Raw genomic sequence first — 103076 nt, 5'->3', positions numbered from 1 at the left:
GTGCGCAGCGAAATCAGAGCTCCGGGAACAACTTTTCCACAAGATGTAGCTCGCGGTTTAAGTCCGCCAGGCGCTGAGTTCCTCAGCCGAAACAAAGAAACCCCCTCCGACTTACGCGTTGTAGACCATCGCGCCATCTCTGCGTGCGACACCAGAACGTACAAGTTCGCCTAGCAGTTGTTCTATCCAAAGCTCGAATGCCATGGATGGGAAGAATTTCTCGCGTATGCGTTCGAAGTAGCTGCTCCGCTGAGCCCAATTGACAAAGTCGGCAAAGGGCAGCAGCTGTTGTTCCAGGAGTTTGAACTTGAGCAAGACCTTGGCCGCGTGCTGTGCATGCCGGCTTGGGTTGCTGACAAAGGCGTTCAGGCGTTGGCGTGCATGGGCCAGAATCGCCGGGCGGTAAGCGAAAACCGGGCCGTGGCCGGGGATGACCCAGCGCGGATCCAGTTGCTCAATCAGATCGAAGGTGGCCGCTACTTCGTCAAAGGCCTGCTCGCCGTCGAGTTCAGGAAATACCACGCCGAAACCGCTTTCCCACAAGGCGTCCGCGGAAATCAAGGTGCGTGATTGCGGCTCAAAGAAAATCAGCGAGTGCGGGTCATGACCGGGCGCGGCGTGAATTTGCCATGGCGTATCCGCCAGCTGGATTTCTGTACCGGGCAACAGCAGGCCATTGAACTGAAACTGCGGGCAGTGTTGACCCGTCGGGACATACGTCAGGGCCACCGCGTCCCAGGGCGAGACCGAGGCCGCCTGGCCAGGTGGAATCAGTGTTTGCAGCTCCGGATACGCGCGCTGGAGGGCCGCGTTACCGCCGCAGTGGTCGCTGTGCAGATGTGTATTGAGCAGAACATCCAGCGGACGCTGCTTCAAGCTGGCGCCGACGAGATCGACGGTTTGCTCCGAGTGTGTGCTGTAGCCACTGTCTACCAGCGCGGTCGACGTTGATCCGACAAACAGGATGTTGTTGGATGACAGCCAGCCTCGTTCCAAAACAAGAACGCCGGCGGGTAACTGGCTTGTAGTCATGGATGCACGCTGGCGTTCTGACTAGGCGGCCGCCCGTAATTCCCGCCTGAGGATTTTTCCCACATTGGTTTTTGGCAAGTCGTCGCGAAACTCAATGTATTTGGGTCGCTTGTAGCCCGTCAGATGCTGTTTGCAGTAATCGCTGAGATCATCCTCTGTCAGTGCCGGATCATTCTTCACGACAAAAACCTTGATGGCTTCGCCCTGTTTCTCATCCGCAATACCGATGGCCGCGCATTCGACCACACCCGGGCACAGCGAGATCACATTCTCGAGTTCGTTCGGGAAGACATTGAAGCCGGAAACAATGATCATGTCCTTCTTCCGATCGACAATTTTTGTGTAGCCGCGTGCATCCATGATGCCGATGTCACCGGTTCGCATGAATCCGTCGGCGGTGAAGGCCTTTTTGTTTTCCTCGGGCTGCTGGTAATACCCGGTCATGACTTGCGGGCCCTTGATGCAGATCTCACCGGACGCACCCACGGCCAGAGAATCGCCCTCGTCGTTCTTGATGGCGATCTCAATACTTGGCAAAGGCAGGCCTATGGTGCCGCTGAACATGGTGCTTAAGACCGGGTTGTTGGTGCCGATGGCGCAGGTTTCACTCATGCCCCAGCCTTCAATCATCGGACAGCCGGTGACCTGCAGCCAGTTTTTGGCCGTGCCTGCAGAGGCGGCCATACCGCCCGCTTGGGACACACACAAATTGGAAAAATCCACCGACTTGATTTGTGGATGTTGCAGCAAGGCATTGAACAAGGTGTTGACCGCGGGCAACATGTGAAAAGGTCGCTTCTTTAACACCTCTATGAATTGGCCGAAATCGCGCGGATTGGGAATCAAGGTCAGGTGGGAACCCCAGCGTATGGCCAGCAGGCACAAGGTCAGCGCGAAGATATGGTACAGCGGCAGCGCCGCAATGCTGTTGGTCTTGCTGACATCGCCCACGCGACGCAACGCTGGCGTAAACCAGGCTTCGGCCTGCAAGATGGCGGCGACGATATTGCGGTGGGTGAGTACCGCGCCTTTGGACAAGCCGGTGGTGCCGCCTGTGTATTGCAGGAAAGCGACGGAGTCCAGATTGCTTTGGCTGGGCTTGAGCGCCATGCCCAGGCCGTCAGCAACCGCGCGTTTGAAGGGCGTAACGCTGCGGCCATCACCCAACGGCAGTTTGTAGGCCGGCACCATTTTGGCCAGATGGCGAACTGCAAAAGAAATCCAGCGACCGAACCAGAAGCCCAGCAAGTCGCCCATCGATGCGATCACCACATGCTGGATAGCCGTCTTGTCGATGACTTCTTCCAGCGTTTTCGCAAAGTTCTCCAGAATCACGATGGTGGTCGCACCGGAGTCCTTGAGCTGGTGTTCAAGCTCGCGGGCGGTATACAGCGGGTTCACGTTCACGCAGGTGTAGCCGGCACGCAGAATGCCAGCCATGGTGACGGCAAACTGCGGAATGTTGGGCAGCATGATGGCCACGCGCGCACCGGGCTTCAACCCCAGGCTCTGTAGCCAGGCGCCTAGTGCCGCGGACAGTTGGTCGAGTTGTCCGTAAGACATCCAGCAGTCCATGCAGACGGAAAACGGCTGCGAGGCATTTTTCTTGAAGGAGTCCTCCAGCAACTGGTTCAGTGAGCCGAACTGCTCGGTGTCTATCGTGTGCGGAACGCCTTCGGGATAACTCTCGAGCCAAAACTTGTTCATTGAAAACTCCTTGTGCCCCATTGTGAAATCAGCGTGGCCACAAGCGTATGAGGCTTGTCCCTAGTAGGCTGGGTCCGCGGCAAGAAGTTGGTGCAGTTGGGTCTCGCAGGCGACAGCGTCTTTCTCGAACAAGGCATCTATCCAGGCCGACTCGCGGTCTTCAATCAAGCGCAGAAACTCTGAAGCCCCCTTCATGTCCGCGAAAGCGTCAAAGCCGGCTTCGAGAAAATTCTGCAAGGAACTCAGGCTTGCCGCCGCCGCCGGCGCCCGCATCAGTTTCAGCAAGCTGCGCAGGCCGCGCATACGGGTCAGGCGATCCAGCTCGCGACCCAAATGCAGCACGACCTGTAGTTGCTGGTATCGGGCCGGCCGGTCCGCGACCTGGCGCCAACACTGGAGATAACGCGCAGACAGGCTGGTGGGGGCCCGTGTGATCAGCCATTGTTGCGCCATCAGGTCGTCCAGTTGTTCTGTCAGCGCATGGACTTCTGCCAGCGAGGCCGCGGTTTCTACCACCGCGGCGGGGAAAAGACGGGCAATGGTGCTGGCAATGCGTGCGAACTGCTGGTCGCGTTGCGCATAGTCCTGGTCACCATACAACTCGTGCAGAAAGAAATGCGCCGCCCGCTGATAACGAGGGCTGTGCAGCAGGTCTGCGTAGGTCGCTTTGAAACGTTGTGCCTGGAAACGTTTGACCTCCAGGCAGGCCTGGTCGAGCCGCGGGTCGGCCGCGCGACGCTCGCGCAGTGCCGACACGGCCTGCATGGCTTCACGAATCCGGAGTGCAACAGGGTCCATATAAACACCGAGTTTATCTAGATGGGGTGCTCTATTGGAATCAGACGGTCGCATGCGACACTCGGCCGATGCAAAGACGGACCTTACTCCAGCTGGGTGTTGCTTCGGCCGTGGTGCTGACGATGGCCGGCGGCGCGGCCGCCCTGCTGCAGGCCGGCTTGAAAAACGGTGAACTCAGTCTGAGTGGCCGCGAGGTGTTTCGGGCCGTGGGCCGCGGGGTGCTGCAGGGCAGCTTGCCGGCTGACGCAGCCACAAGACAAACCGCTTTGGATGCTTTGCTGGACCGGATCGACGAATTGACGGCGGCCTTGCCACCCCACGCGCAAGACGAACTGTCGCAATTGCTGGCCTTGCTGGCCAGCCCGCCCGGACGACTCGCCCTGGCGGGCTTGAGTCAAGCCTGGTCCTTGGCCAGCGAGGCCCAGGTCCAGCAGGCGCTGCAAGGCATGCGATTTTCTGCACTGGCGCTGCGCCAGCAAGCCTACGCGGCCTTGCACGACATCACCGCGGCGGCTTATTTCACAGACAGCGCCACCTGGTCCCAGCTCGGTTATCCCGGTCCGCAGCGCATCTGAAAGTTAGGGCAGCCCCATGAGTCAATTACAAGACCCGATACGCGACGGTCTCCAGCGCGGCTGGAAAGTGCTGGGGGGCATCCTGGGCCAGGCGCCGGAAAAAATCGTTTGTGATGTCGCCATCGTCGGTAGCGGTGCCGGCGCCGGCATCACCGCCGAGTTGCTGGCCAAAGCGGGCTTGCGGGTGGTGATGATTGAGGAGGGGCCGCTCAAAAGCAGTAGCGACTTCAATCAGAAAGAGTCGGAAGCTTATCCGCAGCTTTACCAGGAAAGCGCAGCGCGAAAGACCGAAGACAAGGCGATCAACATCCTGCAGGGGCGTTGCGTAGGTGGCTCCACCACGGTCAACTGGACCAGTTCTTTTCGCACCCCGGCGCCTACCCTCCAGTTCTGGCAGGAGCAATTCGCCCTGGCGGACTACAGCCCGCAAGCCCTCGCGCCGTATTTTGCGCAGGCCGAACAACGCCTGAACATCCTGCCCTGGCTCACGGCGCCCAACGAGAACAACGACTTGCTGCGCCGCGGCGCGGCCACGCTGGGCATCGCGGCTTCGGCGATTTCGCGCAACGTCAAAGGTTGTTGGAACCTTGGCTCCTGCGGCCTCGGTTGCCCGACCAATGCCAAGCAGTCGATGCTGGTGACCACCATTCCGGCGGCGTTGGACCAGGGCGCGCAGTTGTTGACTGAAATGCGGGTGGATCGTTTCGAGATGGCCAATGGCAAGGTGACCGCGCTGTATTGCCAGAATGTGATGCCAAATGGGGCTCTAGCCCGCATGGTACCTGCGCAAGTAGCTACCAAAATAGTAGCGAGCCATTACGTGCTGGCGGGTGGCGCCATCAATTCGCCGGCAGTGCTGCTGCGCTCTGGCGCGCCTGATCCGTATGGGCTGCTGGGCGCCCGGACCTTTCTGCACCCGGTGGTGATGAGTTCGGCGGTGTTTGCGCAAAAAGTGGAAGCCTGGAACGGTGCGCCGCAATCGATTTACACCGACCATTTCCTGGACACACAAGCCATTGATGGGCCGATTGGCTACAAACTGGAAGCGCCGCCGTTGCATCCGGTGATTTTTGCATCGACCGTGCCCGGCATGGGCCAAAGCCAGCAAGACTTGCTTAAGACCTTTCCGCACAACCACACCTTGCTGGCGCTGCTGCGTGACGGCTTTCATGCGCAGTCGCGCGGTGGGCAGGTCAAACTGCGCAGTGACGGCTCCGCCGTGCTCGACTACCCGCTGACCGATTATGTGATGGACGGCGCGCGCCGGGCCTTGCTGTCGATGGCGGAGATCCAGTTTGCCGCCGGCGCGCGCCAGGTCTTGCCTTTGCATGAAATGGCCCAGCCCTACACCAGCTGGGCCCAGACCCGTGAGGCCATCAACGCCTTGCCCATGAAACCCCTGCTGACCAAAGTGGTGAGTGCCCACGTGATGGGCGGCTGCGGTTTGGGCGGGCGGGAAACGCTGGGTGTGACCCGGCCCGACGGGGTGCACTGGCAGCTTGAGAATTTGTCCATCCACGATGGCTCGATTTTTCCCACCAGCATTGGTGCCAATCCCCAGTTGTCGGTCTACGGCACGGCCAATCGCCTGGCGCAGGGCCTGGTCAAAAAGCTGACTGGTCGCGATGTCACGCTGGCTTGAACCCGGGCCTTGACCGGAACGTTTGCATGTTGGCACGCCTTCAGCAATTCATCACCCTCTCGCTACTGGCGGCTGCGGGCGCATGGCTGGTCTTTTATTGGAAAAGTTCGCCGGTCCTGGCCTGTGCCGGTTTTGTGATGTTGATCCTTGGGTGCTCTGCTTTCCTGGCCATGGAGTTGGTGGCCCTGCGGTTCGTCAACAGCAACGATCCGGCGCCCCGGCCGTCGTGGCGAGAACTAACAAGCGCCTGGCTGGGCGAAACCTTGACGGCGCCTCTGGTGTTTTGCTGGCGCCAACCCTTTCGCTCCCGGGCCTTTCCCGACCAGTTGTCGCCGCCGTCTGTGGTGCCAGGGCGGCGCGGCGTGGTGTTTATTCATGGGTTCTTTTGCAACCGAGCTTTCTGGGCGCCGTGGCTCAAACCGCTTCAGGGCACGGGCCATGCCTATGCGGCCGTCAACCTGGAGCCACCCTTCGCCTCCATCGACGACTATGTGCCGCTGATCGAAGACGCGGTTCGGCAGGTGACGGCCGCAAGCGGCCTGCCGCCGCTGCTGGTGTGCCACAGCATGGGCGGCCTGGCGGCGCGGGCCTGGCTTCAAACCATGCAGGCGGAGGCACGGGTGCACCACGTGGTGACACTGGGAACGCCGCACCGTGGCACCTGGCTGGCCCGTTTCAGCCATGTCGCCAATGGTCGTCAGATGCGCTTGGCTGGCCCCTGGCTGCAGCAGCTTGGCCATGGCTTGCCGCCTGAGCGTCATGCGCTGTTTACCTGCTGGTACTCGAACTGCGACAACATCGTGTTCCCGGTCTCCACCGCCACCTTGCCTGGCGCCGACAATCGCTTGCTGCGTGCTGCCGCCCATGTGCAACTGGCTTTTCTGCCGCAGGTGATACAGGCCACGCTGGCTTTGCTGGATGAGGGCGCTCAAACAGGCTCTAAACGCCACTCTTGATGGGTAACGATTTGTGTATGCTTGGGGCTGATTTTGTTTGGGCGTTTGCCCGGGAGAAAAATGCCTCTGATTGTGTTGATGGAAGACGATGCCGCCACGCGTACGCTGGTGAGCTCGGTGCTCAGAAAAGACGGGTATGAGGTTTTGTCGGCCGACAATGGCCTGACGGGCTTAGAACTGGTGCGGCAACACAAGCCGGATCTGGTGATCAGCGATGTGCAAATGCCCACCATGGACGGTTTTGCCATGTTGCAGGCCTTGCGTGGCGACCCGAGCATCATGGCGACACCGGTCGTTTTGCTGACCTCATTGCAAGAACGCGCCCACATGCGTATCGGCATGACCAGTGGCGCCGACGACTACATCACCAAACCTTTCAGACCCGGCGAGTTGCGCGAAGCGGCGTCCGCCCAGCTCAACAAACGGAACATGCAAGCCGCGTTGCAAACCATGGCCGTGGAGGCCGCGGTTCAGGCCGCGCTGGAAGACCAGAAACACCACCTGGCCCGTTTGTACGAGAAAAAACTGGCTTCCGAACTCAGCGAAAAATGGCCGGCCGCCGACGGGGCGAGCGAAGACGAACGGTTTTCCAACGCCACGGTCCTGTTTGTGGATGTGCTTAATTACGCCAGCCTTGCTGAAAAACTCTCCAGCGCAGAACTCAGCGATGTCGTGCGCCAGTTTTACAACAATGCCGGGGACACCGTGCATTTGTTTGGGGCGCGCCACATGCAATTTGTTGGCGAAGGCCTGCTGGTTGTTTTTGTCGACAGCACGGACACCTCGTCCGTCAACCATGGCTTGCGTGCCGCGCGTGCCGCGCTGGGGCTGCTGGACTCGGCCAAACGCGTGCAGAAGTTTCTCAACCACCACTTTCCGGCGCACGGCTTGCCCCGTTTCGATGTCAGCGTGGCACTGAACAGCGGGCCGGTGGCCCTGGCCAAACTTGAGGATCCATTGCGCGGCGGGATGCAAGTGCTGCCTGTCGGTGACACGGTCAGTGCCACCTTGCTGCTGCAAAAGCAGGCACACCGGGCCAATTGGCAGATCGCCGCCAGCGTGGCCATGCTGCGTGGCGTGACCGGTGCCGTCAACATTGGCGGTCGGGCGCTTGTTTCCTTGCCTGGCCGCACGGCAGCGCTGGATGCTGCTGAACTGTTGGGCCTGGCGCTTCAGTCTTAACTCTGCAAGGCGCTGAATAGCCCCAGCGCTAACTCACCAGGTGTCTGGCCTCATGTCAAAAAGAACGTTTTCGTTACGTCGTATTCTGGTCGCCAGCCTGCTGGTGTTTGCGCTGGTCCCCGCAGGTCTGGTGGCCTGGCTCATGGCGCGTAGCAGCGCAGAGGCCGTGGAAAATTTGGCCGGCAGCATTCTTTTGAATGTCGCGACAAGGATTGAGGCCGGAACACAAGCCCACTTGGGTCAGGCCCACAATGTCCTGAACGGCTTGTTTCCTGAGCGTTTGACGGCAACGCAAACCGAGCAGGCCAGAGACTGGCTGCGTCATGGCTCAGCCTTCGAGCCCATGGCGTTTGCCTTGTCCATGCAATCGCCGGATGTGCCCAGCCTGTATTTTGGCAACAGCCGGGGCGAGTATTTCTCCGTCAACCATACAGAGAATGGCACTCAAGTCTTGCTGCGTGGCAAGAGCGATAGCGGCCTGCAAGCCTTCATGGCGCGGCGGCCCGGTGACCGAAGCCAGCCGCTGGCGACGGCACAAGCCAACTTCGAGCCACGGACCCGGGGCTGGTACCAGGGCGCGATGGTGGCCAAGGACCGTACTTTTTCTCCCATTCAAACTGTTCCGGGCAAGTCGCAGTTGTTCGTCACGCTGTCACAACCTGTGTATGACGGTGATGGGGGGGCGGCTGGCGTGTTTGGTGTGGACCTGTATTTACAGCGGCTCGCCGACCTGCTGCAGACTCAGCGCATCAGCGCGCGTGGGGCCGCCTATATCGTGGATGAGTCGGGCTTGCTGGTGGCCGGGTCCGCGGGCGACGGCTTGTTCCAGAAAGCGCAGGGCAAGCCGGTGCGGCGCAGCCCGCAGCAAAGTGCGAACCCCGTGATTCGTGAAAGTTTTGCGGCCTTGCAGCGTGAGCAGTCCCAGAAGCGCGAAGACTCGGTCGCCAGCAACACGGCTTTGCAACGTTTGCCCATGCACAGCGATACCTTGCTGATGGTTCAGCGCCCGTTTGGCGAAGCGCTGGGTTTGCACTGGACGCTGGTCGTGGCCGCCCCCGAGAGCGACTTCACGGCCGACATCACCCGGGCCTGGAAGTTGTCCCTGATCGCGATAGCCGGGCTGGTCTTGCTGGGCGCTCTGGCGGCCTTGTATGTCGCGACCCGGATCGGGCACCGGCTTCAGCGTCTCAGTGTCGCGGCGCAGCAACTCGGCCGCGGCGAGGTGCCGCGGATAGAGCGCAACACCCATTTGCGGGAGGTGCGGGAGTTGTCCCAGGTCATGCACGACAGCGCCGAGCAGCTCCAGAGTTACCGGGCCGAGGTGCAAACCAAAACGCGGGCGATTGAAGAGGCCAACGAGCTGCTGGAAGAAAGGGTCGCACAGCGCACGGTCGAGTTGCTCGCTTCCCGCGAAGAAGCCCTGCAGGCGGCCAAGGCCAAAGCGGCTTTCCTGGCAACCATGAGCCATGAAATTCGCACCCCGCTCAACGGCGTGGTGGGCATGAGTACGCTGCTGGCCGAGACCTCGCTGGATGACGAGCAAAGCGACTACCTGCAAACCATACGGCTGTCGAGTGATCAGTTGCTGGCGGTGATCAACGATGTTCTGGATTTTTCAAAAATTGAATCTGGCAAGCTGGATCTGGAGGCCGAACCCCTGAGCCCGCGCAGCGCGGTTGAAGAGGCCTGCGACATCGCCGCGCCACGGGCCAGGGAAAAAAATCTAGAGTTGATTGTTGACGTGCCCGAGGCCGCTGGTCCCGGCTTGCTGGACATTCCGGCCGCAATTGCCGGCGACATCACGCGTATCCGGCAGGTGTTGATCAACCTGATCAACAACGCCGTCAAGTTCACGGAAAAAGGCGAAGTGGCCGTCAGCGTGCGGCAATTGCCCAACCCGGGTGATTCGGGCCGTCTGTTGATCGAGTTTCGTGTGTCTGATTCAGGGATAGGCATACCGCCAGACCGGATCGATGCCTTGTTCCAGGCCTTTAGCCAGGTCGACACCTCCACCACGCGCAAATACGGGGGGACCGGCCTGGGCCTGGCGATTTGCAAGCGTCTGGTCGAACTGATGGGCGGGGCGATCGGGGTCGACAGTGTGCTCGGCCAGGGCTCCACCTTCTGGTTCACCATCCAGGCGCCCCTGGCGAAATTGCCTTCGCCGCAGGGGGGCCGTCGATGCCGCGGCGCTGCAGGGCAAACACGTGCTGGTGATCGACGACCATGTCACCAATATTCGTGTCCTGACGCGGCAGCTTCAGTTGTGGGGCATGCACGTCAGCAGTGTCGAATCAGGCGCCCAGGCCTTGCAGGCGCTGGCGCGGGAGAACGCGGCGCAGCCTGACATCATCATCACCGACATGCACATGCCCGAGATGGACGGCGTGACGCTGGCGCGCGCCATCAAGGCCCAACCCAACTTGGTCAAGGTGCCGCTGGTCTTGCTCACGTCGGGCTTCATGCCGCCTGGCCATGAAGCCGCCCAATTGTTCGAAGCGCGGCTGCTCAAACCTGCCCGCCAGAAGCAGTTGTTTGATACGTTGGCACGTTGCCTCTCGGCGGGCGCTAGTGGGAATCTCCTGGCGGAACCCAAAGCGGGTGCCGCCGCAAAAATCTGACCCTGCTGGTGGTTGACGACAACGCCGTCAACCTCAAGGTGGCTTGTGCCATGCTGGTCAAACTGGGCTACCAGACAGAAACCGCACTGGATGGGCAGGAGGCCGTAGACGCCGTCATACGCGCCCAAGGCTCCGGCCGGCGGTTTGGCGCGGTGTTGATGGATGTGAACATGCCGCGCATGAATGGCTTTCAGGCCACGCAGCAAATTCAGACCCTGATGGGCAAGGCGGCCCCGCCCATCATTGCCTTGACGGCCGCCGCGTCGCCTGAAGACCGTGCCCGCTGCGCCGCGGCCGGCATGGACGATTACCTGACCAAACCGCTGCATGTGGCCGCGCTGGCGCAGGCGCTGGAGCGCTGGTTGCCCGCGATGACCTTGGCTGCGGAAGGTCTAGGCACGCTGGCAACTGCGGGCCAGGGCGACATGGCGCCGCTGGAGACGCCCGAGCCGGCGCGTGCCCCCGAGCCGCCACTGATGGACCTGGAGCGCCTGGCCCAGTTCAAGGAGTTCGACGACGACGAACTCAGCATGACCCGTGAGGTGATTGCCCTGTTTGTCGCCGACGCCGCCCTTCGCCTCCAGGCCATCGAACAGAGTATCCGTACCGATGACGCGCTTGCCCTGGCTTGGGCCGCCCATGCCCTGGTTGGCGCGACCGGCAATGTGGGGGCTGTGGCCATGCAGACTGTTTGCAGCGAGCTTGAGGTGGCGGCGAAAACAGGGCAGGTGCCCGCCAATGCCCTCCAGCAGCTTGAGAGCTTGCAGGTTTATTGGGGGAAAACCAGCACGATTCTGGACACCTGGGTCTGAATGTTTCAGGCCGGATTGGTGCGGTGGTCCCGGCAAGGATGGATCAAATAGAAAGGGTAATCCATCCATAGAGAGCTTGCACTCACTTTTGGCGAGGGTGAGCCGTCACGATGAGCCTCAGAGGCCCGTCAACAAAGCCTTGCCGTGTGCATGGCGTCCATGTGGTTGCGAATTCTCTTGTGAATTTTTTCACAGGTCGCAGCTTGCATATTCACTATCAAGATTCCGTCAGGCTTCATACGCTCAATAAGCTGTAACAGCCTCAAAGCGCGTGAAGATGAACACCTTGTTGAATGCCGGATTTGCGGATCCGGCCCTGCTTCTTGGCCAATCCCAACATCCCGATCCGGGCGCGGACGTTTTGGCGGTGCTGATGGATGCCCTGGCCCACGGCGTGGTGGTGGTTGGTGCGCGTGGCCAGATCATTCATGCCAACCAGGCCGCTCGCACCGAACTCAAGCGTCGCCGGATGCTGGTGCAGGTCAGTGGCGAGATTCATGCGATCAACCCTGAGGACAGCAAAACACTGCAAGGCGCTTTGGTCAAAGCCGTGGCTGGCAAACGCAGCCTGGTGAAGGTGTCGGGCGGTGGCCTGAGCTTGATGCTGGCCGTTGTTCCCCTTCAGAGAGACCCGTCGGCCTGGCAGACCCGGATTGCGCTGTTTTTTTCCCGTACCGACGTGTGTGACTCAGGTGTGTTCGGGTTTTTCTCCCGAAGTTATGGTTTGACGCAGACGGAAGAGCAGGTGTTGGTCATTCTGTGCCGGGGCTTGAGTACCCCTGAAATCGCTGTTCAGATGAACGTGGCTGTTTCTACGGTGCGCAGCCACGTGCGCAGCTTGTGCGCAAAAACCGGCTCCAGCGGGGTGCGGGAGCTGGTGAACCATGTGGCGGCTTTGCCGCCAGTGGCACCTCTGCATCTGGTGCAAATACACTAAAAATGCGCCCCTCCGGCCGCGCCGGCTACACCGACGGCCCGCCGCATGCTAGATTACGGCTCATCATGAGCACGCCACTTCCTTCCAGCGACGACCTGTACGCACAACTGGTCCCCGAGTTGCGTTCGCTGGCGCGGCGCGGCGTATCGCGCACCTATCGCAAAAATGCGGTGTTGATCAACGAAGGCGAAGCCGGCGACAGCCTGTTCGTGTTGCTCAAAGGCAGTGTCAAGGTGTTTGCCATGGACGAGAGCGGGCGGGAAATCACCTATGGCACCGTTCACACCGGTGACTATTTCGGTGAAATGTCGCTGGATGGCGGCCCCCGGTCTGCCTCCGTGATGACCCTGGAGCCCTGTACCTGCGCCGTGCTGAGCCGTGCCGATGTCAGCGAGCACCTGGTCGACGAGCCTGAGTTCGCCATCAACCTCGTGGTTCAGGTGATCCGCCGGGCCCGTGCGGCGACCGAGACGGCGCGCAATATGGCGCTGCTCGACGTCTATGGCCGGCTGATCGCCCTGTTGGAAGACCGCCGTGGTGACACGACCGACGGCAGCAGCGCCACGCTGGAAGGCATCACACACCAGGACATTGCTAACCGTGTTGGCGCTTCGCGCGAAATGGTCAGCCGCCTGCTCAAAGACCTTGAAAAAGGGGGCTACATCGAGCTGGGGATTCGGCGTATTACCCTGCTCAAGAAGCTGCCCAGCCGCTGGTAAGCCGCCAAGTCGGCAGCATTTTCAGACCCTGCGGTGAGCTGTTGCGCGCGGCCGTACCGCCACTGTCGCCTTTCTTTGCACTTCAGGACAACACCGATGAGTTCAGTGTATGGCTGCGTATGTTTCGCTATTCCCTCCAAACTACTCCGAAAATGCGCTGAAAAGGCCGGTTCGGTCGATTGCCAAGGCCTGGACAGCATGGCCGCCCGCTTGAGAACCCAGCGTAACGCATGGGCCGGGCCTGTCCATCTGCCCCTGTTGCTTGCGCCTGCGCAACCCGCCCCTATAAAGGCGGCCTATCGACGCGCCATCTTCGATGCGGGTTCAGGTACCGAGTTGCCTGGAAAACGTGTGCGCAACGAGGGAGACAAGCCGGTCAGAGATCCCGCCGTCAATCAGGCCTATGACAACACCGGCATCACACTGGATTTTTACCTGAAGATGTTCGGGCGCAACTCTATCGATAACCGCGGCATGCGGGTCGAGTCAGCGGTGCATTTTGGAAAAAACTTCAGCAATGCCATGTGGACCGGCGATCAGATGATTTTTGGCGACGGAGATCAGAATGTGGCGGGATTTACGGCTGCGCTGGACATCATTGCTCATGAGCTGACACACGGCGTCATGCAACACCTGATTCCTGGTGGACTGGGCGTGGTTCGGGTGCCCGTGAAGGACCGTGAATTCAAGGAGCAAACCCATGCGCTCAAGGGCCAGAGCGGCGCTCTCAATGAGTCTTTTTCCGATATTTTTGGCAGCATAGTCAAGCAGTGGCATGGTCGGCAAAGTGTCACCCAAGCCAACTGGTTGTTAGGTGAGCATCTGCTTGCCCCCGAGCACGGGCTGGCCATTCGCTCACTGAAAGATCCGGGCAATCGCAAGTTGACGTGGTACGAAGACGATCAATTCAAAAGCATGGACCAGTATGTTGACGGCGCTGACGTGCATGACAGCTCAGGCATTCCCAACCATGCCTTTTACCTGGCGGCTAAAAAAATTGGCGGATTTTCATGGGAGAAGGCCGGTCCCATCTGGTACGAAGCCTTTGAAGCACTCAAGCCCAAAGCCAGTTTTCTGGACGCCGCAAAGGCAACAAGCCGGGTGGCCGGTGTGCGCTTTGGAATTAAGTCAAAAGAATACAAAGCAGTCATTTCTGCCTGGCAGGCTGTCAAAGTCGTGACTTAGACGCAGATGTTGGTTAAAGCTTGGCTTTACCAATGGCATGATGCGGGGATTCGCATTGATGCGGCGGTCTGTTGCTGAGAGTTTCAAAAAATGTCGTTGAGTTGCTTATCGTGCCTGACGGTCAATCCCGACGCCAATCGGTTCTGCGAGGGCTGCGGCGCAGGTTTGTCGCTGGTTTGTCAGCATTGCGGACAAGAATGTAGTCCTTCGGCGCGATTCTGTGGTGCTTGCGGCACACCGCAGAATCCCGCTGGTTCAGCGGCTGTGACCGCGCCACGTGTCCTCCCCCGAACGCTCATGTGGGGTGAACTCAAGCAGGCCACGGTTCTTTTTGCCGACATTGTGAGTTCCACCGAGCAGATTGCCGATCTGGATGCCGAACAGGCCATGGAGCGCCTGGGTCCGGCGTTGGCGCTCATGTGCGAGTCCATCGAAGCATTTGGCGGCACCGTGGTGCGAACCATGGGTGATGGCGTGATGGCCTTGTTCGGTGTTCCTAAAGCGCTGGAGGGACATGCCTTGCTGGCTTGCGAAGCCGCGCTCGACATGCAGCAGGCATTTCCCGGCGGGACTCATGGTCTGCGTATTCGTGTCGGGTTGCACTCTGGGCAGGTTGCGTCCGACCCCCGGAATGCCGATGGCCGAGGCGGTGGCGCCCATGGCTTGACCATTCATTTGGCGAGCCGGGTGGTGAGTCTGGCCGATCCGGGCGGCATTTGTATGTCGGAAAGTTGTTATGGGCTGGTTCGTTCTTTGTGCGACGCGCGGCCCATGGGCTCACACTCACTGAAAGGCATTTCAGGTCAATACGGGGTCTATGCGCTGGAGGGGCTCAAGACGGGGAGTCAAGGGTTTCATCAGGCGACCCTGACACCGTTTTTGGGTCGCGATCGGGAGATTGCATTGCTCCAGCAGGCATTGCATTTCACCGAACATGGCAAGGCGCGCGTGGTGGATATTTCGGGTGAGCCCGGCGCCGGCAAGAGCCGACTTTGCCACGAGTTCGCCCAGTGGTGTCGTGCCCGACAGATACCCGTGTATGAGGTGCGTGCACAGCCCTATGGTCACGCCACGCCATTGCAGCCCGGTTTGAGCCTGCTCCGCACATTTTTCTTCCGAATTCCGCCTACGGACGATGCCGCCGCTGCCAGGGCCCGGATCGCGGCACGTATGTCCGAGCTCGGTCCACCGGCTGAACCCGACCTGGTGCTTTTGTATGAGTTCCTTGGGGTCGCGCCAGCTGAAAGTCTGCATGCGGCATCCAGTCCCAAAGCGCGGCATGCCCGGTTGCTCAATATCGTGCGGGAGTTGCTTAAACACGATGCCGCGACAACCTCGGTAATTCTCATCGAAGACCTGCATTGGCTGGATGAAGCCAGCGAGGAATTTATTGCGACGCTCATTGACGCCGCCTCAGGGTCGCGGACCATGGTGGTCCTGAATTACCGACCCTCTTATCACTTGCCGTGGGCGCAGGCCGAGAATGCTCAGAAAATTGAATTGGGACAGTTGAGCGACAAGGAGACGGAACACCTTGTCAGAACATTGATCGGCCCTCGCCAGGAATTTCAGGACGTATGCCAGTTGGTCGTCAGACGAAGTGGTGGCAATCCTTTTTTTGCCGAGGAGCTGGTGCGTTCGCTGAGTGACAGCGGACTGCTGGCCGAGGGGTCGGATCTGCGCATCGCAGGGCTGGATGCGTTAGAGCGAGCGTTGCCGGCGACCGTGCAAGCCGTCATTGGCGCCCGACTTGATCGACTGGGGGAGCCCGAAAAAACGCTTCTCCAAATGTGCGCCATCATCGGTAAAGAGATTCCATTGGCGGTGCTCGAGCACATGGCCAGCCCCCTCGCCAGTGTGATTGAAAAGGGGCTGAATGGTCTCTGCCATGCCCAGTTGATCTTGCCGCAGCCCGCGGTAGGTGGACGTCGTTTTACATTTCGTCATCCCTTGATTCAGGAGGTGGCGTACAGCACGCAACTCAAAGTCCGTCGCGGCCCGCTACATTGCGCGGTTGCCCTGGCGATGGAGGTCTATTACCGTGATCAGCTCGATGAATATGCGGGCCTGATCGCGTACCACTATGAGGCCGCGGGACAGCTTCTGGATGCCGCCAGTCATGCGGCTCGCGCTGCGCAATGGGTCGGCGCTACCAATTCTGCTCTCGCGATCAAGCATTGGCATAAGGTGCGCGCGCTTCTACAAAACCAGCCCAGATCCACCGCGAGCGACAGCTTGCGGGTGCGGGCCGGCGGACAGATTTCGGTGCTTGGATGGCGCGAAGGTCTGACTTTGCAGGAGGTGCAACCCTTTATCGACGAAGCAACCGAACTTGCTGGGGAAGTAGATAGCCGCTCAATCCAATTACTCTTGATGGGCGAAGGACGGATGTTGCAGGCAAGCGGCGGTCCGGCGGACGAGTATGTTGAGCGTCTGCAGAAGGCCTTGTCGCTGATGGATGCCGATGCCGACCCGGGGCGCGCAGCGACGATCAATGCCGCATTGAGTCAGGCCTATGCTTGGGCAGGCATGCTGGAGCAGGCCTTGGCGGCCAACGATATTGCGCTTCGGGACATGGGTGCCATTGACCGATTTGACCGTGAATGGATTGGCTTCAGCATTGAGCATTGGGTGATGGGCATGCGGGGGCGACTGCTGATGCGGTTGGGGCGTCTGGAGGATGCCGCGCAATGCTTGCAGGAGCTGTTGGGCCGGGGGGAGTCATCGAATGACCCGGTGATCCTGCAATTCGCTCATTTTGGGTACATAGATTTGGCGTGGTGCCGTCAGAACGCTGAGTTGGCGCACGAGCACTACGCGTATGTCGCGGAGATTGCGGCCAAGCATGAAAATCCCTATTTGCGTGTATTTGCGTTGAGCTGTCGCGCGACGGTTGCCAGTATTGACCGCGACTTTGAGACGGCTGCACGGACTTTTTCGGAGGCGTTGACACTGGTTCGACATGCCAAGGTCGCCATGGAGTTTGAAACTGAAATTCTCGCTAGTCTGGCGGAATGTCACCGCGGCCTTGGTAACTCTGAACAAGCCTTGGATATCGCCCAGGAAGCGATTGAAATTTCCCGTCAGCGAAGTACCCGCTTGCCCGAGTGCCGGGCGCTGATTACCCGTGCGTCAGCGATGCTTGACGCCTTCGGCTCGGCGCGGGCCGATCAGGCGCAGGCCTTGTTCGCGGAGGCGGAGCGGTTGATACGTCTGACCGGCGCCGCGATTTATCAAGAGTCCTTGTTTCGCGAACAATCTCGATTGGCCGTATTGACCGATTTGCCTGGTCACACGGGCATCAGCGTCGGACAAGCAGCGTGAACTCCCGCATGCCGTAGTCGGCAAGCAACTCGAACTTTTGCTCCGAACTGCTGTGCGCAGTAACGCATCCAAATTTCAGGCGATGCGTGAGAGAGCGCAGGGATGGCTTGTAGCTCAGAGCCAAGCGGCATCAAAAAATTGACGGCAAAACCAAGGCGACTTGCATTATTCATGTCGGTCAGGGTCTTCTTGATGAACAAAGTCCATCGCGCAGCGGACTGTGCAAGTTTGACGTTAAAAATTCCGCTGGCGACAGAGTAATCCGCCACGCGCGGAATCGCACTGCCGACGATAAATTGAGCGCGAATGTTTGGACGGGAAGAGGGTTGCGCCTGCGCGATCATGGCTTCCGAGAGGTCTGTGCCGAGGTAGTCGACGCAGGCGCTGCGATGCCGTTTCAACAGAAAGGCCAGCAGCGCGCCATAACCGCAGCCGACATCGTTGAGGGAGATCTCTTTGCGAAAATCACACAGCTTGAGGAGTTGAACAAAGCGCAACTCCTGCGTAGGCTGACAGGTCCAATCCACCCCAAGGGCAGTTGCCCCATGTGTCAACACCTTGCGTGTGTAATAACGTTCAATTTCCGCGTGCAAGCTGTCGAGCCGCTTGCTGGGGGGGGCGTTGTGGTCATGATGGTGGAGCCCACCCCCGTGCTCATTGCCGCGCCTATTTCTTGGCTACTTTTGCCGCGGGCTTTGCTGCCGGCTTGGCCGATTTTTCCGGCAGCGTCGGAAAGGAGATGGTCAGGTAGTCACGGTTGAAATACGTAACGGGCCTATTCTTCTCGGTGATCAAGACCCGGGTGTTTCCCTTTTCTGCCCGCATGTCGTGAAAGGTGAAATATACCGGCATGGGTGTTTTTGAGGCGAGGTTTTTTACCAGGGCATTGACAACGGCCGTGTCGCCATTCTGGTTGGGCACGTTGGAGTCATGCTTGCTCAAATTGGTGAAGTAGTCATGCATACGGTTTCTTGCTTCGGCGTGGGATGCGCCGATATTGAGAACCGCCACGCTATTTTTAAAGGCGCGGCCCTTTTTAAAAATTTTGAATTCTTTTTGCAACGCAACCATTTCATCAATGCCGCCAAAGTGTGTTTTCTTGTCAGGCGTTGGTCCGAAACGGACGTTCAACTGATCAAGCAGACTTCCGACGTGGATGTCGTGTTCCTTCATGAAATAGCCCATAAGTTCTCTCCAGTGGTCGCGGTTGATGAAATGACTACATGTTAGTAAACGTTACGACGTACTGTAAAGCCTATTTGGTTCAGGCCCAAGCGTTTGGCCAGAGAGGCGGACCCGCGGGGTCGTGCGAGGCCGGTGTTCTGGAGTCTGAAAGCACCACGCCGTACCGGAGTTCGTCGTTGCTGGACTGCGGCTCATCATCCAACGCGTGTCTCCGGCCCGAGACGGCGCCTGCTATATGCGTGTCACGCAGCGAGGCTCTTGTGGAGAACGGCTCACTCCGCGAGTCTTTGTCTCGCTTGTCGTGGAGGGGCTTGGCGTGACTCCAACGCTTCAGCGCTGAATAAGGACCTCGCCAGCCAGCCGCACATCCGCCGCAATCTCGGGCAGACCCTGGAGTCGCTGGTAAATCGGCGTGAAGTCCGGTGCCGTCTTGTCGAACAGCTCCTGGAAGCTGTTGATGACGAAGTAGGTCTGCTGGTAGCTGTCGATCTTGTAACGGGTGCGCATGACGCGTTCAATGTCCAGCGCCAGGCGCTGGGGCTCGAGGCTGGTGACGGAATATTGCAGTTCGCCGGAGGAACTCAGGATGCCGGCGCCATAAGCGCGCAGGCCGTCTTTCTGCTGGATCAGTCCGAATTCAATCGTGTACCAATAAAGCCGGCTGAGTTGCTCGCAGGCGTTCAGCCCGTGGGCTTTCAGGCCGCCTTTGCCGTATTCCTGCATGTGATCCGCAAACACCGGGTTGAACAGCAGTGGCACATGGCCGAACAGGTCGTGAAACACATCGGGTTCGACGATGTAGTCGAACTCTTCCGGGGTGCGCAGCCAGTCGGTCACCGGGAATTTACGGTTCGCCAGCAAGGTAAAAAACGGCACTTCGGGAATCAGCCCCGGCACCGCGACGATTTCCCATTGCGTGGCCTTGTAAAGGCGCTCGTTGATTTCCTCGAAGCGCGGGATGCGGTCCTTGACACCCAGCGAGGGCAGGGCGGCAATGAACTCGTCGCAGGCCAGACCGGGCAGCAGCGCGGCCTGGCGCTCGTACAGGCGGCGGTAGGTGTCATGGTCGGCGGCGGTGTAGGCCGCATAGTTTTGCGGGCAGGTGTAGTCGCTGTGCACCTGCCCGCCACGCGCGTAGTCACCGCGCGGCGGGCGTTCGCTGGCCCCATAAACAACCGGTTCGACAGCCATGATCAACTCCTTGTGGTTCAGGCTTTGGTGGCGGCCAGCACGCCGCGGCGCATCTGGTCGAGCTCTATGCTTTCAAACAAGGCCTTGAAGTTGCCTTCGCCAAAACCCTGGTTACCCTTGCGCTGGATGAACTCGAAGAAGATGGGGCCGAGCTGGTTTTCGCTGAAGATTTGCAGCAGCAACTCGCCCGGCGTGCCGTCCACCAGAATATTACGCGCCTGCAGATCGGCCACGTTTTCGCCGTGGCCAGGAATGCGTTTGTCGAGCAGCTCGTAATAGGTGTCGCCCGTGCTCAAGAGCTTCATGCCGCTGAGTTGCAGGGCGTCCACGGTGGCAAACAGGTCGCTGGAGCCCATGGCGATGTGCTGTATGCCTTCGCCCTGGTACTTGTCCAGGTATTCCTGGATCTGGCCGGCTTTTTCATTGCCTTCTTCGTTGATCGGGATGCGGATCTTGCCGCAGGGGCTGGTCATGGCCTTGCTCTTGACGCCGGTGGCCTGGCCTTCGATGTCGAAGTAGCGCACTTCGCGGAAATTGAACAGGCGCTCGTAAAAGCCCGACCACTCGGCCATGCGGCCGCGGTGCACATTGTGGGTCAGGTGGTCGATGTAGGTCAGGCCGTGGCCGACCGGGTTGAGCGCTTCCGGGCCGGTGACGCCGGGCAGGGGCTCAAAGTCCACGTCGTAAAAACCGATGTTGCCGATGTCGCCGGGCTGGGCGCCGTTTTTGCCGCGCCACCGGTCGATGAAATAAATGATGGAGTCGCCAATGCCCTTGATGGCCGGAATGTTCAGCTCGCCCGGGCCTGCCGTGTCGGCATAACCCCAGGCGCCCAGCTTGATGGCGCGCTCGTATGCGGCCTTGGCGTCCTGCACCCGGAAGGCGATGGCGCAAACGCTGGGGCCGTGCTGGCGCGCAAAACGCTGGGCAAACGAGTCCGGCTCGGCGTTGATGATGAAGTTGATGCCGCCCTGGCGGTACAAGGTAACGTTTTTGTGGCGGTGTTTGGCGATGGGCGTGAAACCCATGCGTTCGAACAGCGCACCCATGGCGGCCGGATCGGGCGCGGCGTATTCGATGAACTCGAAGCCGTCGGTGCCCATGGGGTTGTCCCAGCTGGCGCTGGCGGTTTGTAGCGGGGCGTTCATGCATGTCTCCTGGACAAAATACGGATGCATTGACTGTAGTAGCGCCAGCCCTCATTTTTTATGCGTAGTGAGGCGCCAAAGTTGAGGCTGGTGCAGTAAACATGCAAAATATGACAGATGGAAGCATTAGACAAGCTGGATAGACTGATATTGCGCAGCCTTCAAGCCGACGGCCGGGCCACTTACGAGCAAATCGCCGAGCAGGTCAGCCTCTCGCCCAGCGCCGTGTTGCGCCGGGTCAAACGGCTGGAAGAAAGCGGCGTGATCGACCGTTATGTGGCGCTGGTCAAGCCCGAGGCCGTGGGGCTGGGGCTGACCGCCTATATCAATGTGCGGCTGGAAAAACACACGGAATCTCATAAACGCAACCCCATGGACCTGTTTCGCGCCAGTGTGCAGACCTGGCCCGAGGTGGTGGAATGTGCGGCCCTGACCGGCGAAATGGACTATTTGCTACGGGTGGTGGTGGCCGACATGAGCCACTACAGCCGCTTCATCATGGACACCTTGCTCAAACACCCCAGCGTGCAGGATTGCAAAACCAGCTTTGTGCTGGACCGGGTCAAGGCGACCACGGCGGTGCCGGTTTGACGCTGGTACGTCGGCGCGCTTGTTTTTGCGGCGGCTTGCGGGCCTAATTCAGGAACTGAATTAGGGGCACGCGCCCAGTTTGGGGCTGGCGCTGGCCCATCAGGCGGGTGCTGCAAGCCTTGTTTGCTCCTGTTTTTATAGCTTCTTGCGCAAGTGTGCAGAGGGCTGGAGGCCGATTTGGCATGTAGATTGAAGCGATCCTGCGGTTCTGCCCGGAAAGAAGCCCTTGGTACTAGGTATTCTAGGGAAAACCCTTATATTTGACCCATGGTTACCCCCGGCACTTTTCTCAAGGCATCCCTGAACGCAGGCAAAGAACTGCTCCGCCCCCCCGTGGCGGAAAGCGAACGCGCGCCGCACAAGCCGCCTGTGATGGTGCCCATCCGTTCCATAGGCCCCAGCCATGGCGAGCGGATTGAAAACCATTTGCTGGCGCTGGGCGATCACGACCGCTACCTGCGTTTTGGTTATGCCGCCAGCGACGAGCAGGTGCGCCGTTATGTGGCCGGCCTCAATTTCGAGCGCGACGAGATATTTGGCATTTACAACCGCAAGCTGGAGCTGATCGCGATGGCGCACCTGGCGCTGTCGGTAGACCCCAAACTCACCAGCTGCGCCGAGTTCGGCGTGTCGGTCTTGCCCCACGCCCGCGGGCGCGGCTACGGCGCCCGGCTGTTCGACCGCGCCGTGATCCATGCGCGCAATGAAGGCGTGAGCATGATGTTCATCCACGCTCTCAGCGAAAACACCGCCATGCTCAACATCGCCCGCAAAGCCGGCGCCGTGATCGAGCGCGACGGCTCCGAGAGCGAGGCCTACCTCAAGCTGCCGCCGGCCGACCTGGACTCGCGCATGACCGAGATGGTGGAAGAACAGCTGGCCCAGACCGACTACCGCCTGAAAGTCCAGGCCAAGCAGTTCTGGGATTTCCTGGCCATCGTGCAGGAAGTGCGGCGCGGTGTGCGCGACGGGCGCGACCGCATGCCTATGTGAGGCCCCCACGTTCGCTCACTAACGTGTAGCTCGCTGCCCCCCGAGGGGGCGCTGCGCCTGCGGTCTGGCGAAGCCAGGCCCGCGGCCCCTGCTGAAAAAGGCGGGGAGAAGTAGGTGGCGCACGTTTGCGTATTTCGGCCTCCTCGGGTAATGCGCTATCCTTGACAGCTTCTCAACTACCGAACACCCTCGTGTCCGACGCTCCCCCCAGTAGACCTTCCAAACCGGAAGACAAGCGCGGCTTTTTGCAAAAGCTCGCTGAAATGCTTCACCCCGGGCCCGACTCCAAAGACGAGCTGATTGAAACCCTGGTTGAAGCGCAGGACAACGACGTGATAGGCGCGCAAAGCCGCGAAATGCTCGAGGGCGTGATCCGCATGGCCGACATGACGGCCGGGGATGTGATGGTGGCCGCGCCGCGCATGGACGCCATCAACATCGATGCGCCTTTTGACGAGTTGCTGCACCTGGTGATAGACACCGCCCACTCGCGTTTTCCCGTCTACGAAAACGAAAAAGAAAACATCATTGGCATCCTGATGGCCAAGGATTTGCTCAAGCTGCAACGTGCGCCCGGGCTCAACATCCGCGCCTTGTTGCGTGCTGCCGTGTTTGTGCCCGAAAGCAAGGGCCTGAACGACTTGCTGCGTGAGTTCCGCGGCAACCGCAACCACCTGGCCATCGTGATTGACGAGTTCGGCCGCGTCGCCGGGCTGATCACCATTGAAGATGTGCTGGAACAAATCGTCGGCGAGATCGAGGACGAGTTTGACATCGCCGAAGACGACGGCGACATCTTCGGCCTGACCGACCACACCTACCGCGTCAGCGGCGACACCGCGATCGAACGGGTCAACGAGGCCTTTGGCGTGACCTTGCCCGAAACCGACTTTGACACCATAGGTGGCCTGGTCGCACATGAGATGGGCCATGTGCCCAAACGCGGCGAAACCTACGTTTTGTCCGGCCTGCAGTTCACCGTGTTGCACACCAAAGGCGGCGCCGTGCGCTGGTTCAAGGTCGCGCCCGCCGCGACCGGCGCCGAATAAGGGCCACGCACAGATGGGACGGCAGACAATCGACAGCATGGTGTCCGCGCTGCCCACCTTGCCCGCCTTGCTGGAACACATCGGCCACCCCAAACAGCGGCAAGAACTTTCCCGGTTGCGGCTTGCGCTTGTTTTGATCGCTGGCTGCGCCCAGGCCTTGAGCATCGCCTGGCCTTTTCCCTGGGGGCTGGCGCAAGGCCAGCCGGTCTGGGGTTTGCAATTGCTGGCGCTGGGCATGCTGGTCTGGCAACTGGACCGCTGCACCGGCTGGAAGCAGGGGCTGGCACTGGGCTGGTCGTTTGCCAGCGCCTGGTTGTGCGGCATTTTCTGGTGGCTGTTTGTGTCGCTGCATGTGTATGGCGGGCTGGCCGCGCCGCTGGCCGTGCTGGCGATTGTCGGGCTGGCGATTTTCCTGGCCACGTATTACGCCGCCGCCTGTGCCGCGTATGTGGCGCTGGCGCCCGCAACACGGCTGCGACGCGCTTTGGTGTTTGCCGCACTCTGGCTGCTGGCCGAGCTGGCGCGTGTGGAGTTTTTCACCGGTTTCCCCTGGGGTGAGGCCGGTTATGCGCATCTGGACGGCTTGCTCGGCGACTACGCGCGCTGGGTGGGTGTGCATGGCATTACTTTTCTCGCAGCCTTTGTGGCGGCCTGCTTCGCCGGACTCGGCCAGTTCCGGCGCCAGCGGCTGATCGTGCCAGTGATCGTCTTGTTCTTCGGGCTGTCGCTGCTCGCCGGCCGACCCAATTCCACACCGACCGGCAGCCTGGATGTCACGCTGCTGCAGGGCAATATTCCCCAGGATGAAAAATTCCAGCCCGGCAGCGGTTTGCCAACCGCGCTGCGCTGGTATGGCGAGCAACTGCGCGATGCCAAAACCGCACTGGTGGTGGCACCCGAAACCGCGCTGCCCCTGCTGCCGCAACAACTGCCTGAAGGCTATTGGAATGCGCTGCAAACACGTTTTGCCAGTGGCCAGCAGGCGGCACTGATAGGTATGCCGCTGGGCAGTTACACCGAGGGTTACGCCAATGCGGTGGTCGGGCTGCGCCCCGCGGCATCCGCCGCAGCCGCGCAGGCGCCGCTTTACCGTTTTGACAAACACCATCTGGTGCCCTTTGGCGAATTTGTGCCGCCGGGTTTTCGCTGGTTCATTGACCTGATGCATATTCCGCTGGGCGACTTCAAACGCGGTGCGCTGGGTCAGCCTTCCTTGGATTGGCAGGGCCAGCGCCTGGCGCCGAATATCTGTTACGAGGATTTGTTTGGCGAAGAACTGGCGGCGGCTTTTGTCGACCCGGCCAGTGCGCCCACCATCCTGGTCAATGTCAGCAACATCGCCTGGTTCGGCAACACCGTGGCCATCGACCAGCACTTGGCCATTTCGCGCATGCGCACGCTGGAGTTCGAGCGACCCATGATCCGCGCCACCAACACCGGGGCGACGGTCATCATCAACCACCGCGGCGAAGTCACCCACGCGTTGCCGCGCCACACGCGCGGCGTGCTGGTGGGCGAGGTTGAAGGCCGGCAGGGCATCACGCCGTATGCCTGGTGGGTGTCGCGTTTTGGTTTGTGGCCCTTGTGGCTGGGCGCGGCCGGCCTGGTGCTGCTGGCTTGGCTGGGCCGCCGGCGCTAGCCAGGGCCTTTGAGTTGCTATTAAAACGGTAGCTGATTGCGCCCGTATTTAAAGGGCTGGAGCCACTTTTTCTTGAGAATTCAGCGCACAGCCTGGCCCATACGCACCAGCCGGCCTGGGCGGTGGGCGGTGATGTCACCTTCGCGCTGCACCGCCACCCCGGCCACCCAGGTCGTCACATAACCTTGCGCCTTTTGTAAAAAACGTTTGCCGCCGGCCGGCAGATCGCGCACCAGGGCTGGCGTGCCCATGGTCAGGCGTTGCGGATCTATCAGGTTGAGGTCGGCGCGCAGGCCGGGCGCGATCAGGCCCCGGTCCTGCAGGCCCAGGTAACGCGCATTGCGGCTGCTCATCATCTCAACCGCCTGCGCCAGCGAAAGTTGGCCCTCCGCGCGGCCCAGCACCCAATGCGTCAGCATGAAGGTGCTGAAGCTGGCGTCACACACCGTGCCCACATGGGCACCCGCGTCGCCCAGGCCGGACAGGGCGCGCGGATGAGCCAGCATCTGGCGCACCGCGGCCAGCGAGCCGCTGTTGTAGTTGAAGATGGGGAAATAAACCAGCCCACTGCCGTCGCCGGCGGCCAGGTGGTCGTACAGCGCTTCCAGCGGCGTGATGCCGCGTTGTTTGGCCTGCACCAGAAAACTCTGCATCACCGAGGGCTCGTAGTTGAGCTGGTCGTCCAGCGGGAACATGCGGCCACTGATCTGGTCTATGCGCGCCAGCAAAATGTCCACCAGCGGTGGAATCGCCGTGCCGTCGCCGGCCAGGCGTTCTGATTTTTCACCCAGGATGCGGGCCTTGCGCGCCGGTTCACGCAGCGCGACCGCACGTTGCTCCAAAGGCAGGTGCGCGACTTCCTTGTAACCCGGGAAACCCATGAAAGGGTGAAAACTCGCGTCCAGCCCGTTGATCACCCCAATGCCGCGCGCCGCGGTCTGCAGGTAAAGCGGCAGGCCGGCTGCCACCGCTGCTTCAACGCGGGCACGGATGGCCTCGTATTGTTCGCCGCCCGGGTCGCGCTGCAGCCAGGTCATGGACAGGGGTTTGCCGCTGGCGCGTGCCAGTTGTTCGATCAGCGAAAATTCGGCGTCAAACTTTTGCGGCCCCTGCAGCAGATCGAAGTCGCTGACCACTTGCACCACGCCGTGGGTGATGCCTTCAAAAGCGCCGGCAATGCCCACCAGTTCGGCGGCGCTGGCTTCGGCCGCCGGTGTTTCCTTGCCCTCAGACGTGCGGTGGTTGTCGCTGCGTCCGGTACTGAAACCCGCCGCGCCGGCTTGCAGCGCTTCACGCAACAGGGCACGCATGGCCGCAATGTCGTCAGTCGTGGCGCTTTGCTGGGCCACGGCGCGCTCACCCATCACGTACATACGCAGCGGGTCGTGCGGCACTTGCACCAGGTAGTCCAGGCTGCGCGGGTCTTGGTCCAGCGCATCCATGTATTGCGGAAAACTCTCCCAGTTCCAGCGTATGCCTTCGTGCAGCGCGGCGCCGGGAATGTCTTCGACCCCTTCCATGAGTTTGATCAAATCATCTTCATGGCCGGGCCGCACCGGTGCAAAACCCACGCCGCAATTGCCCATCACCAGGGTGGTCACGCCGTGGTAAATGCTGGGCGTGAAGTTCTCGTCCCAGGTCACCTGGCCGTCGTAATGGGTGTGGATGTCGACAAAACCGGGTGTCAGCCACAGGCCTGGTGCGTCCACGGTTTCCTGCGCGGCTTCGTCGATGGCGCCGACGGCCACGATGCGGCCGGCGCGTACACCGACATCGGCGACAAACGGCTGGGCGCCGCTGCCGTCCACCACGGTCGCGCCTTTAATGAGCAAGTCGAGCATCTTTCCCCCTCCACCAATACGCCAGTGACAGGCCGCTCACGATATGCCAGATGCCCCACAAGCTGGCCAGCGTCACCATGCCCAGGTCGCTGTTGAACTGCACACCAATGATGCCCAGCGCCAGCCCCGAGTTCTGCATGCCGCCTTCGATCATGACGGCGCGCCGGTCTTTTTCGCTGACGCGCATGGCGATGCTGGTGATCCAGCCGAAAAACAGGCCGCTGGCGTTGTGCAAGACCACAATCAGCAGCAGGGGCAGCAGGCCCAGGGTCAGCAACTGGCGCTCCTTGATCAGGCCGGCGACGATAAACAGCAGCAGGGCGATCACGGCGAAATTGCCCAGGGGCTTGCGGATGCGGGCGGTGAGGGCGGGCAACTGGTGCGACATCAGCAGGCCCAGGCCCATGGGCACGGCCAGCAGCAAGAGCAGGCTGAGCCAGATGCCCGAGGGGTCCAGGTCCAGGGTGCGCAGCCAGGCGGCGGTGGCCGGGTTGCTGGCGATCATCCAGCTGAAGTTGAAGGGCGTGGCAAACAGCGCAATCACGCTAGCCACGGCCGACACGCTGACCGACAGCGCCGCGTTGCCCCGGCCCAGGTGGGTGATCACATTGCTCAGGCTGCCGCCCGGGCAGGCCGCGACCAGAATCATGGCGGCCTCGACATTGGGCGGCAGGTCCAGCAACAGGGTGGCGATCCAGGTGCCCACCGGCAGCAGGATGAACTGCGGGATCAGGCCGCAGATCACCGCCCTGGGCGCCTGGGCCACACGCTGGAAGTCGCCGACCTTGAGGTCCAGCGCCACCGAAAACACCATGGTCGCCAGGACCAGGCTCAAAATCAGCTGTTGGGTTGTCATCTCTGCCTTGTGTTGGCCAGAGATTAACCGCCCAGGCGCTTCGCGCCATCAAGGGTTTGCGCGAAGGCCGGGCCGGTTTTTCACCCGCGGCGGACCCGCCCCCAGGCCTAGAGCTGGCTCAAGCCGCCGTCCACAATCAGTTCGGTGCCGACAATAAAGGCGGCTTCCGACGACGACAGGTAGACCACAGCGCTGGCCACCTCGGCGGGTGTGCCGAAGCGTTTCAGCGGCACCTGCGCCTGGATGCCGGCGGTCATTGCCTCAAGCTGGCCGGCCGGTACGCCCAGTTTGCCGTAAAGCGGCGTGGTCACGGGGCCGGGGCTCACCACGTTGACCCGCAGGCCGCGCTGGATCAGCTCCGCCGACAGGGTTTTGGCCAGCGAGATCAGCGCCGCCTTGCTGGCCGCATACACGCTGGAATTGGGCATGCCGATGTGGGCGTTGATGGAGCCATTCAGGATGATGGCCGCGCCCGGGTTGAACAGGGGCAGCAGCGCCTGGATGGCGAAATACGCCCCTTTGACATTGACGTTGAAGGTCTGGTCCCACAAGGCTTCGTCAATCGCCTCCAGCGGCGCAAACTTCGCCACGCCGGCGTTGATGAACAAGGCATCCAGCGTGATGCCCTGGCGGGAGAGGGCGGCAGCCAACTCCTTGGCGGCCTGGCTGTCGCCCGCGTCATTGCGCAGCGCCAGCGCCTGGGGGCCGAGTTGCGCGCGAGCCTGGTCCAGCGTGGCCTGGTCGCGGCCGGTGATGATGACGCGTGCGCCTTCCTGGGCAAACGCGAGTGCGGTGGCCAGGCCAATGCCGCTGTTGCCGCCGGTGACGAGGACGGTTTTGTGGTCGAAGCGTTTCATGAAAGTTCTCCAAAGTGGGGTGGTCTGAAGGCTGGGCGCCTGGGCCGGCGGGTTCTGGGGCTGACCGGTGACTGAACTTTAGGATTTAACTTCTATGAGAAGAAGTGGCATAAAGTGGTTTAATCATTCAGCTTTTATGAACTTCAAGGGGCTGGCATGGACCGTTTGCGCGCTTTGGAGGTTTTTGTGGCCGTGGTGGGTCGGGGCAGTTTCACACGCGCCGCCGATGCGCTGGATACCTCGCCCGCCAACGTCACCCGTTATGTGAACGAGCTGGAAGCACACCTCGGCACACGGCTGTTGAACCGCAGCTCGCGCAAGTTGTCGCTCACCGAAAGCGGCGAGGCGCTGTATGAGCGCAGCAAGTCGATTCTGGACGAGGTGGCCGAGGCCGAGGCGGTGGCTTCCCTGGCGACGCTGCAGCCGCGCGGGCGTTTGCGCATCAACGCCCCGGTGAGTTTTGGCATCCGGCACCTGGCGCCGCTGTGGTCGCGTTTCATGCAAAGTTACCCTGACGTGGAGCTGGACGTTGCGCTGAGTGACCGGGTGGTCGACATCGTGGAGGAGGGGTATGACCTGGCCGTGCGTATCTCGCGCGCCGGGCCGGCCACCCATGCGGCGCGCAAGCTGGCGACCTCGCGCAACGTCTTGTGTGCCGCGCCGGCCTATGTGCAGGCTCATGGCGAACCCCAGACCCCGGCTGACCTGGCGGTTCACCGCTGCATTGCCTACACCTATGCCAGCACCGCGGACGAGTGGCAATTTGTCGACGCGCAAGGCCGGCCGCAGGCGGTGAAAGTGAACAGCGTCATGCACACCAACAATGGCGACACAGCCCGCGCGGCGGCGCTGGCGGGGTTGGGCATCATCTGGCAGCCCACGTTTCTGGTGGGTCAGGATCTGGCCGAGGGCCGCCTGCGGCCCTTGTTGCCGGGCTACCGCATGCACGACACCGATGTGCTGGCGGTGTATCCCAGTCGCCGCCACCTGAGTGCCAAGGTCCGGGTCATGGTCGATTTCCTGGTGGAGGCCTTCCGCGGCACGCCCCCGTGGGACGTCCCGGCGGCCCTGGCGCCGCAGCCGGCATCGCTTGCGCCGGCCCGCCGTCAGCGCCGCGTAAAATGAGCGGTTTGGCGATCACCGCCCGCGGTATCGTTGTCCCGGCGCTGCAACAGGCGCCGCGCTTTTGTCACCAACCATTCCTATGCTCACTTTCCAGCAAATTATTCTGAAGCTGCAGTCCTACTGGGCTGACCAGGGCTGCGCACTTTTGCAGCCTTACGACATGGAAGTCGGCGCCGGGACGTCACACACTGCTACATTTTTGAGAGCGCTCGGCCCCGAGCCCTGGAAGGCCGCCTACGTGCAGCCGAGCCGCCGCCCGAAAGACGGCCGTTACGGCGAAAACCCGAACCGCCTGCAGCATTACTACCAGTACCAGGTCGTGCTGAAACCCGCGCCAAGCAACATCCTGGAGCTTTACCTCGGCTCGCTGGAAGCCCTGGGCTTCGATTTGAAGAAAAACGACATCCGATTTGTCGAGGACGACTGGGAAAACCCGACGCTGGGCGCCTGGGGCCTGGGCTGGGAAGTCTGGCTCAACGGCATGGAAGTCACGCAGTTCACCTACTTCCAGCAGGTGGGCGGCATCGACTGCAAACCCATCACCGGCGAAATCACCTATGGCCTGGAGCGGCTGGCCATGTATCTGCAGGGCGTGGACAACGTCTACAACCTGCAGTGGACCGACGGCCTCAGCTACGGCGACGTCTACAAACAAAACGAGGTGGAGCAATCGACCTACAACTTCGAACACAGCGACGCCGACTTTTTGTTCACCGCGTTCACCGCGCATGAGAAGCAGGCCAAACACCTGATCGAAGCCCAACTGGCGCTGCCGGCGTATGAGCAGGTGCTCAAAGCCGCACACAGCTTCAACCTGCTGGACGCCCGCGGCGCCATCAGCGTGACCGAGCGCGCCGCCTACATAGGCCGCATCCGCAACCTGGCGCGTGCCGTGGCGCAAAGTTATTACGAAAGCCGCGAACGCCTGGGTTTCCCGATGGCACCGCGCGAGTGGGTGGAACGCATGCCGAAAAAGGCTGCCTGACCGATGAAGAACGCGTGGGTGACACGTGCAATGCTGGCGGGGCTTGCCCTGTTCAGCTTTGCTGTGTCTTCGGCTGCGCTTGCGCAGGCGCTACCCCAGCTTCAATTCGACGGCAAACCCAACAAACAGGCGCAGTACGAAGTCGCTCTAGCGCACATGCAGACGGGTAAGGCTCAAGGGTGCAAGGGCGACTTGGCGCTACTGCGTTACCCGTTTGAGGATGGTTATCGGCGTGCGCTGAATGCGGCAGAACGCCATGTCAAAGACGCGCCAACAGACGCGCACAGGCAGGACTTGCTGCTGGCCATCACCAAGCTGCCGGTCAGGCAGGTTCGGCCCGACGGGGCTCGTTCTGCCGCACCCGATGAGACGCGCGCCGCCACGGCGCGCCAGGCGGCCGCGGCATCTTTTGCCTCCGCCATTGCGATCCTCGAAAAGCTGCTGGCCTCCGAGCCCGAGCATGCCGCGTGGCAGCGTGATCTGGCTGTCGCCTATTCGCGCTTGGCCAAGGTATCGGGTGCTTGGACCAAGAGCCGCGACCTGCACCAGAAAGCGGTAGACCTGCAGAAAAGCGTTGTGGCGAAGAATGCTGGCAACAAGGCCTGGCAACATGATCTTGCCGTCATGTATGAAGGCTTGGGTAGCGTTCAATTTGGCATGGGCGGGGAAAAACCGGCTCGTGCCGCCAAGATGGCCGAACTCGAACTCCGCGAAAAATTGGCCGACGCTGAACCTGCGAACACGAAATGGCAGCACGAGCTGGCGTTGAACTATGACCGCTTGGGCGAGATGTTTGCCACCATCGCCAACGTCAGCCAAGCGCGCGATGCGTTCCTGGCTGGCTTTGAAATCCACGACAAACTGGTGAAGCTCGACCCCAGCAATCTCGCGTGGCAGCTTGATTTGGCGCGCAACCGAAGTGACGCCGCAGAGTTTGAACGCCACCGGGGCAAATCTGAGACCGGCGCCAAGTTGCGGCAGGAAGCCCTGCGGCTGCGAACCGCCATCATTGAGCGCGACCCAGCCAATATCGATGCGCAAATGGATCTGCGCAGCAGCTACTTTCAGATCGCCCGCGACCACCGCAGTGCTGAGGGCGACGCTGACGCCACCGCCGTCTACCGCAATGCGCTCGCGCACATGCAGCGTATGGCAGCGGCGAATCCAGCCGATCCCGGTTGGCTTTACTACCAACTGGAGCTGCAGTTCCAAATCGGTTATCTCATCCAGGATGTGATTCAACCGCGCTTGGGCACCCGGACCGCACCACCGCCCGAGCTGGTCGAACGCGTCATCGCCGACACCAACGTTGTTTTTCAGTCGATGCTGGCGACCATGCGCACTTTGACCGCGATGAGCGCCCATCCTGAAACCGCCCGAATTTATGAAACCGCGCAGGCCCCTCGCCTGTGCACAATCTCACTATGACCACCCAAAGCCTGCTTGTTGAACTGTTTGTCGAAGAATTGCCGCCCAAGGCGCTGCGGAAATTGGGCGAGGCATTTTCCGGGGTGCTTTTTGATCAGTTAAAGGCGCAGGGACTGACCGGCGCCGATTCGGTCGTTTCACCGTATGCCTCGCCGCGCCGCCTGGCCGCGCACATCACGGCAGTGGCGGCGCAAGCCGCCGACAAGGCCGTGTCGCAAAAACTGATGCCGGTCAGCGTGGGGCTGGATGTGTCCGGCAACGCCACACCGGCGCTGCTGAAAAAGCTGCAGGCGCTGGGCGCCGATGTGTCGGCTGTTGCCGGCCTGAAAAAAGCCATGGACGGCAAGGCCGAGGCGTTGTTTTACGACAGCACGGTCACCGGGGCGACCCTGGCCGAAGGCCTGCAAAAAGCGCTGCTCGAAGCGATTGCCAAGCTGCCCATCCCCAAGGTCATGACGTACCAATTGGAAACCGATTGCGAACTGCCGGGCTGGAGCAGCGTGAGTTTTGTGCGCCCGGCCCACGGCCTGGTGGCCTTGCATGGCAGCAGCGTGGTGCCAGTCACGGCGCTGGGCCTGAAGTCGGGCAACAGCACACACGGCCATCGCTTCGAGGCCTTGGTTGATCCCGTCGTGTTGCCTGACGCCGACAGCTACGCAGCCACGCTGGAAAAAGACGGCGCCGTGATTGCCGGTTTTGCCGCGCGCCGCGCCGAGATAACCCGCCAGCTGGCGGCGGCTGCGGCCAAGCTTGGCGGTGGTGTCAAAGCCATTGAAGACGAGGCCTTGCTGGATGAAGTGACCGCGCTGGTCGAGCGCCCGAATGTGCTGGTCTGCGAATTCGAAAAAGAATTCCTCGATGTGCCGCAGGAATGCCTGATCCTCACGATGAAGGCCAACCAGAAGTATTTCCCGCTGCTCGATGCTTCGGGCAAGCTCTCCAACAAATTCCTGGTGGTGAGCAACATCAGCCCGGCCGATGCCAGCGCGGTGATTGGCGGCAACGAACGGGTGGTGCGCCCGCGTCTGGCCGATGCCAAGTTCTTTTTTGACCAGGACCGCAAGAAGACGCTGGCTTCGCGCGTGGCGGGGCTGGACAAGGTGGTGTATCACAACAAGCTGGGCACGCAGGGTGAACGCATCCAGCGCGTGCGGGCAATTGCCAAGGCGATTGGCCAGCAACTGGGTGGCGACATGCTGGCGCAGCAGGCCGATCAGGCGGCGCAACTGGCCAAGACCGATCTGGTGACAGATATGGTGGGCGAGTTCCCCGAGTTGCAAGGCATCATGGGCCGTTATTACGCGCTCAACGACGGCTTGCCTGCCGTGGTGGCCGACGCCATTGAAGACCATTACAAGCCGCGTTTTGCCGGTGATGAGTTGCCGCGCAACGCTGTCGGTGTGGTCGTCGCGCTGGCCGACAAGCTGGAGACGCTGGTCGGCATGTTTGGCATCGGCAATCTACCGACTGGTGACAAAGACCCGTTTGCGCTGCGCCGCCATGCCTTGGGCGTGATTCGTATGCTGGTCGAGAAGGATTTGCCGCTGTCCCCCCGTCGCTTGCTTGCAGTAGCAACGGCTCCATTTGTAGAGCAGTTCTGCGGAGGATCGGTTGCATCCATCGAGTTGATGCCACCAGATGCGGATGAAAACCTCCTGCAGTCTTTGAATAAACACTTTGGCGTGGCGAATTCATCGGGACAGGAGCTTGCTAGCTTCATCTATGACCGCCTGGCCGGATCGTTGCGTGAGCAAGGTTACAGCGCGCAGGAAGTCGATGCCGTGCTGGCCTTGAAGCCACAACGCCTGGGCGATGTCGCCAAACGCTTGGCGGCCGTGCGCGCTTTTGCCGCACTGCCCGAAGCGCCGGCGCTGGCCGCCGCCAACAAACGTGTGGGCAACATCCTGAAAAAAGCCGAAGGCACGGTGGAGGCCAAAGTCCATTCTGACTTGCTCCAAGAGGATGCTGAAAAACAGCTGTTCTCCACACTGCAAATCGTTGCGTCGATTGCGGACGGGCATTTTGCGCTGGACGACTACGCCGCGTCGCTGCAGGCGCTGGCGGCCTTGAAGGCGCCGGTCGATGCCTTCTTCGACGGTGTGATGGTCAACGCCGAAGACCCGGCTTTGCGCGCCAACCGCCTCGGCTTGTTGGCGACTTTGCACCAGGCCATGAACCGCGTGGCCGACCTCTCCAAGTTGGCTGTCTAAAGAAAGCCTGGCGTATGAAACTTGTCATCCTGGACCGCGACGGCACCATCAACAGCGACAGCGACGATTTCGTCAAGACGCCGGACGAGTGGATGCCACTGCCCGGTGCGCTGGAGGCGATTGCGCGGCTGACCCATGCGGGCTGGCATGTGGTGATTGCGTCCAACCAGTCGGGCCTGGGGCGTGGTTTGTTTGACGTGGCGTCGCTCAACGCCATGCACGCCAAGATGCACAAGCTGCTGGCGGCCCAGGGTGGGCGCATTGATGCGGTGTTTTATTGCCCGCACAGCCCGGAAGAGTCCTGCAACTGCCGCAAGCCGCTGCCCGGCCTGTTCGAACAAATCGGTGCGCGGTTTGGTGTGCCGCTCAAAGGGGTGCCCACCGCCGGCGACTCGGTGCGTGATTTGCTGGCCGGTGCTGCCGCCGGTTGCGAGCCACATCTGGTGCTGACCGGCAAGTCGGCGCCGTACCGGGCTGGCGGCCAGCCCGAGGGCCTGCCGCCGGGCACACGTCTGCACGCCGACCTGGCGGCCTTTGTCGAATTCATCCTGAACCGCGGCGCTGTCACGTGACGCTATAAAAACAGTAGCTTCTTGCGCCCGTATCTAAAGGGCTGCAGGCCTGAAATGCTTAAACCCTTGATTGACAACACGCCATGGCACTGATTCGCTCCATTCTTCATCTTCTGTGGATGGCCATCACGGTGGTGCCGTGGGCGCTGGCCGTGCTGGTGTTTTCGCTGTTTGGCAGCAGCACCCAGATTTACTGGCTGTGTGCCGGCTGGCTGCGTCTGGCGGTCAGCGGCGGCACGGTCATCCTGGGCATCAAGAACCGGGTGACCGGCATGGAAAACCTGCCAACCGGCGAAACCAGCGCTGCCGTGCTGCTGGTCAAACACCAAAGCACCTGGGAGACCTTTTCCATGGTGACCCTGATGCCACATCCGCTGGCCTTTGTGTTCAAGCGTGAGCTGCTGTACGTCCCCTTTTTCGGCTGGGCCATGAGCCGCATGGACATGATCCACATCGATCGCAGCCAGCGGGCCCGGGCTTTCAACAAGGTGGTGGCCCAGGGCAAACGCCTGATGGCCCAGGGCACCTGGGTCATCATGTTTCCCGAAGGCACGCGTATTCCGCGCGGGCAAAAAGGCGTCTACAAAACCGGCGGCACACGGCTGGCGATTGAAACCGGCGCGCCCGTGATCCCGGTCGCCGTGACCTCGGCCAAGTGCTGGCCGCGCAAGGCCTTTATCAAGCGGCCGGGCATTGTCGATATCTCGATTGGCAAACCCATCAGCAGTGTGGGCCGCAAGCCCGAAGAACTGATGCGTGAAGTCGAGGCCTGGATAGAAACCGAGATGCGCCGCCTCGATCCCGAGGCTTATCGTTAGCCCCCACGCTTGTCGCTTCGCGTACGGCGCTGCCCCCCAGGGGGGGCGCTGCGCCTGCGGCCCGGCGGAGCCGGTTCCGCGGCCCCGGCTGGTAGGGAGGACGTCCCTGTGCGGCGTTCGGCGCCTTTAGGAAGTGCCGGCCGGCAGCGCTAAACTGCCTGCATGCAAAGGCTTCTCCAGTTCACGCTTGACCTCTTTGATTCGGTGCCCGTCAAGCCCGCGGCGCAAAAACCGGACAAATCCAAAAATAAAGAGCCAAATCGGCCTCCAGCCCTTGCGGATTCTGAGCAAGCAGCTCCTGAAAGCATAGCGAGCCAGGCGCTGCTTGCAGACCCGCTGCCGACGCAGACCTTGCAGCAGTTGCTGGACCCCGCCACCTACCGCCATCCGAATGCCAGCCGCGAAGCCCTGCTGGGCGAGACCGTGGTGGCTTACCAGTTCCGTCGTGGCAAACGCCGCACCATAGGTTTTTCTGTCGGCGCCGAGGGCCTGGTGGTGAGCGCACCCAAGTGGGTGCCGCTCTACGAGATTGACAAGGCGGTGCAGGAAAAAGCCGGCTGGATTGTGGCCAAGTTGCAGGAAACCCGGGCCCGGCATGCGCGGCTGGAATCCGCGCGCATTGACTGGAAAAACGGTGCGAGCCTGCCTTTCCTGGGTGCGCCTGTGACGCTGGTCATTGACCCGCGCCACGCCTTTGGCGGCGTCGGCGGCGAACTCAAGACCTCCACGGCCTCCGACAGCCCGGGCGGGACGGCGGCATCGACCCTGCACATCGCGCTGGCGCAGGACGCCACGGCCGACCAAATTCGCGACTCCGTGCAGGCCTGGCTGATGCGTCAGGCCAAACGCTTGTTCACCGAGCGCCTGGACCACTTTGCGCCGCAGCTGGGCGTGCAGTGGCGCAAGCTGAGTTTGAGCAGCGCCGGTACCCGCTGGGGCAGCGCCAGCGCCGACGGCTCCATCCGCCTGAACTGGCGGCTGATTCATTTCAAGCTGTCGGTGATTGATTATGTGGTGGTGCATGAGCTGAGCCATCTGCGGGAGATGAACCACAGCCCGCGTTTTTGGGACACGGTGCGCGCCGTGGTGCCGGATTACGCGGAGTTACGCAGCCAGTTGAAGGACGAAACCATGCCCAAATGGTAGGACTTGGTGATAAATTGCCGGAATTCGCGTCTAAGCGTCGGGGATAGTCGGACGGATGGACAAGTTGTTGAATTCATGCAATATCATAAATATGACAAAAACAATAAGTTCATAAAAATTCATAGCAAAGGCCTCCATGAACGACAAACCTATTCTTGTGGTGGAAGACAATCCGGACCACCTTGAGCTCACCGTTCTGACGTTGCAGGAGCAAGGGGCGGACACGGTGATCGTGACCGCGCGTGATGGTGCCGAGGCCCTGGATTACCTGTTTGGCCAGGGCGTCCATGCCGGCCGTGACATCCACAAACAACCGGCCTTCATCCTGCTGGACATGAAGCTGCCCAAGCTGTCCGGCCTGGACGTTTTGCGCAGCGTGCGCCGCAACCCGCTGACCGAACTGGTTCCGGTGGTCATGTTGACCTCGTCCAGCGAAAAATCCGACATCGTGGCCTGTTATCAAGGCGGCGCCAACGGTTTTGTCCGCAAACCCGTCGACTTTGGCGATTTCACCGAAAAATTGAGCCGCCTGCTGGACTATTGGCTGCGGGTCAATGAGTCCCTCGCCACGGCCTGAGCACGGGTGTTGCTGCGCGGGTTTGACCCGAGGCCGGGATCGCATCCGACGCTGGCGCTTCTTCTTTGGCTGGTCGGTGCGCATGACTTACAGTCGGGTGAGTTAAATAGCTGGAAGCAACATGAAGGCTAGGATCAGTTTGCGTGCACGCATCGTCATGCTGGTGGTCGTGGCGATTGTTCCGCTGTTTGGCATGTCGATTTTCAAGGCGCTGCACAATGCCGAGGCGGAGGTCGTGCTGGCCAAAAGCAATCTGCAATTTGCCGCCTCGCTAGCCGCCGCCGGCCAGGAAAATATCGCCGACTCGGCCCGCCAGGTATTGACGGTGATGGCGTCCTTGCCCGGCCTGCAGGACGGCAAAAGCACTGATTGCGACCGCTATTTTTCCAGCCTGACCCAACGCCTGCCCGAATATGCCAACCTGGGCCTTCTGGGGCTGGACGGCTATACCCGTTGTCATGCCCTGGGCAGCGACAAAAAGGCCTTCCTGGGCGATCGTCGTTATTTTCGTGACGCCATTGAGCAGCGGCGTTTTGTGGTGGGCCCTTACACGGTGGGGCGGCTGGCGGCCGCTAAACCGATCATGACCTTTGCCCAGCCGGTGATTGATGCCCACGATAAGGTGACAGGCGTGGTGTATGCCTCCTTCGATCTGGAGCAGATGGCCAAGTCGATCGCCGACATACAGTTGCCCGAGGGTGCCGCGCTGGGCATTCAAGACCGGGATGGGGTCTTGCTGGCGGGCAAACCCGTGTTGCCGATTAAGGTGGGGGACACGGTCCGTTCCCCGGTTTTGCGGGAAGCGGTGAAAACCTTGAGTTCGGGGGTGCGCGAAGGCGCCGACGGTGCGGGGCAGGCGCGTTTGTGGGCCTTCATGCCCAGCAGCCCGCGTGCGGAGTCGTCGGTGTTTGTCTCGGTCAGCATGGCCCGCGACCAGATTGTCGGGCCCAGCCGCAAACAGCTGTGGCTGGAACTGGCGACCTTGTCACTGGTGGCTTTTCTCGGCGGCTGGATTGCCTGGATGATTGGGGGGCGTGCGATTGTGGCGCCGACCCGGCAAATCCTGCATGCCACGCGTGAGCTGGAGCGAGGCCACCTCAACGTGCGTATCCCGATTCGCCAGCACGCGACTCAGGGCGAATTTTCCCGCATCGCGGCCAGTTTCAACCTGATGGCCGACTCGCTGGAGCAACGCGAGCAGGATGTGGAAAAAGAGCTGGCACGCAGCCGGCAGGCGTACGAAACCCTGGAGCTGATCATTAACAGCATGCAGGAAGGACTGATGGCGGTGGACGCCACCGGCCGGCCGCTGCTGGTCAATGACACGGCGTCGCAGCTGTTTGCCATCGACGAGTTGTCCCTGGTGCTGGCCGCGCGCTGGCCGGAGCGCCAGGGCCTGTTTGTGCCGGGCACGCAGACCTTGTATGCCTTCGACCAGTTGCCTTTGTACCGGGCGCTGCAGGGCGACAGCGGCGGGCCCTTGCCCATCCTTGTGCGCAATACGCGTGAGCCTGCCGGGCGCCTGATCAGCTGCAATTACCGACCCATGCGCGGCCCGAGCAGCGTGCTCGGGGCCTTGATGGTGTTCACGGACATCACCGAAGTTGAGCGGCTGCAGCTGGAGCAGGCGCGCAGTTATGAGCAGTTGCGTGAAGCCCAGCACAAGCTGCTCAACGCCCAGCGCCTGGGGCGTATCGGCAACTGGGAGCTGAATCTGATCACCCAGGAGCTCTGGTGGTCCGACGATGCGCATGAACTGTTTGGGATGGAGCGCGAGAATTTTCTGAGCAGCCGGGATGCGTTCACTCGCTTGATCCACCCGGAGGACAGGCCTGACTACATGCGCCAGCGCGACGCCGCTGCGCGCGATGCCTTGCCCCTGGACTCGGAATACCGCATCATCACGCCCGCTGGGCAGGTCCGCTGGATACACCAGCATGGTGAGCCTTTTCACGACCCCACGGGCGCAGCGATGTTGCGCGCCGGTGTGGTGCAGGACATCACAGCGCGGAAACTCGCGGAGCAAGTGGCCGCACGCAGTACCGAGTTGCTGCGCCGCACCGGTGAGATGGGGAAAATCGGTGGCTGGGAAGTGGTGCTCGATGGCATGCAGATGGCCTGGTCGGAGCAGGTCTACCGTATCCACGAGGTGGATCCCGCCACGCCCATCAACATCAATGATGCCTTTTTGTTCTATGCGCCCGAGGCGCGAGCGGCCATGAGCCGCGCCGCGCGGGCCGCCGCGGACCACGGCACCTCCTGGGACCTGGAGTTGCCGCTGGTGACCGCCAAGGGCCGCCATATCTGGGTGCGGACCCAGGGCCAGGCCTTGATGCAGGATGGCGTGGTGGTGCGTGTGGTGGGCGCGCTGCAGGACATCACCGAGAAACATGATTCGCAGGAGCAACTGCGGCTGTTGGGGAGCAGCATTGCCCGCTTGAACGACATCGTGCTGATTACCGAAGCCGACCCGCTGGGCGAGCCGGGGCCGCGCATCGTGTTTGTCAACGACGCGTTTGAGCGCCGCACCGGTTACAGCCGCGAGGAAGTGCTGGGCCGGTCGCCGCGGTTTCTGCAGGGCCCCAAAACGCAGCGCGCCGAACTGGACCGTATTGCAGCGGCGCTCCGGGACATGAAACCGGTGCGAGCCGAACTGATCAATTACAAAAAGAGTGGTGAAGAGTTCTGGCTGGACCTGGACATGGTGCCCCTCGCTGACGCCAGTGGGGCCTTCACGCATTTCGTGGCGATTGAGCGCGACATCACCAAACGCAAGCGGGCCGAGCAGGCCCTGATCGACAGCGAGCAGCGTTATGCGGCCCTGTTCGAGTCGGCACCGGTGCCGATGTGGATCGCCGATGCCGGGACCGGGGAATTTCTGGCGGTCAACGAGGCGACCCTGGACAGTTACGGTTACACCCGGGACGAATTTCTGCACCTGACGATTTACGACATCCTGCCCGAGGCCGAACATGAACGCTTGAAGAAACATCTGGCGCGGGATTTTCTGGGGTCGGCGCACCGGTGGTTTCATGTGCGCAAGACGGGCCAGGAGTTTCCGGTGGAAACGGTCTCGCGTGCCATTGCCTACCTGGGGCGAGACGCCCGCTTCGTGGTGGCGAACAATATCACCGCACAACTCAAGGCCGAGAACGATGTGCAGGCCCACCTGTTCACCTTGCAGCGGGCCGCCGATGCGACCCAGGCCATCACCAGCCACCGCCGGCTGGAAGCCACCATGCAGGAGACCGTGGACCAGGCCAGGGCCGTGGTGGGTGCCCACCAGGCCGTGGTGAGCCTGACGGCCAGGGGCAACTGGGCTCAGACCATCAATGCCGTGTCCGTGACGGACAAATATGCGAACTGCCGGGATTTTGTCAGCCAGTCGTATGGCAGCGGACTCTGGGCGACCGTGTGTGACACCAACAGTCCGATGCGGCTGACGGAGGCCGAACTGGCGGCGAATCCGCGCTGGCGCGCCGTGGCGGGTGAGGCCGCCGGCAAACAGCCGGCCATGCGCGGCTGGCTGGCGGTGCCGCTGACGGGGCGTAATGGCGAAAATATCGGCCTGCTGCAACTGACCGACAAATACGAGGGTGAATTCAGTTTGCAGGACCAGTATGTGACCGTGGAGATCGCTCAACTGGCCTCCATTGCCATTGAAAATGCCAAACTGTTTGAGCAGGTGCACCAGCTCAACCTGGGGCTGGAAGCCAAAGTGGCCGAACGCACGGCGGCTTTGGAGCGGCAGGAGGCCTTGTTCCGGGCCTTGGCCGAACAGGCCCCGCAGGTCATCTGGACCATAAACGCCAAAGGCCGGGTGACCTATCTGAATCGCAAATGGTACGAGTTGATGGGCGGCACCCTGGCGGACTGGCAGGGCCGGAGCTGGATGGCGGCGATGCATCCCGACGACTTGCCTGACATGGCCGCCAACTGGGAAGCCTCGCGCCAGAGCCTGACGCCGTATATGGGACTGCGGCGGCTGATGGTCAGGGACGGCACTTACCACACCATGTCTTACCGGGCGTCCCCGGTGCTTGATGACAGCGGTGAGGTCTTGTTCTGGGTCGGCATTGATGCCGACGTGAGTGAGATCAAGGCGATCGAGGCCGCGCTGCGCCTGTCCAACCAGGAGCTGGAAGCCTTTTCCTATTCGGTGTCGCATGATCTGCGCTCCCCCTTGAACACCGTGGACGGCTTCAGCCGCCTGCTGGCCAAACAATTGAGCTCCGGCCCGCCCAACGAAAAAGTCCAGCACTACCTGTCGCGTATCCAGGCCGGCGTGGCGCAGATGGGGCGGCTGATTGAGGACTTGTTGTCGCTGGCGCAGGTCTCGCGCATGCAACTGCGTTATGAAACCATCGATCTGAGCGCGATTGCACGCGAGATAGCCGACGAATGCCGGGTTCGCAACCCTGAACGCAAGGCCGAGATCAGTATCGAAGACGGCTTGCGGACCCAGGGGGACGGGCGGCTGATTCGTGTGGTGATGGAAAACTTGTTGGGAAATGCCTGGAAATTTACTTCTCAGCGATCTTTTGCCGTTATCAAGGTGGGACACACCACGGATGTTGCCGGGGCAGCCGTCTTTTTTGTCCAGGACAACGGTGCCGGGTTTGACATGGCGTATGCCGACAAGCTTTTTAATACTTTTCAGCGCTTGCATGCGGTGACCGAGTTTCCGGGGACTGGTGTGGGGCTGGCGACGGTCAGCCGGGTGATTGGCCGCCACCGGGGTCAGGTGTGGGCAGACTCGGAGCCGGACAAAGGGGCGACCTTCTTTTTTACCTTGCCAGGAGCGCCATCCCTTTGAGTGAGTAGACAAGCGGAGGCCGGATTGTCAGAAGAGGCTTGGAAGTGACCGAGAGTTAGACCAATTGAATAAACCTATTAATCTGTTTAAATTGCTAGTTGAATTTTTTTAGGCTTTTGCTATGCCGCGTGAACCCCTGTCTTTTGAGAGCGCCATCACGGCTACCGATTTCTCCAGCGAGGACTACTGCGGCACCACCTATGCCGCGAAATTGCTGGGTCTGTCGGTGGCCACGGTGCAGTCACTGGTTGAAAAAGGCGAAATTGAAGCCTGGAAAACGCTGGGAGGCCATCGCCGGCTGTCCCTGCGGGCCATCAATGCTTACCTGCAAAAACACAGCCCGCAGCTGGCACATGCGGACCCGGACCCCAGGAGTCGCCTGAGTGTGCTGGTCGTGGAAGACGACGAGGCAGCACGGGAGTTGTACAAAGCCCAGTTCGAGCAATGGGACATGACGGTGGATTGCAGCTTCATGAACTCCGCCCTGGAGGCCTTGATGGATATCGCCAGCATGCGGCCGGACCTGTTGATCACGGATCTGAACATGCCGGGGGTCGACGGCCTGGAGATGTTGCGTGCCCTCAAGCGCAACCAGCAACTGTCGGCCATGCAGATTCTGGTGATCAGCGGATTGCCCGAAGACGTTGTCAAGGAACGCGGCGGGCTGCCACCCAGCGCGCATTATTTGGAAAAGCCGATCAATTTTGACTGGTTGCATGGTTACATCACCGCACTGCTGGTGGCCAATCGCAAGTGGCGTTAAGGCTGTCGCCGGCTACTTGCCCTTAAACAAAGGGCAAGCCAGGGTCAGCGTTCATTGACTACCTTGACAACATGGCTGAAGTCGCTGACCAGGTCCAGGAGGCTGCCAGGGCCTGGACTGGCTGATGCCCCGGCGACAGGACAGCAGGATACTTTTCTGGCCGGCCTGGAACTGGCGACCGATGGCATCGCCTTGTTGGACAGCAAGGGGCGGCTGACGACCCTGAACAGCCGTGCCCGGGCGCTTCTTCAAATGCCGCAGGCCGGTCTGCCGGGCACCCAGTTCTGGGACGCCGTGCCTGCGCCGATTGCCGAGAAACACCGCAGCCAGGCCGAGCAGGTGTTGGGGGCCGGCAAGGCCCATACTTTTTTGCGCACCATGTGCGTGAGGACCAATGGATAGAGTACCGTCTGCGGCCGCATGCCGGCGGATGGGCACTCAACCTGCGGGACGTCAGCGAGACCCGTCAAGCCCTTTTGCAATTGCAGAGCAGCGAATTTTGCAACCAACGCCTGTTTGACGCGAATGCGCAAGCCATGTGGTTGTTCGACATCTCTTCCCGGCGCCTTCTGGCGATCAACCGGGCGGCGGCCGCGTTTTACGGCATGGCGCCGGACGCGTGGGCAAACCTCCCGGTTGAGGCACTGTTTCCGGAAGCTGAAGGCGCGAACTGGCTGGATGGCCTGCCAACAGGGGAATTTCAGCAGCAGATGCGGCTGTGTACCCAGCAAAAAATGACTGGCGAACGTGTGCTGGTGGAGCTGGCCTGCAGCCCTGTGCAGTGGTTCGAACATGCCGCCGTGCTGGTCAGCGTGGTAGACGTCGGGGCCAAACATCTGGCCGATGTGCAGTTGCAGCGGCGCAATGCCGTGCTGGCGCAGCGCCTCGATCAATGCCATGCCGAGTTGCAGCGCAGCCACGAGGAGCTGGAGGCTTTCAGCTACGCCATGTCCACCGACCTGAAAGCGCCCTTGCATGTTGTCAACGGCTTTGCCAAGACGCTGGCGGAGCGGTATTCGTCGGCGCTTGACGCGCAGGGCCAGCACTACCTGACGCGTATTCGTGCCAGTACCCGCCAGCTGGCCAAGTTGATTGACGATTTACGCACCTTGACCCATTTGCCACGCATGAGTCTGGCGCCCGAGGTGCTGGATCTGACGCCCGTGTGCCAACGCCTGGTGAACGAACTGCGCCAGCGCGAACCGGAGCGGCAACTGGTGCTTGAAATGGCGCCTGCGCTGCCATTGCTCGGTGACAGGCGCCTATTGACCCTGGCTTTGGCCTGCCTGATCGACAACGCCTGGAAGTTCACGGCCAAAAAAGAGCAGGGCTGGATCAAGGTCGGGCTGATGCCCGGCCAATCCCCAAGCGGGTGCGTGTTGTTTGTGTCGGACAACGGGGCTGGTTTTGACGCCGCCTACGACGACAAATTGTTCGCACCGTTTCAGCGCCTGCATTCGGCCGCTGATTTCCCAGGCGGAGGACTGGGCCTGGCCATTGTCAAGCGGGTGGCGGACCGCCATGGCGGTACCGTCTGGGGCGAGAGCACCGACCAGGGGGGTGCCAGTTTTTTCCTGTCCCTGCCGCAGGCGCTCAAGCCCCCGCAGCGATCCCTCTAGGCGGGCTGGAAGCGGTAAACACCATCGGCCCCCAGCCGGCGTTTCAGTTTGCCTTCAAACCACAAGGTGTGCAGATGGGCCACCGCCTCACCCAGCGCGAAGGTGGTCTGGTGTACATCCAGCTTGCGTTTGAACATAACCGGCAGGATGTCCACACCGCTGCAGGGGCTGGTCTCGCAGGCTTCCATGACTTCTGCCAGCCGGTCGTGGTGATGCGCATGTAATTGCGCGATGCGCGTGTGCAGGCCCTTGAAGGGTTTGCCGTGAGACGGCAGTACCAGTGTGTCGGGCGCCAGCGACTTGAATTTGTCGATGGACTGCAAAAACAGGGTCAGCGGGTTCGACTCCGGTTCGGCGTCATAAACGCTGACATTGGTCGAAATACGCGGCAGGATCATGTCGCCGCTGATCAGCAGGCCGGCATCGGCACAGGACAGCGCGATGTGTTCCGGCGCATGGCCATAACCGCTGATGCAGGTCCACTCGCGGCCACCGATGGCAATGACCTGACCGTCCATCATGCGGTGGTAACGGTTGGGCACGGCGGGCACCAGGCCTGGGTAGTAGTTGGTGCGCCCCCGGATTTGTGTGACGTATTCCGGGTCGCTCAGCCCGTGCGAGACGAAAAAATTGGCCGCGTCTTCGCCGCCGAAACCGGTGGGGCCCAGGGTGCTGAGCCGGGCCGTGTGGTAGTCGGTGGCGCTCATCCACAGCGGCGCGTTCCAGCGGGCACATAACCAGTGCGCCAACCCGATGTGGTCGGGGTGCATGTGGGTGACAATCACGCGCAGAATCGGCAGGCCTTCCAGCTCATTGGCAAAAATGCTTTCCCATTGCGCCCTGGATTCGTCTTTGCTGATGCAGCAGTCCACCACCGTCCAGCCCTGGGTGGGGCCATCCGGACCGTCCAGGGTATCGCGCAGCAGCCAGAGGTTGATGTGGTCCAGCGCAAAAGGCAGGCGCATCCGTATCCACTTGACGCCTGGGGCCACCTCCAGCGTGCCGCCGGGCGGCGGCAGGTCGTCGCCAAAAGGGTAGTGGAGTTGTGCTTCCAGTTCATTCATCTTGTAAGATCGCTCGGTAGGTTGACGTTTACGTTAACGTAAATTCGAAGATCCCTCATTACACCTGATTTATCGGGCGGTTTCACAAAGGTCCTGTCCCCAGGGTTTCACAGCATGGCAAGCACCACCTACTCCATCAGCGATCTGGCCAAAGAGTTCGACCTGACGACTCGCGCCATCCGGTTTTATGAAGACATGGGGCTGCTGCAGCCGCAGCGCGAAGGGCCGGGCGGGCGCAACCGGGTCTACACCGCACGCGATCGCACGCGGCTCAAGCTCACCCTGCGCGCCAAGCGTCTGGGGCTGTCCCTGGTGGAGGCCAAGGAAATCATCGATTCTTACGACAGCCCGCGCGACACGGCCCCGCAACTCAAAAAATTTCTGGCCATTCTTGCCGAACACCGCAAGAAGCTGGAAGCGCAGATGCTGGACTTGCAGGCCAACCTGGATGAGATACGTACCCACGAAAAAGACGCCAAAGCCTTGCTGGGCAAGGCTGAAAAGCCCAAAACCGCTTCCTTGTGAGTTTCGGTTTCTGCGCCGGCTCAGCATGTCCCGCGGGGCTTGTGAGGCGTTCCGCTAAATCAGTCATAATTGACGTTTACGTAAACGTCAATCAAAAAAAGTCTCCCTTCCACACCTTTCACAGGCCTTTCACATGGACGCATCCACCGCGCCGTCAGAACTGTTCCGGCGCATCGAGACAAGCTTTTTACGCCAGGGGCTGATGCAGCACCTGGGTGCCCGGCTGCTGCGTGTGGAGCCCGGCCTGTGTGAGGTGGCGCTGCCTTATTCGGAGCGTGTCACCCAGCAGCAGGGCGGTTTTCACGGTGGCGCCATGGGCGCGCTGGCCGACATTGCCGGCGGTTATGCCGCATTGACGGTGGCGGCTTTGGACGCCGAGGTCACCACGGTCGAGTACAAAATCAATTTCCTGGCCGCTTTCAGGGACGGCGAGCTGCGCGCGGTGGGCCGTGTGACCAAGGCCGGAAAACGCATTATTGTGACCACGGCGGAAGTGACACACCTGGACGCAGGCGGCAAGGAAAGTGCCTGCGCCCTGATGCAGCAGACGCTTGTTCCAGTCCCCAAAACCTATTAAACACGCGTCCCGGACCCTCTCCAGCGCGCGCCTTCAGCCTTCAGAAAGACCATCATGACCAACATGCCAGGACTCAATTTCCAGCTCGGCGAAGACATTGACGCGTTGCGCGATGCCGTGCGTGAATTTGCCCAAAGCGAAATCGCACCGCGTGCCGCCGAGATAGACCGCAACGACCAGTTTCCCATGGATTTGTGGCAAAAAATGGGTGCATTGGGCGTGCTGGGCATCACCGTGAGCGAAGAATACGGCGGCGCCAACATGGGTTATCTGGCGCACATGATCGCCATGGAGGAAATCAGCCGCGCCAGCGCCTCGGTGGGTTTGTCTTACGGGGCGCACAGCAATCTGTGTGTGAACCAGATCAAGCGCAACGGCAGCGACGAGCAGCGCAAAAAATACCTGCCCAAACTCATCAGTGGTGAACATGTGGGCGCCTTGGCCATGAGCGAGCCCAACGCCGGCAGCGACGTGATCAGCATGAAACTGAAAGCCGAAGACAAAGGCGGTTATTACGTTCTCAATGGCAGCAAGATGTGGATCACCAACGGGCCGGACGCCGATACCCTGGTGGTTTACGCCAAAACCGAGCCCGAACTGGGCGCACGTGGTGTCACGGCCTTTTTGATTGAAAAAGGCATGAAGGGTTTTTCCGTTGCGCAAAAACTCGACAAGCTGGGCATGCGCGGCAGCCACACCGGCGAGTTGGTCTTCAACAATGTGGAAGTCCCGGCGCAAAACATCCTGGGCGGCCTCAACGGCGGTGCCAAGGTCTTGATGAGCGGCCTGGACTATGAACGTGCGGTGTTGACCGGCGGCCCCCTGGGCATCATGCAGTCGGTCATGGACAGTGTGATTCCCTATATCCACGACCGCAAGCAGTTCGGCACCTCCATCGGCGAGTTCCAGCTGATCCAGGGCAAGGTTGCCGACATGTACACCGTGTTGCAGGCTGGGCGCTCGTTTGCCTACACCGTCGCCAAAAACCTGGACATGCTGGGCACCGAACACGTGCGCCAGGTGCGCAAGGACTGCGCTTCGGTCATTCTCTGGTGCGCGGAAAAAGCCACCTGGATGGCCGGCGAGGGCGTGCAGATTTTCGGCGGCAACGGCTACATCAACGACTACCCGCTGGGCCGGCTCTGGCGCGACGCCAAGCTGTACGAAATCGGCGCCGGCACCAGTGAAATACGCCGCATGTTGATAGGGCGCGAGCTGTTCGCGGAGACGATGTAAATCCCGAATTGGTCATGGCCTCGTCGCATGAATGCCCCGGATCGAAAGTCGGACAGACGCCAGCAGACCGGCACAACTGTCAAAGAAGGTGAAAATAGTCTCCATGACCTCCATTCAAGACCTCTTTGCCCATAACCGTGCCTGGGCCGCGCAGATGGAGCGCGAGCGTCCAGGTTTCTTCACAGGGCTGATGGCACAGCAAAAGCCGCGCTACATGTGGATTGGCTGCTCCGACAGCCGCGTGCCAGCCAATCAGATCACCGGTCTGGAGCCGGGCGAAATCTTCGTGCACCGCAATGTGGCCAACGTGGTGGTGCCCACCGACCTGAACTGCCTGTCCACCATCCAGTACGCCGTGGACCAGTTGCACGTCGAACACCTGATGGTGGTGGGCCACTATGGCTGCGGCGGCGTGTTGGCGGCGCTGAACGACATCCGCGTGGGCCTGGCCGACAACTGGATCCGCCACGTCAAGGATGTGCGCGACAAACACCTCGGACTGATTGCCGCGGTCGCGCCCGAACATCGTCACGATGCGCTGTGCGAGCTCAACGCCATTGAACAGGTCGTCAACATCGCGCAGACCACCGTGCTGCAAGACGCCTGGGCCAGTGGCCAAAAGGTCACGCTGCACGGTTGGTGTTATGGGCTCAAGGACGGGCTCATCAACAACCTGAACATGTCCGTGGACAGCAACGAAGGGCTGGATGTCCGCTACCAAGCCGCCGTGGCCGGCGTGGCGGCGGCGCGCCGCTAAAGTCGCGGGACCCTTCCCGACACGCTGTCGCCTGCTTCCGGAAGCCTTGTCCATGTTCCCCCAGCGCCTCGACTCGCCGCTTGCTTACGACATCGCCAAAGCGATGCGGGATGGCTTTAACCGCCATTACCAGCTGTTTCGCAGCGAGTCGGCGCGCGCCAAACACCGTTTTGAAACGGGGGACTGGCATGGCCAGCAACGCGCGCAGCGGGAACGCATCGAGTTTTACGACCTGCGGGTGCGCGAGGCCTCGAAGCGGCTGGAGCGCGAGTTCAAGGCCGGCGAACAATCCATGGATGTGTGGCACCAGGTCAAGCTGCATTTCATTGGCCTCTTGGTAAACCACCAGCAGCCGGAGTTGGCCGAGTCTTTTTTCAACTCGGTCACCACCAGAATCCTGCACCGCAGTTATTTCCAGAACGATTTCATTTTTGTCCGGCCCGCGGTCAGCACCGAATACATCGAGAACGAAGAGCCGGCCGCGCTGCCGACGTATCGCGCGTATTACCCGACCCCCGAGACCCTGCAGGCCACGGTGATGCAGCTGGTGCAGGACTTTGATTTGCACCTCGATTTTGAAGACCTGTCACGTGACGCCGGCTACGTGGCCCTGGCCCTGCGTGAGCGCCTGGGTGATGTCAAGCTGCGGGCCAATTTTCAGATCCAGGTTTTGTCCGGCCTGTTTTTTCGCAACAAGGGCGCTTACGTCGTCGGCAAAATCATCAACGGCTTCAGCGAGCTGCCAGTGGCCTTGCCTTTGCTGCACGGCAAACACGGCAAGCTGATCATTGATGCCGCCTTGTTTGGTGAAGACGACCTGCTGATGCTGTTCAGCTTTGCGCGCGCCTATTTCATGGTCGACATGGGTGTGCCTTCCGCCTACGTGCAGTTTTTGCGCAGCATGATGCCGCGTATGCCGCGCGCGGAAATTTACAACGCGTTAGGCCTGGCCAAACAGGGCAAGACACTTTTTTACCGCGATTTTTTACACCACCTGAGGCATTCCTCCGACAAGTTTCGCATCACGCCCGGCATCAAGGGCATGGTCATGCTGGTGTTTGACCTGCCTTCGTTTCCTTATGTGTTCAAGGTCATCAAGGACTACTACCCGCCGCAAAAAGACACGACGCGTGAAAAGGTCAAGGGCAAATACCTGCTGGTCAAGCAACACGACCGTGTCGGGCGCATGGCCGATACCCAGGAGTACCGCGAAGTCGCTTTCCCGCGCGATCGTTTTGACGACGAACTGATCGCCGAGATTGAAAAATTTGCGCCCAGCCAGCTGGAGATCAGCGACCGCGACGGCGACGGGCAAACCGAAGTCATCATCAAACACGTGTATATCGAGCGCCGCATGATCCCGCTCAATATCTACCTGCAGGAAGCTTTTGACATCGGCGTCAAGGAGCCCGAGGCGCGGGAGCAGATCGAACGTGCGGTGGTTGAATACGGCAACGCCATCAAGGACCTGGTGGCGGCGAATATTTTTCCCGGCGACATGTTGTGGAAAAACTTCGGCATCACACGCCACGGCAAGGTGGTGTTTTACGACTACGACGAGATCGAATACATCACCGACTGCAACTTCCGCCGCGTGCCGACACCGCGCAACGAGGAAGAAGAAATGAGCGGCGAGGTCTGGTACACGGTCGGGCCCAAGGATGTGTTCCCGGAAACCTTTGCCCCCTTTCTGCTCGGCAACGACGCGGTGCGCGAGGTGTTCATGAAACACCACAGCGAGCTGCTGGACGCGGCCTTCTGGCAAAGCCACAAGGAGCGGATTGCCGCCGGCCATGTGCATGACGTGTTTCCCTACGAACGGGACCGGCGTTTCGGGCGAAAATACGCCGCGCGGAAAGCTTGAGGACGCCAGCATGAGAGACGTTTGGGAATATGCGAGTTTTGTGGTCACGGCCCTGGCCTTGCCGTTTGCGATCATCTTTTTTGCGTTGGAACAACGCAAGGAGCGCAACAACGAGGAAGAGGCCGCCTACCAGTCCTTGTCGGACGCCTATAACGACTTCCTGAAAACCGTGCTGGCCAACCCCGACCTGCGCCTGCGTACCAACGAACCGCTGGACAACCCGACGCGCGAGCAGAACGAGCGCACCATGATTATTTTCGATATGCTGATCTCCCTGTTCGAGCGCGCCTACCTTGTGGCTTGGGGCGATCGCATGAGCGAGGTCGAGGCGCGTCGCTGGAACAGCTGGGACGACTACATGCGCGAGTGGTGCCAGCGCGAAAGTTTTTTCAATGCCTTGCCGCTGCTGCTGCGCCGCGAGGACCCGGGCTTTCAGAAATACATCTTGCGCGTCGCTCAGGAAGAACGCGGCGCGCTGGTTCAATGATTCACTTTTTTATCAAGGAGAAAACCATGTCTGATTCCATCGTTATCATCGGCGCCGCCCGCACCCCCATGGGCGCGTTTCAAGGCGATTTCACCAGCCTGTCCGCACATGACCTGGGTGGCGCGGCCATCAAGGCGGCCATAGCCCGTTCCGGCATCGCGCCAGAAAAGGTCGACGAAGTCTTGTTCGGCAACTGCCTGATGGCGGGCCAGGGCCAGGCGCCCGCGCGCCAGGCCGGTTTCAAGGGCGGCTTGCCGGCCAGTGCCGGTGCGGTCACGCTCTCCAAAATGTGCGGCTCCGGCATGGAAGCCACCATGCTCGCACACGACCAGCTTGTCGCCGGTAGCCGCGACGTGATGGTCGCCGGCGGCATGGAAAGCATGACCAATGCGCCGCATCTGCTGCTCAAGGGCCGCAGCGGCATCCGTATCGGCCACGACCGCATTTATGACCACATGATGCTGGACGGCCTGGAAGATGCGTACGAACCCGGCCGTGCCATGGGTACGTTTGGCGAGCAGTGCGCCGACAAATACCAGTTCACGCGCGAGGCGCAAGATGCCTTCACCGTTACCAGCGTGCAGCGTGCCAAGGCCGCCATCGAGTCCGGCGCCTTCACGGCCGAGATCACCCCTATCACCGTCAAGGGCCGCGCCGGCGAGACCGTGATTGCCATCGACGAAGGTCCGGGCAAGGTCAAACTCGACAAAATCGCCACCTTGCGCCCGGCCTTCAAAAAAGACGGCACCATCACCGCCGCCTCCAGCTCCTCGATCAACGACGGTGCCGCCGCGCTGGTGCTGACCCGTGCCTCCACCGCCAAGGAACTGGGTGCCAAACCCATCGCCCGCATCGTTGGCCATGCCACCTTTGCGCAGGCGCCCGAGTGGTTCACCACCGCGCCTGTCGGTGCGGTGAACAAGCTGCTCAAGAAAATCGGCTGGAGCGTGAAAGACGTGGACCTGTGGGAAGTCAACGAGGCGTTTGCCGTCGTGCCCATGGCCGCGATGAAAGAGCTGGGCATCAGCCACGACATCGTCAACGTCAACGGCGGCGCCTGCGCGCTGGGTCATCCGATTGGTGCCAGCGGCGCCCGCATCATCGTCACCCTGATCCATGCGCTGCAAGCCCGCGGCCTGAAAAAAGGTGTGGCAACGCTCTGTATCGGCGGCGGCGAAGGCACCGCCCTGGCGATAGAGTTGCTATAAATTAAATAGCTGCTTGCGCAATACCCACCTGGGCTGGAGGCTTAATTTTCATATGAAACGAGCGATATGAGCACAGTCCTGGTGATAGGCGCTTCGCGCGGCATTGGCCTGGAGTTTGTGCGCCAGTACCGCGCGGCTGGCGCGCGTGTGCTGGCCACGGCGCGCGACGAGGCAGGCTTGCAGCGGTTGCGCGACCTGGGCGCCGAGGCCCTCAAGGTCGACGTGGCCACACCGGCCAGCATCAGCGGCCTGGCCTGGCTGCTGGACGGCGAAAAGATAGACCTTGCCCTGTATGTGGCTGGTGTGTACACCACGACCGGCGCCGACGTGCCGCCCACCCGTGAGGAGTTTGACCGCACCCTGCACACCAATGTGCTGGGCGCCATGCAGGCCATCCCGCAGGTGGCGCCGTTGGTGGAGGCCGCCGGCGGCAAGTTCGCCTTCATCAGCAGCGGCATGGGGCAGATCGGTGCGGTGGAGTCCAGTTTCGGCTGGACCTACCGCGTCAGCAAGGCTGCTCTCAACATGGCGGTGGTCGCCGCCCAACCTGACTACCCGAAAGCCATCCTGGTGGCCCTGTGTCCGGGCTGGGTGCAAACCGACATGGGCGGGGCCGACGCGCCGCTCACGGTGCAGGCCAGCGTCGGCGCCATGCGCCAGACCCTGGCCGGGATAAGCATCGCGCATCAGGGCGCCTTCCTGCACCACGATGGGCGCCGCTACGATTCTTGGTGACAGCGCCCGCGCTCGGACCGCGGCAGAATCGACGCTTCTTCACGACAGTTCATTCACAGAAAACAGCATGAAAAACACAACACAACAGTTCAAGACACTTGGCTTCGCGGCTTTGCTGGCGGCCGGATTCGCCGCCGGCAGCGTTTGGGCTCAAACCCGCAACGACGCCTTGTTTGCCGCCGCGACGACAGAGCAACCGGCTACCGTGAAAACGCTGGAGCGCCTGGTCAACATCGAAACCGGCACCGGCAACGCCGAAGGCATGAGCGCCATGGGTCAACTGCTGGAAGCCGAACTCAAGGCGCTGGGCGCAACTGTCACACGTCACAAGGCCGCGGGTGATGTGGTGGGTGAGAACATCGTTGGCCGCCTGCAGGGTAAAGGCGGCAAGCGCCTCTTGCTGATCGCCCACATGGACACCGTGTACGTCAAAGGCACGCTGGAAAAAGCGCCTTTCCGCATTGACGGCAACCGCGCGTTCGGCCCCGGCATCGCCGATGACAAGGGCGGCATCGCCGTCATCCTGCATGCGCTGCGGGTGTTGAAGGCCCAGGGCTTCCAGGGGTTTGGCAGCATCACCGTGATGTTCAACACCGACGAGGAAAAAGGCTCCTTCGGTTCGCGTGACCTGATCCAGGCGCTGGCCAAGGAAAACGATTACGTCTTGTCCTTCGAACCGACCCTGGCCATGAAAGAAGGCATGACACTGGGCACCTCGGGCATCGCCTATGTCGAAGCCAGGATCAAAGGCAAAGCCTCCCACGCGGGCGCGGCGCCCGAGCTGGGCACCAATGCGCTGGTCGAGGCCTCCGACCTGGTGCTGCGCACACAGGATATCGACAACAAGGCGAAGGATTTGCGTTTCAACTGGACCGTCGCCAAATCCGGCGCGGTGTCCAACATCATTCCCGATGAAGCGACGCTGAATGCCGACGTGCGTTACGCCCGCAACGAAGACTTTGAAGCGGCCATGAAGGTGCTGGAAGAAAAGGCCGCGAAAAAACGTCTGCCTGACGCCCAGGTGCAAGTGATCATCAAGCGTGGTCGTCCGGCCTTCAACGCCGGCACGGAAGGCCGCAAGCTGGTGGACATGGCCGTGGCCATCTACAAAGAAGTCGGCGCCGAGCTGACCATCGTTGACCGCACCGGCGGCGGCACCGACGCAGCCTATGCGGCGCTGTCCGGCAAGCCGGTCATCGAAAGCCTAGGCCTGCCCGGTTTCGGTTACCACAGCAACCAGGCCGAGTTTGTGATGATCGATGCGATCCCGCGCCGCCTCTACCTGACCACCCGCATGATCATGGACCTGGGTCAAGGAAAGTAAACATCACATGCTGCTCACGCAAGACCAGGAAATGATCCGCGACGCGGTTCGCGCTTTTGCGAAAGAAGAACTCTGGCCCCACGCCGCGCGCTGGGACAAGACACACGACTTTCCGACCGCGGCGCATCAGGGCCTGGCGGCGTTGGGCGCTTACGGCATCTGTGTGCCCGAAGAGTTTGGCGGCGCCAACCTCGACTACCTGACCCTGGCGCTGGTGCTGGAAGAGATTGCCGCCGGCGACGGCGGCACCAGCACCGCCATCAGCGTGACCAACTGCCCGGTCAATGCCATCCTCATGCGTTACGGCAACGCGGCGCAGAAAAAGCAATGGCTGGAGCCGCTCGCGCAAGGCCGGATGCTGGGGGTGTTTTGCCTGACCGAGCCGCATGTGGGCAGCGATGCCTCCTCGCTGCGCACCACGGCGGTGAAGCAGGGCGACGGCTACGTGATCAACGGCGTCAAACAGTTCATCACCAGCGGCAAAAACGGCCACGCGGCCATCGTGATTGCGGTCACCGACAAGGGCGCCGGCAAGAAGGGCATGAGCGCCTTTTTGGTGCCGACCAACGCGCCGGGTTATGTGGTGGCGCGGCTGGAAGACAAGCTGGGCCAGCACAGCAGCGACACGGCGCAGATCAATTTCGACAACTGCCGCATCCCGGCCGAAAACCTGATCGGTGCCGAAGGTGAAGGTTACAAGATCGCCCTAGGCGCGCTCGAAGGCGGGCGCATAGGCATTGCCGCACAAAGTGTGGGCATGGCGCGCAGCGCGTTCGAGTTTGCCCTGGCCTACGCCAAGGAGCGCCAGAGTTTTGGCACGGCCATCTTCAACCACCAGGCCGTGGGTTTCCGCCTGGCCGACTGTGCGACCCAGCTTGAAGCGGCGCGCCAGCTGATCTGGCATGCGGCCAGCCTGCGGGATGCCGGACGGCCCTGCTTGAAGGAAGCCGCCATGGCCAAACTGTTCGCCAGCGAAATGGCCGAAAAAGTCTGCAGCGCCGCCATCCAGACCCTGGGCGGTTACGGTTATGTCAGCGACTTTCCGCTGGAGCGTATTTACCGCGATGTACGTGTCTGCCAGATTTACGAAGGCACCTCCGACGTGCAAAAAATCATCATCCAACGCGCCTTGTGACCTAGGGTTTCCCCTCGATTTTGGCCGCAGGCAGGCCAAGATCTTTTCCTTGTGTAAAGCTGATCCGGGCTGTCGGCGCCGGTTCCGGTGCCGGCGTTAGAGTAAGCAGGCACGCCAACCGGTGGGCCGCCCACCCCAAGGAAAACACCATGAAGACTTCCGTCCGAACCACGCTGGCCTTGCTCACCTTGACGGCGGCCGTTGGTTTTTTGAGCAGCCCCGTTTTTGCGGCTGACACGCAGTGGCAGAAAGACCATCCGCGCCGCGAGCAGGTCAACAACCGCATCCACAACCAGAACAAGCGGATTTCCCAGGAGGTCAGGGAAGGCGATCTCAGCCACAAGCAGGCGCACCAGTTGCGCGCCAATGACAAGGCGATTCGCGCGCAAGAACGTTCCATGGCCAAGCAGGATGGCGGCCACATCACCAAGCAGGACCAGGCCGCGCTGAACCAGGAACTCAACAAGAACAGCAAGGCGATCGGTCGATAAGCAGGCGCCGAGCATGACGACCGGCCGTTTTCTGCCTGTCACCGCGCTGTCGGTGCTGCTCGCGATGCTGAGCGCTTGCACGGCGCCTGGCGTCGCCGGTAACGCGGGTGCGCCGCTAGCTTCGGCGCCGGAAAAGCCGGCCGCCACTGAAACGTTCAGGACGATCAACCGCCTGACCTGGGGCGCCAACACCGCGGCGGTTGCATCCGTGGATGGCGCCCGCCTGGCCCCCTACCTGAACCAGCAATTACATCCGTCCCCCGCACGGCTGGCGCCGGCCGTGCAGGCGCAAATCGACGCCATGACCATCAGCCAGCGCCCGGTGGATGCGCTAGAGCAGGAGATGGCGCAACGCCGCAAGGAGGCCGCGGCGCTGGCCAACGACGACGAGAAAAAAGCCGCCTTGCAGGCCTGGCAGCAGGAGATGAATCGGCTGGGGCGCGAGACGGCCACGCGCCACATCCTGCGTGCGCTTTATTCCCCGAACCAGATCCAGGAGCAGATGACCTGGTTCTGGATGAACCACTTCAGCGTCCACCAGTACAAGGCCAATCTGCGCGCCACGCTAGGCGACTACGAAGATGCGGCGGTCCGCCCGCGTGCGCTGGGCAAGTTCAGGGACTTGTTGGGCGCAGTGGCGCACCACCCGGCCATGCTGGTCTATCTGGACAACGTGCAAAACGCCGCCGGGCATATCAACGAAAACTATGCCCGCGAACTGATGGAGCTGCACACGCTGGGTGTGAACGCCGGTTACAGCCAGCGCGATGTGCAGGAGCTGGCGCGCATCCTGACCGGCGTGGGCATCAGCAACGGCGCCAACGAACCCAGGCTGCGCCCCGAGCTGCAACCTTTTTACGTGCGCCAGGGTGCCTTTATGTTCAACCCCGCGCGGCATGATTTCGGCGCCAAGGAGTTCCTGGGCCAACCCATACGTGGCCGCGGCCTGGCCGAGTTTGATGAGGCGCTGGACCGCCTGGCTCGTTCGCCGGCCACGGCGCGTTTCATCAGCCGCAAGCTGGCGGTGTACTGGCTGGCAGACGATCCGCCGCCGGCGCTGGTGGAACGTATGGCCCAGACCTTTTTGCGCAGTGACGGCGACATCGCCGCCACCCTGCAAACCCTGCTGAGTTCTAACGAGTTTGCGCAGGCGGCTGGCCGCAAGTTCAAGGACCCGATGCGTTACGTGATTTCGTCCGTGCGCCTGGCCTACAACGACAAGACCATACTCAACGTCGGCCCCATCCTGAACTGGCTGAACCGCATGGGCGAGCCGCTGTACGGCCGCCAGACGCCCGACGGTTACCCCCTGGTGGATTCGGCCTGGGCCAGCTCGGGCCAGATGGCCACGCGTTTTGAAATCGCCAAGGCCATCGGTTCTGGCAGTGCCGGCCTGTTCAAGACCGACGAGCCGCAACCGCGCGAGCGGCCGGCCTTTCCGCAACTGGCCAGTGCCTTGTACGAGCAGGCCATCAGCAAGACCTTGAGCCCGGCCACCTTGCATGTGCTGGACCAGGCCGCCTCGCCGCAGGAATGGAACACCTTGTTGCTGTCCTCCCCCGAGTGGATGAGCCGTTAAGCCCTTGATTGGAGCCGCCATGAAACGTCGCAACTTGCTGCAATCCGTCGCCGCCCTGTCGCTGGCGGCGGGCGCTGGACAACTGCTGGCCGCCCCAGCCGCGCAATCGCGCCTGCTGGTGGTCTTTTTGCGCGGCGCTTACGACGCCTGCAACCTGCTGGTGCCTATCTCCAGCAATTTTTATTACGAGGCGCGCCCCGACATCGCCGTGCCGCGCCCCGGTACCGATCTCAACACCGCTTTGCCGCTGACGGCCGACTGGGGCTTGCACCCGGCACTGCGCGACACGGTGTATCCGCTGTTTCAAAAAGGTGAAGTCGCGTTTATTCCCTTTGCCGGCACCGACGACAGCTCGCGCAGCCATTTTGAAACCCAGGACAGCATAGAGCTGGGCCAGGCGCTGGACCGCAGCCGCGACTACCGCTCGGGCTTCATGAACCGGCTGGCGGCCGTGGTCAACGGCGCCGCGCCTATTGCCTTCACCAACCAGTTGCCGCTGGTGTTGCAAGGCAAGGTCCAGGTGCCCAACGCGGCGCTCAAGGCGGTTGCCAAGTCTTCGGTCGATATGCGCCAGAGCCAGTTGATTGCGGCCATGTACCAGGGCACGGCGCTGGCGGCGCGCGTCGATGAAGGGTTTTCGGTGCGCGACGAGGTGATGCGCGAAATGTCCGCCGAGATGGACGCGGCCAGCCGCAACGCCATGACGGCCAAGGGATTTGGCGGCGAGGCGCGCCGCATCGCACGCCTGATGCGTGATCGTTACAACCTCGGTTTTGTCGATGTAGGCGGCTGGGATACCCACGTCAACCAGGGCGGTGCCCAGGGTTATCTGGCGAACCGGCTGGACGAACTCGGCCAGGGCCTGGCCGCTTTTGCGCAGGAAATGGGACCGGCCTGGCGCGACACCACGGTGGTGGTGGTGAGCGAGTTCGGTCGCACCTTCCGGCAAAACGGCAACCGCGGCACCGACCACGGCCACGGCACGGTGTATTGGGTGCTGGGCGGCAGCGTGCGCGGCCAAAGGCTGGTGGGCGAGCAGGTCCGGATCGAACCCGCCAGCTTGTTCCAGAACCGCGACTACCCCGTGCTCAACGAGTACCGGGCGGTGCTGGCGGGCCTGTTCGCGCGCCAGTTCGGGCTCAACACCGGCCAGCTCGACCAGGTGTTTGCCGGTATCAAAGCGCGGGATCTGGGCCTGCTCTGAAGCAGGTGGCCTCCGTGTCCGCTATTCTTGGGTGTTCGAGGCCTGTGCCGCCCGAACATTTTCAGGAGAACGCGGATGCCCATCACCAAAGGTTTCCAGGCCCTCGTCGACGAGGCCATGGCCGAGGTCAAGACCTATAGCGTTGCAGAGGCCAAGGCCAAACTCGCCGATCCCAAAGTGCAGATGGTGGACATCCGCGACGTGCGCGAACTGGCGGCGGGCACGGTGGTCGGCGCTTTCCATGCGCCGCGCGGCATGCTGGAGTTCTGGGTGGACCCGGCTTCCCCTTATCACAAGCCGCTTTTTGCCGACGAGAGCCGTGAGTTCATCCTGTTTTGCGGCGCCGGCTGGCGCAGCGCGCTGGCGACCAAAACCTTGCAGGACATGGGCATGAGCAATGTCGCCCACATTGACGGCGGTTATACCGAGTGGGTCAAACAGGGCGCGCCAACCGAAACCCTGGAAGAGCGCAAGGCGAAAAAGGGCGCATGACAACTTCGCCACCGTCCCCGCCCTGTCCCTGCGGCCGCTTGGGCCCGGCCAAAAAACCGCTGGCCTTGGCCCGCTGCTGCGGCCACTTCCTGGACGACTTCGCCGGCACGCCGGCGCCGGACGCCGAGTCGCTGATGCGCTCGCGTTACACCGCTTTTGTGCTGGAACGCGCCGACTACCTGCTCGCCACCTGGCATGCCAGCCAGCGCCCGGCGCAGATTGAGTTCGACCCCGGCGTGAAGTGGCTGGGGCTGGAGGTGCGGCAGCGCCGACTGGTGGATGCCACGCATGCCGAGGTCGAATTTGTTGCGCGCCAGAAAAGCCCGGGCAGCCCGGCTGTGCGCCTGCACGAGCTCAGCCGTTTCGTGAAAGAGGGTGAAGGCGCGGGCCGTTGGTACTATGTGGACGGCGATCAGCGCTAGGCTTATGCATGAAATAGGCCTCTAGCCCTGATGTGGCGGGCGTAATCAGCTATTTATTCGGTAGCAAGAAAGGTTTGTTTTGAAATTCGATGCGGTGTTGTTTGACTGTGATGGCGTGCTGGTGGACAGCGAAGGCATCACCAATGGGGTGTTGCGCGACATGCTGGAAGAGTTGGGCTGGACACTCACCTCCGCCGAATGTATGCGCCTCTTCATCGGCAAGGCTGTCAAGGACGAGACCGCCCTGATCGAAGCCCAGACCGGTCAGCCGCTGACCGAAGACTGGATGCTGCGTTTTCGCGAGCGGCGCAACCAGGGGCTGGTCGCCGGTGTTCAGGCCATACGCGGCGCGGTGGACGCCGTGGCCAAAATTCACGCGCTGTATGGCGGCCGCATCGCCTGCGCCTCAGGCGCCGATCGTTTCAAGGTCGAACTGCAGCTGGAGAAGTGCGGGCTCATGCCTTATTTCAAGGGCCGTATTTTCAGCGGCCACGAGATGCCGCGCTCCAAGCCGGCGCCCGATGTCTACCTGGCGGCGGCGGCCGCGTTGGGTGTTGATCCCAAACGTTGCGCGGTGGTCGAGGACACGGTGACCGGCGCCACGGCCGGGGTTGCGGCCGGGGCCACGGTGTTTGGTTACAGCCCGGCCGAGGCCGGCCATGACGCACCCGCGGCCTTGCGCCAGGCGGGGGTGCGCCATGTCGTGAGCGATCTGGCGGCCTTGCCCGGCCTGCTGGCCGTGCAGCCGTCTCTCACTGCCTGACAGGAAGCACCATGGCCCGCCCGCTGATGTCCTGGTGTCGCCGCTGGGCCCTGGTCTTGCTGGCGGTGACGCTGGTGGGTTGCGCCAGCAGCACCCGGCCGTGGATCAACGCACCCCTGGTGGATGGCGTGGTGCCGCCCGACCCCGACCGGGTCGGTGCGGTGGTGGGCATCGCCTCGGAAGACCCGAGCATGATGGTGGCGGTCACCCTGTCAGGCGGCGGTGCGCGCGCCGCCGCGTTTGGCTACGGGGTGTTGCAGACCTTGCACCAGACGCCCCTGGTGACCAAAGGCCGCCAGGTCTCGTTGCTCGACCATGTTAATTTTGTCAGCGGTGTGTCCGGCGGCAGCATTGTTGCGGCTTATTACGCGGCGTTTGGGGCCGAAACCTTTGAGCGTTTCGAGCCCGAGTTTTTGCGGCAGAACTTTCAGGACTCGCTGATCAGCCTGGCGCTCAATCCGGTCAACCTGATCGAGTTGTCCTCGCCCTGGTTTGGCCGCAGCCAGTTGCTGGAGCGGCGCCTGGCCGAGCTATACCGCGGCAAGACCTTTTCCGACGTGTGGGACCGCCCCGGGCGACCGCGGCTGCTGATCTCGGCGACTGATTTGTCGCTGGGCGCCAGCTTCGATTTTTCGTGGAACCAGTTTTCGCTGATCTGCTCCGACCTGGCCAGCGTGCCGCTGTCGTTTGCGGTGGCCTCTTCTTCAGCCGTGCCCCTGGTGTTGAGCCCGGTCACCGTCAAAAACTACGCCGGCAGCTGCAAGCCGCCAGACGCCATCGATCCGCCGCCCACCGACACGTCGGGCAGTTACCGCACGCGTTTGTTCCTGTCGCAACTCAACAGCTACCAGGACGCGACCACGCGGCCCTATATTCACCTGGTGGATGGCGGCGTGGCCGACAACCTGGGCCTGCGCAGCCTGCTGGACCGCTCCATGAGCGCCGGCGGCATACGCCGCACCCTGGGCGACCTGCCGCGCGGCTCGGTGCGCAAGCTGGTGCTGATTGCGGTCAATGCCGAGCGCGATCCCTCCGCACGTATCGACGAAAGCGACAAGGTGCCCAGCACCCTGCAGGTGGTGGACGCCATGCTGTTTGGCACCGGTGCCCGCGCCACCCAGGAAACCCTGGGCCTGCTGCGCGACACCGCCCGGCAATGGCAGCGCGAGTTGGACAACGACACCGGCAAAAGCGCCTTTGCCGAAGACGCCGAGCTGTACGTGATCAACGTCAACCTGCGCGACGCCCCCGAAGCCGCAGAACGCAGCCGCCTGCTGCAGATCCCCACGGCGTTTTCCATCCATCCCGACGATGTGACCCGCCTGATTGCGGCCGGCCGCCAGGTCTTGCAGGCCTCGCCCCAGTTCCAGAAGCTGGTGGGCTCTTTGCCATCGGCCGCTGCGCAGCCCGCGTCACCGCCTTGAGGGCAGGGGGCGCGCCCGCAGGCCAGCCCCAGAAATCGGCGCAGCGTGCTAAGCTGCCCAACCGACATGTCAACTACCTTGCGAGGACCTTATGCCCGGACTGCTGCCCAACGTCGATCCTGATGGTTTGCTCGAGTTTTCGGTGGTCTACACCGACCGCGCGCTCAACCACATGTCCAAAAGCTTCCAGGGCGTGATGACGGACATCTCCCGCATCCTGAAAGAGGTGTACAACGCCCACGCCGTGGCGCTGGTGCCCGGCAGCGGCACCTACGGCATGGAAGCCGTGGCGCGCCAGTTTGCCGCCGGCCAACACGTCATGGTGATTCGCAACGGCTGGTTCAGCTACCGCTGGACGCAGATTTTCGACATGGGCCACATCCCCGCCTCGTCCACCGTGCTCAAGGCGCGCCAGACTGGCCCGGGCGCGCAAGCCCCCTGGGCGCCCACAGCGATTGCCGACGTGCAGGCCGCCATCGCCAAAGAAAAACCCGCTCTCGTCTTTGCCCCGCATGTGGAAACCGCCTCCGGCATGATCCTGCCCGACCACTACCTCAAAGCCGTGGCCGACGCCGTGCATGCCGTGGGTGGTTTGTTTGTGCTCGACTGCATCGCCTCCGGCGCCATGTGGGTGGACATGAAGGCCACCGGTGTCGATGTGTTGATCTCGGCCCCGCAAAAAGGCTGGAGCAGCTCACCCTGCTGCGCCATGGTCATGCTCAGCGAGCGCGCCCGCACCGCCGTCGACGGCACCACCAGCTCCAGCTTTGCCTGCGATTTGAAGAAGTGGCTGCAGATCATGGAGACTTACGAAAAAGGTGGCCACGCCTACCACGCGACCCTGCCCACCGACGCGCTCACCCGCCTGTCCGCCGCCATGAAAGAAACGCAAGCCTACGGTTTTGCCAAGGTCAAGGCCGAGCAGGAATTGTTGGGCAAAAAAGTGCGTGCGCTGTTCGAAAGCCGTGGCCTGCCCAGCGTGGCTGCCGATGGTTTCAAGGCCCCCGGCGTGGTGGTCAGCTACACGACGGACCCGGATATCCAGTCCGGCAAGAAGTTTCTCGACCAGGGCCTGCAGACGGCGGCCGGCGTGCCGCTGCAATGCGACGAAGGCCCCGACTTCAAGACCTTCCGTGTCGGTCTGTTCGGGCTGGAGAAGTGGCACAACGTCGACAAGACGGTGGCCAACCTGGCCGCTGCGCTGGACCGCATTGGCCTGACCGAGCGGGTGGCTGAGGATGTGGCCGGCTGAAGGCAACTTCTTTCTTGTTCAAAAAAAGGCTTCCCGGGTGGAAGCCTTTTTTATGGATGCAGTTGGCGGATGCATGTCGAAATAAGGGCCAGCCGTTCGTCGTGTTGATGTGACGTTCACTTATCTTGAAAGGACATGACCATGAAGTACCTCTGCCTCGCCTACTACAACCCCGAAAAATTCGCCGCCATGGCGCCTGCCGACAAGCAGGCCCTGGTGAGCCAGTGCCCGGCCAAAGACGCCGAACTCAAAAAGACCGGCCACCTGGTCGTGAGCGCTTCGCTTGAAGGCCCGCAAGCCGCTTTCGCCCTGCGACCGCGCGGCGGCAAGCCGCAGGTGACCGACGGGCCTTATGCCGAGGCCAAGGAAATGGTGGGCGGCTTCTTCATCATTGAGGCCGCGGATAAAGACGAGGCGGTGCGGGTGGCTTCGCTGCATCCGGCGGCGACCTTGGGCGAGAGCGTGGGCTGGGGGATTGAGGTGCATCCGATTGGTTTCTTCGAGATGACGCCCAGCAAATAAAGCATTCAGCACGGCGGAAGAAAAAACCGCCGCCAGCGTGCCACGGCCATGCGACGAAGGTGTGAATTTCAAGACCTTTCGCGTTCGGCTGTTCGGGCTGGAGAAGTGGCACCAGGCGGTTGCTGGGTGACTGAGTAGTGGGTCTTTGCTGCGCTAGCGCCGTAACGAAGGCCTGATGCGCGAACTCAAGACGATTCGCAGGGCGGTGGAAAGCCGTGGCAGGATTCACGGCTTGCAGGAAGGGCGGGGACATCCCCAGTCGCGCGCGATGACTGAAACGGCCCTCGTTGCAAGGCGTGTCGGGCACGTTCCCATAGCGGCGTTCCGGTCAGAAATCAGCAGGCGTTAAAAGTCTGGCGCTGGACAACGCCTTCCCACGATCTGAGAAATCAAGCCGCCCAGGCGAAGGGCGCAAAGTGGCCGTTGCGCGTGCCGGTGGCGTCATCCCAGTCGATGCCGAAAGCGTGAAAACTGCTGCGCTTCGCCTTGGCAAGAGACAGTCGGCTGTTCACGGGATGCGCGGTGTTGTCAATGCCGATGGCCTGGCCGGGGGCGACGGCACTCGCGATACCTTCGCAAGCCTGGTCAACCAACTCACCTGCGCTCATGGAGCGATTCAGTCCGTCGGCCTCGAAGCGGATGGGCCGCCGCTCGACGCCTGCAATCTTGCCGACGAGCGGTGCGAGCGCGGCCATCGGGCCCCCGGCCGACCCCGTGGCGATGGCACTGATCGCGTCAAGCTGCTGATCCGAAGCGGAGTCGTCGACGATAAGCCCGACGGTTATGTTGCCTTCGCCCATGGCGCCCGGCGAATGCATCATGACAACGAACGACAGCCCGTCGAGCTTGATGCCGTCCTTCACGCCTTTGTCGATGTGCAGGGTGACCGCCGCCTTGCAGTCACCTTCGGTCGGCCGCGCCGTGAGGTTGGAGGCGATGCAGGGGCAGAGAAATGCGCAATTGCATGTCTCCATGTATTGACCGGAGATTTGCCAGGTAGACATAGCGGTACTCCTTGAATGAAGGTGCCGTTCGAATATCCGTGTGCAGGGAACGGATCCGCTGCCGCTGCGACCGCAGCCAAAACAGTTTATGCCGATGTTTGAGCGTCCGCAATTTGGCATCTTGACCATGCCGGCAACGTGCGCATTGGCAAGTAGCGCCTGTCGAAATGGAAGTCACCCGGCTTGACGGCCTGCAGAAACACGCGCATCGTTCGAGGAAGTTCGTCAACTGGCAAAGGACGGTGATCGATGCGACGGCAAGCGCCTGATTCGGCTGACAGCGCGTCACAAGGCATGACCACCCTCATTGTCCGGCAGCCAAGGCTGGCGACGGGGATCCTGGCAATCAGCGTGATCGGTTGGATGTTTTTGGCCTGGATCGCGGTCGACATGAGCCAACCGTTTGCGCAACTGACGATGCCGGGCTCTTCAAACTGGAGCACGGCCAGCGTGCTGGCGATCTGGACCATGTGGGCGCTCATGATGGCCGCGATGATGTTGCCGTCGGCACTACCGATGATCCTGACCTTCGTCAAGCTGGGCATGCACAGCGGAGAGCGGGCGCGAGGGCTCAGCTTCGTTGCCGCCTACCTGTTCGTCTGGGTCACCTTCAGCGCGGGGGCCACGGCGGCACAGTGGGCACTGCAAGCCATGGGCTGGGTCAATCCGATGATCGTCAGCACGTCGACCTTGCTGACGGCACTGTTGCTGTTCGTCGCCGGTGTCTATCAGTTTTCGCGCCTCAAACAGGTCTGCCTTTCGCGCTGTCGTACACCGATGGGTTTCCTGCTCGGGGAGTGGCGCGCCGGCTTGTATGGTGCCTTCGTGATGGGGGTGCGGCATGGCCTGTTCTGCGTAGGCTGTTGCTGGGCGCTGATGGCCCTGCTTTTCGTGGGCGGGGTCATGAACCTCGCCTGGATCGCCGCGCTGTCGATTGCCGTCGCGATTGAGAAATTGGCGCCGAGAGGAGAACGACTGGCGTCGGCCCTTGGGCTTGGGCTGATTGCGGCAGGTCTGGTCAAGTTGCTGGCCCTCGTGAGCTAGGCGCCAACAGCCTGCTGCGGCCCCTGCCTGAACGAGAACGCCGCCACGCCCGCACCCGACGCCGAGTCGCTGATGCGCTCGCGCTACAGCGCGTTTGTACTGGGCCGCCCGGACGACCTGCTGGCAAACTGGCATGCCAGCATCCGCCCCACCGACCTGACGCTGAACCTGGCCGCGAAAGGGTCGGGGCTGGACGTGTGTTCGCACCGTGTCATTGACGCCGACCGCGCCGAGTTGGCGTTTGTTGCGCGCTTGCGCGAATCTGTCCGTGTGGTCCGGATGCACGAACGCAGCCGCTTAGTGCGGGAGTCGGGGCGCTGGTGTTACGTCGATGGCGACCCGTTTTAAGTAAAAAGTGGCTCTAGTCCAAGAAGGACGGCTGCAGTCAGCTATTGATAAGTGAGTAAACAATGACGTGCTGCGCGAGCTGTTGGAAGAATGTGGCTAGTCGCTCACGCCCGGGGAGCGCATGCGGCTGAAATATTCCTGCACCGTCTCCCAAGCCACCGTCTGCAAATGCCGCGCAATGGCCGGGTCCAGGCCCGCGGTGTATTTCAGGTCCACCGGTGAGGACTTGAACAGCGACGCATAGGTTGTGCACGCGGCCAGGTAGCTGCCGGCCAGGCTGGGGTGGCGTTTGTCGGCCACGTACAGGTTCAGCTCTGGCATTTTGACGATGGACTTCGCGAAGGCCAGGCCGGCGGGAATGACCAGGGCGTTGTTGTCGTTGCCGGCCTGGGTGTAGGCCTCGGCGAGTTCGGCCGTCATGGACGGCACATCCTGGTAAGCCCACGACATGAAGAACACCGGCTTGGCGCCATGTTTGCGCACCGTGTCGGCGTGTTTCTTCGCGTACTCCTTGAAAATCGTTTTGAGCTGCGGGTGCAGCGGGCACTGGCTGCAGTCCATCATGATGGCCAGGTCGAACAAGCGGTCCAGCTTGTTGAACGTGACGACGTTGTTGGCGCCGAAGGAATAAGAGCCAACGGCGTTGGGGCGGAAGTAGCTCTCCACGTCATGCCAGTCGAAACCCGAGCCGCTGATGGTGGCCGAGCTGGCGCGGTGCTTGAAGCCTGGCTGGCCGGCGCTGATCAACTGGCCCACATGGTTGTGCAGGCTGTTGTTGTAATAGAAAAAACTGTTGCCGATGTAGATGGCCGAGGCCGGCTTGTCGGGGCCGAGGTCCAGCACCTTGGGTTTGGTCTGGGCCAGCACGCCGGTGGCGGCGCCGAAGAGAACGGCGAGGACTAGGGCGGCGGAAAGCAGGGGGCGAATCAACAGGGTACGCATGGTGTCTCCTCGTTTTTTGAATACAGAGGAGTCTAGGGGGCCTGGGCATCGCGGCGTCTGCGGGTTACTCCGGAAGTTGGCGTCTGAATTCAGCCGGCGACAGCCCGGTCGCCTGCCGGAAAGCCCGGATAAAACTTTTGTCGTTTTTGAAACCCGCCGCCGTTGCCACCTGCTTGACGGGTTTGTCGCTGCGGTTGAGCAAGTCCTTCGCACGCTCGAAACGCACCTCGTCTTTCAGCGCCTGCAGCGACGCGCCTTCTTCCTTCAACTGCCGGTGCAGCGTGCGCGTGGAGATGTTCAGCAGTGCCGCGATGCCGTCGGCGTTGTGTGCCTGGTCGGGGTAGGCGCTCAGGGTCTGGCGCACCTGTTGCATCAGCAGGCGGTCGCGCCGGTACTGCAGCACGGTCAGCGGCAGGGCGCGCTGCAACATCTGCCGCAGTGCTTTTTCATCACGCCGCAGTGGCAGGGCCAGGTAACGCGCGTCAAAACGAATCGCGGCCTGGGTCGCGTCGAACTGCAGCGGCCCGGGAAACATCAGTGCGTAGGCGTCCGCATGTGGCGGCGCGGCAAAGGGAAAACGCGCGCCCTGCAGCGGAATGCGCGAGTCGATGTACCAGCAGGCCAGGCCGTGGATGTTGCGCAGCACATGCACCAGGCAGAACTCGCGTGCAGCGGGGCCATGGCGGCCCAGATCGGCGCGTTCCGCGATGGTGATGGCGGCGCTGTCACCGGTGATTACCAGCTTGAGCTGGATGTCGTCGGCCAGCAGCCCATGGTGGCGGCACCAGCGCTTGAGCGCCACGCCCAGATCCGGCGCGCTGAGCGAGGCCCGGGCCAGCATGCCGTAGCTGCCCCAGGGCAGCTTGCGTGAGAAGGCGCCCAGCGCTTCGTCGTCCAGCGCCTGCATGGCCGCGCCGGACAAAACCTCCATCTGGCGGGCGGTGATGCGGGCCTCGGCCTGTTGCAGCCTGGCTGGCGTGATCTGTGCCTGTCTGAGTGCGCTGGCGGGGCTTTGGCCGTAGCGCTGGTAAGCCGCAACGATCACCCGTGCAAAGGCCATGGGTGTGGCGGCAATAGGCGGGCTAGCGGTTTCTGGCGCGGTGCGGGCAGGCATGGGTCAAGTTTCGCGAAGTCTGGCACGATTTGCAACCTGTGTGGCGAGCATTTGGCCCATTTTGGGCCTAAGCTGCGGGTTTGGCGTTAAGGTGTGGCTTGATCCGGCCCTGTCCGCAGGCACAGGCCCCCGCACCGCAGCCGCGCGAATTGAACAGAGGAGACACATGCCAGTTCTGGAAACCAAACTCAACGCCCGTTCGGCCGACTTTCAGGCCAACGCGGCCGCTATGCGTGCCCTGGTGCAAGACCTGCAGGTCCAGGTCGGCAAAGCCGCCGCCGGTGGCGGCGAAGCGGCCCGTGCCAAACACATGGCGCGTGGCAAACTGCCGCCGCGTGAGCGGGTGCAGATGCTGCTGGACCCCGGTACGCCTTTCCTGGAGTTGTCGCCGCTGGCCGCGTACGCGATGTACCCGGACCGCGACGGCAGCGACAGCGCGCCCTGCGCCGGGGTGATCACGGGTATAGGCCGCGTCAGCGGTGTGGACTGCATGATTGTGTGCAACGACGCCACGGTCAAGGGCGGCACCTATTACCCGATGACGGTCAAGAAACATCTGCGCGCGCAGGAAGTGGCGATGCAGAACCGGCTGCCGTGTATTTACCTGGTGGATTCGGGTGGCGCCAACTTGCCGAACCAGGACGAGGTGTTTCCCGATAGGGATCATTTTGGCCGCATTTTTTACAACCAGGCCAACATGAGTGCGCAGGGTATTGCGCAGATCGCCGTCGTCATGGGCAGTTGCACGGCGGGCGGCGCCTACGTGCCGGCCATGAGCGACGAAACCATCATCGTCAAGAACCAGGGCACGATTTTTCTGGGCGGCCCGCCGCTGGTGAAAGCCGCCACCGGTGAAATTGTCACGGCCGAAGACCTGGGCGGCGGCGATGTGCACACCCGCCTGTCCGGCGTGGCCGACTACCTCGCGCAAAACGACGCGCATGCGCTGGCGCTGGCGCGGGCTGCAATTGGCAACCTGAACACGAATTACAAGCAAAAAGAGGCTCCAGCCCATATGGGACGGGCGCCAGTAGCTCCTGAATATGTAGCGGAAGAGGTCTACGGCGTGGTGCCCACCGATACCCGCAAACCTTACGATGTGCGCGAGATCATCGCCCGCATCGTGGACGGCAGCGAGTTCGACGAATTCAAGGCGCGTTTTGGCAGCACCCTGGTGACCGGTTTTGCACACATCGAAGGCATGCCGGTCGGCATCATCGCCAACAACGGCATTTTGTTCAGCGAGTCGGCGCAAAAGGGCGCGCATTTCATCGAACTGTGTTGCCAGCGGAAAATCCCCCTGGTGTTTTTGCAGAACATCACCGGCTTCATGGTGGGTCGCAAATACGAAGCCGAAGGCATTGCGCGCCATGGCGCCAAGATGGTGATGGCGGTGGCCACGGCCCAGGTGCCCAAGTTCACCATCATCATCGGCGGCAGCTTTGGTGCCGGCAACTACGGCATGTGTGGCCGGGCCTACAGCCCGCGCTTTTTGTGGATGTGGCCGAATGCACGTATCTGCGTCATGGGCGGCGAGCAGGCATCCTCGGTGCTGGCCAGTGTGCGGCGCGACGCCATCGAGGCCAAGGGCGGCAGCTGGAGTGCCGAGGAAGAAAAAGCCTTCAAGCAGCCCATGCTGGACCAGTTCGAGCACCAGTCCCATCCTTATTACTCCAGCGCCCGGCTCTGGGATGACGGTGTGATTGACCCGGCCGACACGCGACGTGTGTTGGCGTTGGGTTTGCGGGCCAGCCTGAACGCACCCATCCCCGAGCCGAAGTTCGGCGTGTTCCGCATGTAACCGGTAACAGACATGTCCAACGCCTCCATCTACGACACGCCCGAATACGAGTCCCTGCGCGACCAGATTGGCCGCTTTATCGCCAAGGAGGTCGAACCACATGCGGCCGCCTGGGAAGAGCAGGGTTGTGTGCCGCGTGAGGTGCTCAAACGTATGGGCCAGGCCGGCTTGTTCGGCCTGATGTACGAGGAAAAATACGGCGGCGCCGACAGCGATGCCATGACCAACCTGGTGTTTGCCGAAGCGCTGTCGCAGTCCACCTTTGCCGGCTTCATCATCACCGTGCTGGTCCACACCGACATGGCCAGCCCGCATTTGCACCACGCGGGCAATGTGGCGCAAAAAGACAAATACATGAAGAAGGTGATTGCCGGCGAGTTGATCACCGCCGTCGGCATCACTGAGCCGGGCGCCGGCTCGGACGTGGCGGGCATACGCAGCACGGCCAGGCGTGAGGGGGACGACTGGGTGCTCAACGGCACCAAGATGTTCATCACCAACGGCGTGTATGCGGACCTGTACTTTGTCGCGGCCAAGACCGGCCCCGGCAAGCGCGACATCTCCATGTTCATCGTGGAGAAGGGCACACCGGGCTTCACTGTCGGCCGGGCGCTGAAGAAAACCGGCTGGTTGTCGTCCGACACGGCGGAGCTGATTTTCGACAACGTGCGTATCCCTGCGGGGAATTTGCTGGGCGAAGAGGGCAAGGGTTTTTATTCGGTGATGAAAAACTTCCAGACCGAACGTATCGCCCTGGCTGCGATGGCGGTGGGCCATTGCCAGCAGGCACTCAAGCTGACGCTGGACTACGTGCGCCAGCGCCAGGCTTTCGGCGGGACGCTGTGGGATCAGCAGACCATTCGCCAGCGCCTGGCCATGCTGGACGCCAAGACACGCGCCGCACGGCAGTTCATGTACCACTGCGCCTGGCGTGTGACCCAGGGCCATGACATCGTGCAGGACGTGTCCATGCTCAAGGCGCTGACGGGCGAGCTGGTCAACGAGGTGGTGCAGACCTGCCAGCAATTCCATGGTGGCATGGGCTACATCCGCGAGACCGCCATCGAACGGCTGTGGCGCGACGCGCGGGTGCTGGCCATAGGCGGCGGCGCGACGGAAGTGATGCTGGAAGAAGTGGCCAAACGTTATTGAGGATGAACTGATGAACCATCTGGAACTGGATTGCAAGGCGGGTGTGGCCACGGTCACGCTGAACCGGCCCGACGTCCGCAATGCCTTCAACGACGAGGTCATTGCGGAACTGACGACCTGTTTTCAGGGGCTGGGCACGCGTGATGACGTGCGCTGCATTGTGCTGGCCGCCAAGGGAGCAGCCTTCTGTGCGGGCGCTGACCTGAACTGGATGAAACGCATGGCCGGCTACACGCGTGAGGAAAACCTCGCCGACGCGGGTGCTTTGGCCGGGATGCTGCAAACGATCTACGCCTGCCCCAAGCCGACGATTGCGCGCGTGCAGGGCGATGTGTATGCCGGCGGCACCGGCCTGGTGGCGGCCTGTGACATGGCGGTGTCGGTGGACACCGCGGGTTACTGCCTCAGCGAGGTGAAGCTGGGCCTGATCCCCGCGACCATCAGCCCCTATGTGATCCGGGCCATGGGTGCGCGCGCGGCGCACCGCTATTTTCTGACGGCCGAACGTTTTGATGCCGCCGAAGCTTTGCGCATCGGTTTTGTGCACGAGGTGGTCACGGCGGCTGAGTTGGACAGCAAGGTGGCCGAGCTGGCGAAGACCCTGGTCAACGCTGGCCCCGAGGCCGTGCGACTGTGCAAAACGCTGGTGCAGGACGTCGCAGGGCAGGAGATCAGCCCGGTGTTGCGAGAGATGACGGTCCAAGCCATCGCCGACATCCGTGTGAGTGACGAGGGCCGCGAAGGCGTGCAATCCTTCCTGCAAAAACGCAAGCCGAACTGGCTGCTGCCTGCCTGAGGCGGGCAACCGCGACATCAGCCATGAACCTGAAGCCTATTTTTCTTGCCGCCGTGCTGCTGGGTGCCGGGCTATCCCCGGCCTTGGCGCAGGCCGACGGCATGGATGCGTCGCTCAACGAAACCGTGATCCAGGTCCCCAAAACGGGGCTGTTCACAATCCATCTGGAAACCACGCTGTATAAGCCCGAAGGGGCGGGGCCGTTCCCCATTGCCGTCATCAACCACGGCAAGGCTTACGGCGATTCGCGCTTTCAGGCGCGTTACCGGCCGGCCACGGCGGCGCGCTATTTCCTGCAGCGGGGTTACGCGGTCGTGGTGCCCATGCGCCAGGGCTTCTCCAAATCCGGCGGCACCTATGTCGGGGGTGGTTGCAATGTTGAAAGCAATGGCCGGGCGCAGGCGGGCGACGTCAAGGCCGTGCTGGATTACGTGACGGCCCAGCCGTGGGCGGACAAAAACAACATCGTGGTGCTTGGTCAGTCCCACGGGGGCTGGACCACGCTGGCATTTGGCGCGCAGGCTTATCCTGGCGTGAAGGCGCTGGTCAACTTTGCCGGCGGTCTGCGCCAGGAAAGCTGCGCAGCTTGGGAAAACAACCTGGCGCGCAGTGCGGCGGCCTATGCCAGGGAAACCAGCCTGCCTTCGGTCTGGTTTTATGGGGACAACGACAGCTACTTCAATACCGCTACCTTCCATGCCATGTTCGATCAATACACGGCAGCCGGCGGCAAGGCCAGGCTGATTGCTTTCGGCAAGTTCGGGTCCGATTCGCATGCCATGTTTGGCTCGCGTGCCGGGCAGCCGATCTGGCAGCCTGAAGTTTCCCGGTTGCTGGCGTCCGTGGGCCTTCCCAGCGAACCCCAGCCTGATTTCTCGGCATTCAAAATGGCCGGCTTGACGCCCGTTCCGTCTCCAACGGCGTTTGCACCGCTGGAGGATGAGGGCAAACTGCCGTATGTCAAAGACACGGGGCGCGCCGGGTACAAGGTCTACCTGACCAAATTCATTCCGCGGGCCTTTGCCATCGGGCCGGATGGTGCGTGGGGCTGGGCAGACGGCGGGGAAGACCCCCTGAAACGCGCACTCGAAAGTTGTGCTCGCCATGGCAAAAAGCCGTGCAAGCTGTATTCGGTGGACGACGTGGTCGTCTGGTCAGAAGGGGTGTGACATGCAGACACTGGACACCGCACAACTGATTGCCCTGGCCGGTGCGCTGGGCTGGGCCAGTGGCGTGCGCCTTTACCTGGTTGTGTTGCTGACCGGCCTGGCGGGCTTCATGGGCTGGATTCAGTTGCCGCCTGGCCTGCACCTGCTGGCCCACCCGGTGGTGCTGGGTGCCAGCGGTTTCACGGTGTTTGTCGAGTTTTTTGCCGACAAGATTCCGGGGCTGGATTCCTTGTGGGACGTGGTGCATACCGTGATCCGTATTCCGGCCGGTGCAGCCCTGGCCGCCGGTGTGTTCGGCGCCGACAACGGACTGATCGCGCTGGTCGCGGCCCTGATGGGTGGCACGCTGGCGGCGACCAGCCATGCGGCCAAAGCCACCAGCCGGGCGGCCATCAACACCTCACCCGAACCCTTCACCAATGTCGGTGCCTCTCTGGTGGAAGACAGCATGGTGCCCGCGGGCCTGTGGCTGGCCATAGCCCATCCCCTGGTGTTTGTCGGCTTGCTGGTGCTGGTGCTGATCCTCAGCGTCTGGCTGATCCGCCATTGCTGGCGTTTCCTGAAGCTGCTGTTTGCGCGTGTCGCCCGCATTTTCAGCGGCAAACCCGATCCCGGTTTGCCGCCGGCCTTTCATCTCAAGTCCCCTTTTTCAAAGAACGACAGACATGTTTAAAAAAATACTAATTGCGAACCGAGGTGAGATAGCTTGCCGCGTGGCCGCCACCGCCAGGCGCATGGCGATCCAGACCGTGGCCGTGTATTCGGATGCGGACGCTGGCGCCAAACATGTCAGCGTGTGTGACGAAGCCATTCACATAGGCGGTAGCGCGCCCAAGGACAGCTACCTGCGCTGGGAAAAAATCATAGAGGCGGCCCAAGCCACGGGCGCCGAGGCGATTCATCCGGGGTATGGATTTTTGAGCGAGAACGAGGAGTTTGCGCAAGCCTGTGCCCGCGCTGGCCTGGTTTTTATCGGCCCGCCCGCGTCGGCCATCAAGGCCATGGGCCTGAAGGCCGAGTCCAAACAGCTGATGGAAAAAGCCGGCGTGCCGCTGGTGCCGGGTTACCACGGCAGCGACCAGGACCCGGCGCTGCTCAAGCGCGAAGCCGACCGCATCGGTTATCCGGTGCTGATCAAGGCCAGTGCTGGTGGTGGCGGAAAAGGCATGCGTGCCGTCGACAAGGCCGAAGACTTCGATGCCGCGCTGGCCTCCTGCAAACGCGAAGCCATCAGCAGTTTTGGCGACGACGCGGTGCTGGTGGAGAAATACGCGCAGCGCCCGCGCCATATTGAAATCCAGGTGTTTGGCGACACCTTCGGCAACTACGTTTATTTGTTCGAGCGGGATTGTTCCGTCCAGCGACGGCACCAGAAAGTGCTGGAAGAGGCGCCTGCGCCCGGCATGACGGCGTCCATGCGCCAGCAAATGGGCGAAGCCGCGGTGGCCGCGGCACGTGCGGTCAACTATGTCGGTGCGGGCACGGTGGAATTCATCGTCGAGCAACGTGCCGACGGCAGCATGAATTTCTTCTTCATGGAAATGAATACCCGGCTGCAGGTGGAGCACCCGGTGACGGAAGCGATCACCGGGCTGGACCTGGTGGAGTGGCAGTTGCGCGTGGCCTCGGGCGAGAAATTGCCTCTGGCGCAGGAGCAGTTGCGCATCCATGGCCACGCCATCGAGGCGCGTATCTGCGCCGAAAACCCGGATAACAATTTTCTACCGGCGACCGGCCGCCTGCATGTGTATGGCTTGCCCGATTGTGTGTCTTTCGAACGTGGCTTGGTGCGTGTGGACGCGGGCGTGCGGGAAGGCGACACCATCTCGCCGTTTTACGACTCGATGATCGCCAAGCTGATCGTGCACGGGGATACCCGCGAGCAGGCGCTGGCGCGTATGGATGAAGCACTGGCGCAGGTCCACATCGTGGGTTTGAGCACCAATGTGCAGTTTTTGCGCCATGTGGTGCAAAGCCGCTCGTTTGCCGAGGCGGACCTCGATACCGCGCTGATCCCGCGCGAGCAGGCCGTGTTGTTCAATCAGGAAAAAATCGGCCTGCCCGTGGCCGCCGCCGCCGCCGTGGTGCTGACCCTGCTGGAGGAAAAAGCGCAGGAGACGGACGACCCCTTCAGCAAACGGGACGGCTGGCGCGCGCACGGTGTGGCGCTGCGGCGTTTCGAATTCGAGTTTCATGACCAGGCCGCCGAGCAGGCCGAGCTGACCTACCAGCATGACGGCAGCTTGCACCTGGCCGCCGGCGGCCAGGACGGCCGGCTGGTGTTTTCGCGCAGCGGGAACGTGGTGGATATCCAATTCGGCGAACAGCGCCTGGCTGCGGCCATTTATCGCCGTGGCGAGGTGGTGCATGTGTTTGCCCGGCAGGGCGCGACCCAGATCACGGTGATCGACCGGCTGGCGCATGCAGGGGAAAGCCATGGTGAAATAGGCCGGCTGACCGCGCCCATGCCTGGCAAGGTGGTGTCGTTTGCCGTGAAGGCGGGCGACACCGTCAGCAAAGGCCAGGCGCTGGCCGTGATGGAAGCGATGAAAATGGAGCACACAATTGCGGCGCCCGCCGACGGTGTGGTTCAGGAGCTGTTATACGCTCCCGGCGACCAGGTCACCGAAGGCGCGGAGCTTCTAAAAATGGCTGCCTGACAACCCAATAGAGATGATGACACGATGAAAATTACTTTTTGCTGCACCGATGCCAAGCCTGATCCCTGGTTGGCAGGTTTGCGTGCGGCGTTTCCGGCCGACAGCGTGGAGCTGTGGGCGCCCGGCGCCGAGCCCGCCGACTATGCCGTGGTCTGGGCGCCGCCCCAGCAATTTTTCGACGAACAGCCGCAACTCAAGGCCTTGTTCAATATAGGCGCGGGCGTCGATGCCTTGATGAAGCTGCGTTTTGCCGCCCCAGGCCCGAGTGGTGCGGCTGGACGACGCCGGCATGTCGGTGCAAATGGCTGAATATGTCAGCCACGCGGTGATCCGGCATTTTCGGGAGTTTGATGCTTACGAGGCCGATATCCAGCAGGGCCGTTGGTCTTACCGCAAACCGCAGCTGCGTGCTGACTTTCCGGTCGGCGTCATGGGGCTGGGGACGCTGGGTGAGCGGGTCGCCAGGACGCTGACGCAGTTTGATTTCCCGGTGCGCGGCTGGAGTCGGTCGGCCAAAAACGTGGACGGCGTGACTTGTTTTTCGGGGGATGACGGTTTTCAGGATTTCCTGGCCAGCACCCGCATCCTGGTCTGCCTGTTGCCACTGACGCCGGAGACGCAAAACATCATGAACCGGCAAACCTTGTCCCGGCTGCTGTCTGGCGCTTATGTCATCAACGTGGCGCGCGGCGCCCACCTGGTGGACGAGGACCTGATGGCGCTGATTGACAGTGGCCATCTGGCCGGCGCGACACTGGATGTTTTTCGGACCGAACCCTTGCCGGCCGCCCATGCCTTCTGGCAACATCCCAAAATCACGATCACGCCGCACACCTCGGCCCGTACCCTGCGCGAGGAAAGTATTGCGCAGATTGCCGGCAAGATCGTGGCGCTGCAGGGCGGGCAGGACATTGCCAGTCTTGCCGGTGTGGTTGACCCGAAGAAGGGATACTGAACGCATGAACCTTCCCGCCAAAGTCAAACTGGTCGATGTCGGTCCACGCGATGGCCTGCAAAATGAGAAACAGCCGGTGCCCGCGGCGGTCAAGATCGAGCTGGTACACAGGCTGCAGCATGCCGGGCTGATGGACATCGAGGTCACCAGTTTTGTCTCGCCCAAATGGGTGCCGCAAATGGCCGACAACGCGGAGGTGATGGCCGGCATCACACGCCAGCCTGGTGTCAGTTATTCGGTGCTGACGCCGAATATGCAGGGCTTCGAGGCGGCAGTGTTGTCCAAGCCCGATGAGGTCGTGGTGTTTGCCGCGGCCAGCGAGGCGTTCAGCCAGCGCAACATCAACTGCTCGATTGCCGAAAGCATAGAACGTTTCCGGCCTGTGGTCGCCGCGGCGCGGGCGCAAAACATCCATGTACGCGCCGCGATTTCCTGCGCGGTGGGCTGCCCTTACGAAGGTGAGATTGCGCCTGAGCGGGTCGGCATGGTGGCACGTCTGCTCAAGGACATCGGCGTGCAACATGTCGGGGTGGCCGACACGATTGGTGTGGGCACGCCGCTGAAAGTGCAGCGGGCGATGGACGCGGCTCTGCAGCATTTTTCTCTCGATGAGCTGTCTGGCCATTTTCACGACACCTATGGCCAGGCCCTGGGCAACACGCTGATCTGCCTGCAAATGGGCATCTGGCAATACGACACCTCGTGCGCCGGTCTGGGTGGCTGTCCTTATGCCAAAGGTGCTACCGGCAATGTGGCAACGGAAGATGTGGTCTACCTGCTGCAAGGCATGGGCATAGACACCGGCATCGATCTCGACAAGCTGATTGATGCTGGAAAATTCATCAGTGACTTTTTGGAGCGCAAACCCAACTCGCGGGCGGCCACCGCTTTGCTGAACAAGAGGGCTGGCTGATGTGTGGTGCAGAGTTGACCGTGTTGCCTGAGGGCGTTCAGCGCGTTGCCGCTGTGCTGGAGGCGCACAACCACCCGCATTCCCCGATCATGCTGGACGATGCGGCGCGCACTGCGCAGCAGGCGGCCGACGCGTTGGGCATCATGTTGGGGCAGATCGCCAAAAGCATCATTTTTCGCCGCAAGTCGGACGACGCGGCGGTGCTGGTTGTCACGGCCGGTGACCAGCGCGTGGATGAAAGAAAAGTCGAAGCCCTGGTGTGTCCTGACGGAAAACGCTTGGGCCGTGCCGATGCGGAGTTTGTCAAGACGCGCACCGGTTTTTCGATTGGTGGGGTGTCGCCGCTGGCGCATGCCAGCCCGTCCATCACGCTGATCGACCAGACTTTGTTTCGGTTTGACGACATCTGGGCCGCAGCCGGCCATCCGCATGGCGTGTTCAAGCTGAGTCCGCAGCAATTGCAAACCCTGACCGGCGCACCGGTGGCCGATGTTGCGGTGGATCCGGTGCAGGAGCGGGTTGCTTTGCAACACGCGATTGATCTGGTGACGTTTCGCGCCCGCGCCATCAAGGCCGAGACCGTGGATATTCCTTCTCCTTGTATTTCCATCTGCCGCATGAGTTCGGCCAGCGGACTGTGCGAAGGCTGCTTTCGCACACGCGACGAAATCGCCGCCTGGAGCCAGGCCTCCGATGGCGGCAAGCGTGCTGTGTGGGACCTGATTGAGCAGCGTATGGCGGCTTTGCAACCATGACCTCGCATACTGCGCCTGCAGCCACGGCCATGAAACACATCACCTTTTATTTCGACTTTATTTCGCCCTATGCCTACCTGGCGTTCGAAAAACTGCCGGAAGCCCTGAAAGGCATCAGCTACAGCGTCACTTACAAGCCGCTGCTTTTTGCCGGCCTTTTGAAACATCATGGACAACTGGGCCCGGCTGAAATTTCCGGCAAGCGCGAGTGGACCTATCGCCAGGTCTTGTGGCTGGCGCATCAGCACGGCATCACGCTGCAACTGCCTGCCACCCATCCGTTCAATCCCTTGCCCCTGCTGCGGTTGGCTGCGGCTTGTGATGCCCATGGCACACCCAACCGTTATGTCTGCGAAACCTTGTTTCGGCATGTCTGGGGCGAAGGCGCGGAGGCCAGTGATGTGCAGCGGCTGGCCGCGCTGACGGCGCAACTGGCGCCGCCTCGCGACGTCAACGGGGCCGACGTCAAAGCGCAGTTGAAGGCGCACAGCGATGAAGCGATTGCGCAGGGTGTGTTTGGTGTGCCGGCCATGGTGGTGGACGGCAAGGTGTTTTGGGGGCTGGATGCGCTGCCCATGTTGCGCGCTTTCCTGTTGGGGGATGCCTGGTTTGACGGTCCCGACTGGTCGGCGGCCTGTCAATTTGCGCCTGGTGTCACGCGCCAAAAATAGGCCTTGGCGGCCCGTTCTCCGCATGCTGAAAACTTTCTTGCGGGTTTCCCCTTAACTTGTCAGCCCCGCATAAGTTTCGTGCAAGCTCCTGTTGGTTTCAAGTCAGAGCAGGGTCAGTGACGCCCAAAATAATCTGTCCAGCCTTCCATCTCGGGGGCCACTATTATTTGGAGACTAAATCATGTCAACAGCAGCTCCTGACCGGCCGATGACAGCGGAGGAGAAGAAGGTCATCTTCGCCTCGTCGCTCGGCACCGTGTTTGAGTGGTACGACTTTTATCTGTACGGTTCGCTCGCCGCCATCATTGCCAAACAGTTCTTCAGCGGACTGGATGCAGGCGCAGCTTTCATCTTTGCCCTGCTCGCGTTTGCCGCCGGCTTCATCGTGCGTCCTTTCGGCGCCCTGCTGTTTGGCCGCCTCGGTGACATGATTGGTCGCAAATACACCTTCCTGGTGACCATCCTGATCATGGGTTTGTCGACATTCATCGTTGGCCTGCTGCCCAGCTATGCCACGATTGGTGTGGCGGCGCCGGTGATCCTGATTGCCCTGCGCATGTTGCAAGGCCTGGCACTGGGCGGTGAGTACGGCGGTGCGGCGGTTTACGTGGCGGAGCACTCTCCCCATGGCAAACGTGGTGCTTACACCTCGTGGATTCAGACCACGGCCACCTTGGGCCTGTTCCTGAGCTTGCTGGTGATTCTGGGTGTGCGCACCTGGCTGGGTGAGCAGGCGTTTGGTGACTGGGGCTGGCGTATTCCCTTCCTGGCATCCATTTTCCTGCTGGGCATCTCGGTCTGGATTCGCTTGTCGCTGTCCGAGTCGCCAGCTTTCCAGAAAATGAAGGCCGAAGGCAAAACCTCCAAGGCACCGTTGGCCGAGTCCTTTGGTCAGTGGAAAAACCTGAAGATCGTGATCCTCGCGCTGATCGGCCTGACCGCCGGGCAGGCCGTGGTCTGGTACTCGGGTCAGTTTTACGCCTTGTTCTTCCTGACGCAACAGCTCAAGGTGGACAACACCAGTGCCAACCTGATGATTGCCGCCGCGCTGCTGCTGGGTACACCTTTCTTCGTGGTGTTCGGCATGTTGTCCGACAAGATAGGCCGCAAGCCCATCATCATGGCTGGTTGCCTGCTGGCCGTGGTCACCTACTTCCCGGTCTTCAAGATGATCACGGAAGCTGCCAACCCTGACCTGGCCAAGGCACAAGCTACCGCCGGCGTCGTGGTGACGGCCGATCCAGCGACCTGCTCGTTCCAGGGTAACCCTGTGGCACGTGAGATTGACTTCAAAAGCTCGTGCGACATTGCCAAACGTTACCTGGTGCAAAACTCGGTGAGTTATGACAACGTCGCCGGCCCTGCAGGTTCGCCTGCCGTCGTCAAGATTGGTGACAAGACTGTGCAGGCGCCTGGCGGGACGGTGGCCAACCTCAAGTTTGACGAAGCTTCCGCCAAGGCCATTGCCGCGTTCAAGAAAGAAGTGGCTGAAGACCTGAAACTGGCCGGTTACCCGACCAAGGCGGATCCGGCCAAGATGAACAAGCTCCTCACGGTGGCCTTGTTGTTCTGGCTGGTTTTGCTGGTGACCATGGTGTACGGCCCGATCGCCGCGATGCTTGTGGAGTTGTTCCCGACGCGCATTCGTTATACATCGATGAGCTTGCCTTACCACATCGGTAACGGCTGGTTCGGCGGCCTGTTGCCCACCACGGCATTTGCCATCGTGGCGCAGACCGGCAATATGTACAACGGCTTGTGGTACCCCATCATCATTGCCGGCATGACCTTTGTGATCGGTACCTTGTTCATCAAGGAAACCAAGGACGTGAACATTTACGCCAAAGACTGAACGCGTACGGCAACACAGGCTTAACCGCCTGTGTTGCCCGATTGGTTTTTATAAATTTTTGGCCCTCGCCATCATTTGCCGGGGGTCTTTTTTTTTGGAGAATGACGATGTGGAAAATTGCGGTGGCCTTTGTTGTTTTTGCGGGCCTGGCCTTGTACATGCTCGCCAAGGGCGGAGATATTGATATGGGCGGCGAAAAGCACGGTGCTTTGCAAATGCCCACGCAGGTTGTGACGAAAGTAGCTGCTGCGGCCTGACGGGCCGGCCACGTCGGTGGGGGTGTTGTGTTTGCATCGGTGTGGCTGCGCCCAAAAATAGTGCATGACGCGTCAAAAATGGGTTAAATTGAATCAAACGCGAGAAAAATAGAAACACAACAACAGCGTCTCTAAGTTCCTCAGGGAGGAGCCCAGTGCATTGATTGGAGACAAGCCGATGATTTATACAAAGACGGAACTGGGGCAAACAGCGTTCCAGAGCCGATCTGTTGCACTCACGCCGCGGCAGCGCTCGGCGTTCATCATGTTTGACGGCAAACGCAGTGCCGACGAGGTGCTCAAAGCAACCGCCGGTTTGAGTGTCACGGCAGAGGATGTGACTCATCTGGTGACCTTGGGTTTGCTGGCGGCCAGCGTCGCCGCCGCGCCTGTTGCGACGCCACAGCCCGCCCCAACGTCGGTCGCCGGCGCCCCGCCTACCCAGAACGAACAAGCGCATTATTCAAAGGCCTACCCGATCGCCACACGGCTGACGGCGAGTCTGGGCCTGCGCGGCTTCAGGCTCAACCTGGCGGTGGAAGCTGCGGGTAACCTGGCCCAGTTGCAGGAGCTGGCGCCCAAAATCAAGGATGCCGTCGGGCCGGAGAAGTTCAAGGAACTTCAAAGCGCCCTGTACGACTGAGACGTGGCGGTGTATGCCGCCAGCGTGTCACGTCCGTCGCGGTCCTCGGCTCAGCGCTTGATTTCTCCGCTTTAGCGTTCCCCCTCGTTGGCGTCGCCTCTGGCCTTGGTCGCGTCAACTTGGCTTGGCGCGCCAGGCTGGCCTGACTGCAGGCGGCGAGCGCGATAAGTTTGCCCCCTAGCCTGGGTTGCGGTTTCCTTCAATGCCGCACGATGGCGCCTGCACGCCTCCCAAAAACCAGACGAAACCCTGGTAACACGTGGGCTTTTCGGCGCCCCAAAGGGTTTTAACCCCACGCAGCAGGCCTTGGCGGCTCTGTCTAGAATGTTTGACCTCTTCAGGAAAGCACCCATACATGTCCCAGGGAATCATCCGCATTCGCGGCGCGCGCCAGCACAACCTCAAAAACCTGGATCTGGATATTCGCACCGGTGAAATGACGGTGGTCACGGGCCCCAGCGGCTCGGGCAAATCATCGCTGGTGTTTGACACCCTGTTTGCCGAAGGCCAGCGCCGCTACGTGGAAACTTTTTCGGCCTACGCCCGGCAGTTCCTGGACCGTATGGACAAGCCCGCCGTGGACAAGGTCGAAGGTGTGCCGCCGGCCATTGCCATTGACCAGACCAACCCGGTACGCAGTTCGCGCTCCACCGTGGGCACCATGACCGAGCTCAATGACCATTTGAAGTTGTTGTATGCCCGTGCCGCGCAGCTGTTTGATAAAAAGACGGCGCAGGCGGTGCGACATGACACGCCCGAATCGATTTATGCAGAGTTGATGGCGCGCACGGCGGCCAGTGATGCAAGAGTGATCATGACTTTTCCTGTGGAATTGCCCGGCAATACCAGTGCCGAACAGGTGACACAGTGGCTGTCGGCCAGCGGTTTCACACGGGTGCATGCCGAGCGCGAGGTTGCCACCCCTGCCGGCCCGCACAAATTGCTGGACGTGGTGGCCGATCGTTTTCGCATTCAAAGCGCCGAAAAGGCGCGTGTGATCGAAGCCATTGAAGTGGCGCTCAAACGTGGCGGCAAGCTGAATGTGTATGTGCAGGGCGGCGAGGAAGGTGCGTTGGAGGAAATGTGGCGCTTTTCAACCGGCCTGCATTGCCCGGACAGCGACCTGCGTTATGGCGATCCCACACCGTCGCTGTTTTCCTTCAACTCCGCCATGGGCGCTTGCGAAACTTGCCGTGGTTTTGGCCGCGTGATCGGGGTGGACTACGGCCTGGTGATTCCCAACGACAAGCTGACCTTGCGTTCCGGCGCGATCAAGCCCATGCAGACGCCGGCCTGGAAAGAGGCGCAAGACGATTTGATGCGCCACGCCGAAACGGCCGGCATTCCGCGCGACACCCCTTGGTCCAAACTCACGTCCGAGCAGCAGGGCTGGGTCATCAACGGCTCGCCGAACTGGAACGGCAAATGGAACCAGCACTGGTTCGGCATCAAGCGCTTTTTTGCCTACCTCGAAAGCAAGGCCTACAAGATGCACATCCGTGTGCTGCTGTCCAAGTACCGCAGCTACACACCGTGCGAAACCTGCGGCGGTGCGCGCCTGAAGCTGGAGGCCTTGTTGTGGCGCCTGGGTTCCAAAGAGGCGGCCGATGCCGTGTTGCCGCCGGGCAAACGTTTCATGCCGGTGGGCGTGGACTGGAGCCGTGCGCAACTTGAAGCCCTGCCTGGCCTGAGTTTGCATGACTTGATGCAACTGCCGATTGACCGCCTTCGACAGTTCTTCAATGGCCTGGCACCGGCGGTTGTGCAAGACGGCGTTGCGCCCGATGCGGAATACAAGGCGTTGAAATCCTTGTTCGAGGAAATCCACACCCGCGTCAAATACCTGTGTGATGTGGGGATTGGTTACCTCACGCTGGACCGGCAAAGCCGCACCTTGTCCGGCGGCGAGGTGCAGCGTATCAACCTGACGACGGCCCTGGGCACCTCGCTGGTCAACACCTTGTTTGTGCTCGACGAACCCTCCATCGGTCTGCACCCGCGCGACATGAACCGCATCACCCAGGCCATGCACAGGCTGCGTGATGCAGGTAACACCTTGGTGGTGGTCGAACATGACCCGGCCGTGATGCTGGCCGCCGACCGCATGATAGACATGGGTCCCGGCCCGGGCGAGAAGGGCGGGCAGATTGTGTTTGACGGCACGCCTGAAGACCTGAAACACGCCGATACCCTGACCGGCGCCTACCTTGGTTCACGCAAGCAGGTCGGCATGGGTTTCAAACGTGCGGTCACCGACAACACACCGCGCCTGATTCTGGAAGGCGCACGCGACCACAACCTGAAAAACCTGACGGTGGAGTTTCCGCTACAGCGCCTGGTTTGTGTCACCGGTGTCAGCGGCTCCGGCAAGTCCACCTTGATGCAGGACATTCTGGCGCCGGCCTTGTTGCGCCAGTTTGGCAAAGCCACCGAAACGCCGGGTGCGCACGACAGACTGATGGGCGCGGACTACCTGACCGATGTGGTGTTTGTCGACCAGTCGCCGATTGGCAAGACAGCGCGCTCCAACCCGGCCAGTTATGTGGGCGCCTGGGATGCGGTGCGCGAATTGTTTGCGCAGGCCCCGTTGGCGCGGCAACGCAGTTACACCGCGTCCAAGTTCAGCTTCAACAACGGTGACGGGCGTTGCCCGACCTGCGGTGGTTCGGGCTTTGAACATGTGGAGATGCAGTTTTTGAGCGACGTTTATCTGCGTTGCCCCGACTGCGACGGCAAACGGTATCGGCCCGAGATACTGGAAGTCACGATAGAGCGCAAAGCCATCGGGGATGTGTTGCCGCGGCTGATGAATGTGTCCGACGTGCTGGACCTGACGGTGAGTGAGGCCAGCCAGCTGTTTGCGCAGGACCGCGAGGTGATTCGTGCCTTGCAGCCGATTGTGGATGTGGGCCTGGAATATGTGAAGCTGGGCCAGCCCGTGCCGACCCTGTCGGGCGGTGAGGCGCAGCGTCTCAAGCTCGCCGGTTTCCTGGCTGGCGCCTCCAAAACCGCCAGTGTCAGCCGCCAGCCGCTGGCGCTGAAAAACATCAACCGCGGCACGCTTTTTTTGTTTGACGAGCCCACCACCGGCCTGCATTTTGACGACATCGCCAAGCTGATGCGCGCCTTGCGCAAGTTGCTCGACGTCGGCCATTCGTTGATCATCATCGAACACAACCTGGACGTGATCCGTTCCGCCGACTGGCTGATCGACCTCGGCCCCGAAGGCGGTGAAGCCGGCGGTTTGCTGGTGGCACAAGGCACGCCTGAATCTGTGCGCCAGCACCCGACCTCTCACACCGCGCTGGCGCTGCGTGAATACGAGCAGGCCATGGGCAAGGTACACGGTGTCGAAGAAGCGCGGCCCAAGGCCTGGGCCACCAGGCCCAAGTTCTCCAACCTGATCCAGATCGTCAACGCCAAGGAACACAACCTCAAAAGCCTGTCGGTGAATATTCCGCGCGGCCAGTTCAATGTGGTGACCGGTGTGTCGGGCTCCGGCAAGTCCACCCTGGCCTTTGACATTTTGTTCAACGAAGGCCAGCGGCGTTACCTGGAGTCGCTCAACGCCTATGCGCGCAGCATTGTGCAGCCGGCCGGCCGGCCCGAAGTCGATGCGGTCTACGGCATTCCGCCCACGGTGGCGATTGAGCAGCGCCTGTCGCGCGGGGGGCGCAAGTCCACCGTGGGCACCACCACCGAGGTCTGGCATTTTCTGCGCCTTTTGTATGTGAAGCTGGGCATCCAGCATTGCATCAAGGACGGCGCGGCCGTGATGCCGCAAAGCCCTGAAAGTATTGCCGCGCAATTGCTCAAGGCCTACCGCGGCCAGCACATCGGCCTGCTGGCGCCGCTGGTGATCAACCGTAAAGGTGTCTACACCGAACTGGCCGACTGGGCGCGGCCGCGTGGTTACACCCACTTGCGCATCGACGGCGAGTTTTTGCCGACCACGAACTTCCCGCGCATAGACCGCTTCAAGGAACACACGGTCGAGTTGCCGATTGCCGACATCCACGTTACGCCCGACAACGAAGCCGCGCTGCGCCAGGCGCTGACGACCGCGCTGCAACATGGCAAAGGGGTGGTGCATGTGTTGGCCCCGCTCGACGGCTTGCGCGGCGCGATGTTGGCTGGCACCTCCACCAAACACATAGGCCAGTTGCAGGCCTCGTCCACGCAGCGTGCCTGCCCGGTGTGTTCCACCTCTTACCCCGAGCTGGATCCGCGGCTTTTCAGCTACAACAGCAAACACGGCTGGTGCCCGGATTGTGTGGGGTACCGGTGTCAAACTCACCAAAGAACAACGCAAGGTGTTTGACGACTCGGTGCGTGACGACGACAACAAGGGCCGCGAACAAAGTTTTGCCGAGCCCGAAGCCGACGATGTGGTGGACGCGGCCTGTCCCAAATGCGAAGGCACACGCCTGAACGCGCAAGCCCGCGCGGTGAAGTTTGCCGGCATAGGCATCGCCGACATCGCCGCCTTGTCGGTGACCGACGTGCGCGCCTGGGTGGAACAACTGGCGTTGTCCGGCCGCGAAGCGGGGATTGCACGCGATCTGGTTCCCGAGATCAAAAGCCGGCTCGAATTCCTCGAAGACGTGGGCCTGGGTTATCTGACGCTGGACCGCGGCGCGCCCACCTTGTCGGGCGGCGAAGCGCAACGTATCCGGCTGGCGGCGCAACTGGGTTCCAACCTGCAAGGGGTTTGTTATGTGCTGGACGAACCCACGATTGGCCTGCATCCGCGCGACAACCAGATCCTGTTGCGTGCCCTGGGCAAACTGAGTGAGCGTGGCAACACGCTGGTGGTGGTGGAACACGACGAAGACACCATTCGCCGCGCCGACAACATCATCGACATCGGCCCCGGCGCCGGCAAACGCGGCGGGCAGTTGGTGGGGCAGGGCACGGCCGAACACCTGGCGACGCTGCCGGATTCACTCACTGGGCGTTACCTGGCCAATCCCCTGATTCATCCGCTGCAGCTGCGCCGCGAGACGCGTACCGGCGCGGCGCCCGCCGCCGTGGTGGTGGCGCTACCTGTTGCTGCGGATGCCAAACCCGTGAGCAAACAAAAGGCGGCTGCATTAAAAGCCAAGGCCTTGAAGGCGGCTGCCGCCAGCGCCAGCGCGTTGCACAACGCGGCGCCCAGCGCTGCGGGGCCGTTCACGTCCTGGCTCAAGGTGGTGAATGCGCACTTGCACAACCTCAAAAACGTGTCGGTGAACGTGCCGCTGTACCGGCTGGTGGCGGTGACAGGCGTGTCGGGTTCCGGCAAATCCACCTTGGCGCGTGACGTCTTGCTGACCAATGTGCATGCCGCGGTCATGCAACGTTCAACCAAGGCCGGGCGTGATGCCGATGGCGCCGGCCAACATCCGGCCTGGACCGGCTGCGAAGCCATCGAAGGTTATGCCGGCGTGGACCGTGTGCTGGAAGTGGACCAGACGCCGATCGGTAAAACGCCGCGTTCCTGCCCGGCCACTTACATCGGTTTTTGGGACACGGTGCGCAAGCTGTTTGCCGACACGCTGGAAGCGCGGGCACGTGGTTACAGCGCCGGGCGTTTCAGTTTCAACACCGGCGAAGGGCGTTGCCCGACCTGCGAAGGCGCCGGCGTGCGCACCATAGGCATGAGCTTTTTGCCGGATGTGAAGGTGTTGTGCGAAACCTGCCACGGCGCACGTTTCAACCCCGAAACCCAGGCCGTGACCTGGCGCGGCAAAAACATCGGCGATGTCTTGACCATGGAAGTTGATGAAGCCGTGGAGTTTTTCGCCTCCATGCCCAGCATCGCGCACCCGCTGCAACTGCTGAAAGACGTGGGCCTGGGTTATCTGACTTTGGGCCAACCCTCGCCGACCTTGTCGGGTGGCGAGGCCCAGCGTATCAAGCTGGTGACCGAGCTGTCCAAGGTGCGTGACGACATCACGCGCCGTGGCCAGAAAGCGCCGCACACGCTGTACGTGCTGGACGAACCCACCGTTGGTCTGCACATGGCCGATGTCGAAAAACTGATTCACGTGCTGCACCGTTTAGTCAATGGTGGCCACAGCGTGGTGGTGATCGAACACGACCTGGATGTGATCGCCGAAGCCGACTGGGTGATTGACCTCGGCCCGGACGGCGGCAACGCCGGCGGCCAGGTGGTGGCGTCCGCGCCGCCGGAGGCGGTGGTGAAGCTGGGCACCCACACCGGGAAAGCGCTGGAAAGTGTGCTGGCCCGGGTGGGTGTGCCTGAGTTGCTATTGAATCAATAGCTGCTTGCGTCCGTTGTATCTGGGCTGGAGGCGGATTTGGCTTGTAAGTGCCGGCCAAATCGCCGTTCTGCTCAGCGGCGGCGCGCCGCCAGCACGGCCTTGGCAACTTCGGCAAAACCCGCGCCGCGTTCCCCCTCGGTGATGTAACGCGGCTTGTGGCTGAGCTGGGCCTCGAAGCGGCGTATATTGGCCACCCCCACCGAATGCGGGAAGGCCTCGAACATCAGCTGGTCATTGGTCGAGTCGCCGACATAGACCCAGTTCTGCATTTCGCTGTCCAGGTCGCGGCCCAGCAGTTCGCGGACTATCCAGCGTGCGCCTTCCAGCTTGTTGTGTGCGCCAAACCAGCCGTTGATGTGGATGGAGCTCACGGTGGCGTTCATGCCTTCGTTTTGCATGATGGCCACGGCCTGGTTGATGGCCTCGGCCGGCAAATGCACAAACTCGCTGTGATCTATGGCGATGTCGGTTTCGCGCCCCGGGCTGTCTTCCGATTGCACGGCGCCGGGCACTTCCAGCGTCACGCGGCGCGCCACTTCCTGCATGCGGGCGTAGTTGGCCAAGCGTGTGGTTTCATCCTGTTGATACAGTTTTGATAGCTGACTACGTCCGTCCACTATAGGTTGCAGGCTGTTTTGGCTTGAAACAAGCGCCACCGCGCCGTTTTCGGCGACGATGGCATCCACCGGCCAGCTCAGCGCAAAGGGCTCGCTCCAGCCGACCGGGCGGCCGGTGATGGGAATCACGTGTATGCCGACGGCTTTCAGGTCGGCCAGCGCCTGCAGTGCATCGGGTGTGATGGCGCCCTCGGTGGTCAGGGTGTCGTCGATGTCGGTGAAGACACCGGTGATGTGTTGGCGCTCGGTTTCGGGCCAGGTTTTCAGGGCTTTCATGCCGAAAGTGTCGCATGTCTGTACAATGGCGGCTCCCTGAGGAGCGTTGCAACCCACGACATGTGGTCTAGGCTCAGGACTTTCATTTGCAACCACGCTCACCCGCATATGCTTAGAAGCCGGGTGACCGACCGACATCCCCGTTCCTCAACGCAACATGCCGTGGCGATATTGCCCAATTGACGTTTGAAATCTGGAGAACCGTATGAGCGCCGTCCTGAAACCTGTTACTGATTCCATCATTGCCGACATCGGCCTTGCCGCCTGGGGCCGCAAGGAACTGAAGATCGCCGAAACCGAAATGCCAGGCCTGATGGCCATTCGCGAAGAATTCGCCAAGGCCCAGCCGCTCAAGGGCGCACGTATCACCGGTTCGCTGCACATGACCATCCAGACCGGCGTGCTGATCGAGACCCTGAAAGCCCTGGGCGCCGACGTGCGTTGGGCCTCGTGCAACATCTTCTCGACGCAAGACCACGCTGCCGCCGCGATCGCCGCCACCGGCACGCCGGTGTTTGCCGTCAAGGGCGAGACCCTGGCCGACTACTGGGACTACACCCACCGCATCTTCGAATTCAGCGGCGCCAAGGGCACGCCTGAAGAAGGTCCGAACATGATTCTGGACGACGGCGGCGATGCCACCTTGTTGATGCACCTGGGCACCAAGGCCGAGACCGATGCCAGCCTGCTGAGCAAGCCCGGTAGCGAAGAAGAAATCTGCCTGTTCAATTCCATCAAGGCCAAGCTCGCGCAAGACCCGACCTGGTACAGCCGCCGCCTGAAAAACATCATCGGCGTGACCGAAGAAACCACCACCGGCGTGTTGCGTTTGAATGAAATGTCGGCCAAGGGCACCTTGGCCCTGCGCGCCATCAATGTCAACGACTCGGTGACCAAGTCCAAGTTCGACAACCTCTACGGCTGCCGCGAATCCCTGGTGGACGGCATCAAACGCGCCACCGACGTGATGATCGCCGGCAAGGTCGCTTGTGTGGCCGGTTACGGCGACGTGGGCAAAGGTTCGGCCCAAGCCTTGCGCGCATTGAGCGCGCAAGTCTGGGTGACCGAGATCGACCCGATCAACGCCCTGCAGGCCGCGATGGAAGGTTACAAGGTTGTGACCATGGAATACGCCGCCGACAAGTGCGACATTTTCGTGACCACCACCGGCAACAAGGATGTGATCCGTTACGAACACATGGCCGCCATGAAGGACCAGGCCATCGTCTGCAACATCGGCCACTTTGACAACGAAATCGACATCGCTTCGCTGGAAAAATGCGAGTGGGAAGAGATCAAGCCGCAAGTTGACCACGTGATCTTCCCGGACGGCAAACGTATCATCCTGCTGGCCAAGGGCCGTCTGGTGAACCTGGGTTGCGGCACCGGCCACCCCAGCTTTGTCATGTCGTCCAGCTTTGCGAACCAGACCATCGCCCAGATCGAACTGTTCACCAAGCAGTCTGAATACGAAGCCGGCAAGGTGTATGTGTTGCCCAAACATCTGGACGAAAAAGTGGCGCGTCTGCACCTGAAGAAGGTCGGCGCCATGCTGTCCGAATTGACCGACGAACAAGCGGCCTACATTGGCGTGAACAAGGCCGGCCCGTACAAGGCCAACACCTACCGCTACTAATGGCTACTGCGCGATCCGATAGCGGCGTTGCGGGTCCTGATCAGGCAATCCTCATGCACCTGAAGTGCATTCCGGTTGCCTGCCACCCGCGCCTTGCTCTCGGGCCGCTCGCTACGCCATCAACGCCGTAAAAGGCAGAAAATTCCATCATGCGCGCTGACCTCTTTCTTGTTGAACATGGCCTGGCCACCACCCGCTCGCAGGCCCAGCGCCTGATTGCTTCGGGCGTCTTGTGGCGCGTGGAAGAGGGCGGCCCCTGGAAAAAAGTCGCCAAAAACGGCGACGAATTGCCCGGCAACGCCGAGGTCCAGGTGCCGGACACCACCGAGGCGAAATACATTTCGCGCGGCGGCCTCAAGCTCGAAGGCGCACTCCAGAAAACCGGTGTCGATGTCAGCGGCTTGCGCTGCCTGGACATCGGCCAGTCCACTGGCGGTTTCACCGACTGCCTGCTGCAGCGTGGCGCCGCCCAGGTGGTGGGTGTGGACGTGGGCCATGGGCAGTTGCACGGCACGATGCGCGACGATGCGCGCGTGGTGTGTATCGAAGGGGTCAATGCCCGTTCGCTGACGGCCGACGAATTGGTGACGCATTACAGCCGGGCCATGCGTGGCGGCGAAGAGGGCGAAGATGGCGAGGGCGGTGAAGGCTACGAAGAAGACACCGACTTCGACCCGATCTTCGACTTCCTGACCGGCGATTTGTCCTTTATCTCGCTGACCCTGGTGTTGCCCGCCGTGGTGCGCCTGCTCAAGCCCGACGGCCACTTGTTGATGCTGGTCAAGCCGCAGTTTGAATTGCAGCCTGGCCAGGTGGGCAAGGGCGGCATCGTGCGTGATCCGGTGCATTTTGCGTTTGTCGAAAAACGTTTGCGCGACACCTGCACCGGGCTGGGCCTGGAGGTGTTGGGCTGGCTGGACTCTCCGATTGAAGGCGGCGACGGCAACCGCGAATTTTTTATCCATGCGAAAAAAGGCCATGAAGCCGTGGGGGAAGACCAGCCGCTGGCGGTCGCCCCACCGCGCAAGGCCGCCAAACGCACACCGCGCAGCGAACTGCGCGCCATGCATGAGGCGCACGAGGACTCTGAAGAAGCCCACGCCGGCCAGCATGGCCCGGCGCGCGGCAAACGCCGCGACAAAGACGATTGAGCCGCGCTGCGACGTCCTGAAGAACAAGTGAGACTGGTGATGAATCTTCCGATCAGCTTTGAATTTTTCCCACCCAAAACGCCTGAAGGCGCCGACAAGCTGCGCGGTGTGCGCCAGGCCTTGTACGCGCACCAGCCCGAGTTTTGCTCGGTGACTTTTGGTGCCGGTGGCTCGACCCAGGACGGCACCTTTGGCACGGTCAAGGAAATCCTGGCCGAAGGTGTGCAGGCCGCCTGCCACTTCTCTTGTGTCGGTGCGACCAAGGCCACGGTGCGCCAGCAACTGGCCGAGCTGCAGGCCATGGGCGTGACGCGCCTGGTGGCCTTGCGCGGCGACCTGCCCAGCGGTTACGGCATGGGTGGCGAGTTTCATTACGCCAGTGACCTGGTGGCGTTTATCCGCGAGACCACGGGCGATGCCTTTCACATCGAGGTGGCGGCCTACCCCGAGATCCATCCGCAGGCCAAATCGGCCGACGCCGACCTGCAGGCCTTTGCGACCAAGGTCAGGGCCGGTGCCAATTCGGCCATCACCCAGTATTTTTTCAACGCCGACGCCTACTTCCGCTTCGTCGATGACACGCAGAAGATGGGAATTGATGTGCCGGTGGTGCCCGGCATCATGCCTATCACCAGTTCCACGCAGCTCATGCGTTTCAGCGACGCCTGCGGCGCAGAAATCCCGCGCTGGATACGCCTGCGCCTGCAGGGCTACGGCGACGACACCGCGTCCATCAAGAGTTTTGGCCTGGACGTGATCACCGCCCTGTGCGCCCAGCTGCAAACAGCCGGCGTGCCCGCCATCCATTTCTACACCATGAACCAGGCCGCCGCGACCACGGAAATCATCCGGCGGCTGAACGGGGCTTAAGGCCGGCCACCCATGCAACAGGGTGTGATCCGGTTTGCCTTGGCCGCCAGCTTGCTGGCGCTGCTGGCCGCGTGTACGACGGCGCCGGTGTCCACGCCGGCCACACCTGCCGAGCCCGTGCCACGCGCCGGCAAGACTCCTAAAGCGCCAGGCGCTTCCTCCAGCCAGACGGCATCACCCGCAGAGCGGCCGGCCGATGAGCCGGCCCGGCCGGAGCTGCTGGCGGGCGAACCCGCGCGCGAGTTCGAGCGCGGCGGCGCCTCCTGGTATGGCCCGGGTTTTCAGGGCCGGCGCACCGCCAGCGGCGAGATTTACGACATGCACGCCCTGACGGCCGCCCACCGCACCTTGCCTTTTGGCACCATGGTGCGGGTGCACAGCCTGGTCAACGGCCGGGACGTGGATGTACGCATCACCGACCGCGGCCCCTTCAGCCGCAACCGCATCATCGACGTGAGCCGCGCCGCCGCCGAAGAACTCGGCATGTTGGGCCTGGGCTTCAAGGAGGTGGTGCTGCTGGTGCCGGAGTCCACGCCAGCGGTGGCTGAAGCGCGGCCACCGCCAGCGCCGGCCAAAAAACGTGCACGGGTCGTCAAGCGGGTGAAGCCGAAGGCGCGTTGAACCTGGCTCACTGCAGGTGTCAGGGGGCGCTGAGTTTCTGGCCGCCGGTCGCACCAGCACCGGCGGTTTGCGGTCGCTCAGTTGACGAAAGTCACGTCGTCCCTGGCCTGCGGCGGTATCTTGATCGCGAGGGCTTTGACGGGCCCGCTGGTCACCACGGTGCCGCCATGTGCCGTGCCTTTGGGGATGATGATCAGCGTGCCCGGTTTGAATTCCTTGCGTTCGCCGCCCAGCCACATCGCGCCGCTTCCTTCGATGATGTACTGGATCTCGTCGGTTTTGGGATGGATATGTTTTGCCACGTTGCCGGACTGAATGCCAATCGTGGCGTTGTCGGTGCTGACAAGTCCCCGGGCATTCATCTCGGGATTGGGCGTGGCTGGAATCTCGCCATGCTTGAGCGCCATGAGGTCGATCATCGCGGGAGCCAGGGGCGCCGACTGCGCATGCGCGTCGGGCAGCGCGTGATGCGCCAACGGCGACACCGCAATTCCGGCCGCAAATGCAGTGGCGATGGCAAAGCTGAAGGCAGTCGTGGAGTAGCGCATGGGTCCCATCCTTTGAGGTAGTTAGAGTTGGCGGGCCAGTATGCGCAGGTAGCGCCTGACTTGCCAATAGCGCCGACCCGGTAAGGGCAGACCGGCCATCCGCGGATCGCGCGTCAAGCCTGATCCTGCCAAAACCGGCTGGCCAGCCAGAAGGCGTGGGTAAACCAGATTTTGTGCATGAAATCGGCACTGCGCCCTTATTTGGCGAGCGTCAGTAGCTATTAAATGCATAGCGTTTACGGGTTGGGTGCTTGGGTTCCAGGCGACCAAGTCAAGTATTTACCCTGGCTTTTCCCGTGGCTTGTCGAAACGGCTATACGCTAATCGTCGTGCAGCTGAGAGGCCTGAAAAGGCCTTGGTAAAACCCAACCGAAAGGAAAACCGCATGACTGCCTCAGCCCTCATCGCCCCCGCCTCCGACCGTGAACTGGTCCTGACCCGGCTGATCGCCGCCCCGCGCGAGAAGCTTTACGGGGCCTGGACCCAGCCCGAACTGCTCAAACAGTGGTTTGCCCCCAAACCCTGGCGCACGCCGCGCGCCGAGTTGGATGTGCGCCCCGGCGGCGCCAGCATGATTGTCATGGCCGGCCCGGACGGCACAGAGTTCCCCAGCCGCGGCGTCTACCTGGAGGTGGTGCCCAACCAGCGCCTGGTGTTCACCGACGCCTACACCGAAGCGTGGCAGCCGTCTGAAAAACCCTTCATGACCGTGGTGCTGAGCTTTGTCGACGAGGGCGGCAAGACGCGTTACACCGCCCGCGTGTTGCACTGGTCGGTCGCCGACCGCGAGGCGCATGAAAAGATGGGTTTTTATGAAGGCTGGGGCCAATGCACCGACCAGCTCGCCGAACTGGTGGGCGCGCCCAAGCCCACGGCTTGAGCGTTTGAACAGATCAAAAACTTCCGTGGAGGAATCACAGATGAACACCACAAGCACCGTCAGCCCGATTTCAAAACCCGCCCTCTGGACAGGCCGCGTCCTCACCGGCCTGGTCCTGCTTTTCCTGCTGATGGACATCAGCATCAAGTTCATGGGTGTGCCGCAGGTGGCCGAGTCCTTGATCCAGCTCGGCTGGCCCGTGACCTCGGCCGTGCCGCTGGCCGTGTTGCTGCTGATCTGCGGCCTGCTTTACGCCTTCCCGAAAACCTCCGTGCTGGGGGCTGTGCTGCTGACGGGTTATCTGGGCGGCGCGATTGCCACGCATGCACGCATTGGTGATCCCTTGTTCAGCCACACGCTGTTTGGTGTGTATATCGGGGTGCTGATGTGGCTGGGGCTTTGGTTGCGGGATGGGACGTTGCGGGCGCAGATGCCTTGGCGGGTTTAGTACAGGGATCAACTTTCCTGTCTGTCCGCCAAGAGTTTGTCAAAGGGCTGTGGCTGCTTGGCGCGCGCGATGCAAAAGCTGTGATGTCGGCCCCGGATTAGGTTCGATCCCACAATATAGATTGTGAGTTAGCTGTCGTTTGGTGTGGCGGGTGAAGCTGGTTGGAATGGTTAGGGTATGCAAACTTGCGCCTTGGACCAGCAGAGCAATATTTAGGGCGATAGAACATGGAGATGACATAGCTACTGAACAATTCATAGATATTGGCGAGCTTCATTCGCCCGAAGTAGATGGCATTCTCAATCCTGATGCGGCCCAACGTTTGAGTTAGACGCCAGGCGACTCGATATAGAGGCCGGCGGTCTCTTCTGAACTGAATTCGATGACATGTATTCTGAGCAACCCAGAGGTGATTGCTGGTTCGAACTCTCGCTGCAGACGATCAAGATAGAAGCTTGCGGGGCGCGCGGTTTCTTCCTGAACGTTCGCAAGTACCAGAGCCAAGTAGACATTGGCCTTCTTAATGGTCTTGTAGTGATGTAGTTTTGTCAGCATCACGTAGAGACGATCCCGGAACATCAACGATGTATACCCGCTAGGCCGAGTTTCGACAAAGACTTCTGAATCGACCGTGTTGATGTAGGCATCAAAGATCGGTGTGGTATCAGTGATTGGATCTATGCCAGAGAACTGCGTGGACAACTTGGCTTCCTGGATGACGTTGAAGGCCTGCAGATTTTGAGCCGAAACGAACTTCGCGATCGAGGTTGACTCGAGCTTTGCTCGATCTATGCGGCGGCTGGGCGCTTCCGCCGCCGCGGCTCGCGGCACCTCTTCTTCCCTTCGCTTCGCGGCGACTTCTTCGTCAGCTGCCTTCTTCACCGTCAACAGCTCTGCCATTTGATCAGGCAGGCCAAATATGTTGGTACTTGTTTGCCGTTGCGAGACGCTGGTTGTCACTGTTATTAGCTGTGTACGCAGCTCGGCATTCTCTTTCTTTAACTCCGTCTTCTGAGTTTCCTTTTCCTTTAGCGACTTGGACATGTTGACGAGCTTCCCGAGGGAGAAGTTGTCAAACAACTCGCTGAGCACCAATACAAGCACGAAGGCTAGAAGCACTAGAAGCCCGCCGGAAATCTCTCCTCGTGGCTCTATGAGAAAGAATCGAAAAACAACCATCACCCCCAAAAAGATGCAGAAGATGACGATGAGTGTTCGAACGAACCAGTTCGATGACGGTTGCTCCATGTGGTTTCCTAGTGTTTTTCTTCTGGTGTTTAACGTAATGTATGCCGCAAAGTCTGCGGTATAAAAATGCCGCAGCGGCATAAGCTGGTGCTGAATAAATCAGCCATGTTGTTCCGCAAAGAATTTTCTGATCTCACCCCAGCTTCCCAGCTTCCCAGCTAAACAATTGACCGACAAACCCCGCCGCCACCGAGTTTAGGTGCTGCTCGCGTATGGGGCCTCCTCTGCTGGGTAGGTGCTTTCCCCCGTTTTTGGACTGAGCCCGCAATAGCCTCACGCTACGCGATGGCAAGCATTCATAGCTGGTGCAATCGTGGTTTGATTACTATACTTTCAGTAATTCCTGAAAATTCAGTAAACACGAGCCGCCATGAACCTAGCCCCCCTGACCCAACGTTTTGTCCTTCATTTCGGAGAAATGGGCAGTCGATGGGGCATTAACCGCACCGTTGGCCAGATTTACGCGCTCTTGTATGTTTCGCCGCGTGCCCTGAATGCCGACGATATTGGCGAGGCACTGGGCTTTTCGCGTTCCAACGTGAGCATGGGGCTGAAAGAGCTGCAGTCCTGGAATCTGGTGAGGCTGCAGCACCTGCCGAATGACAGGCGCGAGTATTTCCAGGCGCCCGAAGACGTCTGGGCCATCTTCCGCACCCTGGCCGAGGAGCGGCGCAAGCGCGAGATTGACCCGACCTTGTCCATGTTGCGTGATGCGCTGATGGAGCAGCCGGCGCATGAGGACGACATCCACGCCCAGGCGCGCATGAAACAAATGCACGATTTGATCGAGCTCATGACGGGCTGGCTGGCCGATGTGCAGAAGATGGATTCGGCCACCCTGGTCAGCCTGATGAAGATGGGCGCCAAGGTGGCCAAGCTGCTGGAGGTCAAGGACAAGTTGACGAGCAAGGTGGTGGCCGGTTTGACAGGCAAGCCGACACCAGACACCATGGCGGCTCAACCATCGGGTGTTGCCGATCACAAACCTGCTGGCCGGATCTTCGATAACACGAACGATAAAGAAGGGAGCTGACCATGGAAGGCCTTGATGGATTTCTGCTGGCGCGTATTCAGTTTGCGGCCAACATCACGTTTCACATCCTGTTCCCGACCATCAGTATCTCGCTGGGCTGGGTGCTGCTGTTTTTCAAGCTGCGCTTCGTCAAGACCGGGCAGCAGCACTGGATGGATGCCTACCAGTTCTGGGTGAAAATTTTTGCGCTGACCTTTGCGCTAGGTGTGGTCAGCGGCATCACCATGAGTTTCCAGTTCGGCACCAACTGGCCGGGCTTCATGGAAACCGTGGGCAACATCGCCGGGCCGCTGTTGGCCTATGAGGTGCTGACAGCGTTTTTCCTGGAAGCGACCATGCTGGGCGTGATGCTCTTCGGGCGGTCCCGTGTCAGTGAAACCACACACACGGTGGCGACCTGGCTGGTGGCCGGCGGCACGACACTCTCGGCGTTCTGGATTCTGGCGCTCAACTCATGGATGCAGACGCCGGCCGGCTTTGAAATGATCAACGGCCAGGCCCATGTCACCAGCTGGTTTGAAGTGATCTTCAACCCCTCGTTTCCCTACCGGCTGGTGCACATGTTGCTGGCCTCGGGGCTGACGGTGTCCTTTCTGGTCGCGGGTGTATCTGCCTATCGCTGGCTGCGCCAGGAGCGCGGTGCCGACGTGATGGCCAGCCTCAAAACCGGTGTCTACCTGGCGGCGGTGCTGATTCCGCTGCAGATCCTGGCTGGTGATGCGCATGGCCTGAACACCTTGGAACACCAGCCGGCCAAACTGGCGGCGATGGAGGGCATTTGGAAGACCGAAAAAGGTGTGCCCGCCGTGTTGTTTGCCTGGCCCGACGAAAAGGCCAAAGAGAACCGTTATGAAATCGCCATTCCAAAACTCGCCTCGCTCTACCTGACCCACAGCTGGGACGGCGAGGTCAAGGGCCTGGACCAGTTTGAGGGCAAACACCCGCCGGTGGCGCCGGTGTTCTGGGCCTTTCGCATCATGGTCGGGGTCGGCCTGCTGATGCTGGCCGTGAGCTGGGCCACGACCTTTCAGCTGGCGCCGTGGAAAAAAGGCCAGACCCGCAGCCTGACGGTCTGGCATGCCCGGGTGCTGGTGGCCATGACCTTTTCCGGCTGGGTGGCGCTGGTCGCCGGCTGGTACGTGACCGAGATCGGGCGCCAGCCCTGGCTGGTGAGTGGTGTGCTGACGGCGGCCGATGCGGCCTCCAAGGTGCCGGCGCCTACGATCGCGCTGACGCTGGTCTTGTACCTCGCGCTGTATGTGTCGCTGCTGGTGGCTTACATCTCCGTGGTGTTTTACCTGGCGCGGTCCAAGCCCCAGGTCGCGCGGCTGGAGGACCAGCTCAATGTCATGAACTATCCCGAAAAAGAAGGAGCCTCTCATGTTTGATCTCGCCCCCGATCTGACGCAGGCCGCCGGCTGGATGCCGATTGTCTTTCTCGTGGTCATGGGCCTGGCGATGCTGGCCTATGTGATCCTGGACGGTTACGACCTGGGCGTGGGGGTGTTGATGCGCCGCGCCAGCGACGACGACAAGGACACCATGGTGGCCAGCATTGGCCCTTTCTGGGACGCCAACGAAACCTGGCTGGTGCTGGGTGTGGGTGTTTTGCTCACGGTGTTTCACAAGGGGTACGGCATCATCCTGGGCGCGCTGTATTTGCCAGTGGCGCTGATGTTGATAGGCCTGATTTTGCGCGGTGTGGCTTTTGATTTCCGCGTGAAGGCACACGCGGCGCACAAACCTTTGTGGAACCGGCTGTTTTACAGCGGCTCGCTGCTGGCCGGCTGGAGTCAAGGCTACATGCTGGGTGCGCTGATCACGGGGTTCGCCTCCGGCCCCTGGAATGTGGTGTTCAACGCGGTGATAGGCGCGGCGCTGGTGGCGGCTTATTGCCTGCTGGGTGCGGGCTGGTTGATCATCAAGACAGAAGGTGCGTTGCAACTGCGGGCGGTGCGCTGGGCACGCGGCAGCCTGTGGTTCACCATGGCCGGTATCGCCGCAATTTCGATCGCCACGCCACTGGTCAGCGCCAGCATTTATGCCAAATGGTTCTCCTTCCCGAACATCGTGTTGCTGCTGCCGATTCCGGTGGCCACGGCGGTTTTGTTCTGGATCATTTACCGCAGCCTGCAGCGCCTGCCGGTGCGGCTGGCGCAGGGCAATGAATACGGCGTCTGGGTGCCGTTTGGTTCGACCGTGGGGGTGTTTTTGCTGGCGTTTTATGGCCTGGCCTACAGTATCTTTCCGTGGCTGGTGATCGACAAGCTGACGATCTGGCAGTCGGCCTCCGCGCCCGAATCCATGGGTGTCATCCTGGTCGGTGCGCTGGTGGTGTTGCCGGTGATTGTGGGTTACACCATCTTTGCCTACCGGGTGTTCTGGGGCAAAAGCACGGCGCTGAAGTATTGACAGGCGGACTCACGGGCCGCGCTGTGGAAACGTAGAATTGGCCTTCCACCTTCCGTAGCAAGTCCCATGAGAGCGCAGAGCAAATACAACGCATCCCTGTTGGCCGCCAAGGGCCTGACAGACACGCAGCGGCAAGCTGCAGAAACGAAATTTCTGGAAGCCCTGGAAGCCGCGTTGGGTGGCCCGTCCGCCGTACGCGGCGCTTATTGCGAAGCCTAGGCTGTGCGGTCCCTGAGCGCTGAAAATCCCTTCGACGATCGGACACCTGAAGAGCTGCAGGCGGTGGTGCGCTGGGAACAAGCCGAACAAGCGGCGACACAACTGGTTTTCAGCCAGCTCAAGATCCCTGCCGGCGAGGCGGTGTTTGAGCTCCATGTGTGGAACTCCCGAACCAACTGAAGGCCATCGTCAGTAGCCTGCGGGCCGATTTTTCGCCGGGCCACCTCAAGAGAAATGATCCCCGCTGAGGTCGCTACCTGTCGTCGTAGCTGATGCTCAGGCTGTCGCTCAGTGGCCGCGCCTGGCAGCTCAGCACAAACCCTTTTTGCACTTCCCAGTCTTCCAGTGTGAAGTTTTTTTCCATGTGTACCCGGCCTTGCACGACCTTGGCGCGGCAGGTGCAGCAGACGCCGCCCTTGCAGCTGTAGGGCAGGTCCAGTCCCGCCGCCAGTGCCACGTCCAGCACACGTTCATCGGCGTGCATGCGTAATTCGTGTGACTTGCCGTCCAGTTGCACCGACAGGCGGATGGGGCCGGGTGTTGCCGGGTTTATGTAGTCATTTTGGCCTTCAGCCCTTATTCCATGAGCGCCACCAGCTATTGATTTAGTAGCGACGGGGCTGCGCTCTCCGGTCGTGAACCGTTCTGCATGGATACGCTCACGCGGCACACCGGCCGCCAGCAAGGCCAACTCGCAGGCTTCTATCATGGCCTCGGGGCCACAGACAAAGGTCTCGTCAATGCTGTCGGCCGGTACCAGGCTGGCCAGCAGTTCACCGACCTTGGTTGCATCGAGCCGCCCGTTGAACAGCGCCACTTCCTGTGCCTGGCGCGAGAACACATGGATCAGGGTCAGGCGCGCCGGGTAACTGTCTTTCAGGTCTTGCAGCGCTTCGTTGAACAGGATGGTGTTGACGTGCTGGTTGCCATATACCAGGGTGAAACGCGAGTCGGGTTCGCTGGCCAGCGTGCTGCTGATGATGGACAGCAGCGGCGTGATGCCCGAGCCGGCGGCCCAGCCGACGCGGTGCCGCGCTCCGGTCAATCGCGGCGTGAAGCGGCCCTCAGGCGGCATCACCTCCAGCGTGTCGCCGGGCTGCAGCCGCGTGACCCAGTTGGAAAAAACGCCGGCTTGAACCGGCTTGATGCCGACCTCGATTTCGCCGCGTGACGCGAATTGCTGTGTGCTGCTGCAGATGGAATAACTACGGCGCACCGGCTCGCCGTTCACGCTGGCCTTGAGCGTCAGGAACTGCCCGGGCGTGAAGCGGTACAAGTCCTGCAGTTCGGCCGGAATGGCAAAACGGATGGCAACCGCGCCGGCGGCTTCCAGCGTGACGCGCGAGATGGTGAGTGAATGGAAGTAGGACATGTGAAGTCAATTGCCGGTTTCCTCTTAGCCAGTCGGGGCCGCGGAACCGGCTTTGCCGGGCCGCAGGCGCAGCGGTCCCCTCGGGGGGCAGAGAGCTACACGCAGTGAGCGAACGTGGGGGCCTTAATATGTTTTGAAGTAGTCAAACGGTTCCAGGCAATCCAGGCATTTGTACAGCGCCTTGCAGGCGGTGGAGCCGAAGTGCGAGGTTTCAGTGGTGTGGGATGAGCCGCATTGCGGGCAAGCCACGGCCTGGGCGGCACTCAGGCGCGGCGCAAAACGGATCACCCTGTCGCCACCCGGTGCCAGCGTGTGCGGCGGCGCAATGCCGTAGCTATGCAGCTTGATCCTGGCGGCGGCGCTGATCCAGTCCGTGGTCCAGGCCGGCGCCAGTTGCGTGGTGATGCGCGCGCTGAGCTGTTGCTGCGCGAGTGCCGTGCGGATGTCGTCAGCGATCTGGTCCATGGCCGGGCAGCCGCTGTAGGTCGGCGTGATGATGATCTCCAGACCTTGATCGTCCTCGCGCACATCGCGCAAGATGCCCAACTCGCGGATGGACACCACCGGGATTTCCGGATCGGGCACGGCGTCCAGCAGCTCCCAGATGTGCTGCACGGTGGTCATCACCACCACCACCCGCTTGAGGGGGGTGTTCCATAAAAGCCTCCTGAGGCTCGTGGTGAGAGCGAAGCATTCACCATAGAGCCTCCGGGTGGGCGCGTGCCAGGCCTTGCATGTCGGCCAGCAGGGGCGTCAGGTGCTCGCTGTGGTCACCGTTTTTTCCGAGCGGCAGGGCAGCGTCTGAACCCGGGCGCTGCAGGCCGGCTTCCTTCAAGGCCTCATCAACCAGTGTGTCCCAGTGTGTTCTGAAGGCCCTTGTATCGGTCGCGATGCCTTCTGAAATTGCTACTGTTTCGATAGCTGTCTGCGTCCAGTATTCCTGGGTGTAAGGCATTAAATGCTTCAAGGCCCATTGCGTGCGGGCCTGGGATTCTTTGGTGCCGTCGCCCAGGCGTAGCAGCCAGTCGCGCGAATGACGAAAGTGGTAACGCACTTCCTTGAGCGACTTGCCGGCAATCGCGGCCAGTTGCGTATCTTTCGAGTCCTGCAACGCGTCCCACAGCAGCAGCATCAGCGCGCTGTAGAGAAAGTTGCGGGTGATGGTGACCGCATAGTCGCGCTCGGACGTGTTGGAGGCGTGCGGCAGTTCCAACAGGGTGTAGTTGCGGAAGTCCTGGGCATCACGGAAGTAGGCGAGGGTGTCTTCGCTCGCGCCTTCACCCTGGACGGTGGCCGCATGTTGGTACAACAAGCGCGCCTGGCCTATCAGGTCCAGGCTCATGTTGGCCAGGGCAATGTCTTCTTCCAGCACCGGGCCCTTGCCGCACCATTCGGCATTACGCTGGCCCAGTACCAGGGCGTTGTCGGCCAGGTGCAAGAGAT

91 protein-coding genes, 3 pseudogenes and 1 riboswitch (1 of these 95 running past the window's edge) are annotated in these 103076 nt (G+C 61.5%); of the genes and pseudogenes, 74 read left to right on the top strand and 20 right to left on the bottom strand.

Annotated features, from left to right (window positions below; genetic code table 11):
* Positions 1 to 111 precede the first annotated feature (111 nt).
* Genes ACHMXK_RS20705 through ACHMXK_RS20695 form a run of 3 tightly spaced genes read right to left on the bottom strand, consistent with a single transcriptional unit; the run spans position 112 to position 3537 of the window.
* On the bottom strand, positions 112 to 1032 hold the full coding sequence (locus ACHMXK_RS20705; protein WP_397442404.1) for an MBL fold metallo-hydrolase: 921 nt from the start codon (positions 1030 to 1032) through the stop codon (positions 112 to 114).
* Between the two features lie 21 nt (positions 1033 to 1053).
* The gene (locus ACHMXK_RS20700) at positions 1054 to 2739 is read right to left on the bottom strand and encodes an AMP-binding protein (protein WP_397442403.1); all 1686 of its coding nucleotides are present in this window, start codon (positions 2737 to 2739) and stop codon (positions 1054 to 1056) included.
* A gap of 60 nt (positions 2740 to 2799) precedes the next feature.
* Entirely contained in the window at positions 2800 to 3537 is a 738-nt protein-coding gene (locus ACHMXK_RS20695) for an FFLEELY motif protein (protein ID WP_397442402.1), read from the bottom strand.
* 68 nt (positions 3538 to 3605) lie between these two features.
* Here ACHMXK_RS20695 and ACHMXK_RS20690 point away from each other — a divergent pair, with 68 nt between their 5' ends.
* The 12 genes and pseudogenes from ACHMXK_RS20690 to ACHMXK_RS20635 all read left to right on the top strand — a co-directional run bounded on the left by ACHMXK_RS20690 (position 3606) and on the right by ACHMXK_RS20635 (position 17490).
* Entirely contained in the window at positions 3606 to 4112 is a 507-nt protein-coding gene (locus tag ACHMXK_RS20690; protein WP_397442401.1) for a hypothetical protein, read from the top strand.
* 16 nt (positions 4113 to 4128) lie between these two features.
* Entirely contained in the window at positions 4129 to 5754 is a 1626-nt protein-coding gene (locus ACHMXK_RS20685) for a GMC family oxidoreductase N-terminal domain-containing protein (RefSeq protein ID WP_397442400.1), read from the top strand.
* A gap of 26 nt (positions 5755 to 5780) precedes the next feature.
* A complete protein-coding gene (locus ACHMXK_RS20680; protein ID WP_397442399.1) occupies positions 5781 to 6710 on the top strand; it encodes an esterase/lipase family protein in 930 nt (309 codons plus the stop codon).
* A 60-nt stretch (positions 6711 to 6770) separates the two neighbouring features.
* Positions 6771 to 7892, top strand: coding sequence for a response regulator (locus tag ACHMXK_RS20675; protein ID WP_397442398.1), 1122 nt, complete (start codon positions 6771 to 6773; stop codon positions 7890 to 7892).
* 52 nt (positions 7893 to 7944) lie between these two features.
* Positions 7945 to 10239 (top strand): ATP-binding protein, encoded by a 2295-nt coding sequence (locus tag ACHMXK_RS20670; RefSeq protein WP_397442397.1) that lies wholly within the window; start codon positions 7945 to 7947, stop codon positions 10237 to 10239.
* Complete coding sequence (locus tag ACHMXK_RS20665) at positions 10157 to 10513, top strand: response regulator (RefSeq protein ID WP_397442396.1); 357 nt, start codon at positions 10157 to 10159, stop codon at positions 10511 to 10513. The genes ACHMXK_RS20670 and ACHMXK_RS20665 overlap by 83 nt, the downstream gene beginning before the upstream one ends.
* Before the next feature lie 8 nt (positions 10514 to 10521).
* On the top strand, positions 10522 to 11325 hold the full coding sequence (locus ACHMXK_RS20660) for a response regulator (RefSeq protein ID WP_397442395.1): 804 nt from the start codon (positions 10522 to 10524) through the stop codon (positions 11323 to 11325).
* Positions 11326 to 11602: 277 nt separating this feature from the next.
* Entirely contained in the window at positions 11603 to 12262 is a 660-nt protein-coding gene (locus ACHMXK_RS20655; protein WP_397442394.1) for a helix-turn-helix transcriptional regulator, read from the top strand.
* A gap of 65 nt (positions 12263 to 12327) precedes the next feature.
* Positions 12328 to 12981 (top strand): Crp/Fnr family transcriptional regulator, encoded by a 654-nt coding sequence (locus ACHMXK_RS20650; protein WP_397442393.1) that lies wholly within the window; start codon positions 12328 to 12330, stop codon positions 12979 to 12981.
* 96 nt (positions 12982 to 13077) lie between these two features.
* Positions 13078 to 14166: a M4 family metallopeptidase gene (locus ACHMXK_RS20645; RefSeq protein WP_397442392.1), complete on the top strand. Its 1089-nt coding sequence runs from the start codon at positions 13078 to 13080 to the stop codon at positions 14164 to 14166.
* Between the two features lie 90 nt (positions 14167 to 14256).
* Positions 14257 to 14388 (top strand): annotated as a pseudogene (locus tag ACHMXK_RS20640) (zinc ribbon domain-containing protein); the annotation flags it as partial.
* Positions 14389 to 14463: 75 nt separating this feature from the next.
* Positions 14464 to 17490: an ATP-binding protein gene (locus tag ACHMXK_RS20635; RefSeq protein WP_397442577.1), complete on the top strand. Its 3027-nt coding sequence runs from the start codon at positions 14464 to 14466 to the stop codon at positions 17488 to 17490.
* Here ACHMXK_RS20635 and ACHMXK_RS20630 read toward each other — a convergent pair.
* The 4 genes from ACHMXK_RS20630 to hppD all read right to left on the bottom strand — a co-directional run bounded on the left by ACHMXK_RS20630 (position 17457) and on the right by hppD (position 21014).
* The gene (locus ACHMXK_RS20630; RefSeq protein WP_397442391.1) at positions 17457 to 18083 is read right to left on the bottom strand and encodes a class I SAM-dependent methyltransferase; all 627 of its coding nucleotides are present in this window, start codon (positions 18081 to 18083) and stop codon (positions 17457 to 17459) included. The genes ACHMXK_RS20635 and ACHMXK_RS20630 overlap by 34 nt on opposite strands.
* 73 nt (positions 18084 to 18156) lie before the next feature.
* Positions 18157 to 18675, bottom strand: coding sequence for a hypothetical protein (locus ACHMXK_RS20625; RefSeq protein WP_397442390.1), 519 nt, complete (start codon positions 18673 to 18675; stop codon positions 18157 to 18159).
* 330 nt (positions 18676 to 19005) lie between these two features.
* On the bottom strand, positions 19006 to 19866 hold the full coding sequence (gene phhA, locus ACHMXK_RS20620; RefSeq protein ID WP_397442389.1) for a phenylalanine 4-monooxygenase: 861 nt from the start codon (positions 19864 to 19866) through the stop codon (positions 19006 to 19008).
* 17 nt (positions 19867 to 19883) lie between these two features.
* On the bottom strand, positions 19884 to 21014 hold the full coding sequence (gene hppD, locus ACHMXK_RS20615; protein ID WP_397442388.1) for a 4-hydroxyphenylpyruvate dioxygenase: 1131 nt from the start codon (positions 21012 to 21014) through the stop codon (positions 19884 to 19886).
* Positions 21015 to 21131: 117 nt separating this feature from the next.
* Between hppD and ACHMXK_RS20610 the strand changes: the two genes are divergently transcribed.
* The 4 genes from ACHMXK_RS20610 (at position 21132) to lnt (ending at position 25286) form a co-directional block, all read left to right on the top strand.
* Entirely contained in the window at positions 21132 to 21605 is a 474-nt protein-coding gene (locus ACHMXK_RS20610; RefSeq protein ID WP_318409327.1) for an Lrp/AsnC family transcriptional regulator, read from the top strand.
* Positions 21606 to 21872: 267 nt separating this feature from the next.
* Positions 21873 to 22598 carry a GNAT family N-acetyltransferase gene (locus ACHMXK_RS20605; protein WP_397442387.1) on the top strand — a complete coding sequence of 242 codons (726 nt, stop codon included), beginning with the start codon at positions 21873 to 21875 and terminating at the stop codon, positions 22596 to 22598.
* Between the two features lie 191 nt (positions 22599 to 22789).
* On the top strand, positions 22790 to 23647 hold the full coding sequence (locus tag ACHMXK_RS20600) for an HlyC/CorC family transporter (RefSeq protein WP_397442386.1): 858 nt from the start codon (positions 22790 to 22792) through the stop codon (positions 23645 to 23647).
* A gap of 13 nt (positions 23648 to 23660) precedes the next feature.
* Entirely contained in the window at positions 23661 to 25286 is a 1626-nt protein-coding gene (gene lnt / locus ACHMXK_RS20595) for an apolipoprotein N-acyltransferase (protein WP_397442385.1), read from the top strand.
* Positions 25287 to 25366: 80 nt separating this feature from the next.
* On the opposite strand, the gene ACHMXK_RS20590 is transcribed toward lnt, so the two are convergent.
* The 3 genes from ACHMXK_RS20590 to ACHMXK_RS20580 all read right to left on the bottom strand — a co-directional run bounded on the left by ACHMXK_RS20590 (position 25367) and on the right by ACHMXK_RS20580 (position 28840).
* Entirely contained in the window at positions 25367 to 27127 is a 1761-nt protein-coding gene (locus tag ACHMXK_RS20590; RefSeq protein WP_397442384.1) for an amidohydrolase family protein, read from the bottom strand.
* On the bottom strand, positions 27108 to 27983 hold the full coding sequence (locus tag ACHMXK_RS20585; protein ID WP_397442383.1) for a bile acid:sodium symporter family protein: 876 nt from the start codon (positions 27981 to 27983) through the stop codon (positions 27108 to 27110). Before ACHMXK_RS20585 ends, ACHMXK_RS20590 begins: the two co-directional genes overlap by 20 nt.
* A gap of 107 nt (positions 27984 to 28090) precedes the next feature.
* Entirely contained in the window at positions 28091 to 28840 is a 750-nt protein-coding gene (locus ACHMXK_RS20580) for an SDR family oxidoreductase (protein WP_397442382.1), read from the bottom strand.
* 156 nt (positions 28841 to 28996) lie between these two features.
* Between ACHMXK_RS20580 and ACHMXK_RS20575 the strand changes: the two genes are divergently transcribed.
* From ACHMXK_RS20575 to ACHMXK_RS20520, 12 genes are all read left to right on the top strand, one after another.
* A complete protein-coding gene (locus ACHMXK_RS20575; RefSeq protein ID WP_397442381.1) occupies positions 28997 to 29965 on the top strand; it encodes a LysR family transcriptional regulator in 969 nt (322 codons plus the stop codon).
* Positions 29966 to 30044: 79 nt separating this feature from the next.
* Positions 30045 to 30950, top strand: a complete 906-nt coding sequence (gene glyQ / locus ACHMXK_RS20570; RefSeq protein ID WP_397442380.1) for a glycine--tRNA ligase subunit alpha — start codon at positions 30045 to 30047, stop codon at positions 30948 to 30950.
* 3 nt (positions 30951 to 30953) lie between these two features.
* Positions 30954 to 32378, top strand: a complete 1425-nt coding sequence (locus ACHMXK_RS20565; protein ID WP_397442379.1) for a hypothetical protein — start codon at positions 30954 to 30956, stop codon at positions 32376 to 32378.
* Positions 32375 to 34588, top strand: a complete 2214-nt coding sequence (gene glyS, locus ACHMXK_RS20560; protein ID WP_397442378.1) for a glycine--tRNA ligase subunit beta — start codon at positions 32375 to 32377, stop codon at positions 34586 to 34588. The genes ACHMXK_RS20565 and glyS overlap by 4 nt, the downstream gene beginning before the upstream one ends.
* A gap of 14 nt (positions 34589 to 34602) precedes the next feature.
* Positions 34603 to 35160: a D-glycero-beta-D-manno-heptose 1,7-bisphosphate 7-phosphatase gene (gmhB, locus tag ACHMXK_RS20555; protein ID WP_397442377.1), complete on the top strand. Its 558-nt coding sequence runs from the start codon at positions 34603 to 34605 to the stop codon at positions 35158 to 35160.
* An 83-nt stretch (positions 35161 to 35243) separates the two neighbouring features.
* Complete coding sequence (locus tag ACHMXK_RS20550; RefSeq protein ID WP_397442376.1) at positions 35244 to 35978, top strand: lysophospholipid acyltransferase family protein; 735 nt, start codon at positions 35244 to 35246, stop codon at positions 35976 to 35978.
* A gap of 162 nt (positions 35979 to 36140) precedes the next feature.
* Complete coding sequence (locus tag ACHMXK_RS20545) at positions 36141 to 37124, top strand: M48 family metallopeptidase (RefSeq protein ID WP_397442375.1); 984 nt, start codon at positions 36141 to 36143, stop codon at positions 37122 to 37124.
* Between the two features lie 136 nt (positions 37125 to 37260).
* A complete protein-coding gene (locus ACHMXK_RS20540) occupies positions 37261 to 37701 on the top strand; it encodes a response regulator (protein ID WP_397442374.1) in 441 nt (146 codons plus the stop codon).
* 121 nt (positions 37702 to 37822) lie between these two features.
* Positions 37823 to 42517: a PAS domain S-box protein gene (locus ACHMXK_RS20535; RefSeq protein ID WP_397442373.1), complete on the top strand. Its 4695-nt coding sequence runs from the start codon at positions 37823 to 37825 to the stop codon at positions 42515 to 42517.
* 121 nt (positions 42518 to 42638) lie between these two features.
* A complete protein-coding gene (locus tag ACHMXK_RS20530; protein ID WP_397442372.1) occupies positions 42639 to 43280 on the top strand; it encodes a response regulator in 642 nt (213 codons plus the stop codon).
* Positions 43281 to 43343: 63 nt separating this feature from the next.
* Entirely contained in the window at positions 43344 to 43682 is a 339-nt protein-coding gene (locus ACHMXK_RS20525; RefSeq protein ID WP_397442371.1) for a PAS domain-containing protein, read from the top strand.
* Positions 43661 to 44899: an ATP-binding protein gene (locus tag ACHMXK_RS20520; protein ID WP_397442370.1), complete on the top strand. Its 1239-nt coding sequence runs from the start codon at positions 43661 to 43663 to the stop codon at positions 44897 to 44899. The genes ACHMXK_RS20525 and ACHMXK_RS20520 overlap by 22 nt, the downstream gene beginning before the upstream one ends.
* Here ACHMXK_RS20520 and ACHMXK_RS20515 read toward each other — a convergent pair.
* A complete protein-coding gene (locus tag ACHMXK_RS20515; protein WP_397442369.1) occupies positions 44896 to 45963 on the bottom strand; it encodes an MBL fold metallo-hydrolase in 1068 nt (355 codons plus the stop codon). The two genes, ACHMXK_RS20520 and ACHMXK_RS20515, sit on opposite strands and share 4 nt — an antisense overlap.
* A 114-nt stretch (positions 45964 to 46077) precedes the next feature.
* Between ACHMXK_RS20515 and ACHMXK_RS20510 the strand changes: the two genes are divergently transcribed.
* The 19 genes from ACHMXK_RS20510 (at position 46078) to ACHMXK_RS20420 (ending at position 63960) form a co-directional block, all read left to right on the top strand.
* Complete coding sequence (locus tag ACHMXK_RS20510) at positions 46078 to 46488, top strand: MerR family DNA-binding transcriptional regulator (RefSeq protein ID WP_397442368.1); 411 nt, start codon at positions 46078 to 46080, stop codon at positions 46486 to 46488.
* A gap of 133 nt (positions 46489 to 46621) precedes the next feature.
* Positions 46622 to 47065, top strand: coding sequence for a PaaI family thioesterase (locus tag ACHMXK_RS20505; protein WP_397442367.1), 444 nt, complete (start codon positions 46622 to 46624; stop codon positions 47063 to 47065).
* 54 nt (positions 47066 to 47119) lie between these two features.
* The gene (locus ACHMXK_RS20500) at positions 47120 to 48301 is read left to right on the top strand and encodes an isovaleryl-CoA dehydrogenase (protein ID WP_397442366.1); all 1182 of its coding nucleotides are present in this window, start codon (positions 47120 to 47122) and stop codon (positions 48299 to 48301) included.
* Positions 48302 to 48404: 103 nt separating this feature from the next.
* Positions 48405 to 49058, top strand: coding sequence for a carbonate dehydratase (gene can, locus ACHMXK_RS20495; RefSeq protein WP_397442365.1), 654 nt, complete (start codon positions 48405 to 48407; stop codon positions 49056 to 49058).
* Positions 49059 to 49110: 52 nt separating this feature from the next.
* Positions 49111 to 50922 (top strand): bifunctional isocitrate dehydrogenase kinase/phosphatase, encoded by a 1812-nt coding sequence (gene aceK / locus ACHMXK_RS20490; RefSeq protein ID WP_397442364.1) that lies wholly within the window; start codon positions 49111 to 49113, stop codon positions 50920 to 50922.
* A gap of 10 nt (positions 50923 to 50932) precedes the next feature.
* Positions 50933 to 51409, top strand: coding sequence for a hypothetical protein (locus ACHMXK_RS20485; RefSeq protein ID WP_397442363.1), 477 nt, complete (start codon positions 50933 to 50935; stop codon positions 51407 to 51409).
* Between the two features lie 26 nt (positions 51410 to 51435).
* Positions 51436 to 52617: an acetyl-CoA C-acyltransferase gene (locus ACHMXK_RS20480; protein ID WP_397442362.1), complete on the top strand. Its 1182-nt coding sequence runs from the start codon at positions 51436 to 51438 to the stop codon at positions 52615 to 52617.
* A gap of 66 nt (positions 52618 to 52683) precedes the next feature.
* A complete protein-coding gene (locus ACHMXK_RS20475; RefSeq protein WP_397442361.1) occupies positions 52684 to 53352 on the top strand; it encodes an SDR family oxidoreductase in 669 nt (222 codons plus the stop codon).
* Between the two features lie 67 nt (positions 53353 to 53419).
* Positions 53420 to 54676, top strand: coding sequence for a glutamate carboxypeptidase (locus ACHMXK_RS20470; protein WP_397442360.1), 1257 nt, complete (start codon positions 53420 to 53422; stop codon positions 54674 to 54676).
* 7 nt (positions 54677 to 54683) lie between these two features.
* Positions 54684 to 55811, top strand: a complete 1128-nt coding sequence (locus ACHMXK_RS20465; protein WP_397442359.1) for an acyl-CoA dehydrogenase family protein — start codon at positions 54684 to 54686, stop codon at positions 55809 to 55811.
* Positions 55812 to 55960: 149 nt separating this feature from the next.
* Positions 55961 to 56302 (top strand): hypothetical protein, encoded by a 342-nt coding sequence (locus ACHMXK_RS20460; protein ID WP_397442358.1) that lies wholly within the window; start codon positions 55961 to 55963, stop codon positions 56300 to 56302.
* 13 nt (positions 56303 to 56315) lie between these two features.
* On the top strand, positions 56316 to 57881 hold the full coding sequence (locus ACHMXK_RS20455) for a DUF1800 domain-containing protein (protein WP_397442357.1): 1566 nt from the start codon (positions 56316 to 56318) through the stop codon (positions 57879 to 57881).
* A gap of 19 nt (positions 57882 to 57900) precedes the next feature.
* Positions 57901 to 59085: a DUF1501 domain-containing protein gene (locus tag ACHMXK_RS20450; protein ID WP_397442356.1), complete on the top strand. Its 1185-nt coding sequence runs from the start codon at positions 57901 to 57903 to the stop codon at positions 59083 to 59085.
* Positions 59086 to 59160: 75 nt separating this feature from the next.
* The gene (locus ACHMXK_RS20445; protein ID WP_397442354.1) at positions 59161 to 59577 is read left to right on the top strand and encodes a rhodanese-like domain-containing protein; all 417 of its coding nucleotides are present in this window, start codon (positions 59161 to 59163) and stop codon (positions 59575 to 59577) included.
* Complete coding sequence (locus ACHMXK_RS20440) at positions 59574 to 59999, top strand: YchJ family protein (RefSeq protein WP_397442353.1); 426 nt, start codon at positions 59574 to 59576, stop codon at positions 59997 to 59999. Before ACHMXK_RS20445 ends, ACHMXK_RS20440 begins: the two co-directional genes overlap by 4 nt.
* A gap of 79 nt (positions 60000 to 60078) precedes the next feature.
* Positions 60079 to 60762, top strand: coding sequence for an HAD family hydrolase (locus ACHMXK_RS20435; protein ID WP_397442352.1), 684 nt, complete (start codon positions 60079 to 60081; stop codon positions 60760 to 60762).
* A gap of 11 nt (positions 60763 to 60773) precedes the next feature.
* The gene (locus ACHMXK_RS20430) at positions 60774 to 62186 is read left to right on the top strand and encodes a patatin-like phospholipase family protein (protein ID WP_397442351.1); all 1413 of its coding nucleotides are present in this window, start codon (positions 60774 to 60776) and stop codon (positions 62184 to 62186) included.
* Between the two features lie 91 nt (positions 62187 to 62277).
* A complete protein-coding gene (locus tag ACHMXK_RS20425) occupies positions 62278 to 63438 on the top strand; it encodes an aminotransferase class V-fold PLP-dependent enzyme (protein ID WP_397442349.1) in 1161 nt (386 codons plus the stop codon).
* 141 nt (positions 63439 to 63579) lie between these two features.
* A complete protein-coding gene (locus ACHMXK_RS20420; RefSeq protein ID WP_397442348.1) occupies positions 63580 to 63960 on the top strand; it encodes a YciI family protein in 381 nt (126 codons plus the stop codon).
* Between the two features lie 389 nt (positions 63961 to 64349).
* Here the strand turns inward: ACHMXK_RS20420 and ACHMXK_RS20415 are convergent, their stop codons facing one another.
* Positions 64350 to 64964, bottom strand: a complete 615-nt coding sequence (locus tag ACHMXK_RS20415) for a DUF1326 domain-containing protein (protein WP_397442347.1) — start codon at positions 64962 to 64964, stop codon at positions 64350 to 64352.
* 294 nt (positions 64965 to 65258) lie between these two features.
* Between ACHMXK_RS20415 and ACHMXK_RS20410 the strand changes: the two genes are divergently transcribed.
* Entirely contained in the window at positions 65259 to 66008 is a 750-nt protein-coding gene (locus ACHMXK_RS20410; protein ID WP_397442346.1) for a DUF2182 domain-containing protein, read from the top strand.
* 27 nt (positions 66009 to 66035) lie between these two features.
* Complete coding sequence (locus ACHMXK_RS20405) at positions 66036 to 66356, top strand: YchJ family protein (protein WP_397442576.1); 321 nt, start codon at positions 66036 to 66038, stop codon at positions 66354 to 66356.
* Between the two features lie 96 nt (positions 66357 to 66452).
* On the opposite strand, the gene ACHMXK_RS20400 is transcribed toward ACHMXK_RS20405, so the two are convergent.
* Both ACHMXK_RS20400 and ACHMXK_RS20395 read right to left on the bottom strand, forming a co-directional pair.
* Positions 66453 to 67298, bottom strand: a complete 846-nt coding sequence (locus tag ACHMXK_RS20400; RefSeq protein ID WP_397442345.1) for a hypothetical protein — start codon at positions 67296 to 67298, stop codon at positions 66453 to 66455.
* Positions 67299 to 67362: 64 nt separating this feature from the next.
* Entirely contained in the window at positions 67363 to 68412 is a 1050-nt protein-coding gene (locus ACHMXK_RS20395) for an AraC family transcriptional regulator (protein ID WP_397442344.1), read from the bottom strand.
* Between the two features lie 166 nt (positions 68413 to 68578).
* On the opposite strand from ACHMXK_RS20395, the gene ACHMXK_RS20390 reads away from it, so the two are divergent.
* From ACHMXK_RS20390 to uvrA, 14 genes and pseudogenes are all read left to right on the top strand, one after another.
* Positions 68579 to 70213: a carboxyl transferase domain-containing protein gene (locus tag ACHMXK_RS20390; protein ID WP_397442343.1), complete on the top strand. Its 1635-nt coding sequence runs from the start codon at positions 68579 to 68581 to the stop codon at positions 70211 to 70213.
* Positions 70214 to 70225: 12 nt separating this feature from the next.
* Complete coding sequence (locus tag ACHMXK_RS20385; RefSeq protein ID WP_397442342.1) at positions 70226 to 71365, top strand: acyl-CoA dehydrogenase family protein; 1140 nt, start codon at positions 70226 to 70228, stop codon at positions 71363 to 71365.
* A gap of 10 nt (positions 71366 to 71375) precedes the next feature.
* On the top strand, positions 71376 to 72161 hold the full coding sequence (locus ACHMXK_RS20380) for an enoyl-CoA hydratase/isomerase family protein (protein WP_397442341.1): 786 nt from the start codon (positions 71376 to 71378) through the stop codon (positions 72159 to 72161).
* 23 nt (positions 72162 to 72184) lie between these two features.
* A complete protein-coding gene (locus tag ACHMXK_RS20375; protein WP_397442340.1) occupies positions 72185 to 73330 on the top strand; it encodes a dienelactone hydrolase family protein in 1146 nt (381 codons plus the stop codon).
* A 1-nt stretch (position 73331) separates the two neighbouring features.
* Complete coding sequence (locus ACHMXK_RS20370; protein WP_397442339.1) at positions 73332 to 74003, top strand: DUF4126 domain-containing protein; 672 nt, start codon at positions 73332 to 73334, stop codon at positions 74001 to 74003.
* The gene (locus ACHMXK_RS20365; protein WP_397442338.1) at positions 73996 to 75990 is read left to right on the top strand and encodes an acetyl/propionyl/methylcrotonyl-CoA carboxylase subunit alpha; all 1995 of its coding nucleotides are present in this window, start codon (positions 73996 to 73998) and stop codon (positions 75988 to 75990) included. The genes ACHMXK_RS20370 and ACHMXK_RS20365 overlap by 8 nt, the downstream gene beginning before the upstream one ends.
* Positions 75991 to 76014: 24 nt before the next feature.
* Positions 76015 to 76945 (top strand): annotated as a pseudogene (locus ACHMXK_RS20360) (2-hydroxyacid dehydrogenase).
* A 4-nt stretch (positions 76946 to 76949) separates the two neighbouring features.
* Positions 76950 to 77858 carry a hydroxymethylglutaryl-CoA lyase gene (locus tag ACHMXK_RS20355; protein WP_397442337.1) on the top strand — a complete coding sequence of 303 codons (909 nt, stop codon included), beginning with the start codon at positions 76950 to 76952 and terminating at the stop codon, positions 77856 to 77858.
* A 20-nt stretch (positions 77859 to 77878) separates the two neighbouring features.
* On the top strand, positions 77879 to 78613 hold the full coding sequence (locus ACHMXK_RS20350; protein WP_397442336.1) for a YbaK/EbsC family protein: 735 nt from the start codon (positions 77879 to 77881) through the stop codon (positions 78611 to 78613).
* 29 nt (positions 78614 to 78642) lie between these two features.
* Entirely contained in the window at positions 78643 to 79284 is a 642-nt protein-coding gene (locus ACHMXK_RS20345) for a 2-hydroxychromene-2-carboxylate isomerase (RefSeq protein WP_397442575.1), read from the top strand.
* Between the two features lie 181 nt (positions 79285 to 79465).
* Entirely contained in the window at positions 79466 to 81136 is a 1671-nt protein-coding gene (locus ACHMXK_RS20340; protein ID WP_397442335.1) for an MFS transporter, read from the top strand.
* A 107-nt stretch (positions 81137 to 81243) separates the two neighbouring features.
* Positions 81244 to 81393 carry a hypothetical protein gene (locus ACHMXK_RS20335; RefSeq protein ID WP_397442333.1) on the top strand — a complete coding sequence of 50 codons (150 nt, stop codon included), beginning with the start codon at positions 81244 to 81246 and terminating at the stop codon, positions 81391 to 81393.
* 178 nt (positions 81394 to 81571) lie between these two features.
* On the top strand, positions 81572 to 82036 hold the full coding sequence (locus ACHMXK_RS20330; RefSeq protein WP_397442332.1) for a hypothetical protein: 465 nt from the start codon (positions 81572 to 81574) through the stop codon (positions 82034 to 82036).
* A 355-nt stretch (positions 82037 to 82391) separates the two neighbouring features.
* Positions 82392 to 88280, top strand: a pseudogene (uvrA, locus tag ACHMXK_RS20325) (excinuclease ABC subunit UvrA); the annotation flags it as partial.
* A 93-nt stretch (positions 88281 to 88373) separates the two neighbouring features.
* Here the strand turns inward: uvrA and ACHMXK_RS20320 are convergent.
* Entirely contained in the window at positions 88374 to 89195 is an 822-nt protein-coding gene (locus tag ACHMXK_RS20320) for an HAD-IIB family hydrolase (protein WP_397442331.1), read from the bottom strand.
* 32 nt (positions 89196 to 89227) lie between these two features.
* Positions 89228 to 89302, top strand: a riboswitch (S-adenosyl-L-homocysteine riboswitch).
* Positions 89303 to 89400: 98 nt separating this feature from the next.
* Here ACHMXK_RS20320 and ahcY point away from each other — a divergent pair.
* From ahcY to ACHMXK_RS20300, 4 genes are all read left to right on the top strand, one after another.
* Positions 89401 to 90831: an adenosylhomocysteinase gene (gene ahcY / locus ACHMXK_RS20315; protein ID WP_397442330.1), complete on the top strand. Its 1431-nt coding sequence runs from the start codon at positions 89401 to 89403 to the stop codon at positions 90829 to 90831.
* 149 nt (positions 90832 to 90980) lie between these two features.
* Positions 90981 to 91982, top strand: coding sequence for a TlyA family RNA methyltransferase (locus ACHMXK_RS20310; protein ID WP_397442329.1), 1002 nt, complete (start codon positions 90981 to 90983; stop codon positions 91980 to 91982).
* 39 nt (positions 91983 to 92021) lie between these two features.
* Positions 92022 to 92852 carry a methylenetetrahydrofolate reductase [NAD(P)H] gene (gene metF, locus ACHMXK_RS20305; RefSeq protein ID WP_397442328.1) on the top strand — a complete coding sequence of 277 codons (831 nt, stop codon included), beginning with the start codon at positions 92022 to 92024 and terminating at the stop codon, positions 92850 to 92852.
* 12 nt (positions 92853 to 92864) lie between these two features.
* The gene (locus tag ACHMXK_RS20300; protein WP_397442327.1) at positions 92865 to 93473 is read left to right on the top strand and encodes a septal ring lytic transglycosylase RlpA family protein; all 609 of its coding nucleotides are present in this window, start codon (positions 92865 to 92867) and stop codon (positions 93471 to 93473) included.
* 77 nt (positions 93474 to 93550) lie between these two features.
* Here ACHMXK_RS20300 and ACHMXK_RS20295 read toward each other — a convergent pair whose 3' ends face one another.
* The gene (locus tag ACHMXK_RS20295; protein ID WP_397442326.1) at positions 93551 to 94021 is read right to left on the bottom strand and encodes a cupin domain-containing protein; all 471 of its coding nucleotides are present in this window, start codon (positions 94019 to 94021) and stop codon (positions 93551 to 93553) included.
* 385 nt (positions 94022 to 94406) lie between these two features.
* Here ACHMXK_RS20295 and ACHMXK_RS20290 point away from each other — a divergent pair, with 385 nt between their 5' ends.
* Both ACHMXK_RS20290 and ACHMXK_RS20285 read left to right on the top strand, forming a co-directional pair.
* Complete coding sequence (locus tag ACHMXK_RS20290) at positions 94407 to 94901, top strand: SRPBCC family protein (RefSeq protein WP_397442325.1); 495 nt, start codon at positions 94407 to 94409, stop codon at positions 94899 to 94901.
* Between the two features lie 40 nt (positions 94902 to 94941).
* On the top strand, positions 94942 to 95349 hold the full coding sequence (locus tag ACHMXK_RS20285) for a DoxX family protein (RefSeq protein ID WP_397442324.1): 408 nt from the start codon (positions 94942 to 94944) through the stop codon (positions 95347 to 95349).
* 327 nt (positions 95350 to 95676) lie between these two features.
* Here ACHMXK_RS20285 and ACHMXK_RS20280 read toward each other — a convergent pair whose 3' ends face one another.
* On the bottom strand, positions 95677 to 96597 hold the full coding sequence (locus ACHMXK_RS20280; protein ID WP_397442323.1) for a hypothetical protein: 921 nt from the start codon (positions 96595 to 96597) through the stop codon (positions 95677 to 95679).
* Positions 96598 to 96967: 370 nt separating this feature from the next.
* Between ACHMXK_RS20280 and ACHMXK_RS20275 the strand changes: the two genes are divergently transcribed.
* The 5 genes from ACHMXK_RS20275 to ACHMXK_RS20255 all read left to right on the top strand — a co-directional run bounded on the left by ACHMXK_RS20275 (position 96968) and on the right by ACHMXK_RS20255 (position 100441).
* Positions 96968 to 97630: a GbsR/MarR family transcriptional regulator gene (locus ACHMXK_RS20275; protein WP_397442322.1), complete on the top strand. Its 663-nt coding sequence runs from the start codon at positions 96968 to 96970 to the stop codon at positions 97628 to 97630.
* 2 nt (positions 97631 to 97632) lie between these two features.
* The gene (locus ACHMXK_RS20270) at positions 97633 to 99018 is read left to right on the top strand and encodes a cytochrome ubiquinol oxidase subunit I (protein WP_397442321.1); all 1386 of its coding nucleotides are present in this window, start codon (positions 97633 to 97635) and stop codon (positions 99016 to 99018) included.
* A complete protein-coding gene (locus ACHMXK_RS20265; RefSeq protein ID WP_397442320.1) occupies positions 99011 to 100042 on the top strand; it encodes a cytochrome d ubiquinol oxidase subunit II in 1032 nt (343 codons plus the stop codon). The genes ACHMXK_RS20270 and ACHMXK_RS20265 overlap by 8 nt, the downstream gene beginning before the upstream one ends.
* Before the next feature lie 66 nt (positions 100043 to 100108).
* Positions 100109 to 100261, top strand: a complete 153-nt coding sequence (locus tag ACHMXK_RS20260) for a hypothetical protein (RefSeq protein ID WP_397442319.1) — start codon at positions 100109 to 100111, stop codon at positions 100259 to 100261.
* 3 nt (positions 100262 to 100264) lie between these two features.
* The gene (locus ACHMXK_RS20255) at positions 100265 to 100441 is read left to right on the top strand and encodes a hypothetical protein (RefSeq protein ID WP_397442318.1); all 177 of its coding nucleotides are present in this window, start codon (positions 100265 to 100267) and stop codon (positions 100439 to 100441) included.
* 73 nt (positions 100442 to 100514) lie between these two features.
* Here the strand turns inward: ACHMXK_RS20255 and paaE are convergent, their stop codons facing one another.
* The 3 genes from paaE to paaC form a co-directional block, all read right to left on the bottom strand.
* Positions 100515 to 101633 (bottom strand): 1,2-phenylacetyl-CoA epoxidase subunit PaaE, encoded by a 1119-nt coding sequence (paaE, locus tag ACHMXK_RS20250; RefSeq protein ID WP_397442317.1) that lies wholly within the window; start codon positions 101631 to 101633, stop codon positions 100515 to 100517.
* A 123-nt stretch (positions 101634 to 101756) separates the two neighbouring features.
* Positions 101757 to 102257, bottom strand: coding sequence for a 1,2-phenylacetyl-CoA epoxidase subunit PaaD (gene paaD / locus ACHMXK_RS20245; protein WP_397442316.1), 501 nt, complete (start codon positions 102255 to 102257; stop codon positions 101757 to 101759).
* 70 nt (positions 102258 to 102327) lie between these two features.
* Positions 102328 to 103076: the 3' portion of a 1,2-phenylacetyl-CoA epoxidase subunit PaaC gene (paaC, locus tag ACHMXK_RS20240; RefSeq protein WP_397442315.1), read on the bottom strand. The gene runs 22 nt beyond the window's last position; the window shows 749 of its 771 coding nt (coding positions 23–771); the start codon falls outside the window, past its right edge; its stop codon occupies positions 102328 to 102330.

Source organism: Polaromonas sp. UC242_47 (assembly GCF_044452385.1).
GTDB lineage: Bacteria > Pseudomonadota > Gammaproteobacteria > Burkholderiales > Burkholderiaceae_C > Polaromonas.
This window is presented reverse-complemented; position numbering and strand designations above follow the sequence as displayed.

Excerpts from the sequence above, each read along its gene's own strand:
- ACHMXK_RS20585 (WP_397442383.1), bottom strand. The coding sequence starts at position 27,983 with ATGACAACCCAACAGCTGATTTTGAGCCTGGTCCTGGCGACCATGGTG.
- ACHMXK_RS20400 (WP_397442345.1), bottom strand. The coding sequence starts at position 67,298 with ATGCGTACCCTGTTGATTCGCCCCCTGCTTTCCGCCGCCCTAGTCCTC.
- ACHMXK_RS20475 (WP_397442361.1), top strand. The coding sequence starts at position 52,684 with ATGAGCACAGTCCTGGTGATAGGCGCTTCGCGCGGCATTGGCCTGGAG.
- ACHMXK_RS20275 (WP_397442322.1), top strand. The coding sequence starts at position 96,968 with ATGAACCTAGCCCCCCTGACCCAACGTTTTGTCCTTCATTTCGGAGAA.
- ahcY (WP_397442330.1), top strand. The coding sequence starts at position 89,401 with ATGAGCGCCGTCCTGAAACCTGTTACTGATTCCATCATTGCCGACATC.
- ACHMXK_RS20635 (WP_397442577.1), top strand. The coding sequence starts at position 14,464 with ATGTGGGGTGAACTCAAGCAGGCCACGGTTCTTTTTGCCGACATTGTG.
- ACHMXK_RS20625 (WP_397442390.1), bottom strand. The coding sequence starts at position 18,675 with ATGGGCTATTTCATGAAGGAACACGACATCCACGTCGGAAGTCTGCTT.
- ACHMXK_RS20355 (WP_397442337.1), top strand. The coding sequence starts at position 76,950 with ATGAACCTTCCCGCCAAAGTCAAACTGGTCGATGTCGGTCCACGCGAT.
- ACHMXK_RS20470 (WP_397442360.1), top strand. The coding sequence starts at position 53,420 with ATGAAAAACACAACACAACAGTTCAAGACACTTGGCTTCGCGGCTTTG.
- metF (WP_397442328.1), top strand. The coding sequence starts at position 92,022 with ATGAATCTTCCGATCAGCTTTGAATTTTTCCCACCCAAAACGCCTGAA.
- ACHMXK_RS20375 (WP_397442340.1), top strand. The coding sequence starts at position 72,185 with ATGAACCTGAAGCCTATTTTTCTTGCCGCCGTGCTGCTGGGTGCCGGG.
- can (WP_397442365.1), top strand. The coding sequence starts at position 48,405 with ATGACCTCCATTCAAGACCTCTTTGCCCATAACCGTGCCTGGGCCGCG.
- ACHMXK_RS20680 (WP_397442399.1), top strand. The coding sequence starts at position 5,781 with ATGTTGGCACGCCTTCAGCAATTCATCACCCTCTCGCTACTGGCGGCT.
- ACHMXK_RS20670 (WP_397442397.1), top strand. The coding sequence starts at position 7,945 with ATGTCAAAAAGAACGTTTTCGTTACGTCGTATTCTGGTCGCCAGCCTG.
- ACHMXK_RS20510 (WP_397442368.1), top strand. The coding sequence starts at position 46,078 with ATGGCAAGCACCACCTACTCCATCAGCGATCTGGCCAAAGAGTTCGAC.
- ACHMXK_RS20330 (WP_397442332.1), top strand. The coding sequence starts at position 81,572 with ATGATTTATACAAAGACGGAACTGGGGCAAACAGCGTTCCAGAGCCGA.
- ACHMXK_RS20500 (WP_397442366.1), top strand. The coding sequence starts at position 47,120 with ATGACCAACATGCCAGGACTCAATTTCCAGCTCGGCGAAGACATTGAC.
- ACHMXK_RS20380 (WP_397442341.1), top strand. The coding sequence starts at position 71,376 with ATGAACCATCTGGAACTGGATTGCAAGGCGGGTGTGGCCACGGTCACG.
- ACHMXK_RS20450 (WP_397442356.1), top strand. The coding sequence starts at position 57,901 with ATGAAACGTCGCAACTTGCTGCAATCCGTCGCCGCCCTGTCGCTGGCG.
- ACHMXK_RS20705 (WP_397442404.1), bottom strand. The coding sequence starts at position 1,032 with ATGACTACAAGCCAGTTACCCGCCGGCGTTCTTGTTTTGGAACGAGGC.
- ACHMXK_RS20320 (WP_397442331.1), bottom strand. The coding sequence starts at position 89,195 with ATGAAAGCCCTGAAAACCTGGCCCGAAACCGAGCGCCAACACATCACC.
- ACHMXK_RS20675 (WP_397442398.1), top strand. The coding sequence starts at position 6,771 with ATGCCTCTGATTGTGTTGATGGAAGACGATGCCGCCACGCGTACGCTG.
- ACHMXK_RS20465 (WP_397442359.1), top strand. The coding sequence starts at position 54,684 with ATGCTGCTCACGCAAGACCAGGAAATGATCCGCGACGCGGTTCGCGCT.
- ACHMXK_RS20295 (WP_397442326.1), bottom strand. The coding sequence starts at position 94,021 with ATGCGCTACTCCACGACTGCCTTCAGCTTTGCCATCGCCACTGCATTT.
- aceK (WP_397442364.1), top strand. The coding sequence starts at position 49,111 with ATGTTCCCCCAGCGCCTCGACTCGCCGCTTGCTTACGACATCGCCAAA.
- ACHMXK_RS20345 (WP_397442575.1), top strand. The coding sequence starts at position 78,643 with ATGAAACACATCACCTTTTATTTCGACTTTATTTCGCCCTATGCCTAC.
- ACHMXK_RS20260 (WP_397442319.1), top strand. The coding sequence starts at position 100,109 with ATGAGAGCGCAGAGCAAATACAACGCATCCCTGTTGGCCGCCAAGGGC.
- ACHMXK_RS20485 (WP_397442363.1), top strand. The coding sequence starts at position 50,933 with ATGAGAGACGTTTGGGAATATGCGAGTTTTGTGGTCACGGCCCTGGCC.
- ACHMXK_RS20610 (WP_318409327.1), top strand. The coding sequence starts at position 21,132 with ATGGAAGCATTAGACAAGCTGGATAGACTGATATTGCGCAGCCTTCAA.
- ACHMXK_RS20700 (WP_397442403.1), bottom strand. The coding sequence starts at position 2,739 with ATGAACAAGTTTTGGCTCGAGAGTTATCCCGAAGGCGTTCCGCACACG.
- ACHMXK_RS20650 (WP_397442393.1), top strand. The coding sequence starts at position 12,328 with ATGAGCACGCCACTTCCTTCCAGCGACGACCTGTACGCACAACTGGTC.
- gmhB (WP_397442377.1), top strand. The coding sequence starts at position 34,603 with ATGAAACTTGTCATCCTGGACCGCGACGGCACCATCAACAGCGACAGC.
- ACHMXK_RS20695 (WP_397442402.1), bottom strand. The coding sequence starts at position 3,537 with ATGGACCCTGTTGCACTCCGGATTCGTGAAGCCATGCAGGCCGTGTCG.
- ACHMXK_RS20460 (WP_397442358.1), top strand. The coding sequence starts at position 55,961 with ATGAAGACTTCCGTCCGAACCACGCTGGCCTTGCTCACCTTGACGGCG.
- ACHMXK_RS20530 (WP_397442372.1), top strand. The coding sequence starts at position 42,639 with ATGCCGCGTGAACCCCTGTCTTTTGAGAGCGCCATCACGGCTACCGAT.
- ACHMXK_RS20385 (WP_397442342.1), top strand. The coding sequence starts at position 70,226 with ATGTCCAACGCCTCCATCTACGACACGCCCGAATACGAGTCCCTGCGC.
- ACHMXK_RS20430 (WP_397442351.1), top strand. The coding sequence starts at position 60,774 with ATGGCCCGCCCGCTGATGTCCTGGTGTCGCCGCTGGGCCCTGGTCTTG.
- ACHMXK_RS20565 (WP_397442379.1), top strand. The coding sequence starts at position 30,954 with ATGAAGAACGCGTGGGTGACACGTGCAATGCTGGCGGGGCTTGCCCTG.
- ACHMXK_RS20285 (WP_397442324.1), top strand. The coding sequence starts at position 94,942 with ATGAACACCACAAGCACCGTCAGCCCGATTTCAAAACCCGCCCTCTGG.
- ACHMXK_RS20290 (WP_397442325.1), top strand. The coding sequence starts at position 94,407 with ATGACTGCCTCAGCCCTCATCGCCCCCGCCTCCGACCGTGAACTGGTC.
- hppD (WP_397442388.1), bottom strand. The coding sequence starts at position 21,014 with ATGAACGCCCCGCTACAAACCGCCAGCGCCAGCTGGGACAACCCCATG.
- phhA (WP_397442389.1), bottom strand. The coding sequence starts at position 19,866 with ATGGCTGTCGAACCGGTTGTTTATGGGGCCAGCGAACGCCCGCCGCGC.
- ACHMXK_RS20480 (WP_397442362.1), top strand. The coding sequence starts at position 51,436 with ATGTCTGATTCCATCGTTATCATCGGCGCCGCCCGCACCCCCATGGGC.
- ACHMXK_RS20445 (WP_397442354.1), top strand. The coding sequence starts at position 59,161 with ATGCCCATCACCAAAGGTTTCCAGGCCCTCGTCGACGAGGCCATGGCC.
- ACHMXK_RS20515 (WP_397442369.1), bottom strand. The coding sequence starts at position 45,963 with ATGAATGAACTGGAAGCACAACTCCACTACCCTTTTGGCGACGACCTG.
- ACHMXK_RS20395 (WP_397442344.1), bottom strand. The coding sequence starts at position 68,412 with ATGCCTGCCCGCACCGCGCCAGAAACCGCTAGCCCGCCTATTGCCGCC.
- ACHMXK_RS20410 (WP_397442346.1), top strand. The coding sequence starts at position 65,259 with ATGACCACCCTCATTGTCCGGCAGCCAAGGCTGGCGACGGGGATCCTG.
- ACHMXK_RS20690 (WP_397442401.1), top strand. The coding sequence starts at position 3,606 with ATGCAAAGACGGACCTTACTCCAGCTGGGTGTTGCTTCGGCCGTGGTG.
- ACHMXK_RS20580 (WP_397442382.1), bottom strand. The coding sequence starts at position 28,840 with ATGAAACGCTTCGACCACAAAACCGTCCTCGTCACCGGCGGCAACAGC.
- glyQ (WP_397442380.1), top strand. The coding sequence starts at position 30,045 with ATGCTCACTTTCCAGCAAATTATTCTGAAGCTGCAGTCCTACTGGGCT.
- lnt (WP_397442385.1), top strand. The coding sequence starts at position 23,661 with ATGGGACGGCAGACAATCGACAGCATGGTGTCCGCGCTGCCCACCTTG.
- ACHMXK_RS20365 (WP_397442338.1), top strand. The coding sequence starts at position 73,996 with ATGTTTAAAAAAATACTAATTGCGAACCGAGGTGAGATAGCTTGCCGC.
- ACHMXK_RS20300 (WP_397442327.1), top strand. The coding sequence starts at position 92,865 with ATGCAACAGGGTGTGATCCGGTTTGCCTTGGCCGCCAGCTTGCTGGCG.
- ACHMXK_RS20505 (WP_397442367.1), top strand. The coding sequence starts at position 46,622 with ATGGACGCATCCACCGCGCCGTCAGAACTGTTCCGGCGCATCGAGACA.
- ACHMXK_RS20545 (WP_397442375.1), top strand. The coding sequence starts at position 36,141 with ATGCAAAGGCTTCTCCAGTTCACGCTTGACCTCTTTGATTCGGTGCCC.
- ACHMXK_RS20605 (WP_397442387.1), top strand. The coding sequence starts at position 21,873 with ATGGTTACCCCCGGCACTTTTCTCAAGGCATCCCTGAACGCAGGCAAA.
- ACHMXK_RS20550 (WP_397442376.1), top strand. The coding sequence starts at position 35,244 with ATGGCACTGATTCGCTCCATTCTTCATCTTCTGTGGATGGCCATCACG.
- ACHMXK_RS20455 (WP_397442357.1), top strand. The coding sequence starts at position 56,316 with ATGACGACCGGCCGTTTTCTGCCTGTCACCGCGCTGTCGGTGCTGCTC.
- glyS (WP_397442378.1), top strand. The coding sequence starts at position 32,375 with ATGACCACCCAAAGCCTGCTTGTTGAACTGTTTGTCGAAGAATTGCCG.
- ACHMXK_RS20540 (WP_397442374.1), top strand. The coding sequence starts at position 37,261 with ATGAACGACAAACCTATTCTTGTGGTGGAAGACAATCCGGACCACCTT.
- ACHMXK_RS20415 (WP_397442347.1), bottom strand. The coding sequence starts at position 64,964 with ATGTCTACCTGGCAAATCTCCGGTCAATACATGGAGACATGCAATTGC.
- ACHMXK_RS20265 (WP_397442320.1), top strand. The coding sequence starts at position 99,011 with ATGTTTGATCTCGCCCCCGATCTGACGCAGGCCGCCGGCTGGATGCCG.
- ACHMXK_RS20370 (WP_397442339.1), top strand. The coding sequence starts at position 73,332 with ATGCAGACACTGGACACCGCACAACTGATTGCCCTGGCCGGTGCGCTG.
- ACHMXK_RS20535 (WP_397442373.1), top strand. The coding sequence starts at position 37,823 with ATGAAGGCTAGGATCAGTTTGCGTGCACGCATCGTCATGCTGGTGGTC.
- ACHMXK_RS20440 (WP_397442353.1), top strand. The coding sequence starts at position 59,574 with ATGACAACTTCGCCACCGTCCCCGCCCTGTCCCTGCGGCCGCTTGGGC.
- ACHMXK_RS20645 (WP_397442392.1), top strand. The coding sequence starts at position 13,078 with ATGAGTTCAGTGTATGGCTGCGTATGTTTCGCTATTCCCTCCAAACTA.
- ACHMXK_RS20590 (WP_397442384.1), bottom strand. The coding sequence starts at position 27,127 with ATGCTCGACTTGCTCATTAAAGGCGCGACCGTGGTGGACGGCAGCGGC.
- ACHMXK_RS20655 (WP_397442394.1), top strand. The coding sequence starts at position 11,603 with ATGAACACCTTGTTGAATGCCGGATTTGCGGATCCGGCCCTGCTTCTT.
- ACHMXK_RS20280 (WP_397442323.1), bottom strand. The coding sequence starts at position 96,597 with ATGGAGCAACCGTCATCGAACTGGTTCGTTCGAACACTCATCGTCATC.
- ACHMXK_RS20425 (WP_397442349.1), top strand. The coding sequence starts at position 62,278 with ATGCCCGGACTGCTGCCCAACGTCGATCCTGATGGTTTGCTCGAGTTT.
- ACHMXK_RS20335 (WP_397442333.1), top strand. The coding sequence starts at position 81,244 with ATGTGGAAAATTGCGGTGGCCTTTGTTGTTTTTGCGGGCCTGGCCTTG.
- paaE (WP_397442317.1), bottom strand. The coding sequence starts at position 101,633 with ATGTCCTACTTCCATTCACTCACCATCTCGCGCGTCACGCTGGAAGCC.
- ACHMXK_RS20270 (WP_397442321.1), top strand. The coding sequence starts at position 97,633 with ATGGAAGGCCTTGATGGATTTCTGCTGGCGCGTATTCAGTTTGCGGCC.
- ACHMXK_RS20420 (WP_397442348.1), top strand. The coding sequence starts at position 63,580 with ATGAAGTACCTCTGCCTCGCCTACTACAACCCCGAAAAATTCGCCGCC.
- ACHMXK_RS20685 (WP_397442400.1), top strand. The coding sequence starts at position 4,129 with ATGAGTCAATTACAAGACCCGATACGCGACGGTCTCCAGCGCGGCTGG.
- ACHMXK_RS20340 (WP_397442335.1), top strand. The coding sequence starts at position 79,466 with ATGTCAACAGCAGCTCCTGACCGGCCGATGACAGCGGAGGAGAAGAAG.
- ACHMXK_RS20575 (WP_397442381.1), top strand. The coding sequence starts at position 28,997 with ATGGACCGTTTGCGCGCTTTGGAGGTTTTTGTGGCCGTGGTGGGTCGG.
- ACHMXK_RS20310 (WP_397442329.1), top strand. The coding sequence starts at position 90,981 with ATGCGCGCTGACCTCTTTCTTGTTGAACATGGCCTGGCCACCACCCGC.
- ACHMXK_RS20390 (WP_397442343.1), top strand. The coding sequence starts at position 68,579 with ATGCCAGTTCTGGAAACCAAACTCAACGCCCGTTCGGCCGACTTTCAG.
- paaD (WP_397442316.1), bottom strand. The coding sequence starts at position 102,257 with ATGACCACCGTGCAGCACATCTGGGAGCTGCTGGACGCCGTGCCCGAT.